Source organism: Nonomuraea sp. NPDC049504 (genome assembly GCF_040676845.1).
Taxonomy (GTDB): domain Bacteria; phylum Actinomycetota; class Actinomycetes; order Streptosporangiales; family Streptosporangiaceae; genus Nonomuraea; species Nonomuraea salmonea.
The window spans coordinates 1-113,953 of record NZ_JBFAPT010000009.1; the positions used below are offsets into that span (position 1 = coordinate 1).

A 113,953-nucleotide genomic window follows, 5' to 3' on the forward strand; every position below is an offset into this window, starting at 1 on the left:
TGGATGTCAACCAAAGGAATCCGTCAAAAATATGACGGGGTTGTGCATCATGCACTGGCTTTTAACACACTGTTGAGTTCTCAAGAAACGGACGCGTACATCCTCACCGAAACCACAAATCCTTGCGATCCCCGCTCGGAGGCGTTCACTCCGTTCGTTCTGTTGTGTCTTAATCTTTTCAGCCGCTCAAGTCCCTGTCAAATTGACCGGACCGGCTCGACTTTCCAAGAATTAAGCCGCGCCCCCTTTCGGAGACAACCCCTCTAACTTACCAGCCGATCCGAAGTGGTGCGAAACCAGCGACGGACGACCGCGAAGGTAGTGGGATTTGCCGGGCATCTCCGAGGCTCTGAGGAACCTCTCGATCGCCCTGCGGGAAGTAACTCTAGCAGCCTGCACCGCGTACTCGGGCCGACTCAGGTAATCAGGAGGTTCTTCCCTTCCCACCAGACACTCAAACCTCGGCAACGAGCTCCCCAGCCGGCACCGTGGGGCAAGCCGACCGCAAGTCATCCGCAATCACCCCCAGGTACGAAGTAGGTCACGAGCAGACTGCGCTCACGGAGAGGTGACCGCTATGACCCGGTCGGAGTTCGACGACATCCGCGCATTCCTCGCCGACGAGGCGACCCACGCTGATGACCTGCTGCGGATCGCCAGGACTCTGATCGACGACCTGGAGCACTCCCGGCTGCGCGAGGCCGTGCTGCGTACCCACTATCTGCGGCTGCTGACGGCGGCGCGGGCGACGGTGGCGGCCGACATCGTGGGCTCGCCCGATCCCCTCGGCTTCATCCGGCACGAGTTGGCCGAGCGGGGGCAGCTGCCGGAGGACGGTGAGGCCGTTTACCGCATCCTCGCCGACGCCCGAGCGGCGGCCGCCCTGCTCGCCTGCCTGGAGAGCCGCGACTGCGAGGGGCAGCCCCGCGAAGGACGGTCTCCCGAGGGACGGCCACTCGAAGGGCAAGCACTCCCAGAGGAGTTCCTCCCTGACCGAACTGAGGAGCTTCCGGGCCAGCCGGCGTTCGAAGTGCAGACGGTGGAAGGCCAGGCGGTGGAAGGCCAGGCCCAGGAGGGGGACGGACTGGACACGCGGGCGCCGGAGGGCAAGGGGCTCGTGGAGGGGCCGACGTTCACCGGGCAGGGCTTCGAGAGCCAGGACGTCCAGCTCGCGCAGGATACGCAGCTCCCCCTGGAGGGCGATGTGACGAACCAGAGCCCGCCGCGCTCCCGCGCCCCGCGAATGCGGAGCTGCATCGGCACCGCGCGCATCCTCCCCCGCTGAAGCGCCCGGTTCGCCTCGCCGCGGCGACGTCCTGTTCCGTAGGAGGGGCCATCCAGCCCCTCTGAGGCGACCATCCGACCTCGGTTGAGATGGTCAGCCCGACTTTCTGCGGCGACCACCCCGCCACGGGGGCGACCGTCCCGTTCCGGGGGGACCGTCCCACGTCGGGGTGACCGTCCCACCTCCGGGGCGGCCATCCCACCTCCGAGGCGACCGTCCTGTTACGGAGAGAGGGGCCATCCACCTCCCCGAGGCGACCATCCGACCCCGGCTGAGGTCGGCATCGTGTTTGGCTGCGACGGCCGGCCTGCGTCGCCCCGAGGGGCGCAGGTCAGGCGCTGACATGATGACGACTTCGGGCATACCCGCCCTTGGTCGACCGCCTGTAAGACTGCGCATATGTGGCAGCGGGGGCTGAATTGGGTGGCAGTCGGCTTGGTTGGGCTATTCGGCCTGATGTGGGTCGGCATCGTGATTTATGCGGATCAGGGGTCGCCCGGCTGGATGCGCGTCGTCCAGATCGTCTTCGGGGTGTTCCTGCTCGGCTGGGCCGTACGCAAGACCTACCTCATGATCAGCCACGCGACCCAGGAAACGAAGAAGTCCCCGGCCTCCGGATGATCCGGTGACCGAGGACTTCAATCTTGGTAGCGGGGACAGGATTTGAACCTGCGACCTCTGGGTTATGAGCCCAGCGAGCTACCGAACTGCTCCACCCCGCGTCGGTGTGTCTGCACTTACTCTACAGGCCCCGGAGGAGTGCTTTGACCACCGAGGTGGTCCGTTCACACGAAAGCCCGGTTTCCGTTTCCGGATCCCGGGCCTTCGGCCTGGTAGCGGGGGCAGGATTTGAACCTGCGACCTCTGGGTTATGAGCCCAGCGAGCTACCGAACTGCTCCACCCCGCGTCGTCGTGCTTATGAAGGCTACCGGGCGACGCGGGGCGGACGCAAACTGAATGACGCTAACCGGTCGGCGTGGCCGACGGTGACGCGCTGGGCGCGGCCGGCGGCGAGCCTGTCGGTGTGGCGGACGGTGCCGCCGACGGTGACGCCGGCGGGGAGCCTGACGGCGTCGGTGACGGCGAGGACTGCGGCTGGGCGTTCGCGCCCTTCAGCGCCTCCAGCGCATCCTCCAGCCGCTTCTGGGCGTCGCCGTAGGCGTCCCAGTCGGGCGGGCTGGCCTGCAGCGCCTTCTGGGCGTCGGAGTAGGCCTTCTGGGCGTTGGAGATCGCGGTGTTCAGCGCCGTGCTCGCCTGGTCGGGCTGAGCCTGCTGCTGCTCGTCCGTCTGTTCCTGCTCTTGCTGCTGCTGTTGCTGCTCACCGCCGAAGACCTCTTGCAGGGCCTCCTCGAGCGTGCGGGCCACACCGATCTTGCTGCCGAACGACACCAGGATGCGCTGCAGGATCGGGTATGGCTCCTGCCCGCCGCCCGCGGCCACCTGGATGTAGACCGGCTCGATGTAGACCAGCCCGCCCGCGTACGGCAGCGTCAGCAGGTTGCCGTAACGGACCGACGAGGCGCCGACGCCCAGCAGGTTGAGCTCACCCGCGAAGCGGCTCTGGAAGGCGTTCTGTGCCTGTCCTGGGCCGGGGATCGGGGTGCTGGACGGCATGCGCAGGATGCGCATCCGGCCGTATTCGCCGCTCGCCGACGAGTCGACCGCCATGAACGCCGCCAGGTTCGGACCCTGACGCGGCACGAACGTGGTGGTCAGCGAGAACGTCGGCTGGCCGCCCGGCATCGTGGTGGTCAGGTAGTAGGGCGGCTGCTTGATGTTCTTCTCGCCCTGGGTCGGGTCGTTGGGGACGTTCCAGAAGTCCTGGCCGCTGTAGAAGGCGGCCGGGTCGGTGATGTGGTAGCGCGACAGCGTGTAGCGCTGCACCTTGAACAGGTCTTCCGGGTAGCGCACGTGCTGCTTCAGCTCGGCGCTCATCTCCGAGGCCGGACGGATCGTGCCGGGGAAGGCGTTGCTCCAGGTCTTGAGCAGCGGGTCGTTGCTGTCCCACGCGTACAGCCGCACGGTGCCGTCGTAGGCGTCGACCGTGGCCTTGACGGAGTTGCGGATGTAGTTGATGCGGTCGCTCGGCTGCTGGGCGATGACGCGGCGGTCGGTCGAGGTGTCGCGCGTCATCTCGCCGAGGCTCTCGCTCTGCGAGTACGGGTAGTCGTTGCTCGTCGTGTAGCCGTCGACGATCCACTGCACCCGCCCCCCGATGATCGCCGGGTAGGCGTTGCCGTCGAGCGTGAGGTAGGGAGCGACCTTCTGGACCCTCTCCCGCGGGTTGCGGACGTACAGGATCTTGGAGTTGTCGTTGACGTCGCCGGACAGGACGATGTTCGCCTCGCCGTACTTGGCGGCGTAGAGGAGCCGGTTGAGGAACGAGCCGACGGGGACGCCGCCCCGGCCGGTGTAGGTCGTGTTCTTCTGGCCGGTGCCGCCGGTCTCCGGGTAGTCGAGCTCCTGCGGCGCGTTGGGGTTGCCGCCGGCGATGACGTATTCGGCCGAGGCCGGGTCTTCGCCGTAGTAGATGCGCGACTCCTTGAGCTGGGTGCTGTTGACCAGCGGACCCGTGACCGGCATGTCCTTGGCGTCGTAGTCGGGCAGGCCGCTGGTGTCGACCTTGTTGCCCGGCGCGGCGACGAAGCCGTAGCCGTGGGTGTAGACGAGGTGCCGGTTGATCCAGTTGTTCTGGCCCTCTGGCGGCCCGTCGAGCTCGCGGACGCCGACGATGTGGTCGATCAGCTTGCCCGAGCTGTCGGGGTAGCGGTCGACGTCGAGCGGGTCGGCGAAGCTGTAGAAACCTCTGATGCGCTGGGTCTGCTCGTAGGTCGAGGAGACCAGGGACGGGTCGAGCAGGCGCACGCCGGAGACGGAGGTGTCGCCGTTGGCCTGGACCTTGGTCGGGTCGGCCTGCGCGTTGTACGTCTCGACCTCTGTCTTGTCGACGTTGTACGCCTCGCGTGTCGCCTCGATGTTGCGCCCGATGTAGGGCGACTCCTTGCCCTGCTGGTTGGGCTTGACCTGGAACTGCTCGACCAGCGCCGGGTAGACGCCGCCGATGAGGATGGCCGAGAGCACGAGCAGGCCGAAGGAGACGCCGGGCAGCATGCCGCCCGGACGGACCACGCCGGCGAAGAAGAGCACGGCGCAGATCAGCGCGATGATCGCGAGGATGGTCTTGGCCGGCAGGACCGCGTTGACGTCGGTGTAGGAGGCGCCGTGGACGAAGCCCCGGTCGGAGAAGACGAGTCCGTACCGGTCGAGCCAGTAGGCCACGGCCTTGAGCAGCACGAAGACGCCCAGCAGCACCGACAGGTGGACGCGGGCCGCGCGGGAGGCGTGGACGCCGGGCGACTGCAGGCGGAAGCCGCCGTACAGGTAGTGCGTGATCGTCGCCAGCACGATCGAGATGATCACGGCGGTGAACAGGAAGTTCAGCACCATCCGGATGAACGGATAGTCGAACATGAAGAACGAGATGTCCATCCCGAACAACTTGTCCGTCTTGCCGAACGACTCCCCGTTGATGAACTGCAGCCACGTCTGCCACTGGCCCGAGAAGGACGAGCCGGAGAAGAGGGCGAGCAGCGCCATGCCGACGATGAAGATCAGCTTGCGGTGGGGGTCGAGCGCCATGCGGTAGCGGTCGGCTCCGCTGGCGCCGCCGAACATCGCCGGGCCGAACATAGGCCGGGTGCGGAAGGCGAGCAACATGTTGCCGCCCGCGATGGCGACCATGAGCACCGCTCCGACCAGGAACAGCACGATCTGGGTCAGCACCACACCGCTGAAGACCGTCGTGAATCCGGTCGCGTCGAACCACAGATAGTCGGTATAGATGCCGGAGAACAGGAAGAAGAATGCCACGATCGCCACGAGGGCGATCGCCACAGGCAGAAGCAGTCGCGGTCGGCGGGGCAAGCGCATCGCCCTGCCGGCTCCTGGGGTCCGGAAGCTCAAGGCCAACCCCTCGTCGTAATGAAGAAACGGTCCGTGTCTGGCAACCTACACCGCAGGGCCAGCCGTACGGCTAACGCACGGCGAGCGCCAGAAGTTTCATCCGGCCTCGCACGCGGGCACGTCGCCCTTGCTGGTGCGCAGCGCGTCGAGCGCCGCCACCGCGCTGTGCAACGTGTCGGCCCTGACCAGCCGTAGCCCGTCAGGAACGCTTTTGAGCGCCTCTGCGCAGTTGTCGGCCGGGGTCAGGAAGATCGTGGCGCCTGAGTCCTTGGCGCCGACCATCTTCTGCGCGATGCCGCCGATCGCGCCGACCTCGCCGGCCGGGGTGATGGTGCCGGTGCCGGCGATCTGCTTGCCGCCGGTCAGCTCTCCTGGGGTGAGCTTGTCGAGGATGCCGAGCGAGAACATCAGTCCGGCGCTCGGCCCGCCCACGTCGCCCACGTTGATGTCGACGTCGAAGGGGAACTTGTACTTCGCCTGCATCATGACGCCGACCACGGTCTGCGCCTGGGGGCCCGCGACCGTCTGCACGGTGACGTCGATCTTCTGTGTGCCTCTGGTGACGTTGAAGGTGACGCTCTCGCCCGGCTTGTGTGCCTTGACCGCGTCGGCGACGGCGGTGACGTCTTTCGTCTCCTTGCCGTCGACGGAGTTGATCTCATCGCCCTTCATCAGCTTGCCGTCGGCGGGCCTGCCCTTCTCGGTGGAGACCACGCCCACGACCATCGCGTAGGGGATCTTCAGCTCGTTGAGCGCGGCGGCGGTGGCGGAGTCTTGGGAGTTGGTCATCTCGACGGTGTTCTCCTCCTCGACCTCCTGCGCGGTGCGGTCGGGAGCGAAGATCGTCTCCTGCGGGACCACCGCGACGGTCGGGTCGAGCCAGCCGCGCAGCGCCGTCAGCAGGTCGATCTTGGCGGCGGGGCCGCCCTGGTAGGCGACCGTGACCAGTTGCAGCGAGCCGCTGGTGGGATAGGTCTGCCTGCCCTTGATCGCGATGACGGGCTTTTTGTTCACCTCGCCGATCGTGTTCTCCGTCGGGCCGGGGCTCAGCACGACGTACGGGACCGGCTGGAACGCGCCCGCCACGCCGAGCGCGAGCACGAGGAATCCCGCGAGCAGGAGCGTCAGGGCGCGTCGAGACATGTCTTCGAGCTTATTCGCCGGCGCCGACCCACTCGGTCTCGCCGTCGGCGAACGCCTGATGTTTCCAGATGGGGACGCGGGCCTTGAGGTCGTCGATGAGCCGCCGCGCGGCCTTGAACGCCTCGTCTCGGTGGGGCGCGGCGACCGCGACGATCACCGCGGTGTCGCCGAGCGCGAGGTCGCCCACCCGGTGGACGGCGGCCACGGCGGTCACCGGGAAGTCGGCGGCGACCTTCTCGGCCACCTGGCGCAGCTCGGCCTCCGCCGAGGGGTGGGCGGAGTAGGCGAGCCCGGTCACCGGCTTGCCGTGGTCCTGTTCACGCACGGTGCCGAGGAACAAGGCGGTGCCGCCCGCGGCGTGGTCGCGCACGGCGGCCAGCACCTCGTCGACCGAGAGCGGGGTCTCACGTATGCCGAGCAAGCGGATGACGTCCACAGAAAGAGCCTAACCGTTACGAGCGACGCTTCTTACGTACCTGACGGACGATCGCGGCGGTGCCGATGACGGCGACGGTGGCGCCGGCGGCGGTGAGCGTGGCCTCCTTGACGGGCAGGCGGCGCCCGACCACGGTCGTACGGTTCTCGCGCAGCTCCAGGAGCTGCTCGAACGAGGCCTCGTTCGTCCATTGGGGCTTCCAGCCCGCCTCGCGCAGCGCGGCGCAGTCGACGACCCACGGATAGACGACGTAGTGCAGGTCGGTGGCGGGCGCCGGGGTGACGCCGAGGCGGTGGAGGCGCTGCGCGGTGCCGAACGTCAGGCCGGCGGGCAGCTCAAGGCTCCTGATGCCCGAGAGCTCCTCGATCTGCTCGTGCTCGAGCCAGCCGTCGCTGCCGACCGCGACCACGCCGCTGACCAGGCCGCGGGCGGCCAGTTCGAGGGCGGAGACGAGGTCGTCGATGTGGCAGAACTGCCAACGGGGGTGGCAACCCTTGACCGTGAGCAGCCTGGGCGACTCGAAGTGGCGGGTGATCACGGTGTCGACGCCCGGGCCGACGACGGCCGCCGGGCGCAGCACGGTGATCTCCAGGCCGGGGTGGCTGCGCAGCGACCTGCGTACGAGGGACTCGATCTCCAGGAAGTCGCCCACCACGCCGGTGTCGGGCTCGGCGGCCACGGGGGCGTCTTCGGGCAGCGGCACCTCGTTGTCGGGTGCGGCGCCGTACACCATCGCGCTGGTGACCAGCACGACCTTGCGCACGCGTGCGGCGGCGCAGGCGGTGAGCACGGTCTGCGCGGCACGCAGGTTGTACGCCCGCCGCTCCCCCGGGTCGGAGTCGACGGCGTAGTCACCGGCGAGATGGACCAGGACGTCGATGTCGGAGATCCGGTTCGCCAAGAGCGGATCTCGTACGTCGATCACTCTCCACGTGGCCTCCTGGATGTCGCCGCGCTGCTCGTCGATGGCCACCACTCTGCGGAAATCCGCGGCGGATACGAGCCTCGCGAGCAGCTCGCGGCCCAGGCCGGAGGCCGCGCCTGTGACGGCGACGACGGGTTGGCGCGAGCGTTTCGAGGTTGGCACCAGGTCCTCACTTTGCACTGATCCGCCGTAGGACGACTAACGTGGCGGATGTGGACTCCTCCATCCTGCACGAGGTAGAGCGGTGACTGACCTGCCAGGTCGCGAAAACGACCCCAACGAGAACCCGTTCGCCATGTTCGGCAACCCTGAGCAGATGGCTCAGGCGATGCGCCAGTTCGCCGACATGTTGTCGGCGCCCCAGGGTTCAGGCCCTGTCAACTGGGACATGGCCAAGAACATCGCCAGGCACTCCGTGGTCGCCCAGGGCGACCCGAGTGTCATGGAAGGCGAGCGCCGCCAGATCGTCGAGGCGCTCAGCCTGGCCGACTTGTGGCTCAACGAGGCGACGACGCTGCCGAGCGGCGTGACGACGCCGCAGGCCTGGAGCCGGTCCGAATGGATCGAGAACACGATCCCGATCTGGCGCAAGCTGTGCGAGCCGATCGCCGAACGCATGGTCGAGACCATGGGCGGCGCGCTCGGTGGCTCCGGCCTGCCCCCTGAGGCCCAGCAGATGGCGGGGCCGCTGATGGGCATGCTGAAGCAGATGGGCGGCATGATGGTCGGCCAGCAGATCGGGCAGGCCATCGGGTCGCTGGCGCGCGAGGTGATCGGCACCACCGACATCGGTCTTCCCCTGTCCGACACGGCGGCGCTGCTGCCCGGCGGCATCGCGTCCTTCAGCGAGGGCCTCGAGATCCCGTCCGACGAGATCCGGCTCTATCTGGCGCTGCGCGAGGCCGCGCACCACCGGCTGTTCCAGCACGTCCCGTGGCTGCGCTCGCATCTGCTCGGCGCGGTCGAGGAATACGCCAGGGGCATCACGGTCGACACCTCCGCGCTCGAAGAGCAGATCCGCGGGCTCGACATCAACAACCCGCAGGCCATCCAGGAGGCGCTGAGCGGGGGCAACCTGCTCAAGCCCGAGGAGACCGAGCGGCAGAAGGCCGCGCTCGCGCGCCTTGAGACGATGCTCGCGCTGGTCGAGGGGTGGGTGGCCACCGTGGTCGACCGCGCTGCGCAGGGCAAGCTGCCCTCCGCGGTGGCGCTGGCCGAGACCGTGCGCAGGCGCCGGGCCACCGGCGGGCCCGCCGAGCTGACGTTCGGCACGCTGGTGGGTCTTGAGCTGCGGCCGCGGCGGCTGCGCGAGGCCGCGGCGCTGTGGCAGGCGCTGGAGAACGCGCGCGGCGTCGACGGGCGCGACGCGCTGTGGAGCCATCCCGACCTGATGCCGACGGCCGAGGACCTCGACGATCCCGACGCGTTCGTACGCGGTGAGGCCACCTGGGACATCTCCCAGCTCGAGGCCAAGCCCGGCGACGACGAGGGCGAGGAAGGCAAGAGTTGACCCTGCACGCCGACGCGGTGGCGGTGCTGTCCTCCTGGGCCGCGCCGACGCCAGAGGAAGAGGCGCTGCGCCTGGAGTTCCTCGATCACCTGCGCGCTCACGACGACGCGATGCTGCGCGAATGCGTGCCGGGGCATCTGACGGCGACGACGGCGGTGCTGTCGCACGACGGGTCCCAGGTGCTGCTCACGCTGCACCCGAAGGCCAAGATGTGGCTGCCGATGGGCGGCCATTGTGAGACATCCGACACGTCACTGGCGGAGGTGGCGTTGCGGGAGGCGTGGGAGGAGTCCGGCATCACCGGCCTGCGCCTGCTGCCCGGGCCGCTCGCGGTCGACCGGCACCTGGTGTGGTGCCATCCGCCGCACAGCTGGCATCTCGACGTCGAATACGCCGCGGTGGCGCCTCCCGACGCCACGAACGTGATCAGTGACGAGTCGCTCGACCTGCGGTGGTTCCCGGTCGACGAGATCCCCGAGCCGTCCGACGAGGCCACCAGGCGGCTGGCCGCACGCGGACGTGAGGCGCTTAGCTCAAGCTCACGCGCACTTGGCTAGAGTCCTTTTGCGTCGTTCCAAAGGGGGGCTCGTGTGGAGGGTTCGGCCGTCGGCGGCACGATCGTGACGCCGGTTCGCAAACGTCGCAAGATGCCTCGCACGGCGCTGACCTGGGTGGCCGTGACCCCGTTCGCCGCGTGGGCGGTGGCCAGGGTGGCCGGTCTCGAACGCGGGTCGCTGCCGACCCAGCTCATGACGGCGACCCCGTACGCGGCGGCCGGTTCGCTGCTCCCCCTCCTCATCGCGGCGCTCGGACGCAGGCGCGCCGCGACCGTCGTCGCGCTGCTCGCGACGACGGCGCTCGGCTTCAGCGTGCTGCCGAGGGCGCTCGGCACCGCCGACGCGGCCAAGGGCAGGCCGCTCCAGGTGATGACGGTCAACATGTTGTTCGGCAAGGCCGACGTCGGGACGATTCTGCAGCTCGTACGCGAGTTCAGGCCCGACGTGCTGAGCACCCAGGAGCTGACGCCGGGGGCGGTCGCCGACCTCGACACGGCCGGTTTGAAGGAGCTCATGCCGTACCGCGTGCTGGAGGACGAGTGGAACGCCAGCGGCAGCGGGCTGTTCTCCCGGCATCCGATGGAGCCGCTCACGAGCTGGAACGCGCCGGCCGGGCACCACATGCCGGCGGCGACGATAGAGTTGCCCGGGGGCGAGCCGATCGAGTTCATCGACGCGCATCCGTTCCCGCCGCTCGGGCCGCAGGTCACCGACTGGAAGCGGGCCCTTGAGTCCTTCCCGTCCGCCTCGCCCGACCGGATCAGGATCATCGCGGGCGACTTCAACGCCTCGCTCGACCACTCCTCCATGCGCCGGCTGCTCGCGCGCGGCTACAAGGATGCCGCCGACGAGGTCGGGGCCGGGCTGATCCCCACGTGGCCGGCCAACAAGAAGGTGCCGCCGCTCATCACCATCGACCACGTGCTGGTCGATCGGCGGGTGGGAGTGCAGGAGGTGAGTGTGCGGGACGTGCCGCGCACCGATCACCGCGCCGTGCTGGCCCGGCTCACCGTGCCGTGATCAGCGCTCTGGTGCTCTCCCAGCCCTCCAGGCCGGGGTCGAGGCGGGCGAGGTCGTGCGGGGTGCGCAGGCGGTGCCAGCCAGGGGTGGTCGCCACTCTGCGGGGGCCGGGGGCCTGCGCGCGCAGGTCTTTGACGACGTCGTACGCGTCGAGGTCGGGCTCGGCCCACTCCGGCGCGGGCAGGGCGCAGGCCATGGCCACGGCTCCGCCGTTCTCCGCGGGGCAGATCGTGATCTCGGCCCGGCCCAGCTCCCTGAACAGCTTGCCCACCAGCAGGGGCGGCAGGTCGGGCGCGTCGGCGCAGATGACCGCCGCCTGATCGGCCTTGAGGCGGGCGAGGGTGGTTCTCAGCGGTTCGCCCTCGGCGATCGTGATCACCTCGGTGCCCGGCCAGACGATGTCGTCGAGACCGGGGACGCTGGTGGCGAGCACGGGGGTGACGAGGTCGAGGCCGGCGACCATCTCGTACGTGTCCTCCGCCACCGCCTCAAGGAACCGCGCGGGATCGACGCCCTCGGGCGCCGCGTCCGCCATGTGCCGATGAACCAGGACCGCGACGATGCGCGTCAACACTCCTCCGGTGCGGTGTGGGCCGCGGCGGAGAATCCCTCAAGGAACCCGCGGGCCCGCTCCGCCTTCGGATACTGTTCTACCAGTGCCCAGAACTTGGGCCCGTGGCTGGGCACCAGCAGGTGCACCAGCTCGTGGATGATCACATAGTTGATGACCCACTCGGGCAGGCCCTTGAGCCTGGTGGAGATCCGGATCGTCCCGGTCTCTGGGGTGCACGAGCCCCAGCGGTGCTGCTGGTTGTCCACCCAGCGCACGCTCACCGGGTCGGGCTCGCCGTCCAGATATCTGGCCGACAGCTCCTTGGCCCGCTCGAGCAGAGCCTCGTCGGTCGGCCTTCGACGTTGTTCTTTCGCGGCCAGCCGATCCAGCATGCGGCTCACCCATTCATCCGCGTCTTCACCGCTCAGCCAGGCGGGCAGGAGCACGATCGTCTTGTCGCCGTCGCGGTAGGCGGAAACCGTACGCCGGCGACGAGAACTGCGACGAACCTCGACTGTCTCGGGGGGCACATATGCACGTTAGCCGAGACTGACGAAATCCCACAGAGGGTGGACCATGTTTCTGCTGGTCAGATGATTAAGAGCCGGTGAATTTGGGCATGCGCCTTTCCCGATGGGCGGTCAGGCCCTCGATCATGTCGGCGGAGGCCATGGTCACGGGCTGGGCCAGGGATTCCCACATCAGCGCGGCTTCCAGGTCTTGATGGTCTTGGTTGAGGGCTACTTTGGTGAGGCGCGTGGCAATGGGGGCGTTCTGGGCGATCTTCCGGGCGATGGCCTCCGTTTCCGACATTAGATGATTTTTCGGGAAAGATTGATTTACTAGTCCTTTGTCGGACGCTTCCCGCCCAGAGACGGTGCGACCGGTCAGCAGCATCTCCGCCGCCAGCCGCGCGCCCGCCCTCTTCGGCAGCAGGTACGTGGCGGCCATGCCCGGGTGCAGGCCCAGCGACGTGAACGGGGCCAGCAGCTTGGCGTCGTCGGCGGCGTACACGAGGTCGCAGGCCAGCGCCACGCACAACCCCGCACCCACCGCGGGGCCGTTGACGGCGGCGATCGTGGGGATCTCGAGCTCGGTGATCGCCAGCCAGGTGCGGTAGAAGGCGAGCATGCGGTCGCGGAGTCGCGGGACGGCCTCCGTACCGCGCTCGCCGATCCACGACAGGTCACCACCGGACGAGAACGCCGACCCCGCCCCGGTCACGACCAGGCACCGCGCCTGCCTGTCATCGCGCAGCTCCGCCATGACCGCCCGCCACTCGGCCGTCATGGTGTCGGTCATGGCGTTGCGCATGTCGGTGCGGTTGAGGGTGATGAGCACTACTCCATCGTCTTTGCGATCAACCAAGAGCTCGTTCATGCGGGGAAGCGTAACCCCGCCCCACTCCCCCATCTCCGCCCCACCGCCCAGCACCTCAACGCTCCACCTCCCGCCACCCGTGTTCTCTGGCCCTCCTTTCCTTGACCGCTTCGCTCTCGCGCCGGTGCGCCAGAGCGTCCTGGTGGTCGCTTATCCACAGGTCAGTCGCCATGTGCCTGGTTATCCACAGTCAGGGCCGAAGTCCCTCCTGATCTTGCTTGGCCGTGAAAATCTTCCGGCCATGAGGCCACGTGTGAAGCCCGCCCTCCGGCACCTCCTGCGCGACGAGAGCACCCTCCAGCTCGGCACGCATCCGCTCAGAGCGGTGATGCTGAGCGGACTGACCGAGCGGGTGCTCAAGTGGATCGAGAGTCTCGACGGCACGCGGGAGATGGAGACCGTGCTGGAGGAAGCCGCGCTCGCGGGGCTCGACGAGCCGCGCGCCCGGTGCCTGATCGACCATCTCGCGGCCCAGGGCGCGCTCCACGACGCCTCACTCGAACCCGGTTGCCTCAGCGACCTGCCGCTGGCCCAACGCGACCGGCTCAGACCCGAACTCGACGCCCTCGACCTCGCCTCGACCACTCTCGACGGCATGATGACGACGTTCGAACGCCGCCGCCAGGCCCGCGTACGCGTCTACGGCGCGGGCCGGGTCGGCGCCCAGATCGTCGCCCTCCTCGCGGCCGCCGGCGTGGGCAACATCCGCGTGCTCGACCCGGCGCTCGCCCGGCCGGCCGACCTCACACCAGGCGGGTTGACCTGGGCGGAAGTGGGCCTCCCCCGGGAGGTGGGCGCGGTCGCCATCGCCCGCCGCCTCACCGCCGGCGACCCGCCACCTCCGTCGCACATCCAGTCCGAGGACCTGGCCCAGCGCATCCCACCCCCGGCCGGACCTGCCCCTACGACACGCTTCCCGCAGGACTCGGCGGTGCGCTGGGGCGGCATCACCCCGTCCATCACCGGACACCCAGCCCGGGCCGTGGTCACCCATTCACCCACCCCACCGGCCGCCCGCCCTTCCCCTCAGCGCACCACTCCACCCTCCCCACGAACAGGCGGCACGTCTCCGGCGCAGGCGGCGAAACCGGCGCAGGGACCAAGGCCGGCGCAGGCGACACGACGGGAGGAGACCCCAGGTCCTGGATCCAGGTCTGAGCCTGGGACCGGGTCGAAGCGGGGGTCTGCGCCTGGAGCTGAGGAGGGGGCGGCGGCCGGATCCCGAGGGAAGAAACCGGCGCGGAGGCCGAAAGGGGTGCCGCGGGTCAGTGCGTACGAGAGCGAGTTGGGTGAGGAGGCGTGCCGACCGACGGTCAATGTGCTCGCCGGAGGGCCGTATCTTGGGGACAAGACCGATCGACCTGACCTCGTCATCCTGGCGCCGGTCACTCCCCTCGACGGGGTGCTGGTCAACGAGCTGATCGACCTCGACATCCCCCATCTTCTGGCATCCGCCTTCGAGGGACACGGCACGGTGGGCCCGCTGGTCCTGCCGGGCATCACGGCGTGCGTGCACTGCCTCGACCTGACCCGGCGCGACCGCGACCCGGAGTGGGGGATGGTCACGGCACAGCTGGGCGGCTATCCGCCGGGCGAGATCGCCTGCGACGTGGCGCTGGCGGGCGTCGTCGCGGCGGGGGCGGTGGGGCACGCGCTGGCGTTCCTCGACGGAAAAACCCCTGCTGTGACCAACGGCACAGTGGAGGTAACGCCTGATTGGCGGTGGATAGGGAGATCGTGGGTGATACACCCGCAATGTCGCTGTATGCGAAACAATCGATATTCGCTAAGAATGGTCATGGCACCCAACCGCGACTGACGTGCTCAAAGGATGATCACGAAGGGGGGAAGCGGTATCTCGCCGAGGTTCCGCGCATCAGTGTGAACGATCTCCCGCGCCGTGCCGTCACGCGCTCGGCCAAGTTGGCCACCCTTCCGCTCGGTTTCGCCGGCCGCGCCGCCCTCGGCCTGGGCAAGCGCATCGGCGGCAAGTCGGCGGAGATCGTGGCCCAGGAGGTGCAGCAGCGTACCGCGGAGCAGGTCTTCAAGGTGCTCGGCGAGCTCAAGGGCGGAGCGATGAAGCTCGGCCAGGCCCTGTCGATCTTCGAGGCGGCACTGCCGCAGGAGATCGCCGGCCCCTACCGCGCCACGCTCACCAAACTCCAGGAGGCCGCGCCGCCACTGCCGGTGTCGACCGTGCACAAGGTGCTGGCCGAGCAGTTGGGTGACGACTGGCGCAAGCACTTCCAGTCGTTCGACGACCAGCCGACCGCCGCCGCCTCCATCGGGCAGGTGCACAAGGCCGTGTGGCAGGACGGCCGGGTCGTCGCCGTCAAGATCCAGTACCCGGGGGCGGGCAAGGCGCTGCTCGGCGACTTCGCGCAGCTCTCGCGGCTGGGCAAGCTGTTCGGGGCACTGCTGCCGGGGCTCGACATGAAGTCGGTGCTGAGCGAGCTGCGCGAACGCATCGCCGAGGAGCTCGACTACCTGCGTGAGGCCGAGGCGCAGCACGCGTTCGCGCTGGAGTTCAACGGCGACCCCGACTTCTACGTGCCCGACGTGGTGGCCGCCAACGAGATGGTGCTGGTCACCGAGTGGATGGACGGCACGCCGCTGTCACGCATCATCGCCGAGGGCACCAAGGAGCAGCGCGACCAGGCGGGGCTGCTGTTCGTACGGTTCCTGTTCTGCTCCCCGGCGCGGGTCGGGATGCTGCACGCCGACCCGCACCCGGGCAACTTCCGCATGCTGGATGACGGGCGGCTCGGCGCGCTCGACTTCGGCGCCGTCAACCGGTTGCCCGAGGGGTACCCGAAGGCGTTCGGGCAGCTCACCCGGATCTTCAACCAGGGTGACATGGAGACCGTCATGACCGGGCTGCGGCAGGAGGGCTTCATCCGCGAGGACATCGACATCGACCCCGACGCGCTGCGCGCCTTCCTCGCGCCGTACGTGGAGCCGACGGCGGTGGAGGAGTTCACCTTCAGCCGGGAGTGGTTGCAGGCGCAGGCCGCCAGCGTGACCGACCTTCGGCCCACGAACGTGGTCCGCCAGCTCAACCTGCCGGCCTCGTACGTGCTGATCCACCGTGTCCACGCGGCCGGCATCGGCGTCCTCTGCCAGTTGGGCACCACGGCCCGCTTCCGCGACGAGGTCATCCGCTGGGTGCCAGGCTTCGCCGACGACGCCGACCCCAACCCGGACGACGAAGCCCTGGCCGTCGGCTGACCCGAGTTCATGTCTGGGCGCTGAGCTCGGCTGACTGAGACGGACGAGCGGCACCATCGACCTCGATGGCGCCGCTCGGTGCCTGCCCCAGTCAGCGCTACTCGCTGTCATCCGCCCCGCCAACGGGCACTCGGGCAGCCCTTACGCCGGTGACGCCTGCCCGGCCAGCGCCCCATATGCCGGTGACGCCTGCCCGGCCAGCGCCCTCTTGGTGGGGTGCTCCGAGGTCTGTTGGCAAAGACTCTGGGCTCGGGGCGGAGTCCGGAGGGGTTGATTGCGGGGACACATCCCGTCATGTGAGGCCGGGGTTGGTGCCGTGCGCGCGCGGGGTGAGGTGGGGTGGCTTGAGGAACCATTACTCTGTGCAATCATACGAGGGCTAAAAGTTACTCTCCGTTGGGAGGCATCTATGCACCGTTCCGTGCGCCTGTTCGGCGCCGCTGTCCTCGCCGGCATGGGGTTGCTCGCGGGCGCTCCTGCTGCGAACGCCGTCGTCGATCCTGTCGCTCTGCTCGAATGCGTGACGGCCGGGGTCGGCGAGGTCACCACCCTCGTGGATCCGGCGGCTCCGGGGCTTCCCGCTGAGCTTCCCCTGGTGGGTTGCACTGCTCCTTGAGCTCAGGTGGCCGGGCCGGGAGCTCGGTGAGCGGGCATGGCAGTGAGCGATTCGCGGTTGTGGATGGTCCGTCGTCGTGAGTGGTTGCGGTGCGCGACGAGGACTGTGATCGGCCGCGATCGCTCCTGGCCATGGATCTCGGGCTTGTGGTTCTGGTGCACGGGTGTCGTGCCTGCTATCGGAGATGCGCACATGAACAGACGGGTAGTGCGCAGGGATCAGTCCGCCCTCAGCGGTGGCCCTGGGGTTTCGGTGGCTGTGGCAAGGAGTTCTGTGACCGGTGTGGAGGCGTGACCGGTGATGGTGGTGCTGTGAGAGTTGAGGAGCCCGGGCTCGGTGCGTTGAGGGGCCCGGGCTAGGTGGGGTGAGGGGCCCGGGCTCGGTGAGGTGAGGGGTCGGGCGGTGGGGTGAGGGGGTCGGGTGGTGGGGTGAGGGGGTCGGGTGGGTGGGGGTGTGGGTGAAAAGGGGAGAGCCGGGCGCTTGGCTGTGCGCCCGGCTCTCTTTATTCACAAGTTCCGGTGGGAGATCCTGCGCCGGCGGCAGGACCTGCCGGTCAGAACTCGCGGCTCAACACCCTGCGGAGGCGCTCGTTCGCGCGCGTGACGCCGCGTCGCGCGCGCTGCACGCGCTGGGCGCGCAGGATGACGCGCTGCTCAGCGGCCTCACGGTGGAGGGTTTGTATTCGGTCATTCACCAGGTCATGGATGAGATCCGGCACTAGCAGACTCCTCGTCGGCTGGGTCCTCATGATCGTTTCTTCTCTCTTTCGGTTGGTGCGGTGTTTCAGGCAGCGACCGGGTGCTTGCGGGGACGCCCACGCGGACGCTTGCGGGGAACGATCGTTCCCCTGAGGATGAGCTCCCCGCCCCAGACGCCCCAGGGCTCTTCGCGCTCGAGCGCGCGCTCCAGGCAGGCCTTCTGGATCGGGCAGCCGCCGCAGAGTGCCTTGGCGAACTCGACGTCCTCCGGCGACTCGGCGAACCACAGGTCAGGGTCGGTACGACAGGGGATCTTGGCTTCGTCGATCAGGTCCATGATCGTCTTCGCCCCCATCTGCTTCTCCTTTTGATCGATCTTTTTGATCTTGGTCGGGCACCTCGTAGGTGGTCGGAGATCACGGACAAACAAGAAGGCCGCGGATCCTGTCTGTGGATCCGCGGCCTGGGGGCTGCTGTAAGCCGGTCAGGTTATGACCGGAGCATCCCGCCAGGGTTGCGGACCGCACAGTCCACCCTTGGTGAGCTGGTTGGCCGGCAGTTCGATACGTCCCGCATAGACAGGGGCACCTTCCGCGGCCACACCGGAGTGAGCTCGCGCGATGAAGGCGGCGGCCTGACGACGGGCAGACTTCTCCTGCCGGAGCTTGGCGGCACCGGCAAGCAGCACCACCGAGTCACGGCACGCGGAGGCGAACCACGGCGTGGCAGACATCTCGATGCTGATCACTGGGATTCACCTCCACTCTCGGGATCGTCGGAACTAGACCGTCCGACTCGCTTGACCAAGACCCTAAACCGGATTGCCGGGAAGGGGCAACATATTTTCTACCTGCGATTTCGTCACTTCGTCCGGCGGATCATGGCCTCTTGTACGACCGAGACCACGAGCTCTCCAGACGCGGTGAACATCTCGCCCCGGGCCAGTCCCCTGGCCCCGGCGGACCAGGGAGATTCCTGAGCATAGAGCAGCCAGTCGTCGGCCCTGAACGGGGCGTGGAACCACATGGCGTGGTCGAGCGAGGCGCCCATGATGTCGGAGGCGCCCCACGCCATGCCGTGCGCGAGCAGGATGGTGTCGACGAGCGTGTAGTCGGAGGCGTACGCCGCCAGCACGACGTGCAGCAGCGGGTCGTCGGGCAGCTCGGCGTCGTAGCGGAACCACACGTTCGTCTGCGCGCTGCGCAGCGCCGGGTCGAGGTGCGCCTCCCAGGTGAGCGGCGAGGCGTAGCGGGCGTCGACGGGGCGCGGCCGGGCTGCCCAGTCGCGCAGCTCGGGGTGGTCGCCGACGAGCTCGAACATGCGGTCCTGGAACGTCGGCAGCGTCTCGGGGTCGGGCACCTGGGGCAGCACCGACGCCTGGTGCGCGACGCCCTCCTCGGCGACGTGGAACGACGCCGACATCGTGAAGATCGCCTTGCCGTGCTGGACGGCGACGATGCGGCGGGTGGTGAACGAGCGCCCGTCGCGCAGCCGCTCGACGTTGTAGACGATCGGGATCGAGGGGTCGCCAGGACGGATGAAGTAGGCGTGCAGGGAGTGCACGTTGCGGTCCTTGGGCACGGTACGTCCGGCCGCCACCAGTGCCTGGGCCGCCACCTGACCGCCGAAGACCCGCTGGATGCGCTCCTCCGGGCTCCTGCCGCGGAAGATGTCGAGCTCGATCTGCTCAAGGTCGAGCAGGTCCAGCAGCTCTTTCAGCGCCTCGTTCACGTGTCGTCCCCCTTGGATGTTCCGGTCCTGCGACAAGTGTGACGTGCCGCCCGTACCGGGGTGAAAGCCGGGCCCAGTTCAGCCGGAATGATGTCGTCTTTCCGTTGCGTCCCCGTTACGGCGGTGTCAGGAGGCGCGGCAGAGAGCGAGGACGGCCTCGCCGTACCGGTCGATCTTGACCTTGCCGACGCCCGCGATCGACAGCAGCTCCTGCTCGGTCGCCGGCGCCCGCTCCGCGATGGCCTGCAGCGTGACGTCGGTGAAGATGACGTACGGCGGGACCTTGGTCTCCTTGGCGGTGGCCGTGCGCCACGCCTTGAGGCGCTCGAGCAGCGCCTCGTCGTAGTCGGCGGGGCAGGTGGCGCAGCGGCCGAGCTTCTGCTCGGTCGCGGCGGTCAGCGTCTTGGCGCACACCCGGCAGTTGACCGGCGCGGCCACCTGACGGCGCTCGGCGCGGGCGGACTGCGCCACCCGCGGCGCGGCGGGGGCGCGGCCGGTGAGGCCGTCGAGGAAGCGGGACGGCCGGCGGCCCTTCCGGCCTCCTGGTGCCCTGGCCGCCGCCCACGAGATCGACAGGTGCTCCCTCGCGCGGGTGATGCCGACGTAGAGGAGACGGCGTTCTTCCTCGATCTGCTCGGGACTCTCGGCGTAGATGATCGGCAGCATGCCGTCGGTGACGCCGACGAGGAAGACGGCGTCCCACTCCAGGCCCTTGGCGGCGTGGAGTGAGGCGAGGGTGACGCCCTCGACGGGCGGCGCGTGCTGCTCGGAGGCGCGGCGTTCGAGCTCGGTGACGAACGCCGGCAGGTCGGCGCCCTCGGCCGCCATGTCCTCGGCGAGGTCGGCCAGCGCCTTGAGCGACTCCCACTTCTCCCTGGCCTTGCCGCCGCCGGGCGGCGAGGGGGTCAGGCCGACGCCGCCCAGGATGTGGTGGACCTCGGAGGCCAGCGGCTCGCCCGCGGCGGAGCGGGCCGCGCCGCGCAGCAGCACGACGGCCTGGCGGACCTCGGGGCGCTCGAAGAAGCGCTCGGCGCCGCGCAGCACGTAGGGGATCTCGGCCTTGGCCAGCGCCTCCTCGTACGCCTCCGACTGCGAGTTGACCCGGAACAGCACGGCGATCTCGCGCGACGGCACGCCCTTGTCGATGAGCTTCCTGATCGACCTGGCGACGTCGGCGGCCTCGGCCGGCTCGTCGTCGTATTCCTTGAAGGCCGGCTTGGGGCCGTCGGGGCGCTGCGCGACCAGCTCGAGGCGGTGGGGCGACTTGCCCTTGGCGATGACGAGGTTGGCGAGGTCGACGACCTGCGGGGTGGAGCGGTAGTCGCGGACGAGCTTGATGACGGCCGCGCCGGGGTGGTCGACGGAGAAGTTCGTGAGGTAGCGGGGGCTGGCGCCGGTGAAGGAGTAGATGGTCTGGTTGGGGTCGCCGACCACGCACAGGTCGTCGCGCCCGCCGAGCCAGGTGTCGAGCAGCAGCTTCTGCAGCGGGTTGACGTCTTGGTACTCGTCGACCACGAAGTAGCGGTATTGCTGGCGGATCTGCGCCGCGACCTCCTGGTGCTCGGTCATCACGGCGGCGGTGAGCTCGAGGATCGTCTCGAAGTCGACCAGGTGGCGCTCGCGCCTGATCTGCTCGTACGCGTCGTAGACGTCGGCCAGCTCGGCCGGCGTGATCGGCGGGGTGCGGTGGTATTTCGCGGCGGCCGCCACGTAGTCCTCGGGACCGATCTGGGTGACCTTGGCCCACTCGACCTCGGAGGCGATGTCGCGCAGCTCGGCGCGCTCGACGTTCCTGCGCAGCCGGCGGCACGCCTCGCCGAGCACCGGCAGCTTCGACTCGATGACCGACGGCGCCGCGCCGCCGATGACGCGCGGCCAGAAGTAGGTGAGCTGGCGCAGCGCCGCGGCGTGGAACGTGCGGGCCTGCACGCCGGGCGCGCCGAGCGCGCGCAGCCGCTGGCGCAGCTCGCCGGCCGCCCGAGTGGTGAATGTCACAGCCAGTACGCTCTGCGCGTCGATGACGCCGCTGCGGACCGCGTACGCGATGCGGTGGGTGATCGCCCTGGTCTTACCCGTCCCCGCACCTGCGAGCACGCACACCGGGCCGCGCACCGCCTCGGCGACGGCACGCTGCTCGGGGTCGAGCCCGATCAGTACGTCATCCGCGTTGTTCACCCCTGAATCCTCCCAGCCGCTGGCGGTGCCAGACTTTATTCTGGCAACATGCGCCCCGGCGTATGTTCATCGTCACCGAGATGCAAAAGGATGGTCTCTTCCCCCACAATGGGGCCCGACCATGTGCATGGGGGAAAGGAAGGCCGTGCGAACTGCGGTTTGCGTGAGCGCCCTCGCGCTCGCTGCCGTTGTGCTCACACCTGTCGCCGCGAGCGCCTCTGGCGATCCCACCCCGCTGCCGACGGTGCACAACCCCATCGACGCACAGGGCCTTGGCGGGTTATCGGTCGAGACCGTCCGCTACGGCTCGCACCAGCGCCAGAGCATGGACGTGTGGTGGACGCCCGACGGCCAGCAGCGGCCCGGCGTCTTCCTCATCCATGGCGGCTGGTGGTCCAGCGGCGACAAGAAGTACATGAAGGAGATCGTCCGGGGCTACGCCGAGCTGGGCTACACGGTCTTCAACCTCAACTACCGGCTGTCCAGTGACGCGGCGTGGCCGGCGCAGCGCAGTGACGCGCTGGCGGCCATCGCGCTGGCGCGCAAGCACGCCGACAAGTGGGCGTTTGACCCGAAGAACTACGTGCTGGTCGGGTTCTCCGCGGGCGGGCACATCGCGGCGGCGGTCGGCACGTACGGTGACGGCATCAACGGGCTCAAGGGCGTGGTCGGGCTGTCGCCGATCATCTCGCCGCTGCGCGCGTACTCCGACGGGGCCAAGTCGCCCGACCCGAACAAGCGCAGGCTGCGTACGGCGGCGATCAAGCTGGCCGGCGGCTGCGCGCCCAAGGGCAAGTGCTCGCGGGTCTGGGCCAGCATGGAGGTGGCCTGGCACGCCAGCCGCAAGGACGCGCCGATGCTGACCGTGCACTCGAAGGACGAGTTCGTGCCGCCGGTGCAGAGTCAGTTGCTCAAGCAGATGCTCGGCCAGGTGGGCGTGCCGGTGACGGTGCTGACGGCGCCGGGCACCAACCACAGCTCGCCGCTCTATCGGGAGCCGGGCGTGGCGGAGCGGGTGCAGGCATGGATCGCGGAGCGCATCGGGTAAGAATCTGGGATTAAGCGGACGTCGCAGGTTGTTGCACGGATCGCTTGATTTCCTGACCTTGGAGGGATTCCTCAGATGGCGCTCACGGTCTACAGCACTACGTGGTGCGGCCCCTGCAAGCGGCTGAAGGCCCAGCTCACCCGCGAGGGCATCGCTTTCAAGGACGTCGACATCGAACGCGACCAGGCGGCCGCCGAGTTCGTGGAGAGCGTCAACAACGGCAACCAGGTGGTGCCGACCGTGGTCATCGAGACCCCCAAGGGGCGCGTCGTGCGGACGAACCCCTCGGCCATGGAGGTCAAGGCCCTGCTCGGAGCGGCCTGACGGTCACCAGTCGCCGATCAGCTCGCCGCCGTACCAGGTCTCGATCAGGCGGCGGGCGATCGACACGGGCGGCGGCAGGCGCAGCTCGCCGGAGTCGAGGGCGCGGAGCAGCTCTGTCCTCGAATACCAGTGCGCCTCGGCGATCTCGTCGGCGTCGGGGGTGAGCGTGGTCGTGGTGGCCTCGGCGAAGAAGCCGAGCATGAGGCTGCGCGGGAACGGCCAGGGCTGGCTGCCGAGATAGCGCGGGTTGGCGACGGTGATGCCGACCTCTTCCGCCACTTCGCGGATGACCGCCGCCTCCAGCGACTCCCCCGGCTCGACGAACCCGGCGAGGATCGACAGCCGCCCCTCGGGCCATTGCGGGCCGCGGGCCAGCAGGCAGCGGTCGTCGGGGTCGCGGATCAGCATGATGACGGCGGGATCGACGCGCGGGAAGTGCTGGCTGCCGTCGCTCGGGCAGACCCTGACGTGGCCGCCCGCCTGCATGGTCGTGCGGGTGCCGCAGCGCGGGCAGAACTCGTGGGTGGAGTGCCAGGCCTCCAGCGCCACGGCGTGCACGAGCAGGCCCGCGTCGCGGTCGCCGAGCAGCCCGCCGACCTGGCGCAGCCCGGCCGCGACAGGACGGCCCTCCGGCGTGTCGCGCAGCCCCATCGGGGTGGTGAGCCGGCCGTTGACGTCGCCGGCGGGCAGCCCCGGCAGGGGCGCGGCCACCGCGAAGTAGGCGGCGCCGTCGTCGACGCCCAGGAGGTAGCGCGGCCCAGGCGGCGCCTCGGCCGGCGTGAGCAGCACCGCGTGCACCTCGTCATCCGTGCGCCGCACCAGCGTGTGGCCGTTGTCGATGACCAGCACCCTCGTCGCAGGGTCGGACCACGCCTGCTCCAGCCACCCGTCGTCGGCGCGCAGCACCGATGATCTGTCGGTGGTCCCCCGTGCGAGGAGCAGTGGTCCGATGAGCTTGTCTTCCGCGGTCTGCACTGGCCGCCCCCTCCCGATTTCCCCTGTCATCCTATGACCTCGCAGTTAGCCGGCGATTACGGAATCAGCACCCCGCGGTGATCTCTCCCGGGCTAAGATCGACGAGTTAGGTTAGCCTTACCTGATTCTTCGGGGGTGCCTTCGCGTTGCGGCTCTACCTGACCGCGCTCAAACCGACCGACTCCGTGACGGACGGCTTCCTGCCCGCGGCGCGGGCGCTCGGCTGCTCGGTGACGATCCTCACCGACCGCCCCGAGCAGCATCCGGACGCGGTGCGCTGCGACGTACGCGACCCCCGGGCCCTCATCGACGCGATCGAGCACCTCGGCAGGCCCGACGCCGTCTTCTCCAACTCCGACCACCTGCAGACCGAGACCGCGCTCGCCGCCGCCTACTTCGGGCTGCCCGGCAAGGACTGGCGGGCCTGCGCGGCGGCCAAGAACAAGTTCCTGATGCGGCGGGCGCTCGCGGCGGCCGGGGTCGAGGAGGTCTTCTCGCTGCGGCTGGGGCCCGGTGACCCGGTGCCCGAGCGGGTGCCGTACCCGGTGGTGGTGAAGCCGCGCGAGGGGGTGGCCAGCGAGGACGTCATCCTCGTGACGGACGATCTCGCCGCCGTCGTGGCCGGCGTCAGGAGACGGCGGCCGGGCGAGGCGCTGGTGGTGGAGGAGTACCTCGAAGGGCCCGTGCGCACGCTGGAGACGCTCGGCGACGAGGGCGGGCCGCGGGTGCTCGGCGGGTTCGAGACGACGCTGGGGGCGCTGCCGTACTTCGTGGAAGAGCGGCTCGACTGGGCGGCGCCGGACGCGTCCCACGCGCACGTGCTGGCCGCGCTGCGGGCGCTGGGCGTGGGGTTCGGGGCGTGCCACACCGAGTACGTGCTCACCTCCTCGGGACCGCGGATCATCGAGGTGAACTACCGGGTGATCGGCGACCACTGCGACTTCCTGCTCGCCGACGTGCTCGGGGTGCCGCTGTTCGAGTGGATCCTGCGGGTGCACCTCGGCGAGCGCGTGCCCGGTGTCCCGGCCACCTCGGCGCACGCGAGCGCGGTCAGCGTCGTCGCCGACCGGCCTGGCGTGATCAAGCAGGCTCCCGGCCACGAGTCCGTGACCGACGGCGGCGTACGCCTCTGGCACCGGCCGCTGCGCTCGGTCGGCGACGTCGTCACCCTCACCCGCACCAACCGCGACTACCTGGGCGTCGTACGGGCCGTCGGGCCCTCCAGGCAGGCGGTGGACGCGGCCGTCGCCGGGTTCCGCTCGGCCCGGCCGTGGGTGGTGGAATGAGCTCCAGGGAGGCGTACCTGGCCGCCCGGGTGCTCAACGCCCTGCTGCGCGAGGACTACGGCGGGCTCGCCGCCCGCGTCACCAGGACCAGGGACGGCGTCGGGCTGACGCTGGCCGACGGGCGGTGGGTGCGGCTGCGGCCCGGGCTGCTGTTCCAGGACTTCGAGGTGGCGCGGGACGAGTCGCTGGGCCTTGAGCAGGTGCTGGAGACGCTGGCGGAGGTCGCCGACCCGGCCGACGCGGGTGGGGTGGCGGCGTTCTTCGAGGAGTGCCTGGCGGCGCTGGGCGCGCTGGAGCTGCACGACGAGGTCGCCCATGAGGTGCTGCGGTCGGGGCCGTCCTACGAGACGCTGGCCGCGTTCCTCGACCATCCGGTCTATCCGACGTCGCGGGCGCGGGTGGGGCTGTCGGAGGCGGAGCTGCGGGCGTACGCGCCGGAGTTCGGGCCCTCGTTCGAGCTGCGGTGGGCGGTGGTGCCGCGTGAGCTGCTCGCGCCCGGCTCGGCCGAGTTGCCCGCCGGGCTGCCCGCTGAGGTGGCGCCTTTCGCGGGCGAGGTGCTGTTTCCCGTGCATCCGCTGGCGGTGCCCAAGGTGCGGCGGATCGACGGGGTACGGGTGCTGGACGCGGCGGCCGTCACCGTACGTCCCACCTTGTCCATGCGGACGGTCGAGGTCTCCCCTCGCCTGCACCTCAAGCTGCCCATCCCCGTCAGCACCCTCGGCGTCAGGAACCGCCGCTCGCTCAAGCCAGGCACGCTCGCCGACGGCGCCAGGGCGGAGCTGCTGCTGCGCGAGCTGGCCGGGCCGGACGTCGTGCCGGCCGACGAGCAGACCTACGCCGAGACCGGGGACGAGCACCTGGCCTGGATGGTCAGGCGGCTGCCCGAGGGGAAGATCGTCCCGGTGGCGGCGCTCAACGCGCCCGGAGTGCTCGCCGAGCTGGGCGACGTGCTGCCCGCCTACCTGCGGCTGCTGCTGCGCTGGAACGTACGGCTGTTCGTACGGCACGGCGTCGCCCTGGAGGCGCACCAGCAGAACCTCGCCCTGCTCTTCGCCCCCGACGGCCGGATGCGGCTGCTGGTCAAGGACAACGACGGCCTGCTCGCCTCGCCGTCCCGGCTGCGGGCGAGCGGCGTCGAGGTGCCGGACTTCGCCGACGAGCGCCTGCTGAACGACGACCCCCACGCGCTCGCCGACGTGTTCGTCACGATCACGCTGCACCTGGCCGCCGCGTCGGTGGCCTTCGGCGCGCTGCCGCACGCGCAGGCGGCGGCGCTGCTGCGCGACACGCTGGCCGAGGCGCTCGACGAGTACGGCGACGACCCCATGGCCAGGCTGCTGCGCGCGCGGACGCTCGACGCGGCCAGGCTGACCGGCAAGTCCATGGTCACCGCGGGGACGCTCGTGGCCAAGGAGCGGTCGGGCGCGCGCGACATCAACAAGTTCTACGGCACCAGCGGGCCCAACTACCTGAGGAGAGCCTGAATGCACGGACCGGCCATCGAGGCGCCCTGCGGCCCGGCCGAGGAGGCGACGCTGGCGGCCCTGCTGCGCTGCTGCGTGCGGGAGGTGGCCGGGCCGCGCGGGCTGGTGTGGCCGGCGCCGCCGTACGTGCTGCTGCGGGTGGCCGGGGTGCTGCTGCGGGCCCGTACGCACGGGGGCGCGGCGCTGCGCTTCGACGGCCCGCCCGAGCGGCTGGAGTCCGGCGCGTGGCGGCCGCTGTCGAGCGACGAGCTGGTGACGTTGGTGGAGACCGAGCTCGGGGGCGGAAACGCCGAGTTCGCGGGGCAGGTGGCGGCCAGCAGGGCCGCGATGGAGGCGATCCTGCGGGCCAGGGTCGAGGCGGTGCCGCCGGCCGACCCGTGGCTGGCCTCGGAGCAGGACCTGGTGTACGGGCACCCGTTCCACCCCAGCCCCAAGGCGCGCGGCGGCGACGGCTGGCTGCGCTACGCGCCCGAGGCGCACGCCGAGTTCCCCGTCAGGCTCCTCGGGGTGCGCGACGACGTGCTGGACGAGGGCGGCGACCCCTCGATGCTGGACGCGCTGGGCGAGGCGCCGCCCGGCCACCGGGTGCTGCCCGCGCATCCGTGGCAGCTCGAATTGCTGCGTCCCGCGCTCGGCGGTGAGCTGATCGACCTCGGTCCCGGTCCCGTGGTGGCGCCCACGTCGTCGGTGCGGACCGTGTACGCCCCTTCGCACGAGGTCTGCCTGAAGTTCTCCCTGGATGTCAGGATCACCAACTGCGTGCGCAAGAACGCCTGGTACGAGCTGGCCGGCGCGGTCGAGCTGACCAGGCGGCTCGCACCGGTCTTCGACGCGGTGTCGGTGCGGCACCCGGGCACCCGCTGGCTGCCCGAGCCCGGCTACCGTTCCGCCGCGCTCGGCACCCGGCTGCGCGAAGGTCTCGGCGTGATCGTGCGGCACAGCCCCTGGGCGGTCTGCTCCCCCGGCGTGACCCCGGTACCGGCCGCCGCCCTGGCCCTCGGCACGCAGCCGCCCGATCCGCTGGGCTGGTGGCGGGCGTACGTGGGGGTGGTCGCGCCGCCCGTACTCGACCTGTACTTCACGCACGGCGTGGTGCTGGAGCCCCACCTGCAGAACGTGCTGGTCGGCCTGGACGCGGACGGACTGCCCGTCGAGGCCGTCTTCCGCGACCTGGAGGGCGCCAAGCTCGTCGAGGGCCGCCACGACCTGGCCGGGCCGCACCCCGAGGTGGCCCGCGCGCTCACCTACGACGCCGAGCGCGGCTGGGCGCGCGTGGTCTACTGCCTGCTCGTCAACCACCTGACCGAGATCGCCGCGACGGTCGCCGGGCCCGACGACGCCCTGCTGCGCGCCTTGTGGCGGGAGGCCCGCGACCTGTTCGACCGGCAGGCGGACGCGCTGGGCCGGCCGCTCGGGCTGTCGGACCTGCTCGCGGGCGCGCCGCTGCCGGCCAAGGCGAACCTGGGCGTGCGCTGGGCCAGGGCCGCCGACAGGACGGCCGGGTACGTGCCGATCGCGAACCCGCTCGCATGATCGCCCCACGCGTCCAGGAGGCCGCCATACGCCTCCCTCGGCTCCCCGCCTACGTCTATGACCTGCCGGCCCTGGACGCGCACGTCGCGGCCGTACGGCGGGCTCTGGGGGCCACTGAGCTGTACTACGCGGTCAAGGCCAACCCCGACGCCGGGCTGCTGCGGGTGCTGGCCGGCCACGTGGACGGGTTCGAGGTGTCGTCGGCCGGTGAGCACGCGCACGTCACCGGGCTGTTCCCCGGCATGCCGGTGGCGCTGGGCGGGCCCGGCAAGACCGACGCCGAGCTGCGGCTGCCGCACCACCGGCTGCACGTCGAGTCGCCGTACGAGCTGCGCCGCCTGCTGGACACGGGGCTGGAGGCCGACGTGCTGCTCAGGCTCAACCCCGGGCTGCCGGTCGAGGGAGCGGCGCTGACGATGGGCGGGCCGTTCGGGATGGACGCGGCGGGCGTGGCCGAGTGCCTGCCGCTGTTCACCGACCGCGTACGGCTGCGCGGCCTGCACGCCCACCTGGCCAGCGGCCTCTCCGCGCCGCAGCTGCTCGGGCTGGCCGAGGCGCTGCTGGGCGACGGGGCGTACGAGGAGGTCAATCTCGGGGGCGGGATGGCGGTGTCGTACGCATCCCCCGGCGAGCGGTTCGACTGGGCGGCGTACGGGGCGGGGCTGGACGCGCTGCGCCGGGGGCGGCTGCTGCGGGTCGAGCCGGGGCGGGCGCTGACCGCGTACTGCGGCTCTTACGTGACCAGGGTGGTGGACGTGAAGCGGGTGCACGGGCAGGCGTACGCGGTGGTGCTGGGCGGCACCCACCACCTGCGGACGCCGGTCACGAAGGGACACGACCAGCCGTTCGTGGTGCTGCCGACGGGCGCGGGGCCGGGGGTGACGGACGAGCCGGTGACGGTCGTCGGCCAGCTCTGCACCCCGAAAGACGTTTTCGCCCGAAATATCGGGACTTCAGTGCGGGTGGGAGACACCGTGGTCTTCGCCATGGCGGGCGCCTACGCCTGGAACATCTCCCACCACGACTTCCTCATGCACCCGAAGCCCGCCTTCCACCATCTGACGTCCTGACCTTCTCGATGAGCGCGACCAGGCCGTCGGCGTCGAGCAGGTCGATCGGGCGTACGGTGCGGTTGTCGCGGACGTAGTGGAAGGCCGCGCCCACCTCATCCAGCGGCACCTGCGCGAGGTGCGCCCAGGCCAGCCGGTACGCCGCGAGCTGCACCGACGCCGCCCGCTGCGCCTTCTTGCCCCGGGGCGGCGCGCCGGTCTTCCAGTCGACGACCTCGTAGCCGCCGCCCGGCCGCTCGAACACGGCGTCCATGCGCCCGCGCACGAGCCGGTCGGAGATCATCATCTCGAACGGGATCTCCAGGTCGATCGGCCGCCGGTCGGCCCACTCGCTCTCCTCGAAGCGCTCCTGCAGCTCCGCGAGGCGCACGTCGGCCTCCTCCGGCTCCTCGTCGAAGAGCTCGAAGTCGTCGATCAGCCGCTGCTGGTCCCACCGGGTCTCCAGCCACTTGTGGAACGAGGTGCCCCGCCTGGCCAGCGGCGCCGGCTTGACCGGCACGGGGCGGCGGATCCTGCGGGCCAGCTCGCGCGGGTCGGCGGCCAGCGTGACCAGCGACGACACGGTCAGCTTCGCCGGCAGCTCGACCGTGGTCGCCGGGCGGCGGCGGTGCAGCTCGCGCTCGCGCAGCAGCAGGTCGGTGTCGCGTTCCCAGGCGCGCAGCCGCTCCTCCTCGTACGGCTTGAGCGCCTCGCCCTCCTCGTCGGCGAGCGTGCCCGCCAGGGCGTCCTCGACCAGGTGGGCGCCGTCGAGCACCGACTCGTAGCGCAGCCCCTCGGGCGTGACCGGCCAAGTGGCCTCGGCCGGCTCGGCGAGCAGAGGGTTGCCCGCGCCCTCGGCCGGCGCGTCGGCCCAGACCGCGACCCGGTCGGCGGTGTCGCGGATCTCCAGCAGGAAGTCGGACGGCTCCAGCGGCTTGGTGGCGGTACCCCAGCGGTAGCCGGAGGCGATGAGGTGGTAGTGGGCACGGGTCACCGCGACGTAGGCGAGCCTGCGCTCCTCCATCAGGTCGCGCTCGCGGCAGTGCTCGTCGAACGCGGCCAGCTCCTCCTTGCTCAGCCCGCCCAGCCTGGGCAGGTCGGCCGCGTCGCCGCGCAGCGGGTAGGGCAGCTTGCGCGGATTCTCCGTCCAGCGGCTGTTCATCACCGGGGTGGCCGGGAAGATGCTGCCGGTCGCGATCGTGCCCTTCGAGCTGACCAGCTGCGACAGGCCAGGCACCACCACGACCGGCCACTCCAGCCCCTTGGACGCGTGGACGGTCATCAGCTTGACGCTGTTGCTCTCACCGACCCGGCCCGCCTCAAGCCCGAACTCCTCGCTCTCCGCCGCCTGCAGATAGGCGAGGAACGCCCCCAGCGTCGGGTCCTCCGCGTCGCCCGCGAACCTGGAGGCCGCGTCGATGAACGCGTCGAGGTCGGCCCGCGCCGCGAACGCCCCGGCCGTGCCGCTGCGCGCCGCCACCTCGATGTCGAGCCCCAGCCTGCGCTCGACCTCCGTGATCAGATCGGGCAGCGGCTGCGCGGTGTGCGCCCGCAGCTGGCGCAGCTCCTGCGCGAGCGCGACCAGCCTGGTGCGGGCCAGCGGGGAGAACGGCTCAAGCCACTCCTCGCGATCGGGCAGCTCGTCGAGCGCGTCGACCAGGCTGCCCCGCTCTTCCGCGAGGTCGGCCACCACCTGGTCGAGCGGGTCGTCGGCACGCCCGCTCTCGCTCAGCTCGCGGGCCAGCGTGCGCGCGTGCTCGCCGAGCACCCGCAGGTCGGCGGGGCCGATGCGCCAGCGGGGGCCGGCCAGCAGCCGGGCCAGCGCGTCGCCGGCGGTGGCGTCGTACAGGACGCGCAGGGTGGCGACGATGTCGCTCACCTCGGGCACGGTCAGCAGGCCGCCGAGACCCACCACCTCGACCGGGATGTCACGCTCCTCCAGCGCCCTGCGCAGCGCCGGGAACTGCGAGCGCTTGCGCGCGAGGATCGCGACGTCCTGAGGCTGGATCTGCAGCGTCTTCTTGCGCTCCTTCTCGCCCCACGGCAGGCCGTCGGGCGCCACCTCCTGGCCGAGCAGCTTCGCGATGCCGTCGGCGATCCACTTCGCCTCGTCCTCGGCCGTCTCGTGGAAGGCGCACGTGACCCGCCCGCGCTCGACCCGGTTGGGCCCCGGCACCAGCACCGGCACCTCGCGGGCCTCCATGCGCAGCGCCAGCTGCACGCGGGCGGCGACGTCGAGCACCCGGTCGCCGTTGCGGAAGCTCACGCTGAGCCGGCGCAGCTGCGCCTGGTCGCCCGTCGCGGTGCGGAAGTCGCGGGGGAAGCGGCGCAGGTTGCCCGACGACGCACCGCGCCAGCCGTAGATCGACTGGCACGGGTCGCCCACGGCCGTCACCGGATGGCCGCCGCCGTAGAGCGAGCGCAGCAGCACGAGCTGGGCGTGGCTGGTGTCCTGGTATTCGTCGAGCAGCACCACCGCGTAGCGGGAGCGCTCGATCTCGCCGACCTCCTTGTGCCGGGAGGCGATCCTGGCCGCCAGCGACATCTGGTCGCCGTAGTCGATCACCTCGCGGGCGCGTTTGAGCCGCTCGTACGCCTCCACCAGCGGCAGCAGCTGCTCCCTCGCCGCCTGGACGCCGACCGGCCTGCGCTGCGCCAGCGTCGTACGGCCGGGCAGCGCCGCCAGGCGCTCGTCCAGCCACTGCCCCATCTCGCGGACGTCGCCGGGCGTGCGCAGATGCTCCGACAGCTCGCCGGCCAGCTCGAGCAGGGCAGCGGTGACCGAGGGCGGGCCCAGCTCGATCTTGTCCATCGGCCCGTCGTACATCGCCACCACCCGCGACGCGAGCTGCCACGACACGGCCGGGGTGACCAGGCGCATCGTCGGCTCAAGACCTTCGCGCAGCGCGTGGTCGGTGACCAGGCGGGCGGCGTAGGCGTGGTAGGTGGAGACGGTCGGCTCGTTGTCGAGCGCGCCCGGCTCGACCAGCCCCGCCTCGGCCAGGCCGTTGAGCCGCTCTCTGACGCGGGTGGCCAGCTCGGCGGCCGCCTTGCGGGTGAACGTCAGGCCCAGCACGTGTTCGGGCTTGACCAGGCCGTTGGCGACCAGCCAGACCACCCGGCCGGCCATGGTCTCACTCTTGCCCGAGCCCGCGCCCGCCATCACCACCATGGGCTCAAGGGGCGCCTCGATGACCTCCGCCTGCTCGGGCGTGGGCGGCAGGATGCCGAGCTTGCCGGCGAGTTCGGCCGGGGTCAGCACACCTGCCCCCCGCCGTCGTTGACCGGGCAGCTCGCCCTGGCCGCGCACGTGCGGCAGCCGTCGTTGACCTTCGCCTGGAAGAACGGGCCCGACATGCCGGTCGCGACCGTGTCGACGAGGTCTTTGGCCCAGCCGGGGTCCTTGTCGTCGGACAGCGGCTGCTGCTTCTGCTCGACCGCGTCGTGCTTGCCCGCCGCCTTGCCGAGCTGCACCAGCGCCGCGCCGCCCGGCTCGGTCATGCCGTGCCTGGCGAACGCGCCGAGCAGCGCCGCGAGCTGGTAGACGCCGAGCTGGGGATGGCGGTCGATGTCGCCGGCCTTGGGCTTGGAGCCGCCGGTCTTGAGGTCGATGATCACCGCGCGGTTGCCGGAGTCGCGCTCGACGCGGTCGACCCTGCCCTTGATCTGCACGCCCTCCGACACCATCGCCGTGAACGCCTCCTCCAGGGCCACCAGCTCGCGCGGGTTCTCCTTGTGCCAGCGCAGGAACTTGCCGATCATCTGCTCGGCGACCTGGCGCTGCTTGCGGTTGTACCAGACGCCGCCGAAGTCGAGCTCGTTCCAGATCTGGTCGAGCCGGTCGCCCAGCAGGTCCTCGCTCGGCAGGTCGGTCGCCGCGAGCACCGCGAGAGCGTGGATGACGTTGCCGAGGCCCTGGGCCGTGCTGGTGCCCGCCGCGCCCACCGCGGTCTCCAGCAGCCAGCGCAGGCCGCACTTGGTGAAGCTCTCGACCGCAGACGGCGAGATGCTGACGACGTCGCCCGGCCAGCTCAGGGGGCGGTCGTCGGAGATGGGGGTCAGCGCGTACCAGTCGTTGGGGTGGGCGCCCTGCACGCCCGCCGCGGCCAGCCTGGCGAGCTGCTGGGCGGCCTTGCGGCGCATCGTGCGGGGCTTGGTCGGGTCGGTGACCGCGCTGCGCAGGTCGGCCACCAGGGCCTGCATGTTGAGCCAGCGTGCGCGGTCGTCCATCGTGGCCGGCTCCACCCCGCCCGGCATCAGCTCCGTCAGGAACCTGGACGGCCGCTCGTCGGTGTCCTCGCCGCCCACCGCCGTGACCACCAGCCTGCGCCTCGCCCTGGTGACGGCGACGTAGAACAGCCTGCGCTCCTCCGCCAGCAGCTTCGAGGCCAGCGAGGCGGCGTTGGGCTCGGCCCCCTCGACCACCTCCACGAGGTCCTCCACGCCCAGCATGGAGCCGCGCAGCCGCAGGTCGGGCCAGACGCCCTCCTGGACGCCCGCCACCACCACGACGTCCCACTCCAGGCCCTTGGAGCGGTGGGCGGTCAGCACGCGTACGGCGTCGCCGTCGGGCGCCCGGTCGGCCAGCGTGTCGCCCGGGATCTCCTGGGCCGCGAGGTCGTCGATGAACACCTCGGGGCCCGCCATCGGCATGCGGTCGACGAACCTCGCCGCATGGTCGAACAGCGCCACCGCCGCGTCGAGGTCACGGTCGGCCTGCGCCCCCCTCGGGCCGCCTGACAGGCTCAGCTCGCTCCAGCGCTCGGCCAGGCCGCTGCCGTGCCAGATCGTCCACAGCAGGTCTTCGGCGGTGCCGCCCTGCGCGGCCGCCTCGCGGGCCGCCGCCAGCAGCTTCGCGACGCGTTCTGCGGGCAGCGCGACGTGCGGCTCCAGGCGGGTCAGCTCGCGCACGTCCTTGACGGCGGCCACCAGCAGCTCACCGGACGACCGCGCCCTGAGCGGCCCCTGCGGGTCGGGGTCGTCGTCCGGCGGGACGACCTGCGTGGCGGCGGGCTCTGCCACAGCGGTCTCCGCTGCCGGTTCCTCCCCCTCTCCTGGCTCCACCGGGTCGCTCGTGAGGGCGGTCACCGCCTCGTTCTCGGCGATCTTGAGTGCGCGGCGCAGGCGGCGTACGCCGATCATGTCGGTGCCGCCGAGCGGCCCCGTCAGCAGCTCCTCCGCCACCGCCTCGTCGAGCTGGGACGGATCGAGCGCCACCCGCAGCATCGTGAGCAGCGGCCGCACGCCCGGCTCCTGCGCGATCGGCACCTCGTCGCCGGCGATCATGGTCGGCACGCCGGCGTTGGTCAGCGCCCGCCGCAGCAGCGGCACCTGCCGCCGGGCCGAGCGGACCAGCACGGCCATGCGGTGCCACGGCACGCCGTCGATCAGGTGGGCGCGGCGCAGCGTGTCGGCCACGATCGCGGCCTCCTGGCTGGTGCTGTCGGCCAGCAGCACGCGCACGTCGCCGGGATCGGCGTCGGGCAGCGCCACCAGGTCGCGGTGCCCGTGGCGCTGGTCGTGCTCGGGCGCGGGCGCGACCGGCAGCTTGGCCGCCACCCGCCTGGACGCCTCCAGCAACTCGGCGCCGCTCCTGCGGCACACCCGCAGCGCCACCACCGGCGCCTCGCGGCCGTCGAGCGTCTTGAAGCGCTCGGGGAACTTCATGATGCCCTGGACGTCGGCGCCCCTGAATCCGTAGATCGACTGGTCGGGGTCGCCGACCACCACGAGGTCGCGGCCGTCGCCCGCCAGGTGGGCGAGCAACTGCTCCTGGGCCGGGTCGGTGTCCTGGTATTCGTCCACGAAGACCGCGTCGTGGGCGGCCCGCTCGCGCTCGCGGACCTCGGGCCGGTCGAGCAGCGCGCAGGCGGCGCCGATGAGCTCGGCGTAGTCGTAGGTCTCCTCGGGGGCGAGGTCGAAGCGGTCCTGATAGCGCTCGGCGAACCGGCCGGCCGCCACCCAGTCGGAGCGCCCGTGCAGCCGGCCGAGCGCGACGAGGTGCTCGGGGTCGAGGCCGCGTTCGTAGGCGCGGGAGAGGAAGTCGCGCAGCTCCTCGGCGAAGCCCCGGGTCTTGAGCGCCTCGCGCAGCGAGGCGGGCCAGCCCGGCGCGCCCTGCTCCAGCTCGCCGTGGAGCAGCCGGCGGATCTCCAGCAGCTGCTCGGGGCCGGTGAGCAGGCGCGGCGGCTCCTTGCCCGCCAGCACCGACTCGCGGCGCAGGAGCGCGTAGGCGTAGGAGTGGAAGGTCAGGGCGAGCGGGGTGCGGGTGGTGCGGCGCAGCCGGCCGGTGACGCGCCTGCGCAGCTCCTCCGCGGCCTTGCGGCTGAAGGTGAGGATGAGCACCCGCTCGGGGTCGAGGCCGCGCCGCTCGATGCGGTCGACCACGCTCTCGACGATGGTGGTGGTCTTGCCGGTGCCAGGACCTGCGAGAACGAGCAACGGCCCGCCCTCGTGGCCGACCACGGCACGCTGGTGCTCATCGAGCACAGGAGGCACATCGGGCCCCCCGCTGCCTCGCCGCACCAACCGCCAGGTCTGAGCACTCACAGCACTAGATTCCACCAGACCACAGGGGTAGATCGTGCCGACTTGCCCGGTCTCCCTCAGCGATCCGCCTACGGTATCGAGGCAAATACCGGTTTTTCTCGTGACACGCCGGACGCCGTGTTCGCCGTCGGCGTCAACGCCACGCGCACGAAGACGGCCCGGGGCCTGGGCCCCGGGCCGGATGCGGTCACGTCACGAGAAGAGGTGGTCGACCACGCGGGCCGTGGCCTTGCCGTCGTCGCGCGGGGCGAACGTGGCGCGGAAGGCGTCGTAGCGGTCGGCGTTGGCGGCGGCGACCGCGTCGATCGACCGCAGGGCCTCCACGACGTCGGCCGACGTCGACAGCACCGGCCCCGGCGCCTGCTCGGGCAGGTCGATGTAGAGGCCGCGCTTGTTGCCGTACTTGGCCCGGTCGTAGGCGTACAGGACGATCGGCTTGCCGGTGGCGGCGAAGTCGAACATGACCGAGGAGTAGTCGGTCACCAGCACGTCGGCAACCAGCAGCAGATCCGCGATGTCCGGATATGTCGTGACGTCGCGGGCGATGTCGGGGACGGCGGGCATGGCCTGCATCGGGTGGGCGCGTACGAGGATCTCGTGGTCGGCGCCCAGCGCCTGGCGGGCCTTGGCGAGGTCGAGCTTGACCATCGCGTTCTTGCGGTCGTAGTCGCGGTAGGTCGGCGCGTACAGCACCACCCGCTTGCCCTCGGCCAGCCCCAGCCGCGCCCGCACCGCCGCGGCGCGCTCCTCGCGGTCGGGCGAGTTGAGCACGTCGTTGCGCGGCAGGCCGCTCTCGAGTACCTCGCCCTTGTAGCCGAACGCCTTGCGCAGCACCTGGGTGGCCCAGGGCGACTGCGACAGCAGCAGGTCCCAGCCGCGCACCTCGGCCGCCTGGCGGTGCCAGATCGGCGGCCTCGGGTCGCGCTTCATGTGGGCCTGGTCGCCGCCGATGAGCTTGGCGGGCGTGCCGTGCCAGGTCTGGACGACGACCTGGTCCTCGCGGGCGCGGAACCAGGCGGGCAGGAACGCGTTGGTGATGATGTGGCGCGACCTCGCCAGCGCCTCGTGGTGCTCGCGGCTGCCGGCCCGGATGACCTTGGCCGGGCCCGGCGGCACGAAGGCGCCGTCCTTGACGATCCAGAGGTGCTCGCGGTCGTCGCCCCTGCGCAGCCGCTCCTCGTAGATGGCGCGCACGCTGTCGGCGTAGAGGCGGCCGTCGTTGACGACGTAGACGGTGCTCTCGCGCAGTGGCTCGGTGCGCTGGGCGGGGTAGAAGACGCGGCGCAGCACATGGGTGCCGGCGACGCCGCGCTCCTCCGCCGGCCTGTCCTCCTCGACGGTGATCACCGGCACGTCGAAGCGGGTGGAGATCATCCGGAAGACGTGGCCGCCGAGCGTGCGCGGCTCCTCGTCGAGGCCGGGCAGCGCGGCGTGGTCCATGCGCAGCGGGACGATCTCGCCGGACGGGTGGCGCAGCGACATGTTCCAGGTGCCGGAGGAGAGCGGCACGGCCTCGCCGAACCTGTCCATCGCATTGGGCTCGACGCGTACGGAGAAGTCGGCGCCGGAGCGCTCCATCGGCAGCAGATAGGACAGCCCCGACCGGTGGCGCAGGGTCAGCGTGCGCGGGCCCTCGGCGTCGGGGTAGTGGCCGCGCAGGACGAGCGCGTGGCCGTCCCAGACCGCCGAGGTGATGACCGGGCGGATGCGGTGGGCGGAGACCACGACGCGGTCGCGGCGGTCGCCCAGCACGGTGATCTCGCGATCGCCCACGGGCGTGCGGACCTCGGCCGCGTCGGCCAGCATGACGGGTGCCGCGGGGTCGCCCTTGGGCTCGACCCACAGGCGCCGGCCGTCCTTCTCCTGCGTCAGCGCGGGCACCGCGAGCCCGACCACGACCTGCGTGCCGTCGCCCGACGGCGTGAAGTCGGCGGCGATGCGGTGGCCGCCGAGCCTGGCGTGGCCCTTGGTGACCTGGCGGCCGGGCAGGAAGATCTTCAGCTCGAGACGATCGCCGTCGAGCCGCACGCCGGTCAGCTCGGCCCTGTTGGGCTGGAGCACGACCTGCAGCGCGCGGTCGGACGTCCAGACGGGACGCACCCACCAGCCCGGCTTGAGCTTGAGCCCGGCGGGCCGCTCGGGCCGTCCGATGGAGGAGCCGCGCAGCAGGCCGGTGGCCCGCGCGCCACGGCTCCAGAACACGATCTCGGCCCGCCACGTGGTGGCGTCGGGCACGCCCGGACGGTGGCGCATGCGCCGCCGCACCCCGTGGACCATGCCGCGCACGGCTCCGCGCCAGCGCAGCGGCCAGGGGCTCAGCTCGGCGGTGAAGCCGGACCAGTCGTAGTTGCAGCCCGGCTCGCGCGCGCCGTGGGTGGCCTCGGGGGCGAGGACCCTGCGGGTGCGCATGCGGATGGGCGGCAGCCAGCGCGGGCCGCGCAGCACCACGGTCGCCCAGTTGAACCTGCGGCTGCGCACCGACAGGCCGGCCAGGTAGGCGAAGCCGCTGACCCGCAGCTTGCCGTCGACCCAGACGATGTCGTCGATGTGGGTGACCGGCGCCAGGTCGGCGCGGCGCAGGCGGTAGAGGTCGGGGGGCAGCTCGTCGCGGAAGGGCAGGTCGGCGTACCAGCGCAGGCCCTTGCGGATGCGCTTGGACGGCTCGGCCGCCGCGGTGACCACCTTGAGCAGCGTCTCGCCCTCGACGAGCTCGTCGTCTGAGCGGGTCTCGATGAGGTGGACGATGACGCGGCGCGCCACCGGCAGGTCGCGTTTGACCTGCGCGTCGACGCCCGCGAGGTAGGGGCGTACGAGGTCGAGCATCTCGCGCCGCCGCGCCGCGCCGCGCTTGACCGCGAGGTCGATGCGTCCCCCGAGGGGACCGCTCAGCACCTCGTTGTCGAACGCCGCGTCGCGACCGCCTGGGCCGACCGCTTGCATGACCGCTTCGAGAGGCTCGCCACGATCGCAGAGATCCTGGACAGCCTTCAGGCGGTCGGCGAGCGAATCGCCGCCCTGGCTTCGGGCTGTGACGCCGGTGGCCATAGGGGAGGCACCGCCTTTCGGGCCGCCATCACTGTTCAGCCCATGGTAATGGGAGTCACATGTCACGAAATCGCCTGTTCGGCGAAAGTGCAGGTCAGGTGGGTTACTGAAAATCGGCTGAACGCCCGTCCCAGCGGGCCAGGCGCATGTCCACGCGTTCGCCGCGCAGCGGGGTGCCTTCGTCGCGCCAGTGGGCCAGGCAGCGTTGCACGTGGTCAGCGGCCGCGCCGGAGCCGTCGGCGTGGACGACGCGCCACCACGGGACGCCACCGCCCCAGGTGGACATGACCTTGCCGACCTGGCGTGGACCGCCTTCGCCGAGATATTCGGCGATGTCGCCGTAGGACATGACCTTGCCGGGCGGGATGCGCTCGACGAGGTCGAGCACCCGCTCGGCGAACGGGTTCACGGGCTCCACGCCGCCGGGCCCGCGTCGATGATCTCCTCGAACGCGCCGATCTCGACGGCGCTGCCGCCGGTGGCGACCTCGATCACGCCGTCGCGCAGCCCGTAGACCTCGCCGTCCTCGCCCACGAGCCGGGCGCCGAGCGCGGTGGACAGGCGCAGGAGCTGGGCCACCTGCCAGTCGGAGCCGGGCTCGCCGACGACCTCGCCCTGCCAGCGGGCCACGGTGTGCTTGGCGCCCGCGTGGCCTGCCACGATCTCGTCGGACCCGTGCAGCTCGAAACCGGCCGGCGCGATGGCCTTCGCCAGCTCGGCGAAGGCGAGTGGCGACTCACGCACCACTCGCAGCTCGTATCCCATGACGGGGGACCATAGCGGATCTTCTCCCGACTCGGAAACCTGTTCACGAACTCGCCGTTATGCCTGCTCCTTGCGCTGATTGAGGACGACGATCGCGCCGCAGAACATGACCAGCGCCACCAGCACCCCGCCCCCGTACAGCCACAGCCTGACCGGATCGGGCCCCGGCCTGGTCGGGACGGGCGAGTCGGCGCCCTGGCCGAAGTGCTGCATGCCGGGCGTGACGCTGCGCTTGGCGCCGACGAGCCGCTCGGCGGCGTTGAGCGCGGCGGCGGCGTCGACCACGCCGAAGCCGGTCTCGTCGTCGTAGCCGGCCGCGGGCCGTCCCCTGGCGCTGGCCGCCAGGGCCTGCGCCACCTGCTCGGGCGCGAGGGCCGGGTAGCGCGCCTTGAGCAGCGCGGCCACGCCGGCCACGAGCGCGGCGGCCGAGCTGGTGCCCTCGGACAGCTCGTAGCCGCTGCCGCGCTTGACGACGGGCACGCCCACGCCGGGCGCGGACACCAGCACCGACAGGTTGTCGCTGCTGAACGTGGCCCGCTTGCCCTGCTTGTCGGTGGCGGCCACGCCGATGACGCCCGGGTAGCCGGCCGGGAAACTCCAGTAGGAGGTGCCCTTCTCCTTGGCGTACGCGGTCTGGCCGTCGTTGCCGACGGCGGCGACCAGGACGACGCCCTTGCTCAGCGCGTACGAGACGGCCTCGCGCTCCGACCTGAGCGGGCCGTACGAGCCGATGGACATGCTGACGACCTGGGCCCCGCGGTCGGCGGCGTAGCGCAGGGCGCGGGCCAGCGGACTCTGCGCGTTGGGCCTGCTCTGCTGATCCTCCAGGGGCGGCATCGCGACGCCCGGCTCGTCGTCGATGACCATGGGCAGCGACAGGATGCGCGCGGACGGGGCGACCCCGATGAAGCCGTCGCCCTTGCCCGAGCCGGCGATCAGGGCGGCCATGGCGGTGCCGTGCCGGCCCGGCGGCAGATCACGCTGGACCGAGCCCGAGGTCATGTCGGGGCCTGAAGTGACGCGGCCCTTCAGCTCCTTGACGCCGGTGTCCACGGCGCTGTCCACGACGGCGACCGTGACGCCCTCGCCCTTGGTGACCGTCCACGCCTGCTCGACGTTGAGCGCGTCGAGCACCCATGCCTGCTGTTCCCTGACCGGGTCGGCGGCAGGAGCCGAGAAGGCGAGCACAGCGGCGGTCAGCGCGCGTACGACGGTCAGCACACGTTCCCCTGAGTGCAGGGCGGCACCGTGGGCGGGTCCGCGAGGAAGTAGGCGATCTGGTTGCCGATGGACTTGGCGGCCGGCCACAACTCGCTGTGCAGGATCTCCTCCGGCGGGATCGCGGCCCTGGTACGCCCGTCGGCGTAGCCGCCCGTCGAGAACACGATGTACGGGCCCGCGCCGACCCAGCTCGTCCGCTGGCGCTGGTCGGGCCCGAAGCGCTCGGTCACGGTGCCGGGGAAGGCGACCGGCAGCACGCCGACGCGGTCGTCCTGGGTGAGCTCCTCACCGGCCGACACGCGCGACTCCTCGTCCTTGAGCACGGCCACGCCGACCGTGAAGACGAAGGTGGCGGTCTGGTCGATGTACGTGGCCCGCAGCAGCGTCACGCAGCCGTGGTTCTGCAGCACGCCGGCCACGGAGGCGTCGACGCCCTTGCCGCACTCGGTCTCGGGTGCGATGCCGACGCGCCTGGCGTACTGCTGGGCGCGGTCGAGCCCGAGGTAGCGCACCTCTTCGGGGAAGACGCCGGTGGCGGGCCACGCCTGCCAGCGGCGGGCGATCTCCTCCTGCTGGTAGCGGCTCTGCTCGGCGGACGTCAGCGGGCGCGAGCGCGTCTCGGTGAACAGCCCGACGGTGCCGAGCAGGACGACGAGCGCCGAGACGGCGATGACGGCGCCGAGCAGCACCACGAAGGCGCGGCGATAGCGGACGCCCTGCTGGAGCTCGGCCTCTTCCGCGCGTTGCCTGGCCGCCGTGCGCTTGCGTGAGTCCGCCGCCGGCCACGAGCGCACGCGCGAGCGGCGGCCGGTTGTGGCGCCGAGCGGGTTTCTCCGCCCCTGTGTGGCGTCCCCCTCGGCGCGCGGTAGCCCTGTGGTCGACCTACGTGCCTTCACCACCGCCTCGTTCCCGCATTCGCGTCGATGTCTATTTCGTCCCCCTTGAGGGGCGGATCATGCGTCTTGCGACATGTGCGCCCGTCGTACGCGTCTGACCAGGATAAAGATGACGGCCAGGGAGGTCAGCGCGCCGAGGGCGGCGCCTGCGGCGATGGCCGCGTACACCGTGACGCGGCGCTCGTCCCTGGTGACCACGTCGATGGGGCCCGCGCTGCCGCCGGCCAGCGGTCTCTCCGGGTCGTGCGCCTGGTCGCCGGCCGCGACCTCGGTGTGCTCCGCCAGCCTGGACGCCTCCTTCAGAGCCTTGGCTGCGTTGACGAGGCCGAAGCCGGTGGCGGTGTCGTAGCCGCCGGGCGGCAGGTCCTTGGCGCCCGCGGCGAGGGCGCGCGCGACGAGCGGCGGCGACATCTTCGGGTATTCCGCCTTGATCAGGGCGGCGACTCCCGACACCAGCGCGGTCGCCTGCGAGGTGCCCCTGCCGACCCAGTACTCGTCGCCGGGGCCCGCGCCCATGATGTCCACGCCGGGCGCGGCCACCAGCACCGAGGAGTTCCAGTTGGAGAACGCCGCCCGCCGCATCCGCCGGTCGGTCGCCCCCACCGAGACGACGCCGGGGAACGCCGCGGGATAGGAGTAAGGAGCGAAGTCGCCGTCCTTCTTCCTGTCGCCGTCGTTGCCCGCGGCGGCGACCAGCACGACGCCCTTGCCGATCGCGTAGCGCACGGCCGCCCGCTCCTCGCGGGTCGCCAGCTCCTTGGAGATCGACAGGTTGATCACGTCAGCCCCCTCGTCCACCGCGTAGCGGATGCCCCTGGCCACCACGTTCTCGAAACGCTCGGCCGAGTTGAACGTCAGGAAACCCGGCTCCTCGTCCTCCAGGATGACCCTTACTGACAGTACGTCCGCTTCGGGCGCCACGCCGATGATCCCCCGTTTTCCGTCAGGCCCGTGGCCGTGCCCGGCGATCAGCGACGCCATGTACGTGCCGTGCAGCCTGCTGGGAGCCGTCCCCGGCGGGTTCGCGCCCGCGGTGAAGTCTTTGCCGACGCGTACCGACCCGGCCAGGTCGCGATGGTGCGGGTCCACGCCCGAGTCGAGCACGGCCACCGTCACCCCCGCGCCCTTGCTGGTGCGCCACGCCTTCGTCAGGGCCAGCGTCTCGATGACGGCCCGCTGCCCGCCGCGTACGTCGTCGGCCCACAGCGGCCCCACCGGCACCAGCAGCACCGCGGCCAGCGCCACGACGGCGCTTTTCCTCAGCACCGCCACTCCCCTGACGCGCAGTCGGGCATGCCGGGCGTGCTCAGCCGGGTCAGCACCTGCTCGGAGATCTCGGCGGCGAAGGCGAAGATGGACGGCCGCGCCTCGCCGGCCGCCGCCGACGGCCGCCCGTCCACCTGGCCCGACGTGGTCAGCACCAGGTAGGGGCCGGCCTGGCGGACCGAGCCCGCCTCGCGTACGCCGGGGGTGAACCGGTCGGCCAGCGTGGCGTGGAAGGAGACCGGACGCAGCCCCGGAGTGGGCTTGCCGGTGTCGGAGAAGGCGTCCCTGGCGCGTTCGGCGTGGGCCTCGTCGCGCAGCGCCACCACGCCGATCGTGACGAGCACGCCGCGCAGCGCGTCGACGTACGTGGCCCGCAGCACGCCCTTGCAGCCCGCCTGCCGCAGCGCCTTGACCGCGGCGGCGTCGACCGCGTCGCGGCCGCAGCCGGTGCGCGGCGAGATGCCGATCCTGGTGGCACGTTCCCGGCCGCCCTGCTCGGCGGAGTAGGGCAGCGTCTCGGGGAAGATGCGGCCCGCCGGCCAGGAGCGCCAGCGCTCGGCCACCTCCCGGTGGGCCGCCGCGCGCAACTCGGCCGCGGTCGGCCCGCGGGTCAGCTCGGTGCCGGCCGCGCTGCCCGCCACCCCGGCGGCCACCGCGCAGATCAGCGTCAGCGCGGAGGCCACCACGAGGATCGGCCATGGACGGGCGGCATTCACGGCATCGACCTTAACCGGGAGGTCCCGGCGGAAACCCCTTAATAGCTGGGCAGGCTCGGATCGACCGTCTTCACCCAGCTCAGCACGCCGCCGCCCACGTGAACGGCGTCGGAGAAACCGGCGTTCTTGACGACCGCGAGCGCCTCGGCCGAGCGGGCGCCCGACTTGCAGTGGAGCACGATCTTCTTGTCCTGGGGCAGCTTCTCCAGGGCCGAGCCGTTGAGGAACTCGCCCTTCGGGATCAGCGTGGCGCCCGGGATGGAGACGATCTCGTACTCGTTGGGCTCGCGGACGTCGACGACGAAGATGTTGTCGCCGCGGTCCATCATGCCCTTGAGCTCCTGCGCCGTGATCGTCGAGCCGGTGGCCGCCTCGGCGGCCTCGTCGGAGATCGCGCCGCAGAACGCCTCGTAGTCGTCGAGGAGCTGCGTCTGCGTCGGGTTCTTGCCGCACAGCACGCACTCGGGGTCCTTGCGGACCTTGACGTCGCGGTACTTCATCTCGAGGGCGTCGTAGATCATCAGCCGGCCGACCAGCGGGTCGCCGATGCCGGTCAGCAGCTTGATGGCCTCGTTGACCTGGATGGAGCCGATCGACGCGCACAGCACGCCGAGCACGCCGCCCTCGGCGCACGACGGCACCATGCCGGGAGGCGGGGGCTCGGGGTAGAGGCAGCGGTAGCAGGGCCCGTGCTCGGCCCAGAAGACGCTCGCCTGGCCGTCGAAACGGTAGATCGAGCCCCACACGTACGGCTTGCCGAGCAGCACCGCGGCGTCGTTGACCATGTAACGCGTGGCGAAGTTGTCGGTGCCGTCGACGATCAGGTCGTAGCCGGAGAAGATCTCCATCACGTTGTCGACGGACAGCGTCGTGTTGTGGATGACGACGTCGACCAGCGGGTTGATCTCGCGGACGGTCGCGGCGGCGCTCTCGGCCTTCAGCTTGCCCACGTCGGACTGGCCGTGGATGATCTGGCGCTGCAGGTTGGACTCATCGACCACGTCGAAGTCGATGATGCCGAGGGTGCCGACGCCCGCCGCCGCGAGGTACATCAGCGCGGGCGAGCCCAGGCCCCCGGCGCCCACACACAGCACCTTGGCGTTCTTCAGCCGCTTCTGCCCCGCCATGCCCACATCGGGAATGATCAGGTGACGTGAGTAGCGGCGCACTTCGTCGACGGTCAGCTCTTCGGCCGGCTCGACCAGCGGTGGCAACGACACTTTCTACGCTCCCGTTTTAAAGGGGACCCATCTCACTGTGAAACCTAGCCGGGCAGTGGGGCATTCCCCAATCGCGTCTCACCGATCAGACGGCGTGCCTCCGCCGCGACGACCCGCGGCATCTCCATCATCGCCACGTGACCGGCCGTCGGCAGCAGCACCAGCCTGACCTGCCGGAACGTACGGTACGCCTTCCTCGCCATGGCGGGGCGCACCAGGCGGTCGTGGCGTCCGTGGACGATCAGCGTCGGCGCCTCGACCTTGGCCGCCTGCCGCCACAGGTTGTCCGCACCCCAGCGGAAGTACTCGGTGACGATGCCGCGCGCCGAACCCACGACCGCCTCGCCCGCGTACGGCAGGTCGTCGCGCCTGCGCTGCTCCTCTATGGCGTCGCGCAGGCGGATCGGGTGACACGCGCCCATGTCGGCCCAGACCATCGCCATGGAGGCGGTGATGCGCTGCTCGACCGGTACCAGCCGAAGCCGGTCGGCCACCCACTCGCCCAGCCGGGGTATCGCCGCGGCGGCCACCCGCACGGGGCCGTAGCGCGGCAGCAGGTCGGGCAGGGCCGGGGAGACGAGCGTGAGCGTACGGACCAGCTCGGGGCGCGCGGCGGCGACCCTGACGGCGATCGCGCCACCCATCGAGTTGCCGAACAGGTGCGCGGGGCCCGTGCGCTCCAGCAGCTCGATCACGGCCTTGGAGTGCGCCGCCACCGAGTAGTCGCCGTCCGGGGGCGCCGGTGAGAAACCTGCTCCAGGCAGGTCGATGGCGTGCCCGGTGACGGTGTCCTTGAGCTCGTCCATCAGGTCGGTCCAGTTGGTCGCCGATCCGGCCAGGCCGTGCACGAACACCGCCTGCTCCGCGGGGCCCTGGGGGGTGGACCGGACGTGCACCGAGCCGATCATCCTTCCCGGCCAGTGCGGGACCGGCTGCGGGGTCATGACTGCTCCTCCTCGTTCTCGAACCTCTCTTCCCCTGCTTCTCACGATAACCATCGCTTGTTGGAGGAGTCTTGATTCCGTACAACGAGGTTATTTTCATGACTTTCCTGGACAGATGGGCCGGATAAGGACAGGGGGTACGCCCATGCTCACCGCCCGCATCGCCGCGCTACTCGCCGCCACGCTGTGCACGGGGCCGGCCTGGACCGTTCCGGCGCACGCGTCCGACCGCCCGGGATGCATCTATCGAGTGGTACGGGTGAAGACGCACCTCAACGTCCGCGCCTGGCCGAACGGCCGCATCCTGGACAAGCTCTACCCAGGCGACCGTACGTGGGGTCCGTGCAGGAAGACCGGCTCCTGGCGCCACATCCACGGCACAGACGTCGGCCGCAAGGGCTACGCCTACGGCCACTACCTGAAAAAACTCGGCAGACGCTGACCCCCGACCCCCACCTCCTCGAACGGAGAGGGCACCGCACAAGCACCACCCTTCACGGCGGGGACGCCGCACGAGCACCACCCTTGAACGGCGGGGACGCCGCACGAGCGCTTCACGAGTCATCCGCCCGCCCCCGCCCCCAGCCCCCAGCCCTCACCCTCCGTCCCAGCCCCCGAACGGCGGAGCCCGTCGGCCCCAGCCCCAAGCGGAGGGGTCCGCGCCGCACGAGCACCTGACGAGCACCTGACGAGCCGTCCGACCACCCGCCGCTCCCAGCACCCCACTCCTCATCCCAGCACCCACCCCATCCCAGCCGCCCGCCCCCTACCACCCACCCGCCCAGGTCAGACTTGTCGGGATATTTCGCGCTATAGGTCTCTAAGCGATCTCTTGGCAGCCCAAGCTTCCGGCAAAAGCCGCCGTTCGCCGTTTATGGCGCACCCGCTCGGAAAGCATCACGGTACCCAGCGTGACGTCTGTGCCACTCACCGTTAACGGCGAGTGACGGTCGGGCGTCGCGCATGGGGACCACGTAGAGCGGCTGACATCTCCGGGGGACATTCCCCCACACCACGATGGCCGCCGCCGCGCCCGCACGACGCTCGGCCTTGCGAGCAGCCGCGCACGCATCACCTCAATCGGTGCATCCGGCCGGCCTCAGCACAATGAGCGGCATTATTCGGGCCCGGCGTCGCGGCTTTTCTCGCGCTCGCGGAAATTCATCTCCGCGCGCGGGGACGCCGCATGCGTACGACATCTCGAATGGCAACTCGGGCGCGGCCGACAGCCCGTGAGTCGCCCATTGCCACCTGCGACCTCGGCTCGATATGCCGTCAATTCGGACATATCATCTCATTTCATTTGATAATTATGTAATGCGAGCAATAAGATTGTTAATGCAGAGCAAAATGGGGTCGTCGCCGTTTGCCCGCCCATCGGCACGGAAATGACATTCGACGGATGAGCCTTCAGCAGCCTTCCAAGATCTGTTTCCGGTAATTAGGAAACGGCCGAGAACGGGGCAATCGATCCTTTAGGGGGAAACACAATGCCCAAGCTCAAGAGTGTTATCGCAGGCCTCGCCATCAGCACGGCGGTGACCGGCGGCATGGTGGGCGTGGGCGCGGCCACGTCCGCCGCCAACGCCACCACCCAGGTCAGCAACGGCACGTCCGTCCTCATGGACGACGGCTGGGGCTGGGGCTGGGGTCACCGGCGTCACCACAACCGTCACCACAACAACCGCTGCGGCAGGCACCACGGCGGCTGGGGCGGCGGCTGGGGCGGCTGGGGCTGGGGCCACCGGCGCCACCACCGCGGCGAGGTCTGCGTCGTCATCCGCAACCACAACACCAACGACAACGGGCCCCGCCAGCGCCACCACCACCACCACGACGACCAGAACCGCACCTGGTAGTGAATGACCGTGCTTTGATGGCGCAAGGAGTTCTCGGGGACGGCCCGCGTTTCACGCGCGGTTCGGCCTGAGGTCCGTTTCTCCTCGTCTCCACGGCAATTCTGGCGAGGGCTCTCCCGGCATCCACCGGGAGGCCCTCGCTGCGTCATTTCCCGACCGCACCCGCGGCCGGGATTTCGTACGTTTAGCCACAAGTAGCCACAAGCGCTTTTCGCGCACCCTCCCATCCCCATGCATTACCCTGCGCCCTCCGCAGCCACCTCCCGCCCCCTTCCTTTCACCACCCCCCGACCCCCGACCCGCGCCATACGCCTTCCTATCGCGCGTTCTCCAGCGCTCGATGGGCTCTGCCATGTCATGAGAAGTACTGGACTCAGGAAAGAGCAGACAATGTCCGTTTCTTCTGCTTTCGCTGGGAAATATCCACGGTGCGGATGAATTGCTAGCTATATCCGCGAACGGGGCAATCGATCCTTTAGGGGGAAACCGCAATGCCCAAGCTCAAGAGTGTTATCGCCGGCCTCGCCATGAGCACCGCTCTCACGGGCGGTGTGGTCAGCGTAGGGGCGGCCACCACCAGCGCGAGCGCCAACGCCGCGACCCAGATCAGCACCGGCACCTCCGTCCTGGCCGGACACGGCTGCGGCTGGCGTCCCCGCCGCTGCGGCGGCTGGGGCTGGAAGCCCTGGAAGAGGTGGGGCCACCGGCACCACGGTGTCGGCCGGATCCGCGTCGTCATCGTCAACCGGAACTACAACCGCAACGACAACCACGACCGGCACGACCGTCGGTGGTGACCCTCGGCTGACGAGTCCGCCCATGCGATGAACTCAAGCCGTAGCTAGGGGAGTGCCCGTATTCACCGGGAGGCGCCCACCACCCTCGACACCGAGGACTGTGGCCCCCACCGAATACGGGCACTCCTCATCCCCACAGCACTGTCACCACCCCACACCACTGTCACCGCGCCCCACACGCACATCTCCCTCGACGGCACCCCACCCGCACAATTTCCCCCAGCCGACACCCCACCCGCACGACCTCCCTTGGCCTGCGCCCCCACCCCCACGGCCTCCCCCGGCCGGCGCCTCATCTGCCCATCCCCACCCCCACAGGCCCGCCCTGAGTCGTGCGCTCCGAGTCGCCGTCCCCACCCAGCGCAGCTCCCTGGGACACCACCCCGCACGACCTTCAGCCCGGCGCCCGACCCCACAGCGCAGCCCCCATGCCCGTGCCGTGGGCCGAGCCTGAGGGTCGTGCGGTGTCCGCCGCCACGACCCTCAGTCCCGCGCCCATCCACAGCTGCCTGGCCGCCCTGCCCGCAGCCCTCAACCTCTGGCCGCCCTGTCCACACTCCTCAGCCACTTACCGTCCGGTCCACAGCACAGGCCCCTACCCCCGGAGCTGCCCAGCGCAGTCCACACCGAGGCACACCCCTCAACGCTCCGCCCATGCCGCTCCGCGGGCCGAGTCTTCAACGCTCGGCCCTGTCCGCCGACCCCCGCCCTTGACCTTGGCCTCGTGCTCCCAGCCACCGATCCCCCTGCCACAGCAGGCGGCGACCGATCCCCGGGGCGGCCATCAGTGGGGCCGGCGATCGAGCCGCGGGATCTCGCCACCACTGGAAGAGGCCTCAACTCCTGCGACCAGCACAAAACCGTGCAGGCACAGGGCCCGCACGGCTGGAGGCTCATCAGAGCCGGGGCATTTCTCAGGCAACCACGAAATCAGCACAACACCGAAACGCCCGCCAACAAAATGAAACAACCGGAAACGAAGCAGCGAGGGCCTCCCGGCAATGCCGGGAGAGCCCTCACTTGGATTCCGTGGAGACGAGGAATTGAATTCCTACGCCATTGTCACACGGTCAGATCAACGCGTCGTCGCGTCGGCGACCTCACGCGGCTGGACACGGCGGTCGTGGTGGTGGTGGTCGCGGTGCTCGTGGTTGCGGTTGAAGTTGCGGTTGAAGACCTTGACCCTCACCCTCATCCGGTGGTGGTGGTGACGACGGTGTCCCCAGCCCCAGCCGCAGCGACGCCAGGCCCAGCCACCGCCACAGCCGGCGAGAACCGAGTTGCCGGTGCTGATCTGGGTGGCCGCGTCGGCGCTGGCCGAAGTGGTGGCGGCGCCGGCGCTGACCACGCCGCCGGTCAGCGCAGTGCTGATGGCGAGGCCCGCGATAACACTCTTGAGCTTGGGCATTGCGTTTTCCCCCTAAAGGATCGATTGCCCCGTTCTCGACGTCTCCGGATTACCCGGAAACATGTCTTGGACGCCTGCTGAAGAGTCATCCACGAAGTGTCATTTCCGGCGGATGAGCGGGCAAACAGAAGCGCCTCCTTTTTGCTCTGCATTAAGAATCTTATTGCTTGCATTAAACTCCTATCAAATGAAATAAGGCGAATTAAGCTGATATGTCTCTTTCAGCAACGCCCGGGAGGCAGGCGGCGACGGTACGGGGCAAGCCCCAGGCGCGCAGGGCAGCGAGCACGCGCCGACGAGGCCGCAAGGGGTCCTCTATGCCTCTGAAGCGGATGCGGGAAGCATCGTCCGCCAGGCGACGTCTACGGGGGCTAGGAGCGCCGCCCAGGCAGCACCTGCAAGGGCGGCGGATTCCGTGCAGTGAGGGAGTGGTCACCACGCGATGGCGGTACCGCACGAAAGGGCACCGGACCGGCCGGGCCGCGGGGCACTCCGTAAGGCCGGTCACGGCGGACGTCCGGTCACGGCGGGCGGCCCGGCGGGGCAGGCCGTGAGGTCGGTCACGGCGGGCGACCGGACGGGCGACCGGTCCCGGCGGGCGACCGGCTATTGCTGCGCGGGTGGGTCGATCTTGGTGACGACGCCTTCCACATCGGTGACTCCGATGGTTCCGCCACCGGGAGCGTCCATGTAGTAGCGGGAGTCCTTGGAGACGTGGCGGTGGTCGTTCATGATCCAGAGGCGACCTTGCGGTACACGGATGTCGAACTCCACGCGGGAGGAAGGACGAATCGTCACATAGGGCTCTTCCAGCGGCTTGCCGTTCAGCTCCAGCAGCCCGCCGGTGACGCAGCACTTCACCGTGCTCCCCGGTACGCCGATGACCCGCCCCACGCGCCGCTGACCCGCGACGGTGCCGGCCCAGCCTTCGGGCGTGCGGTAGATGATGATGTCGCCGGTCCGGGGCGCGTAGTCGCCGGGTTGGCTGGCTGTCAGGAGCGACCCCATCCTGATGGTCGGTTCCATGGACTCACCCGGCATGGTGGCCCGGTAACCACCGAGGGCCACGTCGACGAGCGCGCAGCCGGAGAGGGGCAGGAGCAGCGCGAGGGACAGCGCGAGGGACAGCGCGGATAAGCGTGTACGAATCACCAGGGGATTGTGCCGCAGGTGGCCGGCCAAGGGCCCGGGATGCGCTGGTTCAGGCGGACTTGCGGGTCTTGCGCTTGGCCGGTGCCTTCTCCTCCTCCTTCGACTCCTTCTCCTTGGAGTCCTTCGACTTGCCGGACGCTTTCTTGGGCTTGGCGGAGGAGCCCTCGCGTTCTCGTTTGGCGGCCTCCACGCTGGCCCGCAGCGCCGCCATGAGGTCCACGGCGGGCTTGGCCTCCTCTTCCTCCTGGGCGGGGATGACCTCCTTGCCGGCCACCTTCGCCTCGATGACCTGCTGCAACGCCTCGCGGTAGGTGTCGTGGTACTCGCTCGGGTCGAAGTCCGACTCCATGGTGGTGATGAGGGACTCGGCCATCTTGAGCTCTTGGGGGCGTACCTCGATGTCCTCCTCGAGGAAGGGGAAGTCGGGGACGCGGATCTCGTCCGGCCAGAGCATCGTCTCCAGGACGAAGACGCCGTCGCGGACCCGCAGCGTCGCCAGCGACTCGCGCTGGCGCAGGGCCACCTTGACGACGGCGACCTGCCCTGAGCTCTCCAGGGCGTTGCGCAGCAGCACGTACGGCTTCGCGCCCTGCGCGTCGGGCTCCAGGTAGTACGACTTGGCGAAGTAGATGGGGTCGATCTGCTCGACGGGCGCGAACTGCAGGACGTCGATCCTGCGCGAGCTGCTCAGCGGCAGGTCCTCGAAGTCCTCGTCGGTGAGCACGACCATCTCGCCGCTGGCCAGCTCGTAGCCCTTGGCGATGTCGGAGTAGGGCACCTCTTCGCCGTCCTGGGTGCAGACGCGCTTGTAGCGGATGCGGCCGCCGTCCTTGCGGTGGACCTGGTGGAAGCTGACGTCCTTCTGCTCGGTCGCGGAGTACAGCTTGACCGGGATCGTGACCAGACCGAAGGAGATCGCACCTTTCCAGATGCTGCGCATGGTCACTCCTCAGCTCTCAACGGCCCACCATGGGGCACATACCCGTCATGGGGCAAGCAATGCCATACCCGGTCGAACCGATGCTCGCCGTGCCCGGGGAGCTACCCTCCGATCGCGACCACTACGGCCTGGAGGTCAAGTGGGACGGCATCCGCGCCCTCATCCACCTCGACGGCGGGGTGCGGGTGACGGGGAGGCACGGAGCCGAGTACACCCGCCGCTATCCGGAAATTTCGGGATTCGGGATCAAGAACGCGGTGATCGACGGCGAGGTCGTGGCACTCGACCCGCGCGGCCGGCCCAGCTTCATCCGCCTCCAGCACCGCATGCACCTCACCGACCCAGAGCCGGCCATGCTCAAGCGCTATCCCGTCACGTACCTGCCCTTCGACCTGCTCTACCTCGACGGCATGCCGCTGTTCGACCTGCCGTACCGCGACCGCAGAGCCCTGCTCGACGAGCTGGACATCGGCGCTCCCCCCTACTTCCCCGGCGCGTCCGACCTGCTCACCGCCACCTCTGAACAGGGGCTCGAAGGCGTGGTCGCCAAGCGACTCGACTCCCCCTACCGCCCCGGCGTCCGCTCCCCCTGGTGGGTCAAGGTCAAGAACCTCACCACCCGCGAGGTCGTCATCGGCGGCTGGAAACCGGGCAAGGGGCGGCGCGCGGGCGGGATCGGCTCGCTGCTCATGGGGGTGTTCACGGAGCGGGGGCTGACGTACGTGGGGCACGTCGGCACCGGCTTCACCGAGCCCGTGCTGGACGACCTGTACGCGATGCTGCGCCCGCTGGAGGTGCCGCACAGCCCGTTCGAGAACCCGGTGCCGTGGCGAAATCGATGGGTTAGGCCCGATCTCGTAGGGGAGGTGGCCTACACGATGTGGACCGACGAACAGCGGTTGCGACACCCCGTGTGGCGTGGCCTGCGCCCCGACAAACTCCCCGCGGAGGTGACGCGATGAAGGTGCCGGTCAAAGTCGACGGGCGCGAGCTCACCCTGAGCAACCTGGACAAGGTCCTCTATCCAGACAACGGGTTCACGAAGGCCGAGATCATCGACTATTACAGTCGCATCGCCCCCGTCCTGCTGCCGCACCTCCAGGGCCGTCCCCTGACCGTCAAGCGCTTCCCCAACGGCGTGACGGGACAGTCCTTCTTCGAGAAGAACGCCCCCGACCACACCCCCGACTGGGTCAGGCGCGTCAACCTGCCCGCGCCCGGCAGCACCAAGAACCGCGAGACCATCGACTTCGCCGTCGTCGAAGACCTGCCCACCCTCGTCTACTACGCCAACCTCGCCGCGCTCGAACTCCACGTCCCCCAGTGGCGCGTGGACGACGACGGACAGGCGCTGCCGCCCGACACGCTGGTGTTCGACCTCGACCCCGGCGCGCCCGCCAGCATCGTCGAGTGCACGCGGGTGGCGCTCATGCTGCGCGACGTGCTGAAGGCCGAGGGGCTCACCGCGCTGCCGAAGACCAGCGGCAGCAAGGGCATGCAGCTGTACGCGGACTGGGACTGCCGCGAGGAGCCGTCCGCGTACGCCAAGAGGCTGGCCCAGCTTCTGGAGAAGGAGCACCCCGACCAGGTCGTCAGCGTGATGACGAAGAAGGCGCGGCCTGGCAAGGTGTTCATCGACTGGTCGCAGAACAACCCGGCCAAGACCACCGTGGCGCCCTACTCGCTGCGGGCCAAGGACCGGCCGACCGTGTCGACGCCGCTCACCTGGAAAGAGGTGGAGGGCTGCGAACACCCCGACGACCTGGTGTTCACCGCGCCCGACGTACTCGCCAGAGTGGAGAAGCACGGCGACCTTTTCCGCCGGGCGTAGTCTGGTTTCCGTCCACACCGAGAAGGGGGCCGAAGATGTCGGAGATGGACATTCGCGGGGACGAGGTCCCGTACACCGAAGAAGAGAAAGAGCTGTCGATCGAGACGCCCGAGGCGGATGCGATCGAGCAGCAGCGCGAGATGCTCCAGAGCGCCGGACGGCTGCGCCGGGAGCTGCCGCTCGACGTCGACCCCGCCGACGGGGCCGACCAGGACCGCGTGGTGGACCTCGACGAAGACGACTACCGCTGAGCCCCGGCCCGGCGGCGGTGACCTGCGCGAAAGGGGTCGAAGACGGACGGCTGCGGCCGACGCCGGCGGCCGGCCGCACGTAGGATGTCCGCACAGTTCGCTGAGAGACCAATGGAGACCCGCGTGACAGCAACCCCGGATGCCAAGCCCCGGGGCACCCGGCTGCCCCGCCTCGCCCGACGCAGGCAGCTCCTGAGCGCCGCGCAGGAAGTGTTCGTGGAGAACGGCTATCACGCGGCCGCCATGGACGAGATCGCCGACCGGGCCGGGGTCAGCAAGCCCGTGCTCTACCAGCACTTCCCCGGCAAGCTCGAGCTCTATCTCGCGCTGCTCGACCTTCATGTCGACGACATGGTCAACCGCTGCCGCGAGGCGCTGGCCTCCACGCAGGAGAACAAACTGCGCGTGCAGGCCACGTTCAGCGCGTTCTTCGACTTCGTCTCCACCCAGGGCGAGGCGTTCCGGCTGGTCTTCGAGTCCGACCTGCGCAACGTCGCGCCCGTGCGGCAGCGGGTCGAACGGTCGCTGCAGGAGTGCGCGGAGATGGTCAGCGAGCTGATCCAGGAGGACACCGGGTGCACCAGCGACGAGGCCCATCTCCTCGGTGTGGGCCTCGTCGGCATGGCCGAGGTGAGCGCCCGCTACTGGGTCACCACCCACGGCTCCATCCCCAAGGACGCGGCCGAGCAACTCATGGCCCGGCTCGCGTGGCGGGGCATCAGCGGTTTTCCGCGTACGGCATAACCCGTTCGCTGGGCGCGATCATTCGTCGTTTTCGGGGGGCCGACCGGCCACGATGAAAGTGAGCCAGCCCGTCATCTAGGGAGCCACCATGGAAGTCAAGATCGGCGTACGCTCCGTACACCGCGAACTCGTTGTCGAGACCGACCTCTCCGCCGACCAGGTGGAGCAGGAGATCAGAAACGCCCTGTCCGTCGATCGCGGCGGCGTGTTCGCCCTGACCGACGTCAAGGGCAGGCGAGTCGTGGTGCCGGTGGCCTCGCTCGGGTTCATCGAGATCGGGGAGGACGAGTCCCGCCCCGTCGGTTTCGGCGGCACGCTCTAAGTCTGTACGCGAAGGGTACGGCCGCCCGAGCCGTACCCTTCCCGACTCCATCGCTCGCCGCTTCGCAGGCCGCACGTGCCTGCCGCATCGGGCATGCCGGCCGGCAGGGTGCGTCCGATGCGCGGGGCCGGCCGTAGGCCGGGTTCGCCCTGGGCCGTCCTCTGCTCGTCCCGGCTCCCCTCACGCAGACCGACGGCCTCGGGCCACGGCACGATCGCCGCGGCCACGACGGCTGTCCGGCGCATGCGGGGACGTCGGCCGAAGCCGCTCACGGATGGACCCTTCGCCCGTCATGCGCAGGGTCGGCCCAGCCGCCTCCGTCGATCCGGTCAGCGGGCGGCGACCGTACCGTTCAGCCCGGCCGCCGGAAGACGGTCCGGTGCGGCCGGATCGGTTGCCGGGTGACAGTCCGATGCGGTCTGTCCGGTTGTCGGGTGGCGGGCCGGTGCGGCCGGATCGGTTGCCGGGTGACAGTCCGATGCGGTCTGTCCGGTTGCCGGATGGCGGTCCGGTGGGGTCGGTCGGGGCACCGGGTGGTGGTCAGGTGCGGGGGGAGCGGCGGAACAGGCAACCGCGGGGGCGGCGGGGGCGGGGGACACAGGCCCGGCCCGGCTCCGCAGCCGGACAGGCCGCGCTCTCCCTTCGCAGCACAGCGCGGGATACCCAGCGGTTCGGCCCACATCTCGTCAAGGAACTGCCGTAGCGGCGCGAGGCCCTCATGTCGGCACGGTACAACCCTTCCGCGCCGCGTGCCGCCGGTTAGCGCAACCCCACCTCCCACAAGTCACCCAACCCTCCCGAAATCCCCCACCCGCCCAATCCCCACCACCCTTTCGACCCACTTCCTAGGGGTCGAGAAGGCCCAAACGCCCCCACCCCACGCCGCCGGGGTAGCTGGCCGGTGAGCCGGGTGCACGTCAGGGACCGACCCTTGAAGTTCCGGACGGCCACGCGAACCACCGCACAGAAGTGCGGGCGGTCAGGCCGGAACCCCCACCCAGAGATGCCGGGCGATCACGCGGAACTCCGCCCAGAAGTGCGGGTAGCCACGCCGGAACTCGCACCTCCAAGTGCGGGCTGGGCGCGAGAGGCGGTGTCGGGGGGGCGGTGGGGTGCGGGGTCAGATGCCCAGGGCGGCCATGCGTTTGTTGTGGGCCTCCGTGAGTTTGGCGAAAAGGCGGGAGATGTCGGCGTGTTCCTCGGCTTGCGACTCCATCAGCAGCAACGCCAGCTCGGGACGGGCCGAGGCCACCTGCTGGCCCTGGCTCAGAGCCTCGCCCACCAGGCGGCGGGCCCACAGGGCGAGGCGGCCGGCCGCCGTCGGGTCGGCGGCGATGCCGGCCCGCACCCCCTCCACCGCGAAGCGGGAACGTTCCTCGTCCACCAGGACCTCGTCGACCAGGGAGGCGATGGAAGGGTCGAGGTGGCGGGCGGCCTCCCGGTAGAAGTCGAGCGCGATGCCCTCGCCCACGTACGTCTTGACCAGCGCCTGCAGCCAGTCGGCCGGCCGGGTCTGCGCGTGCCAGGCGTCCAGCGCGTCCACGAAAGGCGACATGGCGTCGTCGGGATCGGCCCCGAGCTCGGCCAGCCGGTCGCGCAGGAGGCGGAAGTGGGCGTACTCGGTGACGGCCAGCTCGCTGAGCGCCGCGCGGTCGGCCAGCGTGGGTGCCAGCGTGGCGGCGTCCTCGGTCATGCGGGCGTACGCACTGAGCTCCGCGTACGCCAGCACACCGAGCAGGTCGACGACTCCAGGAGACTCCTTCATGGAAGGCAGCGTACTTCGGCCAAATCTCGGGAATATACGCAAGCTCTGTCAGCGTTGTGGTATCGAGTACACTGCTCTGTGAAAGTGCGACCGCACTGTGTTAATTCGGGTTGATGACCCGATTACCCCCGATTCCCCGGGTGCGCGGTCGCTGATGACGCGAGAGGGCTGGCTCTACCGCGAGGACCCACGACACGGGGGCTGTTTTCCGCCCGTCGGTCCCGGCAGGCCCGCCTTCATTTGAGACTGAGGCAGGCCACGCTGACGACTTTCCGAGACCTCGGAGTCACACCAGAGATCGCCGATGCCCTCGAGACCGAGGGCATCGTCACACCGTTCCCCATCCAAGAGATGGCACTCCCGCTCGCGCTGAGCGGCCAGGACCTGATCGGTCAGGCACGCACGGGCACGGGAAAGACCTACGCGTTCGGCATCGCGATGCTGCAGAGCATCGGCAAGCCGCGCAAAAACCGCAAGAAGCCCCGCGGGCTGGTCGTCGTACCGACCCGCGAGCTGGCCGTACAGGTCAGCGAAGACCTCGTGACCGCCGCGGGCAAGCTCGGCTCCCGAGTTCTGACCGTGTACGGCGGCCGCGCGTACGAGCCGCAGATCGAGGCGCTCAAGGCGGGCGTCGACGTCATCGTCGGCACCCCGGGCCGGCTGCTCGACCTGGTCAAGCAGAAGCACCTCGACCTGAGCCAGGTCACCTCGCTCGTGCTCGACGAGGCTGACCGGATGCTCGACCTGGGCTTCCTGCCCGACATCGAGCGCATCTTCAAGCTCATCCCGGCGCAGCGGCAGACGATGCTGTTCTCGGCCACGATGCCGGGCGAGATCGTCTCGCTGTCGCGCAAATACCTCAACCGTCCGACGCACGTACGCGCGGAGCTGGAGAGCGGCGAGGGTGAGACCACGCCGCAGGTACGCCAGATCGTGTGGCGCACGCACCGGATGGACAAGATCGAGATCGTCTCCCGCCTGCTGCAGGCGGATGGCCGCGGGCTCACGATGGTCTTCTGCGAGACCAAGCGGGCCTGTGACATGGTCGCCGAGCAGCTCGACACGCGTGGTTTCGCGGTCGCGGCAGTCCACGGCGACCTCGGTCAGGGCCAGCGGGAGCAGGCGCTGCGGGCGTTCCGCAACGGCAAGATCGACGTGCTGGTCGCCACCGACGTGGCGGCGCGCGGCATCGACATCGACGACGTCACCCACGTGGTCAACTACGACTGCCCCACCGACGACAAGACCTACGTGCACCGCATCGGCCGCACCGGCCGGGCCGGGCGCACGGGCATCGCGGTCACGTTCGTGGAGTGGGAGGAGCTGACCCGCTGGAAGATGATCAACCAGATGCTCGGCCTGGAGTTCGCGGAGCCCGAGGAGACCTACTCGACCTCGCCCCACGTCTACTCCGAGCTCAACATCCCCGAGGGCACCAAGGGTGTGCTGCCGCACGCCAGCCGGTCGCGGGCGGGGCTGTCGGCCGAGCGCATCGAGGACCTCGGTGAGACCGGCCGGATCCGTACGCGTGGCGGGCGGCGCAAGGACGAGCGCGAGGAGCGTCCCGCCCGTACGCCGCGCCAGCGCCGCCGTACGCGCGGTGGCAAGGAGCTGGCAGAGACCGCATCCGTCGACAGGCCGGAGGTCGAGCCCGTGGACAGCCCCCCGAACAGCCCCGTGAACGACAGCGCGGAGGAGACTCCGGCGATCTTCACGACGGACGAGATCGAGGCCGCGGGCGAGTCCAGGCGCGCACGTACGCGCAGGGGCGCCGCCTCCACGGCCATCGAGCAGGCGCTCGCCGACGCTCCCGAGGCGCCGGCCAGGCGCACCCGGGTCCGTCGCAGCGCCGCCGAGGCGGAGGAGGTGGCGGAGGCGCCCAAGCGCACCCGCGTACGCCGTCCCGCCGAGGCGGTCACCGAGGAGTCGGAGGCGCCGGCGCGGCGCACGCGGGCCCGCAGGGTCGCCGCCGAGCCGGAGACGGTCGAGGCCGCTGCGCCGGTCGCCGAGCCGTCCGGGTCGCGTGAGGCTTCCCGTCAGGTCGCTCCCGCGAGCGAGCCGGTGCGGGAGCAGCCGCGTGAGGCCGCCCGCGAGCAGGTGGAGGAGCGCAGGGCCGCGCCCGAGTGGTCCGACCCCGAGCCGAGCTTCATGGCGACGCCGCCGGCCCCGGCACCGCGAAAGGAGCCGGAGCGGATCATCCCGCCGAGCCCGTTCGCGGTGATCTTCCAGTCACCCGACCTGGCCACGGACGACGACGACATCGCGCCGTCGGCCGCGACCGAGCGCAAGCAGCAGCGCCGCCAGCCCCGTGGCGGCGGTGGCGGCGGCAACCGCCGCCGCGCCGGCTGACCCGCACGCACCGAGGAAGGCGCGCACCCCGCAGTGGGTGCGCGCCTTCCTCGCGTCCGGGCCCTCCGACGGGAACGGGCTCACCCGGCGGCATGCCTTCGGCGCGTTCGGGGAGCCGAAGGGCGCCTTCCGCGCGCCCGAGGGCGGCCAGGGAGGGCGTGTGCGGGGCTGTGGGGGACGCTGGCGTGTTCGGGTGCGGTCAGTGGTGGGTGGGAGGCTCTCAGGGCTGTGGCGGGCTGTGGGGGCGTTTCAGGAGCGGGTACGGCGCTTTTCGTCCCAGCCGGGACGATCCGGGCATTCGGCGCAAGCGATCAGGACTCGCACCGGCGTCATCGGCATGCCGGTGTCGAGGCGCTGACCTCTGGGTATTGTTGCCCCACGTGAGTACGCCGCGATTCCTCGACCTGCCTCCTGGCGTTGCACCACAGAAGATCGAGACGCCACAGGGCACGTTCGCGGCCCTGGAGGCGGTGCCGGTCAGTGGTGTGGTTGAGCGCTGGCCCGCGCTCCTGGTCCCCGGGCTGACGGGCAGCAAGGAGGACTTCATCGCGGTCCTGATGACGCTGGCCCAGTCGGGCCGCCGGGTGGTGGCGATCGACCTGCGCGGCCAGTACGAGACCCCGGGCCCCGACGACCCGGGCGCCTACACGTGCGCGGCCCTGGGCGCCGACGTCGACGCGCTGGCCCAGGTGGTGGGCGACGGCGACCCGGTCCACCTGGTGGGCCACTCGTTCGGCGGCCTGGTGGCGCGGGAGGCGGTGATCGACGGGCGGACGAAGTTCGCCTCGTTCACGCTGATGAGCTCGGGCCCGGGCCCGATCGAGGGCAGGCGGGCCAACGCCGGCAAGAAGATCATGGAGGAGGCCCCGACGCTGGGCCTCGAACATGTGTGGCGCTCCAGGTTCGAGCCTGAGGCGCTGGCCGACGACGTGCCCGACGACATCGTCGGCTTCCTGCGCAAGCGGCTGCTGGCCAACTCCCCCGTGGGGCTGTCGTGCATGGCCGAGCAGGTGCTGACGACGCGTGACCGTACCGACGAGCTGCGCGAGATCGAGATCCCCACCCTGGTCCTGTACGGCGAGCACGACGACGGCTGGCCCCCCGACGCGCAGTCGGACATGGCGGCCCAGCTCGGCGCCGACTGCGTGGTCGTGCCTGGCGCGGTGCACTCCCCCGCCGTCGAGGCGCCGGAGACGACGGCGGCGGCGCTGGTCAGGTTCTGGAACGCGGCCGAGAAGCACTTTTTGGACACCAGGTCCAGCGCCGTGTAATCCTTCGTTCACTATGACCGACCTCGTCGTTCAGCCGCCGCGGAGCGCCACCTGGCAGGTGCATCTCGACCGGTCGATGTGGGTGGGGGGCGTACGCGGCCTGATGTTGCAGGCGCTGCACCCGCTGGCGATGCTCGGCGTCTGGCAGAACTCGAACTTCCAGGACGACCCGTTCGGACGGCTGCGGCGCACGGCCGACTTCGTGGGGCGGGTGACGTTCGGCAGCCCGGAGGAGGCCGACGAGATCGGCCGCCGGGTGCGCGGCATCCACAGGACGCTGCGCATCCGCGACCCCGAGACGGGCGGGACGCACCGGGTGGACGACCCCGAGCTGCTGCTGTGGGTGCACTGCGCGGAGGTGTCGTCGTACCTGGAGGTGGCCAGGCGCGGCGGGCTCGGGCTCACCGAGCGGCAGGCCGACCGCTACCTGCGCGAGCAGCGCACGAGCGCCGGGTACGTGGGGCTGCACCCCGAGGACGTGCCGGGCTCGTGCGCGGAGCTGGCGGCCTACTTCAAGCAGGTACGCCCTCAGCTGCGGGTGACGCCGGAGGCGGTGTCGGCCGTGCGGTTCCTGCTGTGGCCGAAGCTGCCGCGCGAGCTGCGCCTGCTGTCACCCGGTAAGCCGGTCTACTTCCCGTTCGGCGCACTGTGCTACTACACGCTGCCCGGCTGGGCCAGGCGGATGTACGGCCTGCTGCCCGAGGTGCCGCAGGCCACGGTGACGGCCGCGCTGAAGACGTTCAGGCTGGGGCTGAACTCGCTGCCCGAGCCCGTGCACGACCTGGCCTTCATGCCGGCCACGCGCCGCATGTTGCAGGGCGCGCGGGAACGCCTCGGCGCGGCGGGCTACGACGTCGGCAAGGGACTCAAGGGCCTCACCGACCCCCGCCGCTGGCCCAAGACCGCCGCCTGAGCCCGACGCACGCCCAGCAGCCGGCACAGCGGGCGTCGCAGCGGGCGTCGCAGCGGGCGTCGCAGCGGGCGGCGGCGGGTCATTCGGCGAGGCCGTCCCAGGGCTGACGATCAGGGCCGGCCGCCTGGCCTTCGGGGCAGTGGCGGCGGAAGTCGCACCAGGAGCAGATGGGCCCGGGGTTGGGCGCGAACAGCTTGTCGACGTCGGCGGGCACCTGCGCGGGCCCGACCGGCTGCCGGTCGGCGGGCGCGCGACGGGCGCCCCGCGGCGTGGCGACGGCCTCGCGGTAGCGGTCGTCGGCCTCGGCGGCCTCCATGGCCATCTCTTCCGCGCGCGCGATGTGGCGGGCCAGCGACTCTTCGGTGTGGCGCCACTCGACGATCTCGCCCGTTGGCAGGTGGTGCAGCTCGACCGTGCGGCACGGGGTGCGCATCATGGTCGACGCGGCCACGGCGTAGGTGGCCAGGGCCAGCGAGGAGCGGGCGTCGTCCTGGGTGAGCGGGCGGCGGCCGGTCTTGTAGTCGACGACCACCAGCTCGTCACCGCGCCGGTCGAGGCGGTCGATGCGGCCGGACAGCGCGATGACCTTGGTCCGCGTGGCGACCGTGCGCTCGACGCCGACCGGGTCGTCCGAAGGATCCAGAGTCGCGACATATCCGGACACGAGGTCGCGGGCCCTGCCCAGCCACCGCCCCGACTGCTCGGCGTCCCTGAACCCCTCGGTGATCCACCCGTTGGTCAGCAGGACGGCGGCCGTCAGCGGCGTGCGGCGCTCGTACGGCTCGCGCCACCACCCCGCCAGCGCGTTGTGGACGCTCGCGCCCACGCTGTTGTGCGCCCACGCCGGGCCCTTGGAGGGCTGCGGCCGGTCCAGATAGGTGAACCGGTAGCGGCGGCGGCAGTCGAGCCAGGTGTTCAACCGCGACGGCGTGCACGAATAGAGCCGCCGCGGCATCCCTTCGAGCGGAAGCTGCCCCTGCACCTAGTCGTCGCCCGGGCTGAGCGAGATGCCGGAGATCTTGGTGCCGTCGCTGAGCGGCCCCTCGCTCTCGGGCTCGGTGGTGCTCCTGGTCAGCGAGCCGGACACCCAGTCGTCGAAGTGCGGCTCCAGGTCGCCGACCGTGACCTCGTCACCGTGGACGGGCAGCACCCGCGTCTCGGCCGGCAGCGTGAACAGCCGCCCGCCGATCGAGGTGAGCTGGTCGGCCAGGGCTGGGTATTCGCCGCCCAGCTTGCCGGGGCCGTCGGCCTGCAGGGCCTTGCCGGTGAAGACGGCCTTGAGACCCTCGGAGTAGAGCGACACGCCGCCGGGCGTGACTCCGGGCGTCTCCATGACGTCGAGCTGGACGTCGGCCACCTCGAAGACGCCGTCGTCCTCCATGTCGATGTCGGGCCAGGTCTCCCGCCAGGTCTCCCGCCACAGGGGCTTGTCCTTGGGGTGCAGGGCCACCACGGCCTCGTCCCTGCTGGCCACCTCGATGGCCGCGGAGACGTGGTCGGGCAGGCCCGCCGTGCAGATGACGGCGAGCACCTCGCGCTCGCCCACCTGCTCCAGGATCTTCTCGGCGTCACGCGCCGCGTCGATGACGATGACCTCGTCGTCGTCACCCACGATCCAGGTGTTGTTCTCGACCTTGTGCTCGGTGCCGTCGATCTCGACGACACCCTCGGTCACCACTCGCTCGATACGCGCTGTCACGCCTCCGAACTCTAGCCCGTCTGCCTGGCAGAGCGAATCTCGATCGCGCGTCCTAATCCTCAAGTCTGGGTGAGAACGCCCCGAACGGCACATCCAGGTCGTGGTCACGGGCGTCGATCAGGGACAGCTCGGCGAGCGCGATCACACATCCGGCGTCCGCCGGCCAGGCGATGGCCCACAGCCAGTTGCCCATGGCCTCGCCCGCGTACACGGCTCGGTCGTCCTGGCCGTCCACGCACCACAGCGCGGTGGGATGGCCGAGTACGGCGATCTTCGCGTTGGGCGGCCCCGCGTCGAACCCCTCGCCGGGGTCGGGCCCGTCGAGGCCGGCGAACCCCGCGCCGATGCCGACGCCCGGCTCCTCGGCCACGATGATCAGGTCGGCGGGCCCCTCCATCAGCGAGGGCCCGCTCAGCGCCACCAGGCTGGCGCGCCCTCCCGTACGCTGATCGCCCACCTCCCCGAACCCCGTCACCAGCCATCCGGCGGGCAACGGCCAGGGCAGCCACACGGGCACGACCGAGCTCTTGCGGATCGCCTCCAGCGCGGTGCTGGTCGGCGGCCACGGAGGCTGGTACGGCAGGACGTCACCGTGCGTGTCGCATCGATACGCACTCGACCAGGCGCTCGGCCCGTGAAGCGGGCCAAAACACCGCGGGCAGGTTGGAGCCGCTCTCACAAGTACCCACGGTGCGTTCTCCGGTACGGCCCCGTCAAGACCGCTCCTCGTTATCGCGTCGTAATCTTGGTCATGTGCGCGTAAATTGTGTCGGAGCGATCATTTTCGACGGCTCTGACCGGCTGCTGCTCGTCCAGCGCGGTCATCCGCCCGGCATGGGGTCGTGGTCGATCCCCGGCGGCCGCCTGGAGCCCGGCGAGACGGACGAGGCGGGGCTGCGGCGCGAGGTGCTGGAGGAGACCGGGCTGCGCGTGCGGGTGGGCCGCCTGGCCGGCACGGTGGAGCGGCCCGGGCCCGGCGGGGTGACGTACGTGATCCGCGACTATCTCGCGACCGTCGCCGGCGGCGTCGCCAGGGCCGGTGACGACGCCGCGGACGTGCGCTGGTGCGGCCGCGCCGACCTGGCGCGGCTACCGCTGACCGAGGGCCTGCTGGAGTCGCTGACCGAGTGGGACGCGCTCCCCCGGGTCTGATCCTCTACCTGCTGGACGTGAGGCTGGAGGTCCACAGGATCAGGTGGTCCGCGTCGTACGTCGTGGACCGCCCGAGCGCCACCACCTCCGTGCCCGCCACCGCCACCGCCGACAGCCACTGCGCGCCCTGACCGGCCAGCCGGTCCTTGGTGAGCTCCATGCGGCTCCAGGCCAGCCCGTCCTGGGACGTCCAGGCCGCGCTGTCGCCCTCGCCCTGCGTGCCGTGCCAGCCGACCGCCACCAGGCCCTCGTCGGCCGCCGCGAGGTCGTAGACTCCGGCCGCGCGCTCGGCGGGCAGCCAGGTGGTCTGCCAGCTCTCGCCGTCGTCGTCGGAGACCGCGGCGAACGCCCGGCGCGCGCCGTCGGCCGGCGCCGTGCCGATCGCGACGAGCCTGCCCTGGTGCACCACGATCCGCCGGAGCCCCGCGGACGTGGCGCCGGGTGGCGCCGCGGGCTCGCGGGCCCGCCAGTTGAGTCCGTCCTCCGAGTGCCAGACCACGGCGTCCTCGCGGTCGCCCGTCCCCTTGCCGCCGACCGCCACGAACCCGTCGCCGACCGCGACCACGTCGTGGACGCGGACGCCTGCGCCGCCCTGCGGCAGCTTCTCCGAGCGCGTGTACTTGCGCGTGTCGGGCGTGAACCACATCGCCGCGCCGGTCACGCCCGCCTGGTCGCGCGCCTCGCCGGCCACCACGTAGCCCTTCTTGCCCGCGGTGACGACGTGGGTCCGCAGGTAGGGGTCGTTCTGGGGGCGGGCCAGGTCGCCGGTGACGTTCACCCGCTTCCAGTTCTCGCCGTCCTGCGAGGTGACGAGGAGGGGGTCGGTGAGCGAGACGTTCGTCTGGGTTCCGCCGACGGCGAGCCAGCCGCGGGCGCCGTGGGCGACGTCCTCCAGGGTCTGCCGGCCGGGGCCGCCCAGGCTCATCGACTTCCAGCTCTGCCAGTTCCTGATCGTCCACAGGCCGGCGTCGCCCGAGGCCGAGCCGACGGCGACGTACCTGCCGTCGTACGCGGCCAGCGCGTTGGTCTCGCGGGCCATCCTGGTCAGGCCCTCGACGTCGCCGAGGCGTACCTGTGTGGCGGACCCGCGCTGCGGCGCGGCCATGAGCACGAGCTGGTTGTCCACGTCGGACGCCGCCCGGTCGCCGCCCGCGAACAGCGTGCCGCCCTCCGCGATCGTGAACCCGCGCAGCGTCGCCCCCGTCAGGTCACCGAGGTCGGCCCGCTTGTCCCAGTCGCGCCCGTCCGAGCTGGTCAGCACCGAGTAGCCGCCGATGCCGGCCGGCGCGATGGCCGCCACGCCCGACGGGTACGCGATCAGCGACTCCACGCCGGTGCTCGCGGCGTCGAGGCCGCGGATGGAGCCGCACTGCGACCACTGCGCGCCGGTCGGCGAGCAGTAGACGCGGACGTCCCCCTCGACCGTCCGCCGCCGTGTCGGCACCAGCACGAACCGCTCGGGCAGCGCCGCCACCGTGCCCGCCCGTGGGTCGGCCGCCTCGGGGAGCTGGAAGCCGGTCGCCTGCCAGGCGCGACCGCCGTCGGCCGATCGGAGCACCCGCGATCCCTCGCCGTCCGCGGGTACTCCGATGGCCACGACCGTGTCGCCCTTGGCCACGACGGCCCTGAGCTCACGGACGCCTGGCTCGCTCAGCTCGGCGCGCTCCCAGGCGGCGCCGTCGGCCGAGCGCCACGCCGCCGGGGCCGTGCCGCCACCAGGGCCGCCGCCCGCGCCCCTGGTGCGGCCGACCGCGACGAAGCCGGACTTCGTGCGCGCGATGTCCGCGATCTGGTCGCCATCCTTGAAAGCGCCGAGGCGCGATGACGGCACGGCCGTCCAGCTGTAGCCGTCGGTGCTGGTCCACAGGCCGCGCTCGCCGGTGGTCTCGTCGCCGCCGCTGGCCAACCAGCGCCCGTCGCCGCCGACGACCCGGCGTACGGTGGGGGTGGCCGAGGTGCCGTTGACCTGGCCGAGCTGCCAGCGCTTGCCGCCGTCGGGCGAGAACAGGAAGAGCGGGCGCGGGGTCGGGCTGGTCGTGTCGCTGCCGACCGCCACCACCGCCTTGCCCACCGAGGTCATGTCGTTGAGCTTCTGGTTGACGCCGTCGCCCGCGGCGGGGACGGTGAACAGCTCGTCGCCCGACCGCCCCGTGCCCGCCTCCAGGCGCAGCGCGGGGGCCTCGTCGCCGGCCCACTGCCACACCAGCACGCCGGTGGCCACCAGCATGGCGGCGGCCACGGTGAGCACGACGGGGACGGCCCTGCTGCCCCTGCGCACCGGCCCCGCGCGGCGGATCGCGGACGGCGCCGGGCCTCTGTGGTGGCGTCCGCCCTGCGGGCGTGCGGGGCCGGCCGCGACCAGCAGGTCGGGACGGGTCGGGCGGCCCGCCGGTGGGCGTCCCACCCGCCGCACCTCTTCCTCGCCGCTCTCCTGCTCGGGCGGGGTGTCACGCGACGGGATCGGATAGACCAGCCGGTACGGCGGCGGCTCACGGTCCGCACGAGCACCGGCCTCACCGCCGGACAGCGGCGGACGGTCCGCACCCCGCGCCTCGCCGCCGGACAGCGGCGGACGGTCCTCACCTCGCGCCTCGCCGGCGGATAGTGGCGGACGGTCCTCACCCCGCGTCTCGCCGGCGGAGAGTGGCGGACGGTCCTCACCCCGCGTCTCGCCGCGCCCCTGGGCGGGAGCGTCCTGGGCGGGGGCCTTCTGGACGGGAGAGTCCTGGGCGGGAGCCTCCTGGACGGGCACGCCGGGGGCCGCGGCCAGCGGCTGGGTGGCCTCGCCTGGGCGGCGCTCCTGGCCGGACTGCTCCCGGCCCGGCCGGCTCTCCTGGCCTTGCTGCTCCCTGCTGAGCGGGCCGCCGGCGACCAGCTTGTCCGGCCGGTTGACGACGCGGCGCGGCCGGCGGCGCGGCTCCACGTCGGGCTCGGCCGTCGGCGAGCTGTACGGCCGCCGTCCCTTGGGCGGCTCGGGCTCCTCGTCGGGGATGGGGGCGGCGAAGGGCGGCATGCCCCACGGAGAGGCCAGGGGCAGCCCTCTGGCCCGATCGTCGGTGGGACCGGGCGGCGAATGGCTGATCCTGGGTTCTTCGGCAGGCGGCTGGGGGTCGGACGATCCCTCGGTACGGGGCTCGTCGTCTTCCGGCGATCGCCGTGGCGGTTCGCTGGGGCCGGAGGCCACGCGCCGTACCTCCTAGTCGGACTAGTCGTACAGGTCGTTCCAGGCCGCTGTCGCGGACCGTTCCAGGGAGGTCCGGGCGGGAGCCCTCGCCGTCCCTGACAGCATCCAGACCAGCATGACTCAGCCGGAATAGCGAGACCTCTCTAGCGAGATTCCCCGCACCTTCCGCCCGATTTATTGCGAAATAGTGCTAATCGACCGCTTTTTGGCTAGATACATCACACCAAACGCATACACCCCGAGCTGCACCACGGTTCCCGCCAACGCCTGCCAGGGCACCGGCGTCTTAGCCTGATCCAGGGCGTCCTGGAGCTGGCCCGCGGCGGCGCTCATGCTGAAGGCGATGACGTTGTTGAGCACGTGCAGCGCGATCGCCGCCTCCAGCCCTCCGGTACGCACGCTCAGCCACCCCATGATCGCCCCGAACGCGAACACGTCGACCAGCCCGGCCCACGAATAACCGTGCACCGAGGCGAACAGCACCGCTCCGATGAGGATCGACCAGACGGGGTTGCGCACGTGGGCGCCGACGGCTTGGATGAACCAGCCGCGGAACATGTACTCCTCGGCCGCCGCCTGGAAGGGCACCAGCAGCACGATCACGACGAGCAGCGGCAGGAAGACGTCCCATCCGGCCCAGCCGAACAGCTCGGTGTCCAGGCCGGCCGAGGACAGCACGGCGTACTGAGCGAGCTGCCCGAGCACCATCGCGAGCAGCCCCAGCGCCGCGCAGCGCAGCAGCCACGTCCAGCGCAGCCGCCCGGCCACGGACGACAGCGTCCCAGGAGGGCGCCGCTGGACGAGCGCCGCCGTGCCGAACACCAGCGGCAGCACGAGCGCGAGCCCGAGCAGCGTCATGGCCAGCCCGGTGGGCGTGCCCTTCGGCACCCCGTTCGGCAGGAACGGCTGCGGCAGGCCGAACAGGGTCGTCACGATGGAGAACGCCAAGACCACCACGACGTTGATGAGCACGAACGCGACCGCCACGATGATCGTGCCGACGATCGCCTGCCACGGCCGCGTCGCGGGGTTCCTCGCCAGGTGGTCGTAACGGGCCCCGCGCGGGATCGGCAGGAACCAGGACGGCTGCGGAGGCGGATACGGATAGCCGCCGTGCGGAAATTGGGGCCCTGGTTTCTCCTGCATCTCCCTATTCTGTCCGCCCCATGCGCAATAGTTCACAGACGGGGCCGGAATTTAGGCGGATGCTCAGAGCCATAGACATTTCGACCCTGGGAGCAGTCCATGTCGTCACGGCTGGGACCTGTCATCACCCTCACGACGGGCGCGGTGCTCGCCGTGGGGCTGGGTGTCGCCAGCATCACCGCGGCACCGGCGGCGCAGGAGGCCGCCAATACGCGTACGAACACCGCCACTGAGGCGCCCGCCGCCGAAGCGAGCGCACCTGAGGAGAGCGCCGCCCCGGCGTCGCCCTCCCCCACGGCCACCGAGCCGAAGAAGATCGAGAAGGCCGACTACGGCGGCCGGGTCAAGGGCAACGGCGCCCTGATCGCCATCTCCATCAGGAACGGCAAGGCCGTCGGCTACTTCTGCGACGGCCGCACCGAGGCCTGGTTCAAGGGCTCGGGGACGGCCGGCGAGCTGCGGCTCAAGGGCGTCGCCAACGCCCGTTCCACGGTCAAGGCGGAGCTGGGCGGCGGACGGGCCGAGGGCACGGTCACGGTCGCCGGCAGACGCTGGACCTTCGAGGCGCCCACCGTGGAGAAGCCGTCGGGCCTCTACCGGGCCACCGCCATCGTCAGGGGCGCGCGGTTCCGGGCCGGCTGGATCATGGTCAGGAACCCGGCCGGCGGCTACTACCAGGTCGGCGCCGCGTTCGCGGGCGAGGAGCAGCTCGACGTCCCCGAGCTCGACAGCGGGCAGCCGACCGCGCCCATCACGGTCGAGGGCACGACCGTCTACCCCAAGGACGCCGACTCCTTCGTCGAGGAGATGCAATGACCGCCATCCCCCAGCGGCCCTCCCGCGGCCTGACCCCGTTGCTGGTGCCGCTGCTCGCGGGCGGCCTCGTGGTGCTCGCGCTCGGCGTGTACGGCCGCGCGCACACGCCGACCGGTTTCGCGGTCGGCGTGGCCGGCTTCTCCGGCGCGCTGACGATGAAGGTGTGGCTGACGACGGGCGCGTTCGTGCTCGCGATCGTGCAGGTCGTCTCGGCGCTGTCGATGTGGGGCAGGCTCGGGGTCACCATCCCGCCCGGCGTGCACCGCTGGTCGGGACGGCTGGCGTTTCTGCTCACGATCCCGGTCGCCTTCCACTGCCTGTACGCGCTCGGCCTGCAGTACGACGTGCCGAGGGTGCTCGCCCACTCGCTGCTCGGCTGCTTCTTCTACGGCCTGTTCACCGCGAAGATGCTGGCCCTGCCCAAGCAGGGCACGCCGGGCTGGACGCTGCCGGTCTTCGGCGGGCTGGCGTTCACGGCGCTGGTCGGGCTCTGGCTGACCTCGTCGTTCTGGTTCTTCACCGCCATCGGCATCAAGGTGTGAACCGTTTCGTCCTGCTCAACCCGGCCGCCCGCCCCTTGGCGGCCACGACGAGCGCCATCTTCCTGCTGGCCTCGTCGATCATCTCGTCGCCCAGCATGACCGCGCCGCGCTTCTCCACGGTGGTGTAGTGCTCGTACGCCTCCAGGATGAGCTCGGCGTGGTCATAGTCCTCCTGCGACGGCGAGAACACCTCGTTGGCCGCGTCGACCTGCGCGGGGTGCAGCACCCACTTGCCGTCGAAGCCCAGCGCCGCGGCGCGCATCGCGACCCTGCGGAAGCCGTCGACGTCCTTGATCTGCAGGTAGGGGCCGTCGATGACCTGCAGGTCGTGCATCCTCGCGGCCATCAGCAGCCGCATGAGGATGTAGTGGTAGGCGTCGCCCTCGGCGTAGCCGGGCGGCTGCTCGCCGACGACGAGCGTGCGCATGTTGATGGAGGCCATGAAGTCGGCCGGGCCGAACACCAGCGTCTCCAGCCGTTTCGACGACCCGGCGATGGCGTCGGCGTTGACCAGGCCGCGGGCGTTCTCGATCTGCGCCTCGATGCCGATGCGGCCGACCTCGTAGCCCATGGTCTTCTCGATCTGGGTGAGCAGCGTGTCGAGCCAGACGATTTCGGTGGAGTCCTGCACCTTGGGCAGCATGACGCAGTCGATGAAGTCCCCCGCCCCCTCCACGACCTCGATCACGTCGCGGTAGGTCCACTGCGTGGTCAGGTCGTTGACCCTGACCACCCGCGTCTTGCCGGCCCAGTCGCCCTCGCGCAGGGCGGCGACGATGTTGACCCGCGCCTCCTCCTTGGCGAGCGGGGCGACGGAGTCCTCCAGGTCGAGGAAGACCTCGTCCACGGGCAGGGTCTGGGCCTTCTCCAGGAACCGGGGGTTGCTGCCTGGCACGGCGAGCACCGAACGTCGTGAGCGCATGCGCTCAACCTACTCGTGGCCTGCTTTCTGCGGTTACAGTCGTGCTTGTGAGCGAGCAGCCTGTGAGCACCGTGCCGGCCGCGGCCGTCGAGGAGGGGGCGAAGAAGTCGGGCATCCTCTGGCTCGCCCTCGACCGTCCGCGCCTGGCCTGGCACGCCTGGCACGACGGCGCCGTCTACCTCGTCTCAGGCGGCGCCGAGCAGCAACTTCCCGGTCTTGAGTCGCTCGACCGGGTGCGGGTGACGCTGCGCAGCAAGGACAACGGGGCGCGGCTCGCGGAGTTCGAGGCGACGGTCGAGGCAGTCGATCAGACCGCGGCGGACGACGCGGTGGCCGACGCGGTGGCGGTGCTCGCCAAAGAGCGGCTCAACGCCCGTGACACCGAGCACCTGGCCGAGCGCTGGGCCCGCGAGTCCACCGTCTGGCGCCTCACCCCGCTGCTCTGACCTCCTATTACGGGGTCACAGGCACCGGCTCTGGCTCCGGCCCGAGCTCCGGCTTGGTGGCCGCGGTGGCGGTCTGGGCGAGCAGCGCGCCGCCGATCACGATGAGCCCGCCGAAGATCTGGAACGCGCCGAGCGTCTCCCCCACCAGCGCCCACGCCACGACGGCGCCGAAGATCACCTCCAGGGACGCCACGGTCGCGCCGACCGCGGCCGACAGCCGCCGCACGGCGTTCACGCCCAGGATGTACGCGACCACGGTGGCGACGAGCACCATCCACAGGTACGCCCCCAGGACCGGCAGCGCGAACCCGCCCTCGGGAGAGGCGGTGGCCGTGAAGGCGCTCCAGGGGATGTCCCACGGCCGGGCAAACGGGATCAGCACCACGGCCGCCCCCGTCATGCCCCACGCGATGAGGCCAAGAGGGTCGATCTCATCGCTGAAGCTATCGTTCATCAGGAAATATCCGGCGCAGCACGCCCCGGCCAGCAGGCCGAGCAGCAGGCCCAGCGCGTCCAGGCGCAGCCCCTGCCACGCCTCGACGACGATGCCGAGCCCCACGACCGCGACGACGGCGCCCACGTACGCGGCCCTGGCCAGGCGTACCTTGCGGATGACCCGCACCCACGCCACCACCATCACCGGCGCCATGAACTCCAGCAGCAGCGCGATCCCCACCGGCAGCCGGGTGATCGCCACGAAGTAGAGCGCCTGCACGCCGGCGACGGCCATGATCGCGTACAGGCCGACGAAAGGCATCATGGAGCGCGGGATCCGCAGCGCGCGGGGCCGCACCAGGGCCAGCACGGCCACCAGCAGCAGCCCGGCGCCCGCCATGCGCGTCCACACCGCCTCGATCGGCGCCAGCCCGGCCGCGATGAGGTATTTCGCCATCGGCCCGGAGAACGCGAAACAGCACGAGCTCACGAACGCGAGCGCCAGCCCCGCATACCTCATCGCACACCACCTGCAGCGTAATCACCGTTTAGCAGGTTTGATACTGACACGTACCGCGTCCCTGGCGCAACGGAGCCCCGCTGTTAGCCTGGCCACGTGAAGATCTTCGTGGCCCGCCTGCCGGGGACCCCGGTCTTCGACCCGGCGGGCGACCAGATCGGCCGCGTCAGGGACGTCGTGGTCGGGCTGCGCATCGGCCGCCGGCCCACCGTCCACGGGTTCGTGGTGGAGGTGCAGCCGCGCCGCCGCGTCTTCCTGCCCATCACCCGCCTGGTCCGCATCGAGGCCGGCTCCGTCGTCTTCACCGGGCGGCTCAACATGCGCAGGTTCGAGCAGCGCGCCACCGAGACGCTGGTCATCGGCGAGATGCTCGACCTCACCGTGACCGTCGAAGGCCAGCCGATGACCGTCTACGACGTCGCCATGGAGGAGATCAAGCCGTCCGTCTGGGAGATCACCAAGGTCGCCGTCTACAAGCGCAGGCGGCGCGACCCGCGCATCGTCGCCTGGCAGGAGGTGTCCGGGTTCGACACGCTGCAGAAGGACCAGGGCGCCGCCGGGCTGATCGCCGCGTTCGAGTCCCTGCGCGCCGCCGACATGGCCAGCGCCCTGCACGACCTGCCCAGCAAGCGCCGGCTGGAGATCGCCCGCGCGCTCAACGACACGCGCCTCGCCGACGTGCTGGAGGAGCTGCCGCCCGACGACCAGATCGGCATCCTCAGCATCCTGGAGCCCGAGCGGGCCGCCGTCGTCCTGGAGGAGATGGGGCCCGACGACGCCGCCGACCTGCTGCACGACCTGCCCGACCAGCAGGCGGCCCAGCTCCTCGCGCTGATGGAGCCCGAGGAGGCGGAGCCGGTGCGGCGGCTGCTGACGTACCCGGAGACCAGCGCGGGCGGCGTGATGACCAGTGAGCCCGTCATCCTGCCGCCCACCTCCACCGTCGCGGAGGCGCTCGCCCACATCAGGCAGCAGGACCTCACGCCCGCCGTAGCCGCCCAGGTCTACGTCACCAGGCCGCCCACCGAGACGCCGACGGGCACGTACCTGGGGGTGGCGCACTTCCAGCGGCTGCTGCGCGAGCCGCCGTCCACGCTGCTCGGCGGCGTGCTCGACCCCTCGATCGACCCGATCAAGCCGGAGTTCACGCTGCGCGAGGTCACCTACTACCTGGCCAACTACAACCTCGTGGCGGCGCCCGTCGTGGACGAGCTGGGCCACCTGGTCGGGGCCGTGACCGTGGACGACGTGCTCGACCACATGCTGCCCGAGGACTGGCGGGAGAGGGACGACGAGGATGACGACTGACCGGCTCGACCAGCCGCGGGCGCTGCGCCGTACGCTGCGGCCCCACTACGACCCGGAGGCGTTCGGGCGGCTGTCCGAGCGCATCGCCCGCTTCCTCGGCACCGCCCGGTTCATCGTCTACATGACGGTGTTCGTGTCGGTCTGGGTGTTGTGGAACGTGTTCGCGCCGCCGCACCTCAAGTTCGACCCGTACCCGTTCATCTTCCTCACGCTGATGCTCTCGCTGCAGGCGAGCTACGCCGCGCCGCTCATCCTGCTCGCCCAGAACCGCCAGGACGACCGCGACCGCATCCAGTACGAGCAGGACCGCGAGACCGCCGAGCGCAACCAGGCCGAGATCGAATACCTGACGCGCGAGATCGCCGGGCTGCGCCTCGCCATCAACGACGTGGCCACCCGCGACTACCTGCGCGCCGAGATGGGCCGGCTGCTCGACGAGCTGAAGGACACCGTCGCCGCGAGTCCAGGGGCCGCGCAGGACGGCCGTTCGTCGCGCACGGGGCACGCGGAGTAACCTTGAGACGCTGTTGCACAGACATCTAACAGTGCGGATTAACCCGGCGAGGCCGCTGGTTCATACCATGGAGGGGCATCCTCACCGGCGTCCCAGCGCCTGTCACACATAGACCGACTAAGGAGGGACGGCACTCCCTCGTGCCGAGACTTCGATGGCACCTACCCAGGAACTCGTGACGGCCGCGCTGTCCACCGTCATCGACCCCGAGATCCGTCGCCCGATCACGGACCTCGACATGGTCAAGAACATCGAGATCGCTCCCGACGGCTCGGTGCGCGTAGGCGTCTACCTCACGGTGGCCGGCTGCCCGATGAAGGACACCATCAGCCGCGACGTCACCGCCGCCGTCGCCAAGGTCGACGGCGTGACCGGCGTGCAGATCGAGCTCGACGTGATGAGCGCCGAGCAGCGTAAGACCCTGCAGACCAAGCTCAGGGGCGACCGCGGGCCCGAGAAGGAGATCCCGTTCAACCAGCCGGGCTCGCTCACCCGCGTCTTCGCGGTGGCCAGCGGCAAGGGCGGGGTCGGCAAGTCGTCCGTCACGGTCAACCTCGCCGCCGCCATGGCCTCCAACGGGCTCAAGGTCGGCATCGTCGACGCCGACATCTACGGCCACAGCATCCCCCGCATGCTGGGCGCCGCCGAGCGGCCCACCAAGGTCGAAGACATGATCATGCCGCCGGTGGCCCACGACATCAAGGTCATCTCGGTCGGCATGTTCAAGCCGCCGGGCAACACGCCGGTCGTCTGGCGCGGCCCCATGCTCGACCGGGCGCTGCACCAGTTCCTCGCCGACGTCTACTGGGGCGACCTCGACGTCCTCCTGCTCGACCTGCCGCCCGGCACCGGCGACATCGCCATCTCGGTCGCCCAGCGGCTGCCGGGGGCCGAGATCCTCGTCGTCACCACGCCCCAGATGGCCGCCGCCGAGGTCGCCGAGCGGGCCGGCTCCATCGCGGCGCAGACCCACCAGCAGATCGCCGGCGTCATCGAGAACATGGCGTGGCTGCCCTGCCCCCACTGCGACGAGCGCATCGCCGTCTTCGGCGAGGGCGGCGGCCAGACCGTCGCCGACGCGCTCACCCGCACGCTCGGCGCGCGCGTGCCGCTGCTCGGTCAGGTCCCCATCGACATGCGGCTGCGCGAGGGCGGCGACGAGGGCAAGCCGCTCGTGCTCACCGACCCCGACTCGCCGGCCGCGGCCGAGCTGCGCACGATCGCCGACGGGCTGAGCAAGCGCTCCTCCAGCCTCAAGGGCATGCAGCTGGGCCTCGCCCCGCGCCGCTGACCCTCACCCACGTCGGGCCCGCTCCCAGATTGCTCTGGGCGGGCCCGATGCGCGTCTGTGGGGGTCTGTCAGGTCGCTTCCGAGTCGTACGGGGGGATCTCGCCGAAGCCCAGCTCATCGACCGGCTCGGGCGTGTACGTGGCCGCCGCCGGCTCCAGCTCCTTCGGCTTGCCCTGGTTGTTCCAGTCGTCCTCGAGGTCGTCGAGGAGATGCTTGCGGACGAAGTTGCGCGGGTTGAGGTCGGCCGGGTCGAAGTTCTGGAACTCCGGGCCCAGACCGGCGCGCAGGTCGTCGCGCGCGCTGTTGGCCATCCGGCGCAGGTTGCGCAGGGTCTTGCCCGCCTGCGCGGCGGCCTGCGGCAGTTTTTCGGGACCGAAGACGAGCAGCGCGATCACGATCAGCGCTCCGATCTCCATCCACCCGAGTCCGAACACCGTGAGCTCCTACCGCAGTCCAACCTCTCCGAGGACAACCCCGGCCTATCCACAGACTAAGGGCTCCCGGCCGTGCCCGAGTCGCCCCCCCAGCCACAAATCCCCCAGCCCGCGAAAAGATCACCCACCCAGCACGAACACCAACGCGCCGAGATCGGCACCAGCGCATGCGGGCAAGGACGCGCGTGGCGGCCGGATGGGCCGGCGAGACCGACGCCACTCCCCACTTCTTCGGGCCGCGCCCCAAGAAGCGGGACGGGGTGCTGAGGGCGTCGGCCGGGGTTGTCTTCCGCTCGACGCCCTTGCTCGATCAGCGCGCTGTCAGGAGGGCGTGGGGGCGGGCTCGTCGTCCGCCACGACGGTCAGGGTTGCGGTGCGGTCCTGGCCGTCGCGCTGGTACTTGACCTTGATCTTCGAGCCGGGCTCCTTGCTGCGGATCAAGGCGATGAGCTCGTTGCCGTCCTGGAGGGTGAGGCCGTCGATCTCCAGGATCACGTCGCCGGCCTTGAGACCGGCCTTGTCGGCGGGGCCGCCGGGGGTGACCGGCTGCTGGCCGGCCGCCGGTTCGGTGGCGATCTTGACGCCCTGGCCCCTGAAGTCCTTCTCCAGGACGATGCCGATCTTCGGACGCTTGGCCTTGCCGGTGGTGATCAGCTCTTCCGCCACCCGCCGCGTCTGGTTGACCGGGATCGCGAAGCCCAGCCCGATGCTGCCGCTCTGGCTGGTCATCGACCGGCCCAGGGTGGCGATCGCGGAGTTGACCCCGACGACCTCGCCCTTGCCGTTCACCAGCGGACCGCCGGAGTTGCCCGGGTTGATGGCGGCGTCGGTCTGGATGGCGCTGATGTACGCCGGCTCCTCGCTGCTGGTGCCGGTGTCGTCACCGGCGATGACCGGCCGGTTGAGCGAGCTGACGATGCCGGTCGTGACCGTACCGGTCAGGCCGAGCGGCGAACCGATCGCGATGACGGGGTCGCCCACGACGACCTGGTCGGAGTTGCCGAGCGTGATCTCCGGCGTCCCGAACGTCTCCTCAGGCTTGACCACCGCCAGGTCGGAGCCGGGGTCGCGGCCGACGATACGGGCCGTGGTGGTCTTGCGGTTGTTGAACATGATCCGGATCTCGCCGCCCTGTGCGGCCAGCGCGACGACGTGGTTGTTGGTGACCACGTAGCCGTTCTTGATGAGGAAGCCGGAGCCCGAGGCGCCCTCGGTGTTGCTGCCGTTGCCGACCTCCAGCGAGACCACGCTGGGCAGCACCCGGGCGGCCACGCCCGCGACGGAGTCGGGCGCGCGGTTGGTGGCGCCGGTGGGCAGCGGGCCCAGGCTGTAGGAGGGGTCGTTGGCGCTGCTGCTCGGCCGGGTGAGCAGGTAGGTGCCGACGCTGCCGAGCAGGGACGCCACCAGCGCGATGACCAGGGCCATGGCGATCAGGAACCCGGTGCGCGGCCCGCGGCCCGCGGCGCTCCCGTCCTTGCCGCCGGGCGGTGGCGGGGCCCAGCCGGGGCCCATGCCCATGGCCTGGCGCGGGGGCGGCGGCTGGGGCGGCCCGCCGTAGGAGTCGCCGTACGCACCGCCGCGCGGTCTCCCGTAGCCCGGGCCTTCGCCGGACGACCCGAACGGCGGCCCCTCGTACGAGCGGGCGCCCCCGTCGGGTGAGCCGAAGAACGGGCCGTCATAGGCCCGCGTGTCCCCGTTGGGCGGCCCGAAGGACGGCCCAGAGGATGGCCCACCTGGCCCACCGGAACCGGGCGGCCCGAAGGAGGGGCCGGAGGAGGGGCCGGAGGAGTCGGGCGGCCCGAAAGAGGGGCCGCTGGAAGGGCCGGAGGAGTCCGGCGGGCCGAAGGACGGCCCGGAAGAGTCGGATCGGCCGAAAGACGGGCCAGAGGAGGGCCCGGAAGAGTCGGGCGGGCCGAAGGAGGGGCCTTCGTGGGAGCGGGTCTCCGCGTCGGGCCGTCCGTAGACGGGGCCGTCGTAGGAGCGGGAGCCGGCGTCAGGGCGGCCGTAGGCAGGGCCTTCGTGGGAACGGTCCGGGGGGCCGAACGACGGCGCGCCGTACTGCGACCCCGTGCCCAGCGACCCCGTGCCCTGCGGCCCTGCCCCGCCGTACGGCGGCGAGCCGGAGCCCCCGGGGCGGCCTGACGGATCGCCCCACGACGAGCCGAAGGATGCGGGCGGCTCCGACCGCTGCTCGGACCGGTCGTCCGCGGGCAGGAAGTCAGGCCGCCCCTGTGGCTCGGGGGAGTCCGACGGTGTGCGTCCTTCTGCGGACCGCGTCTCGTCGGTCATCTAAGTCTCACCACTCCTTGGCTCGGCCACCGCAAATCCGGGCTCTTGCGGCATACGAGTGATCTAAAGCTTTTGTCAGGACTTGCCTGTGACAATTCCCGAACCCAGATCGTATGCCCGCTCCGCCGCCGACTACGCCAACCGCTTGCCCCCGGCATTGCCGAGGTCAGGGTGTGGCAGTAGCGGGGGCGTTCGTAGGCGTAGTACGGGCCTGCTGCTGGAACAGTTCAACAGGCGGAGCCGGGTTGTTCTGCCCGACTCCGCTCACGGCGAAGAAGGTGCCGAGCGCCACGGCCGCCGAGACCACGCCGACCGCGACATAGGTGTTGCGCCGCCTACTGCCACGGCCAGGCCCCGAAGCCCCGCCACCGGCGTCGCGGCGCGGCCGGTTGTCGAGCGGCGCGATGGTGTGCGGCCCCGGAATGGGCACTCCCCCGAACGTACGCGTGGGGAAAGGGCGCTCCCTCGGCGGCAACGGCCCGCCCGGCTCCGCCATGCGGAGCAGGGACATCGTCAGGTCGGCCGGCATCGCCGGCGTCTCGAGCGAGCGCAGACGGGACTTGAGCGCCCGCACCGACTCGACCTCGCGACGACAGTCAGCACAGAAAGTCAGATGAGCCAGCGCACGCTCGCGCTCGGTGTGGCTGAGCTCTCCGTCGACGAGCGCGGATGCGCGTTCTCCCAGATGAGCCATGTCAGATTTCCTCCCCACGGATCACGGTCGGGGGGAGTTGAGAATTACGGGGGGCTCGATGGTCGAGAGCCTCCCGCAACTGCGCCCGGCCACGGTGAATACGGCTTCGGACCGTACCCAGCTTGACGCCGAGCGTGGCCGCGATCTCCTCGTAGGACAGGCCCTCGATGTCACACAGCACGATCGCGGCCCGGAACTCGGGGGCGAGCGCGTCGAGGGCGGCTTGGATGTCGGGCTCCAGGTGGGCGTCGTCGAACGCCTGCGCCGGGGACGGCTCACGACCGCGCAGCCGCTCGGCGGCGTCGTCGGCCAGCCCCTCGAACCTGATGCGCTGCTTGCGCCGCGCCATGTCGAGGAACAGGTTGGTCGTGATCCGGTGCAGCCACCCCTCGAACGTGCCGGGGGTGTAACTCGACAGCGACCTGAAGACCCTGACGAAGACCTCCTGCGTGAGGTCTTCGGCGTCATGGACATTGCCGGTCAGCCGGTACGCCAGCCGATACACGCGTGCGGAGTGAGTCCGCACCACTTCCTCCCAGCTGGGAGGCGTCCAGTCGGACGACACCGGAGCATCGGTCTGGTGGTCGCTCTCGTCCACCAGAACTCCTCTCTCTGGGACCACCGCTACCGCCATAGTGCCTGGTTTCGTCCCTTCGTGCGCACTGCCTGCCTTCCGGACCGGCAAAGCCCGTTTAAACCTGCAACGCCTCGGGACCCTCCTGAGTTCCCGTCCCGGCGTGTCTCCCCTAGGCTGCGATCGGTGCCAATCACGCGTATACCTCGCGACCAATCGCACGAAAGTGGGGGGAGGAGGCCGATGACCACTCCGGTGGAGGCCACTCTGGCCTATGCGGAGCAGTTCCATCATGAGGATGAGATCCTGCACGCGGCGCGGCAGCGCGGGCTGGAGATGGGTGCCACACCCATCCTTCCCGGCGGCGGCGCCGCCCTGTGCTTTCTCACGACCGTCGTCAACGCCAAGTCGGTGGTCGAGATCGGCACGGGTTGCGGCGTGTCGGGATTGTGGCTGCTGCGCGGCATGCGTACGGACGGCACATTGACGAGCGTCGACGTGGAGCCCGAGCATCAGCGGCTGGCCCGGCAGGCGTTCACGGAGGCCGGGTTCTCCGGCAGCAGGGTGCGGCTCATCTCGGGCCGCGCGCTCGACGTGCTGCCGCGTTTGTCGGACGGCGGCTATGACATGGTGTTCGCCGACGGCGCCAAGCAGGAATACGCCGACTATCTCGCCGAGGCGGTCCGGCTGCTGCGCGTGGGCGGCATCGTGGCGTTCGACAACATGTTGTGGCACCACCGCGTGGCCGACCCGACGCAGCGCGACACCGACACGGTGGCGCTGCGCGAGGTCGGCAAGCTGGTGCAGTCGGACGAGCGGCTGCGTTCGGTGCTCATGCCGCTCGGCGACGGCCTGCTGGCCGCGGTGAAGATCTCCGGCTGACCCACCGACCCCACGCGGGGGCCGGTGGGGGCAGCGGTCAGCCCTTGGTGAGCCACTCCACCAGGAGGCGGACGCCGAAGCCCGTGGCGCCCTTGGTGAGCGTGCCCTCGTCCACGGTGCTGCGCCCGACGCCGGCGACGTCGAGGTGCGCCCACGGCCGCTTGCCCGCGAACTCCCGCAGGAACAGCGCCGCCGTGATCGACCCGCCGCCGTAGGTGGAGCCGGACTCGACGTTGGCGAGGTCGGCGATCGGCGACCTGAGCGCGGGCGCGTAGTCCTCGACCAGCGGCATCCGCCACAGCTTGTCGTCGGCCGCCCGGCCCGCGGAGACGAGCCGCTCGGCCAGCGTGTCGTCGGAGGAGTAGACGGCGCCGTAGTGGCGGCCGAGCGCGACCGTGATGGCCCCGGTGAGCGTGGCGATGTCGATCACCTCGTCGGGGTCGAGCACGGCGTCGGCGTAGGCGAGCGCGTCGGCCAGCACGAGCCGGCCCTCGGCGTCGGTGTTGAGCACCTCGACCGTACGGCCGCCGTAGTGCTTGATCACGTCGCTGGGCCGCTGGGCGGTGCCGGACGGCATGTTCTCGGCGGCGGCGACCAGACCGGTCACGCGTACGGGGGCCTTGAGCTCGGCCAGCGCCTTGAGCACCGCGATGACGACCGCGCCGCCCGCCATGTCGGTCTTCTGGGTCTTCATGTTGTCGGTCGGCTTGAGCGACAGCCCGCCCGAGTCGAACGTGATGCCCTTGCCCACCAGCACGACGTGCCGCTCGACCGGCTCGTCGGGGGTGTAGGTGAGCTTGATGAGCCGGGGCGGGCTGGCCGAGCCCTGCCCGACGGCGAGGATGCCGCCGAACCCGTCGGCCTTCAGCCGCTCCTCGTCCCAGACCTCGACCGGCACGCCGCTCTCCTGGGCCTGCTCGGCGAGCCAGGCGGGGTTCTTCACCGAGGACGGCGTGTTGGCGAGGTCGCGGGCGAACGCGACGGCCCGCGCGACGGTCTCGGCGCGCCGCACCTGGCCCTCGTCGGCCCCGGCGAACACCAGCGTGCCGACCGGCTTCTTGCCGGCCTTGCCGATCCTGAACGTGTACGCCGCCAGCAGCGCCGCCTCGGCGAACGGCGTCAGGTCACCAGCGGGCGGCACCACGGTCAGCGTGTCCCTGCCCTTGGCCTTCCTGGTCAGCGCGGCGGCGGCGGTGCGCAGGGCGCGCGGGGAGCCGTCGCCGACGCCGTACAGCAGGACCCGGCCCACTCCGCCGGACCGAGCCACCGGCACCTCGACGATCTCGCCCGCCTCGCCCTTGGCGTCGTAGTGGGCGAGCAGGCCGGCGGCCGGCAGCGGCAGCTCGACCGAGGGGCTGAGGTCGGAGTCATAGGGGACGGCCAGCAACTCGGCGTCGTCGGGAACCTCGGTGACCACCGACGTAGTGGTCTCAATGGGCACGAACTACTCCTCAAACGTCAGCGACCCTGGCGTCGTGGGTACGCCAGGGTCGTGGAACAAAGTGATCTCCGGGGAGCGCTCAGCCGACGACGTTCTTCAACGCCTCGCCGAGCGCCTTGGCCTCGTCGGCGGAGATCTCCACGACGAGCCGGCCGCCACCCTCCAGGGGGACCCGCATGACAATGCCGCGCCCTTCCTTGGTGACCTCGAGCGGACCATCGCCGGTCCGCGGCTTCATCGCCGCCATGCGTGCATCCCTTCCTGCCTTGGGCTCCCGCGGCCCGCGATTTCCGACCTCCCGAGGGGGTGGTCGGCGCATTCACGTCTTCTGTGATGTCCTATTCTCCCGCATCGAGAGCGCTCATGGGTAACGATCTCCTCCCAGAATGCGTTGTCGCGGCAGGCGATGACGTCCAAACTGGACTTCGTGCACGCTCGCGCCGCTCTGTTCGACCTCTACGGTGACCACCTGCGTTCACGCGGCGGACAGGCGTCCGTCGCCGCTCTCGTGCGCCTCATGAAACCCCTGGAAATAGCCGCTCCCGCCGTACGTACGGCGGTTTCGAGAATGGTGCGACAGGGCTGGCTCCAGCCGGTGCGGCTGCCACAGGGCGCGGGCTACGGGCTGACGCCGAAGTGCGTCAGGCGGCTGGACGAGGCGGCGCTGAGAATTTACCGAGCCGGAACGCTGACCTGGCACGGCCGCTGGCACCTGATCGTCTTCGAGCCGGTCAAGGAACGGCAGCGCAGAGAGCGGCTGAAGGCGGACCTGACGTTCCTCGGCTACGCCTCGCTGTCGGAGACGACGTGGATCGGCCCGCGCTCCTCGATCGAGCTGGACAACCTGCTGGAGGGCGAAGGGGTGCGGGCCGACAGGTTCGACGCGGCGCTGGAGGGCGACCCGCGCGAGCTGGTGGCCAGGGCATGGGATCTGGACGCCATCGGCGAGGCGTACGAGCACTGGCTGGCCGAGGCTGTCACGCTGATCAGCACGCTGCCGGAGGAGGCGCCGCCCGACCGGGTGTTCGCGACGCGGAGCCGGCTGGTGCACGGGTGGCGCAACTTCCTGTTCCGCGATCCCGGCCTGCCGCCCGAGCTGCTGCCCGCGGGCTGGCCGGGCGAGAAGGCACGGGCCTTCTTCGAGCAGGAGGCCGCCAGGCTGCTGCCCGCAGCCGCCGCGTTCGTCGACAGGGAGTTGCTGTGATCCGCTATGACGTGGCCGACGCCGTCGCCACCATCACGCTCGACCGGCCCGAGGCGATGAACTCGCTGACCGCCGAGACCAAGCAGGCGCTGCACGACGCGCTGCGCAGGGCCGCGCACGACCGCGGGGTGCGCGCGGTGCTGCTGACCGGCTCGGGCCGGGCCTTCTGCGCGGGCCAGGACCTGCGTGAGCACGCCGACAACCTGGAGGCGGGGCGCGGGCTGGCCAACACCGTGCGGGCCCACTACAACCCGATCGTCGAGCTGATCAGCACGATGCCCAAGCCGGTGGTGGCCGCCGTCAACGGGGTGGCGGCGGGCGCGGGCGCGTCGCTGGCGTTCGCGTGCGACCTGCGGGTGGCGTCGGAGCGGGCGAAGTTCGCGCTGGCGTTCGCGGGGATCGGGCTCGCGCCCGACTCGGGCGCGTCGTGGACGTTGCAGCGCCTGGTGGGCCAGGGGCACGCGGCCGAGCTGATGCTGCTGGGCGAGCCGCTCGACGCGGCCCGCGCCCTGGAGCTCGGGCTGGTGACCCGCGTGGTGCCGGCGGAGGACGTCTTGAAGACCGCCACCGACCTCGCCGTACGTCTCGCGCAGGGCCCCACGCTGGCCTACGGCGCCACCAAGCGGGCGCTGGCCTACGCCGCCACCCACGCGCTGGCCGACTCGCTCGCCATGGAGGCCGACCTCCAGGACCAGTGCGTCGCCACCCAGGACCACCTCAACGCCACCCGCGCCTTCCTCGCCAAGGAGCAGCCGACGTTCAACGCGGAGTGACCTCCCCTCGGGGAAGCCGGACATCACGCACGCACCCGACCACTTCGACGCTCTCCGCGCGACCGCCCTGGAACCGCTGACCGGCGGCGAGCCGGACGCCGGTGACCCGGTCCACGCCCGGCCGCCGGCCGCGCTGAGCGAGCGGTCCGGCGAGTGGCTGGCGGGGATGGCGCCGGGGCGGCTGTGGGCCGATCCGCCGCTCGAAGGGTGGCCGGGTTCGTCCAGCACGGCCGCGTGGCCTACACGGGCTCCTACGGCCTCTCACTGCTCATCGCGGCGTCGGAGACCCTGGCGCTGCTGCACGGCTCTCCCTGGACGATCACGGACCCGGGACGGCGGGTTCCGCGCGCCGGCCAAGGGCTGGATCGAGCGTTGCCCGCGTCCCTACCTGGAGCACGCGATCGTGCCCGAGACCAGGCGGCGGGCGCCTTCGAGCCCGTCACGCGCCCCTACCTCCGCATCTGGCTGGGACCACGGCGCCGACCCCGAGGACGCCTCCTACACCTGCGGCCTGCTGCCGAACGCCGCAAGATCAGCGCCGATGCACCCGCCCGCGCATACCGGCGCTCGGCGGGTCGCTCGGGCGCAGTCACGCGGCGGAGCTCACCACGTACGCGCGACGCAGTCCTCGAGATGATCGTTGACCAGCCCGATCGCCTGCATGAGCGCGTAGGCGGTGGTCGGGCCGACGAACCTGAAGCCGTGTCTCTTGAGCTCCTTGGCCAGCGCCTTGGAGCCGGGCGTGACGGCCGGCACGTCGGCCATCGTGCGCGGCACGGGCGCGTCGGGATCGGCGTGCCGCCACACCAGCTCCGACAGGCCGCCGGGCAGGTCGAGCGCGGCCCTGGCGTTGGCGACGGCCGCCTCGATCTTGGCGCGGTTGCGGATGATGCCGGCGTCGCCGAGCAGCCGCTCGACGTCTTCTTCCGTGTACGCGGCCACCTTCGCGATGGAGAAGCCGTCGAACGCGGCGCGGAAGTTCTCCCGCTTGCGCAGGATCGTCAGCCACGACAACCCCGACTGGAACGCCTCGAGCGAGACCCGCTCGAAGACCGCGTCGTCGCCCTTGAGCGGGCGGCCCCACTCCTTGTCGTGGTAGGCGAGGTACATCGGGTCGGACATGCCGGCCCAGGTGCAGCGGATCGGCTCTGTTACGTGCGCTGTCACTTGCGCTGCTCATCCTCCTGGCCGTTGAGCGAGGCCCGCGCGGAGGAGTCTTCCTGCTCCTCAGCGTCCTTCTCGGCGTCCTTCTCGTCGGCCTTGTCTGCTGCTCCGGCCTTCTCGGCCTTCTCTTCGCCGGCCGTGTCCTCGGGCTCCTTCTCAGCCTCGGGCAGCCGCCACTCCGGGTCCTCGGGCGGGCTGGTCAGGCCGGCCTCGCCGTCCCACGACACCGAGGCGCCGCTGGAGGTCACCGGGTCGCCCGACTCCGACAGCGCGCGGGACTCGGCGGGAGCCTCGGGCTCGTGCTCGGTGCGCGGGCCGGAACCGGGCGCGGCGTAGACCTCCTGCCGCGCGTACAGCCGGTTGGACAGCAGCTCGGAGACCCGCTGCTCCAGCACGGCGATGCGGGTGTCACGCGCGCTGATCGCCGTCGCGGCGCGGCGCAGCGTCTCATCGACGCTCTGCGTGTGATAGCCGACCAGGTTGACCGGCAGGTGGAGCGCCATGAAGTCGACCGCCGAGAGCTGCCCCGCCTCAGGGAGGTCGAGCGGCGGCACATCGGGCGGGAACTCGGTCAGCTCACCGCCCTTGCCCAGGGAGACCAGGACCACGCAGACCAGGATCGCGATGGCGGCGATGGCGAGTATGACCAGCACATTGGCATCGTACTCATAGCATCGGGGCACGAGGTCCCGCACATGCCGCGACCGGTGCGTCTCCGGGCGGCGGGAAAGCCGGTCAGCCGGCGGCCTCGCCCAGCTCGGCGACGCTCGGCCTGACCGGTTGCGTACGCGCCTCCAGGTGGGCGAACGCCTCCTCGACCGTCGAGGTCCAGGAGATGGCGTCGAAGACGTCGGGACGGGTGAAGCCCTCGTCGTACATGCGCTCGACGAGCGTCTTCAGCGGGTCGTACAGGCCGAAGGGGTCGAGCAGCACCAGCGGGCGGTCGTGGATGCCGAGCACCCGCGCGCTCCAGATCTCGAACAGCTCCTCCAGCGTGCCGATGCCGCCCGGCAGCACCAGGAACGCGTCGGAGCGGTCGTCCATGACGCCCTTGCGCTCGCGCATGCCGTCGGTCACGACCAGCTCGTCCGACTCCTCGTCGGCCACCTCCATGTCGACCAGGACCTGCGGGATCACGCCGACCGTCCGGCCGCCCGCGGCGCGGGCGGCCGAGGTGACGGCGCCCATGCAGGACACCGACCCACCGCCGCTCACCAGCGTGTGACCCCGCCGGGCCAGCTCGGTGCCCACCTGGGCGGCCAGGTCGATGTATTTGGCGTCGATGGTCAGGCTGGAGGCGCAGTAGACGCAGATGTTCACGCTGAAAGAGCTTATTGGGGCTCCGCCGTCTGGACCGATGTCGCCTCGATCTCCTCCTGGCGCTGCCGGGAGCGGGCCCGGTCGGACTCGACGATGATGCGGACCGCCTCGTCGGGGTCGTCGGTGACGGTGATCAGCTCGAGGTCCTGGGCGGCGATCTTGCCGGTGCCCAGCAGCGTGCCCTTGATCCAGTCGATCAGCCCGCCCCAGAACTCGCTGCCGAGCAGCACCACGGGGAAGGAGGTGACCTTGCGGGTCTGCACCAGCGTGAGCGCCTCGAACAGCTCGTCGAGCGTGCCGAAGCCGCCGGGCAGCGTGATGAAGCCGCAGGAGTATTTGACGAACATCGTCTTGCGGACGAAGAAGTAGCGGAACTCGATGCCGAGATCGACGTAGTCGTTCATGCGCTGCTCGAAGGGCAGCTCGATGCCGAGCCCCACGGACACCGCGCCGTCGACCTCGCTCGCGCCCCGGTTGGCCGACTCCATGACGCCGGGCCCGCCACCGGTGATCACCGCGTAGCCGGCCTCGGCCAGCTTGCGGCCGAGCGTGCGGCCCAGCGCGTATTCGGGCGAGTCGGGGGCGGTGCGGGCCGAGCCGAAGACCGTGACGGCCGGGGGCAGCTCGGCGAGCTGGCCGAAGCCCTCCACGAACTCCGCCTGGATGCGCAGGACCCGCCACGGGTCCATGTGCACCCAGTCGGACGGCCCCTGACGGGCCAGCAGCCGCTGGTCGTGGGTGGAGCTGGGGACGAGGCTGCCGCGGACGAAAGCCTGGCCCTGTCGGCGTTCTCGACGGATCTTTTCCATGCGGATCACGCTAGTCCTTCTCGCACGTGGCCGGTTCCAGGAACCGCGTCACTGCCCCCTGGAGGTCTCCAGCGTGCATGCCGCAGGCGTAACCGCAGGTGGCGGGGGTGAGAAACCGTTCTGAAAAAACTTGGAAGAAGCAGGGAACCAGATTTCGGCTCCCCCGCGTCTAATCGGCGAGGGTGCTGCTCGGGACTGAAAGTGGTCTTCCCCGCCAAATGGCCGGCGAGGAAGGCCACTTTCATGTGTGGGCCCCTTCTAGGCGGACAGCCAGTCGAGCATCGCCCGCTCGCTCTCCACGATCTTCTGCAGCGACACGTACTCGCCCTGCTGGTGTGCCAGGTTCGGGTCCCCAGGGCCGTAGTTGACGGCCGGGACGCCGAGCGCGGAGAAGCGGGCCACGTCGGTCCAGCCCAGCTTGGCGCGCGGGGTGCCGCCGACCGCCGCCGTGAAGGCCGCCGCCACCGGGTGCGTGAGCCCGGGACGGGCGGCCGGCGCCGCGTCCGTCAGGCTCACCGCGAAACCGTCGAAGACCTCGCGTACGTGCTGCTCCGCCTCCTCGATCGACAGGTCGGGCGCGAAGCGGTAGTTGACGCTCACCACGCACAGGTCGGGGATGACGTTGCCGGCCACGCCGCCGCGCACGCCCACCGCGTTGAGCCCTTCGTGGTATTCGAGCCCGTCGACCACCGGCCGGCGCGGCTCGTACGCGTTGAGCCTGGCCAGCACCGGCTCGATGCCGTGGATGGCGTTGACCCCGAACCACGAGCGCGCGCTGTGCGCCCGCTTGCCCGCCACCGTGACGTCGGCGCGCAGCGTGCCCTGGCAGCCGCCCTCGATGACGCCGTCGGTGGGCTCCATCAGCACCGCGAAGTCGGCCGCCAGCCAGTCGGGGTGCTCGCGCGCGACCCTGGTCAGGCCGTTGCGCTCGGCCTCGACCTCCTCGCAGTCGTAGAAGACGTAGGTGACGTCGCGGCCGGGCGCGGGCAGGGCGGCGGCCAGCTTGAGCGCGACGGCCACGCCCGCCTTCATGTCGGTGGTGCCGCAGCCGTAGAGCAGGTCGCCCTCCACCCGGCTGGGCAGGTTGCCGGCGACGGGGACGGTGTCGAGGTGGCCCGCGATCAGCACCCGCTCGGAGCGGCCCTGCTCGGTGCGTGCCACGACCGTCTCGCCCGACCGGGTCACCTTGAGGTGCGGCAGCGCGGCCAGTGCCCGCTCGACCTCGTCGGCCAGCGCCTTCTCGCCGCCGCTGACGGACTCGATGTCCACGATCGCGGCGGTCAGGTCGCGTACGTCCTGGGTCAGGTCAAGCATCAGGTGTTCACTCCGTGTTCGCGCAGCACCTCGTTGAGCGCCGCCTTGTCGTGCCTGCTCCCCGGCTCGAGGCGCTTGAGCACCAGCACGCACGGCAGGCCGAACGTGCCGCCGGGGAACTCCTTCTGCCGCGTGCCGCTCACCGCCACGCACCACGGCGGGATCGCGCCGCGGGCCAGCTCCTCGCCGGTCTCGACGTCGATGACCGGGATCGACGCGGAAAGGATCGTTCCCGCGCCGACGACCGCGCCCTCGCCCACCCTGGCGCCCTCGACGATCATCGCCCGGCTGCCGATGAGCGCGCCGTCCTCGACGACCACCGGCACCGCGTTCGGCGGCTCCAGCACGCCGCCGATGCCGACGCCGCCCGACAGGTGGACGTTCCTGCCGATCTGGGCGCACGAGCCGACCGTGGCCCATGTGTCGACCATGGTGCCGGCGTCGACGTACGCGCCGATGTTCGTGAACGACGGCATCAGCACCACGCCCGGCGCGAGGTAGGAGCCCCATCGGGCGATCGCGCCCGGCACCACCCGCACGCCCTCCAGCGAGCTCTTGAGCGGATGCCGGTCGTGGTGGTGGAAGTCGCCCACCTGCGAGCGCGTCATGCCGAGCACCTTGAAGCTGAGCAGGATCGCGCGTTTGGCCCGCTCGTCCACCACGACCTCGTCGTCCACCACCCGCGCGACCCTGGCCTCGCCCTTGTCGAGCAGATCGACCGCGCCCACCACGAGATGCCGGGCCTCGGCGTCGGCGGGTGTCAGCTCCGCCCTGCGCTCCCACAGCTCGTCCACCACGGCGGGCAGCGGTGACGACGTACGCACGTTGCTCATGGCCTGGGAGCTTATCCGGCCGGGTAGGTTTCTCAGCGTGCGCCCGCGCTTCTCCCGTGCTGTCATCACCATCGCGATCATCGTCGTCGTGCTGGCCGTCGGCGTGTCCTTCGGCCTCTACCACCTGCTGAAGCGCACGCCGCGGCTGGCGGTCCAGGAAGATCCGTTCTGCGTGGTCAAGACGCCTGAGGGGGTGCTGACCCTCGATCCCGAGCAGGCGCAGATCTCCGCGACGATCGCGGCCGTGGCGGCGCGGCGCAGGCTGCCCGAGCGGGCGGTGGTCATCGCGTACGCGACCGCGCTGCAGGAGTCGAAGCTGCTCAACCTCACCTACGGCGACCGCGACTCGCTGGGCGTGTTCCAGCAGCGTCCCTCGCAGGGCTGGGGCTCGAAGAAGCAGCTGATGGACCCGGTCTACGCCACGAACAAGTTCTTCGCCGAGCTGGTCAAGGTGAAGAACTACCGGAAGATCCCGCTGGCCGACGCGGCGCAGGCGGTGCAGCGGTCGGCGGGCGGCTACGCGTACGCGCCGCACGAGGGCGACGCGAAGATCCTGGCCGCCGCCTTCACCGGCCGGGTGCCGCAGGCCGTGCACTGCTGGTATCCGGCGAAGCAGACCCCGGCGCCGAAGCCCCGCACCGACGCCGCGCGCAAGCAGCTCGCCAAGGCGCTCGGCAGCACCGCGATCACCACGAAGCGGCGCGGCTGGCTGATGGCGGCCTGGTCGGTGGCGCACGCCGAGAAGTACGCGCTCACCAAGGTCGGCTACAACGGCGCCACCTGGCTCAACGACATCGAGGCCGACGGCTGGCAGCGGGGCGGCGCGGCGGGCGCCCGCCGCGTGGAGCTGGCGTGAGCGGTCAGGAGGCGCGGCGGACGATCGAGATCGAGCCGGGCGGCAGCGGCTGGGCGTAGGCGGCGGTCCACGAGCGGCCCTGGATGCGCTCGAACGACAGCAGCCGCCCGTCGGAGGCACGGTAGTCGGCGAAGTCGAGCAGCCCGCGATCGGGGTTGCCGGTGTCGCCCTCGCTCCTGAACGCGGCCGTGCCCCGCTCGATGGGGAAGAACTCCACGCCCTCCATGATCAGCATGCTCTTGGCGGGGACCATGCCCTGGGTCGGCACATCGTTCCAGAGCTGCACCTCAAGATGGGGCGGGCTGCCGGGACGCACCTCGACCGAGAGCCACTGCAGCCGCCGTGAGCCGTCGCGCAGCAGGAACTCCACCCACTGCTGGCCCTGCCAGGAGACGTGCATGGCGCCGAGCACGCGCGCGGGTGACCCGTGCACCTCGATCCGGTCGCCGACCTGGATCGTGCGAGGGTCGGTGTAGTCGGTGCCGGCACGGCCGGGGGCGCTGACCGGCGCCGCCAGCGGGGCCTCGACGGAGGCGACCTCGGCCGGTGCGGCGCTGGAGCGACCCTTCCTGTCTTGCCGCAGGGTGGCCCAGAAGGCACCCAGCAGCAGCAGGACGGTGGCGATGCTCAGCCCGAGAACGACCATGGAGGTCACGCTCATCGATCAGCTCGCTCCACTCGCGGTCTGCCTCGGCATAAGCCCTTATCAATTTATGCGCGCGAACCCGGCTCCGCCGGGGCTTTGCCGGGTGATCCTACTGGAGGCGGCGCACCGCCGCACCGATCCGCTCATCGGTCGCCGTGAGCGCCACGCGGATGTGCCGCCCACCTGCCGATCCGTAGAATTCGCCAGGAGCGACCAAAATCCCGATTTCGGAAAGCTTGCCAACCTGATCCCAGGCGCTCTGGCCGTTGGTGGCCCAGAAGTACAGCCCGGCGGTCGAGTGGTCGATGCTCCAGCCGGCCTTCTCCAGCGCGGGCCGCAGCAGCGCCCGGCGCCCGGCGTAGCGCTCGCGCTGCAGGTCGGCGTGCTGATCGTCGCCGAGCGCGACCGTCATCGCGGCCTGTACGGGCTGCGGCATCAGCATGCCGGCGTGCTTGCGGATCTCCAGCAGCCGCTTGACCAGGGCGGGGTCGCCGGTCACGAACCCGGCGCGATAGCCCGCCAGGTTGGAGCGCTTGGAGAGCGAGTGGACGGCGAGCAGCCCCTCGTGGGAGCCGCCGCAGACGTCGGGGTGCAGGATCGAGACCGGCCGTTCTTCCCAGCCGAGCTCGATGTAGCACTCGTCGGAGGCCACGATCGCGCCGCGCTCGCGGGCCCAGGCGACGACCTTGCGCAGGTGCTCGGCTGGCAGCACCCGGCCCGTGGGGTTGCCCGGCGAGTTGACCCAGATGAGGTCGACCTTCTCCGGGCCGAGCGCGAGCGTGCTGTCGGATGCGGTGCCCGTGGCGCCCGCGAGCCTGGCGCCCACGTCGTAGGTGGGGTAGGCCAGCTCGGGGAAGACGACCCTGCGCGCCCCCAGGTAGGTGGGCAGCCAGGCGACGAACTCCTTGGAGCCGATCAGCGGCAGCACGTCGCGCTGGTCGACGGTGACGCCGTGGCGGCGCGCCAGCCACCCGGCCGCGGCCTCGCGCAGCGCCTTGGTGCCGTGGGTGAGCGGGTAGCCGGGGCTGTCGGCGGCCCCGGTGAGCGCGTCCTGGACGACTTGTGGCACGGAGTCGACGGGTGTGCCGACCGACAGGTCGACGATGCCGTCGGGGTGTGCCAGCGCGCGCTCCTTGTAGGGCTCCAGCCGGTCCCAGGGGAAGTCGGGCAGGTTGTTCACGGTTCTCCAGGGTGTTGCAGGCTGTCGCTAGGGCGCGCGCGTACGGGGCGCATCCCGCGGGATGCGCCCGTGCACGTCGGGCAGACGATCGTCAGTGATCCTCGCCCTGCGGCGGCAGGGCGGCCACCACCGGGTGATCCTTCTCGATCTTGCCCACCTTCGAGGCGCCACCGGGCGAGCCCAGGTCCTCGAAGAAGTCCACGTTCGCCTTGTAGTAGTCCTTCCACTGCTCGGGAAGGTCGTCCTCATAGAAAATCGCCTCGACGGGGCACACTGGCTCGCACGCGCCGCAGTCCACGCACTCGTCGGGGTGGATGTAAAGCATGCGCTCGCCCTCGTAGATGCAATCGACGGGGCACTCCTCGATGCACGCCTTGTCCAGGACGTCCACGCAAGGCTGCGCGATGACGTAGGTCACCTCGAGCTCCTTCTTCTCCGCACCATGGCATGACTCTGACCGCGGTTTGCTACGCCCTAGTATTGCCGTGCTTGCTCGCTGGCCGAAACGGAGGGTGGCAAACTCGTGGCCGCACGCCTCGTCATCGCCATCACAAGTCAGGATATAGGCGCCCGGATCACTACCCGAAGGCGCGTGCCTGGCGGGTTTCGGGACACGGTGGGCATCCTCGTGTCGTGGGCGGACGGAACTCTCAAGATCCGCAAAAGGGATGGCACGGAGGTGGAGATCCCCGAGGAGACGCTGGTGGCCGCGAAGGTCGTACCGGCCGCGCCTCCTCGACCTGGGAGGATGCAGCGGTAAGTATTCAATCTGTGACCGTACGTACCTGCGCCGCCGCAGCAGCCATCCTCGCCAGCGCCGGATGCGGCGCGTCGTCCACCGACACCGCCTCCACCGAGACCGAGAACCTGCCGCCCGTCAACGCCAAGGCCAGCTCGCTCAAGTCGGGCTTCGGCACCATGGAGCGGCTCGTCGAGGCCGCCCAGCAGGAGGGCGAGCTCAACGTCATCGCCCTGCCCCGCGAATGGGTGAACTTCGGCGAGATCATCGACACCTTCGCCGACAAGTACGACATCAAGATCAACGAACTCGAGCCCGCCGCCAGCAGCAAGCGCGAGCTCGACGTCGCCACCCAGCTCAAGCCCGACGTCTTCGACCTGACCATGGACATGGCGGTCTACGGTGCCGCCAAGTTCGCGCCGTACAAGGTGCAGGGGTGGCAGGATCTGCCCGACCACGTCAAGGACCCGTCCGGCGCCTGGTACGCCGCCTACGGCGGTTACATGTCGATCGGCTACGACCCGCGCGCGGTCAAGGCGCCCGCCTCCTTCGCCGACCTGCTCAAGCCCGGCTACCGCGTCGCGCTCGACGGCGACCCGCTGCGCTCCTCGTCGGCGTTCGGCGGGGTGATGGCCGCGTCCATGAGCTCGGGGGCGCCGCGGCCCGAGCAGGGCGTGGAGCTGTTCGCCAAGCTCAAGCAGGCCGGCCGGCTGACCGACGTGGCCAAGGCCAACGTGGTCGTCGCCTGGGACCACCTCAACGCCGCGCGCAGCGCGGAGCAGGCCGACGCGTGGAAGGTGACCATCCCCAAGGGCGCCGCGCTCGGCGGCTACCACGTGCAGGCCGTCAACAAGGCGGCGCCGCATCCCGCCGCGGCCCGGCTGTGGCAGGAGTTCCTGTTCTCCGACGAGGGCCAGAACCTGCTCCAGAAGGGCTACGCCCGCCCGGCGCGCGGCGAGGCGATGCTGATGAAGGGCACGCTCGACACCGAGCAGGCCCAGAAACTGCCGAAGGCGCCCGGTCCGCCGGTGCTCATGACGATTCCGCAGGCAGATGCGGCGAAGGCGTATCTCAAGCGGGAATGGACGAAGAGTGTGGGATGAGTCCCATGTGACTTGATATGTCGTAGGGACAATCAGGCTCTAAAGTGAACGGACAGCACGGCCACGGGGGCCCGATGTCTGATCGAATGTGAGCTGATCGTCTTGCGATACGACACACCGAGCTTGGAGCGGTGGAACAGTCGCGCCTACGACAGCAGCTTCGGCTACGTCTCCACGCAGGGCGCGCCACTGGTCGACCTGCTCGATCCGCGGCCCGGCGAGCGCGTGCTCGACCTGGGCTGCGGCACCGGGGTGCTGACCGCCCAGATCGCCTTCAGGGGCGCCGACGTGCTCGGCATCGACGGCTCCCCCGCGATGATCGAGAAGGCGCTGGCGCAGTATCCGGGCATCAACTTCATCATCGGCGACGGGCACGACTTCACCGTCGTGGACAAGTACGACGCGGTCTTCTCCAACGCCGCGCTGCACTGGATGAACCGCGACCCCCGCGCCGTCATCGCCAACGTCCGCGAGGCGCTCACGCCTGGCGGACGTTTCGTCGCGGAGATGGGCGGCGCTGGCAACTGCGCCGAGCTGACCGCCGCGATGCTGACCGCCTGGCGCGAATACGGCCTGCGCGAACCCGAGCTGCCGTGGTACTTTCCCACGCCTGCCGAGTACGCGCACCGCCTCGAGCAAGAGGGGTTCGTCGTCAGGCTGCTGGAATACTTCGACCGGCCCACACCCCTCGACGAGTGCCCCGGCGGCGCCGCCGACTGGGTCCGCACATTCGCCGCGTCGGTGCTCGAAGGGCTTCCCCCCACCATCGTGGAGCCCCTGCTCCGGCGCGTGAACGAACTGGCGGCCCCCGCACTCCGCAGGGAGACTGGCTGGATGGCCGACTACGTGCGTCTACGCTTTGCCGCTGTTCGGCGTTGATGCGTAGAGCATGATGCGTAGGGCTGTTTTGCCGGACTATGGTCTGTTCCGTGGGCGGCGAGATTATGGCTGCACCGCTGCGGCGGCGTGAGGGGCTGGTGAACGGAACGGGATGAACTTCTGCCTGAGCGACCTCGTACCACCGTTGAGGTGGAGCGACGCGTCGACGATCACGCTACTCACCGGGCAGCCGGATCTGCCGGACGCGTGGTGGCGCAGCCTGCCCATGCCGCGCGTCCTCACGGCGATCGGCCCCGAGTCGCTGGGCGAGCTGCTGACGGAGATCGCCCTGGAGCACTGGCCCGCCGCGGCCATCGGTGACGTCCTGCCCGCGCTGCACGTGCTGGACCCCGAGGAGGCCGACGAGCCCGCCGTCGCCATCGCGCTCGACCGAGCCGGCTCGTGGGCCGGGCTGCTGGCGCTGACCAGCCGCGAGCTGGTCGACCAGCCGTTCATCCAGGCGCGGCCGGTGCTCAACACGCTGTTCTCCGCCGTCCTGGTACGCCTCGCACCCGCCAGGCCCGTCCCCGACGAGGCCGGTGAGCCCGCGGCTGCGGCCTCCGTACCGGCCGTGGCGCCGCTCCCCGTGCCGGACGTCGAGTCCCCCGCTCCTGAGGCCGCTGAGGGCGCCGAGCGGGTCCTGGACGCCGACGACGAGCCGGTCATCGACGCGGCCCCCGAGCCGGAGCCTGAGCCGGTGCTGGACGCCGCCGACGAGCCCGCCCCCGAGCCGGCCGCCGAAGAGGCGGAGGCCCGCGAGGACGCGCTGCAGGAGGCTCGCGCGGAGAGCCCCGCCGAGGAGCCGGCCCCCGACGCCGAGGTCCCTCACGCCGAGGTCCCCGACGCCGAGGCATCTGACGGCGAGACATCTGACGGCGAGACATCTGACGGCGAGACATTCGACGGCGAGGCGGCGCACGTCGGCGATGAGCCTTCCGACGCCGACGAGGCTGCCGACGCCGAGGCGGTGCACGCGGCCGAGGCGGTGCACGCGGCCGAGGCGGTGCACGCGGCCGAGGCGGTCGCCGAGGAGGAGCCCGAGCTCGGCGCCGAGCCCGCCCCCGAGGCCGGCGCCGTCGCCGAGGCCCCCGACGCTGAGGCGGCCCACCATGCGGAGGCCCTCCCCGAGCACGAGGAGACGGACGGCGAGCCGGAGGTTCCGTCCGGCGTCGAGCCCGGGTCCGAGGCGGCGGCCGCGGGACATGCGGGCTACGAGTTCACCCCCGAGGACGAGCACGGGGACGAGCACGACGAGGACGATCAGGGGGACGAGCAGGGGGACGGGCAGGGCCAGGTAGGCGGGCAGGAGCTGCCGCAGCTCATCGAGGCCGCGTTCGCCGGTCTCGACGACAAGAGCTGGGCGGTGGCCCAGAACCGGGTGTTCACCGACGAGCCGTCGGCGGTGGACCAGCTCGCCAAGCTCTTCGCCGTCCCCCCTGCCGAGATCGTCTCCACGGAGATGGAGCTGCGCGCCCGGCTGGACCGGTGGCTGGCCAGCGACGAGGCGGCCCCGTACCGGGCGCATCTGGACGAGCTGGTCAGGACGCTGGGCCCGGACGCCCCCAAGGAGCAGGTGGTCGGCGCGGCCGACTGGCACCGGGTGGAGATCCAGGCGCTGGAGGTCCCGGCGTGGCAGGTGGTGCTGACCACGCTGGCGCCCCCGCCACCGCCGCCACCGCCGGTGCCTGAGCCTCCTGCGGAGCCGCTGCCGAGGCGGAAGGGGCCGCGCCAGCAGCAGCCGTACCCGCAGCCGCCGGTGGAGCTGGTGCAGTCGGCGTTCGGCCCGGTGCACATGACGCCGGCGCCGCCGCCGGGGCCGCCGCAGTTCCAGGCGTTCACGCCGGTGGCTCAGCCGGCGAGCGAGGCGAACGGCGGCGAGGCGGACAAGCCGTACCAGCCGCTGAAGGACGTCTCGCAGACGCGGCGCTGCTTCCGTCAGCCGGACGGCCGCTGGTGGCTCCGCATCGACGTGACGGCCGAGCAGATGGCCGGGGGCGAGTGCGCGCTGCCGACCGGGTTCGCCTCCTACCTGGGGCTGTCGCCGGGCGAGAGCAGGACGGTCAGGAGCGCGGCCGGCGAGCTGGCGATGACCTGGCACGGCCGGCCCGTGCTGGAGTCGATCGAGCGGCTGCTGGTGGACGTGGGAGCCCGCGAGGGCGGGCACCTGTTCCTGACGCTGTCGGACGAGGGCGTGCTGCGGGCCAGGCATCTGCCGGTGGCCGCCCAGGGAGCTGAGAAGATCACGAAGGCGCTCCGGCTGGTCGGGTACACGGCCCCTGGAGGCACCAAGGAGCAGGCTGCCAGGGTGATCGCCACCCGCATCGGCATGCCGGGCCCCGTCGCTCTGCCCGACCTGCTCGACAGGCTCCGCGAGCGCGGGGACCGCGACCTGCTCGAACTGCTGGACTGAGCCGGTGCCGCGGCTCGCGATCGGCCCTGAGTTTCCCAGGGAGCTCAGCGCACTGGCCCAGCCGGTGCGCAGGGACGCCGTGGTCGCGCTGCGCCGGTTCCTGCTGAACGTGTCGGGCGCGCCGCATCCCGAGCGGGTGCGGGGCGCCAGGGACCCGAGGGTTGCCACCCTGCGCCTGGCGCCGGGCCATCGCGGGGTGGTGGTGCGGCAGCGGGACGTCTACTGGCTGCGTACGGTCCTGCCCGACCCCGATGCCTGGTCGTACGCCCGCCGCCACCGCTACGGCGTCAACCCGGTGATCGGCGTCGTCGAGGAGTGGGACGCCGAGGCCCTGGAGCGGGTGGAGCCCGCGTTACGCCGCTCGGTGCGGCCGTCGCGGCTGTTCGACGCGATCTGCGACGGCGACCTGCTGGGCCTGGGCCTGGACGGGGTCGCGCTGCCACTGTTCCGGCTGATCACCACCGAGGCGGACGTGGCCGCGCTCGAGCCGTTGCTGCCGCCCACCCAGTACGCCCCGCTGGCGGTGCTGGCCAGGGGCGGCACCATGGCCGAGGCGTGGCGCGAGCTGGACGCCTGGCGGGCCTCGGCCGACGACGCGGGCCCGATCGACACCGACGACCTGTACGCGGCCCTGCGGCGCAGCCCTGACCGGGCGGCGTTCGTGCCCGACAAGGTGGCGCTCGACCGGGTGCTCGCGTCGCCCGAGTGGTGCACGTTCCTGCGTCCCGCGCAGCACCGGCTGGCGAAGGCGGCGCGGTACGACCACCCGGTGCTGGTGATCGGCGGCGCGGGCACGGGAAAGACGGTGATCGCCCTGCACAGGGCGGCCCACCTGGCGCTGCGCGGCGCGGGTCCTGTGCTGCTGGTGACGTTCTCGCAGAGCCTGGCCGAGGAGTTGTCGGCCCGGCTGGACCTGCTGATCGAGGACGAGGTGGTGCGCAAGCGGGTCGAGGTGGACAACGCCGAGCGGCTGGCGGTGCGCATCGTGGCCGCCGCGGAGGGACGGCGTCCCGCGCTGGTGGGGCCGGGCGCGCGGTCGCTGGCCCAGCTCACGGACGAGGCGCTGCGGGTGCTGTCGATCGCCACGGGCGATCTCCTGGACGATGTGGATCCGGCGCTCAAGCCGTACCGTCATGTGGTGGTGGACGAGGCGCAGGACGTCAGCCCGGCGCAGTGGCGGCTGCTGCGCGCGGTGGTGCCGCGGGCGCGCGACGACCTGTTCATCGTGGGCGACCCGCACCAGCGGGTGACCGACACGCGGGTGGCGCTCGGCTCCGTCGGCATCCCGGCCGACCAGCACCTGCTCGGGGTCTCCTACCGGCTGCCGCAGGAACTGCTGTCCTTCGTCGTACGGCTGCGCGGCGGCGGCCCCTCCCCCGGTCTCGTCAAGGGCGTGACCGACATGTACGACTACAGCGCGACGCATCACGGCGAGCGCCCGGTCGTCAGGGCGTACGACTCGGAGGAGGCGGAGCTGGCCGGCCTGCGCGTCACGGTCGAGGCGTGGCTGGCCGACGGCGTCTCACCGGCCGAGATCGCCGTCGGAGCCAGGAACCAGCGGCTGGTCCGCGCGGCCAAGGAGACGCTCGACGGGCTGGACGTGCGGGCGCTGACGTTCCAGCATCTGAAGGGGCTTGAGTTCGAGCGGGTGGCGCTGATCGGCGTCGCCGAAGGCATCGTTCCCGAACCGCCCTCACAAGGACCGCCGCAGGACCCGGCGCCCGATCCGTACGTGCGGGCTCGTGCGCTGCAACGCGAACGGAGCATACTGTTCGTCGCCTGCACCCGTGCCCGTTCGATGCTCTATATCTCGCATTCCGGAAGAGGAAGCCCGTTTCTACCCCTCTGATCACATAGTCTGAACTGCGGATATATTCCCATTGCCGGTTGGACCTCAATGAACCTCAGCCTGAGCGACCTCGCTCCACCCCTGCGCTGGACCTCTCCTGGTCAGATCGCGCCGATCGTGGAGGAGCCCCAGCTGCCCGAGGCCTGGTGGCAGGCGATCCCGCTCGATCGCGCGTGCGCCATCGTCGGCACGCAGACCGTGGCGGGCCACCTTGCCGACCTCGCCGTGGCCTGCTGGGGGCATCTCATGCTCGGCGACATCCTGCCCCTGCTGCGTTTCTCCGACCCCGCCGAGGCCGAGCGGTCGCCGGAGACGCTGGGCAAGGACGTGGTGCAGAAGCTGTTCACCGGCGTGTTCGACCGGCTGCTCGAGCCCGTGCCCGAGGCCGTGCCCGCGCCCTCACGTCCGGACAAGCCGCTGCCCGACCTGATCGACGAGCTGTTCGGCGGCCTCGACGACCGGCAGCGGGCCATCGCCCGCGACCGCCTCTACGCCACCCGCAGGGCCACGCTCGACGAGCTGGCCCAGCGGTTCTCGGTCACCCGCGAGCGCATCAGGCAGATCGAGCGCGACCTGCGCGAGCATGTGGACGCCTGGCTGGCCAAGCCCGAGACCGCCGCCCTGGCCGCCCACGTCGTGTGGCTGCGCGGGCGGCTGGGCTCCGCCGTGCCGGCCGACGACCTCCAGGCGGCCGTGCCGTGGCACGGGGCCGAGCTGCGCTCGCTGGGCATCCCGGCCTGGCGCTTCATCCGTACGCTGCTGACCGGCTACGAGCAGTCCGACGGCTGGCTGGTCGCGGGCGGCGCCGACGACCTGCGGGAGAAGACCCGTCAGCTGTTCGCCGACGGGCCGCGCCCGCTGCCCGAGGCCATCGCCATGGTGGCGCAGCTCGGCGTGCGCGAGGACGTCGCCGAGCGGTGGATCCTCGCGGTGCCGCAGCTGCGGGTGCTCGGCCAGCATGTGGTGCCGTGGCCGCGCAGCATCAACGAGAAGGCCGAGGCGGTGCTCGCGGTGGCCGCCACGCCGCTGTCGCCCGAGGAGATCCAGGAGCGCATCGGCGAGGACTACAGCCTGGTCGGCATCCGCAACCAGCTCACCGCCGACGATCGCTTCCGCCGGGTCGACCGCAACAAGTACGGGCTGACGCGGTGGGGCGGCGACGAATACCTCGGCATCAGGGAGATGATCGCCAGGGAGATCGAGCGGGCCGGCGGCGAGGCGTCGGTGAGCACGATCGTGGCCAACCTGACCTCCCGCTACGACGTCAGCGAGAGCTCGGTGCGCGCCTACTCGGGCGGTCCCGGGTTCGAGCGGACGCAGCGGGGCTGGATCAGGGTGGCCGGCACCGCTCCCGGCGGCGAGTCGGAGCCGTACCAGCCGCGCAAGGACGTCTCGGAGACGCGGCGCAGCTTCCGCTCCCGCGACGGCCGCTGGTGGCACCGGGTGGACATCAACGCCGAGCACCTGCGCGGTTCCGGCTCGCCGCTGCCGACCGGGTTCGCGGCCTACCTGGGGATGGCGCCCGGCGGGCAGCTCACGGCCTCCGCGCCGTCGGGCGACGTGGTGATCAGCTGGCACAACCAGCCCACCATGGGGTCGATCAGGAACGTGCTCGCCGAGTACAAGGCGAGCGAGGGCGACCACGTGTTCCTGACCGTCTCCGACGGCGGCGAGCTGCTGACCCGCTACCTGCCCGCCGCCCCTCCCGGGATGCCGCCCGTCAACAGGGCGCTCTACCTGCTCGGCTACACCGCTCCGGTCAGCTCCGAGCTGGAGGGCCTGCGGCTCATCGGCGCCAGGATCGGGCTGTCCGACATGGCGAGCCGCGAAGAGGTGCTGGCCAGGCTGCGCGAGCGCGGCGACAGGGACATCCTCGGTTTCCTGGGCGCGTGAGGCCGGGCTAAGCTCGGGTGATGGTGCGGATCTACGACACGCGCGCCGGGCAGGTCGAGGAGATCGCCGCCGGGCGGGCGCTGCGGCTGTACACGTGCGGGCTTGAGACCGCTCGCCGGGCACACGTGGGCGATCTGCGCATCTTCCTGGTGTCCGACCTGATCAGGCGGGCGCTGGAGCGGCGCAGGGTGCGGGTCGTGGCGGCCCGCGACGCCGTCCACGACGAAGACGCCTTCCGTGCCGACGCCGCCGCGCTCAACCTGCGGCCGGCGGAGCACGTGCCCGAGGCAGGCGAGCCGATCGAGGAGCTGGGCTCCCGGATCGACCTGTGTGTCGGTGGCGCCGTTCCCCGTGAGGACGTACGCGGCCGTTGGGTGCACGCCGAGGGCGTGCGGTTCGCCGGCGACGCCCCGCTGCTCTCCGACGTGGCCGACGCCGGGCTCGATCCGCTCGCCGTGCGGATGGCGTTCCTGGAGAGCCACTACCGGCAGCCGGTCGAGCTGACGTGGGACACGCTGCGGGCCGCCGACGGCAGGGTGCGGCGGTGGCGGGCCGGGGTGGCCGAGTGGTCGGAGTCGGTCAGCGCGCCCATGGCCACCGCGTACGCCGAACGCGCCGAGTCGGCCTTCGACGACGACCTCGACACGCCCGCCGCCCTGCGGGTGCTGGACGAGCTGGAGGGCGACGCGTCGGTGGCGCCGGGGGCGAAGTTCGAGACGTTCCTGCACCTCGACTCCCTCCTGGGGCTCGACCTGTCGAGCGACATCGGCAAGATCCGGACCTGAGACTCTGACCTGCTGCTTCGTGGGCCCCGGGTCTGAGGAGTGATCGCGAACTGCCAAACTTGATGCCAGTTCGGCATGAAGGAGGTGGCGGTGAGGCCCTTTGCGTGGATGCCGTGGCCCTTGCGGTGGTTCGTTCGGGTGTTGATCGTTCTGCTGGCGCTGGCGGTGGTGCTGGCGGGGGTTCTCGTCTACACGGTGCGCAGGTCGTTCCCGCAAGTGGACGGGTCGTTACGGCTGCCCGGCTTGTCAGGAAGTGTGGAGATTTATCGCGATAAATCAGGAATTCCGCACATCTACGCTGACACCGCCGCCGACCTCTTCATGGCCCAGGGCTTCGTGCACGCCCAGGACCGCTTCTACGAGATGGACTTCCGCCGCCACCTGACCGCCGGCCGCCTGTCGGAGGTCTACGGCGCCGCCACCCTCGACAACGACAAGGCCCTGCGGACCATGGGCTGGCGCCGGGTCGCCGAACAGGAGCTGCCCGAGCTGGCCCAGGAGACCCGCGACTTCCTGGCCGCGTACGCGAAGGGCGTCAACGCCTGGCTGGCCGCCAACCCCAACGCCTCCGACCGCAGCCTGGAGTACTCACTGCTCAAGCTCCAAGGAAGCGGCGGCAAGCCGGAGAAGTGGACCCCCGTCGACTCGCTGGCCTGGCTGAAGGCCATGGCGTGGGACCTGCGCTCCAACATGGAGGACGAGATCGACCGCGCGCTGGCGCTGACCAAGCTGCCCAGGGAGCGGGTCGAGCAGCTCTATCCCGGCTACCCGTTCGACCGGCACGCGCCGATCGTCAACGAGGGCGGCATCCGTCAGGGCCGCTTCGAGCAGCGTCCTCCCCAGCAGGGCCCGCAGCAGCGTCCGCAGCAGCGGACTCGGGCCGCCAGGGCGCTGACGCAGGCCGCGAAGACCCTCTCGGACGTACCCGAGACGATGAGCGCGGCCGACCGCGCGGGCATCGGGTCGAACTCGTGGGTCGTCTCCGGCGAGTACACCGAGGGCGGCAAGCCGCTGCTCGCCAACGACCCGCACCTCGCGCCGAACATGCCGTCGGTGTGGTACCAGGCCGGTCTGCACTGCAGGAAGGTCAGTGAGGAGTGCCCGTACGACGTGACGGGGTTCACCTTCTCCGGCGTGCCCGGCGTGATCATCGGGCACACGGACAAGATCGCGTGGGGGTTCACGAACCTGGGGCCCGACGTCGCCGACCTCTTCCTTGAGCAGGTGGAGGGGGACGCGTACCTCTACAAGGGGCAGCAGCTGCCGCTGGACGTCCGCGAGGAGAAGATCAAGGTGGCCGGCGGGCCGACGGTCACGCTGACCGTCAGGAGCACCGTGCACGGGCCGCTGATCAACGACGTCATGGCGGGGGCCAAGCCGAGCGGCGAGGCCAACGCGGTGGCGCTGCAGTGGACGGCGCTGACCCCAGGGCGGACGGCCGACGCCGTCTTCGCGCTGAACAGGGCGACGGACTGGGACGAGTTCAAGGCGGCGGCGGCGTTGTTCGAGGTGCCCGCCCAGAACCTGATTTATGCCGACACGTCGGGGAAGATCGGGTATCAGGCACCAGGGCGCATCCCCGTACGTGAGAACGGCGACGGCACCTGGCCCGTGCCCGGCTGGACCGGCGAGTACGACTGGAAGCCCGCCCCCATCCCGTACGACCAGCTCCCCAGCATCGAGAACCCGGCCGACGGCTTCATCGTCACCGCCAACAACGCCGTCATCGACCCCGGCCGCTACCAGCCCCTGCTCACCCAGGACTGGGCCTACGGCTACCGCTCCGAGCGCATCCGCACGCTCATCCGCGACGCGATCAAGAAGGGTCCCATCGACGCGGCCGACATGGCCCGCATCCAGCAGGACACCGCCAACGGCTTCGCCGAGACGCTGGTGCCCGCCCTGGAGCGGGTGGACCTGGCCGGTCCCGCCGTCAAGGCCAGGGAGCTGCTGACGTCATGGGACGGCACGCAGAGCGCCGGCTCGGCGCCCGCCGCGTACTTCAACGCGGTCTGGCGCCACCTGCTCATGCTCACCTTCAACGACGACCTCCCCGAGGGGGCCCGGCCGACCGGCGGCGACCGCTGGTACGAGGTGGTCAGGCGGCTGCTCGACGCGCCCGACGACCCGTACTGGGACGACGTCACCACCAAGGGCTACACCGAGACCCGCGACGACATCCTGCGCCTGGCGATGGCCTCCGCGCACCAGGAGCTCGCCGACCGGCTCGGCGAGGACGTCAAGAAGTGGCGGTGGGGCGATGTGCACACGCTGGAGCTGGTCAACGGCTCGCTCGGCACCTCGGGCATCGAGCCGGTGGAGGCGCTGTTCAACCGGGGGCCGCTGAGCGTCGCCGGTGGCAAGGACGCGGTGAACGCGACCGGTTGGAACGTTCAGAGCGGGTACGAGATCACCGCCGTGCCGTCGATGCGGATGATCGTCGACCTGTCCGACCTGGACAAGTCCCAGTGGATCAACCTCACGGGGGCGTCAGGGCACGCGTACCACGAGAACTACTGGGACCAGGCGGCGGCCTGGGCCCGCGGCGACCTGCAGCCGATGCTCTCCTCGCCGGCCGCCGTGAAGAAGTCCGCCACCCACACGCTCAAGCTGAACCCCTGACCGGGTGGGCGGTGCGGGGCCCACGCTTCGCACCGCCCAGCTTGACAGGGCCGGCGCGGACACCTCGCACCGGAATGGCCGAATTTCCGCTGAGCTGGCGCTCCAATTAGGCGGGGGCCTTGACAAGGTCCCGTCAACTGGCGCTGCCTTTTCTCCTGCGCCACCACACCGCCGTACGCGGATAACCACCGTCATCGAGCCCGGCCAAGCGCTCGAAAACGTTGTACGACGCCTGATGTCCGCACACCATCACGGACATCAGCATCGACGCCAAATAGAGCGGCAACATCGGCAGCCCGACACACCAGGCCCACTGGGTGGCATGCCGTCCTTCGTGCAGGATGAGCCGCTCGCTGAGTGCGTTCCTCCTGGTCAGGACCACGTTTCCGACGGTGAACGCGCCCGCGACCGGGAAACGACAACGGTAGCCGAAGGCCAGGATGAGCCCGTCAGGGCCAGGTTCCCTGGTCGCGCCGCCTATGACGGCTATCAGCAATCCGAGTGGCGTAGAAAGATTCACATAGTTCGCCACTCGCCGGAACCGGAAGCGCCTGTCCATGCGTCTCAGTCTTGACCAAGGTTGACAAGTCGGACCAACGATCCCCGTCCTGAAATCTCCCACAAGAGCAGGATTATGAGATTCTCCATCCTGGGCGCGCTGCTCGGCACCGTCGCACTGGCAGGAGCCGGCGGAGTCGCGATCACCCAGACATCGTCGTCCGAACCCCTACGAGCCACTGACCACTCCTCCCACGCGCGTGTGGCCTTAGCCGCGGACCCCACGACCTCACCACCTCCCTCGGACCCCGCGACGTCGCCACCCGCGTCGCCGCCGCCCGCCGAGACCCCGACCCCGACCCCGACCCCGACTCCGACGGAGAGCCCCACGATCGGGGAGTACACCGCGGAGACATCGGTGGTCAAGAGGAGGGGCGTTTCCTACCTGAACGTCTCGATCACCCATGAGGGCGCGGCCTTCTTCAACGTCAAGCAGCGGGTGTGCAAGCGACGGTCGTGCAAGACGGCCACCGTCGACCTGATCGTGGTCGGCGGCGAGGCCAGCGCCAGGGCGCGGCTGGGCTGGGGCACGTACAAGAAGCGCGGGGACGCCGCCGCCATCGTGGCGCCGCTGCCGACCGTCACCGTACGCGAGACCGTCACGGTGACCGAGCCTGGTCCGACGGTGACCGTCACGTGTCAGCCGTACGTGCCGACCGTCGAACCCACCGTCGACCCTACGGTCGAGCCCACCGAGACCCTCCCGCCGACCGACACGACCGCCCCGTCGGATCCGCCCGCCACGGATCCGCCCGCCACGGATCCGCCCGCCACCGAGCCGACACCGACGGAGCCGACACCGACGGAGACCACGGCACCGACGGAGACCCCGGCGGACCCGCCCACGGACACGCCGACCGACACGCCCACCGACACGCCGACGGACACCCCGACGCCTTCCGTCCCGGTCCTCCCGACCGACACGCCCACCGACGTGCCGACGGACACCCCGACGGACGCGATCCCGACCTGTCCCCCGCCGTCGGAGCCTCCCGCGGACGAGCCGACGGAGGAGCCCACGGACGCCCCGACCTCCACGGAAACCTCGACCGAGACACCGACCGAAACCCCGACCGAGACACCGACTGAGTCACCGACTGAGACCACCCCGGCCGACCCGTCCCAGACGGCGACCACTCCGGCTCAGTAACGGATCCGTCCCGGCGCTCCAGCACCGGGACGCCAGCTCACATGACCGGGCCAGGCCAAGCGCCTGGCCCGTCTCATGCCCCGGGCCATGGGAAAGCCGTCACAGGGACTTGTAGCGGCCTTTGTGGTACAGGAGGGGCGCCCCGTCCGAGGGGGTGTCGATGGCCGTGACGCCGCCCACCACGATCGAGTGGTCCCCGCCGTCGTGCACCGCCGTGGTGGCGCACTCCAGCGTGGCGAGGGCGTCCTCGAACAGCGCCACGCCCGACTCGCCCCGGTGATGCGGCCAGGTGGCGAGTTGCCCGTTGAGCGGCCGCCCACGGTGGGCGAAGAAGCGGGAGGCGTCCTCCATGGAGGCCGGCAGCACGGAGACGCCCCACACCCCTGACTCCAGGACGGCGTCGTGGAAGCGCGCGACCTTCTCCGCGCAGAACAGCACGAGCAGGGGGTCGAGGGAGACGGAGGTGAAGGAGTTGATCGTCATCGCGTGATCGACATCGCCGAGCCTGGTCGTCACGATCGCGACTCCGGTGGCGAAGCGGCCGACGACCTTACGGTACGTTGCAGGGTCTACGTGCCGCTCTATGGAATGCACTCAGCTACTTTATGCCTCTACGTCTGGTTCTTTAACGGGGTACCCACGCAAAAGCCACGAACCCCCTCCTGACGAGGGCGAAAGCAGGTAAGCGACGACAAGGCTCACCAAACCGCCGTACAGGTAGACGTAGCCCGCAGTGCCCGCGGCGATCACCAGGTCGCCCGACCCCATCTCCAGCGTGAACGGCATGGTCACCAGCAGCCACCCGAGCGCCGTCACCATGGCCCCGAGCCGCGCGCTCATCATCTTGCCCGCGCCCAGGCACACCCCGAACAACGCCACCACCCAGATCACGGCGGCGAAGGGCACCGGCCCGACCTGCCACTCGGGATGCGTGAACCCGCCCACGACCGCCATGACGACGCCGAGCACGAACAGCATGCCGTAGGCGGCCCCGCCCAGCGCCGACTCGGCCTGGCTGCGATGTTCCATTCGAACGAGGTTAGTGGATGCCCGCGAAGAGATCGTTCTCGCGGGTGTGCGGCTCACCGAGGCCACCGGCGTCGACGGGCGGACCGGGCACCGACGGGCCCGGCACGCCCATGGCCAGCGTGTAGTGCTCGACGCCGAGGACCTCCTGGCCGATGTCGTTCGAGAGCGCGTACCAGGGCGGCCTGACGGTGATCTGGGTGGCGTGGGCGCGCATGGCCTCGATCTTGTTGCCGATCCAGGGGCGCGCGTCGATCTCGGTGGTGACGTCCTCGTCGGCGCAGCCGTACGGCATGTCATCGACGTCCTCGATGAGGAAACCGGTGTCGGCCTCGCGCAGCGCCTCGGTGCCGCGCCGCATGATCGATCTGGGCACGGCCGTGTGGTAGAACTTCGCAATCTGCCACGGCTCGCCCTCGCCGTGGCCGGCCTTCGCCGCCAGCTCGAACGCCCTGCGCGCGACCCGGTGGGCCTGGATGTGATCGGGGTGGCCGTAGAAGCCGTTGTCGTCGTACGTGACCAGGACCTGGGGGCGTACCTCGCGGATGACCTTGACCAGCTCGCCCGCCGCCTCGTCGAGGTCGGCGCGCCAGAACGCCCTCGGGTGGTCGTTGGAGGCGACGCCCATCATGCCCGAGTCGCGCCAGCGGCCCGGCTCGCCCAGGAAGCGGTGGTCCTCCACGCCGAGCGCCTGGCAGGCGGCGGCCAGCTCGCCCACGCGGTAGGGCCCGAGCGCGTCGTCGCGGTCGGCGGCCAGGTGCGCGAGGTCGCCGGGGATGATCTCTCCCTCCTCGCCGAGCGTGCAGGTCACCAGCGTCACGTGGGCGCCCTCGGCGACGTATTTCGCCATGGTGGCGCCGGTGCCGATCGACTCGTCGTCCGGATGGGCGTGCACGAGCAGCAGCCGTCGGTCAGTCATGTCCACGAGCGTAGCAATGGCAGGATTGAGGCCATGAGCGAGAGCTTCCCGCGCCTGAATGCCAGAACCCGCCGCTTCACGCTGGGCGTTCCCAGAGGCTTCACGATCTCCCCGGACGGCGGGCGGGTGGTGTTCCTGCGGACGAAGACGGGCACCGATCCGGTCACCTGTCTGTGGGAGCTCGACACCGACACCCACGTCGAGCGCCTGGTAGTCGACCCGCGCGAGCTGCACGGCGACGAGGAGGAGAACCTCCCGCCCGAGGAGCGTGCCCGGCGCGAGCGCAGCAGGGAGGCCGCGGGCGGGGTGGTCGCGTACGCGTCCGACGCCCACCTGAGCAGGGCCTGCTTCGCGCTGTCCGGCGCGCTCTACCTGGTGGAGCTGGCGAGCGGTCAGGCGCGCAGGCTGGACACGCCTGGGGCGGTCATCGACCCGCGGCTGTCCCCCGACGGGCGGCATGTCGCCTATGTGACCGGGGGCGCGCTGCGCGTCCAGGACCTCGCGTCCGGGCATGACCGCGCGCTGGCCGAGCCCGAGTCGCCGACGGTGACGTACGGGCTGGCCGAGTTCATCGCCGCCGAGGAGATGGACAGGATGCGCGGCTACTGGTGGGCGCCGTCGAGCGACGCGCTGCTGGTCGAGCGTGCCGACGAGGCCCCCGTCCAGGTGTGGCACATCGCCGACCCGGCCAACCCCGACCGTCCCGCGACGGCCCAGCGCTATCCCGCCGCCGGCACGCCCAACGCCGTCACCGAGCTGTTCGTGCTGGGGCTCGACGGGTCGCGGGTGGCGGTGCCGTACGACGAGGAATACCTCACCACCGCGGCTTGGGACTCCCACGCGTTGTCGATCGTCACGCTCACCCGCGACCAGCGCACGATGCGGCTGTTCGAGGTCGACCCGGCCACCGGCGCCACCACGCTCGTCCGCGAGGACACCGACCCCGCCTGGGTCGACATCGTCACCGGCGTGCCCGCCCACCTCGACGACGGCTCCCTGGTGTGGGTGGCCAACTCCGAGGGCGGGCATCGCCTCTTCGTCGGCGACCGCGCGGTCACGCCGCCGACCCTCCAGGTGCGCGCGGTGCTCGACGTCGACCACGACAGCGTGCTGTTCAGCGCCAGCGGCGACCCGACCGAGATCCAGCTCTGGACGTGGGACGGCCACTCGCTGCTGCCTGTCTCGACCCGGTCCGGGGTGTTCTCGGGGCGGATGTCGGGCGGTGTCGGCGTCCTGACCGAGCAGAGTCTCGACGCCGAAGGGGTCTCCACCACGGTCGTGCGCCGTGACGGCATGGCCGTCCCGATCCCGTCCTTCGCCGAGCGTCCCGGCCTCGACCTGCGGGTCTCCATCGGCCGTTCCGGCCGGCGCGAGCTCGCCACCGCCGTGGTGCTGCCCTCGTGGCACGAGCAGGGCTCGCGCAAGCTGCCCGTCCTCCTTGACCCGTACGGCGGGCCGCACGCCCAGCGCGTGCTCAACCGGCGCGGGGCGTACCTTGAGAGCCAGTGGTTCGCCGAGCAGGGCTTCGCGGTCATCGTGGCCGACGGCCGCGGCACCCCGGGGCGGGGCGTCGACTTCGAGCGCGCCGTGCTCAACGACCTCGCCACCCCCGCGCTCGAGGACCAGATCGACGCGCTGCAGGGCGTCGCCGAGCAATACCCCGACGACCTCGACCTGTCCCGCGTGGCCATCCGGGGCTGGTCGTTCGGCGGCTTCCTGGCCGCGCTCGCGGTCCTGCGCCGCCCCGACGTCTTCCACGCCGCCGTGGCGGGCGCGCCGGTGACAGACTGGCGGCTGTACGACACGTGCTACACCGAGCGCTACCTGGGTGACCCCGGCCGGCAGCCGGAGGTCTACGAGAAGTCGTCGCTGTTCGCCGACGCGGCCAAGCTCGAACGTCCGCTGCTCCTGATCCACGGCCTGGCCGACGACAACGTCGTGTCCGCCCACACGCTGCGCCTGTCGTCCGCGCTGCTGGCGGCGGGGCGGCAGCACAGCGTGCTGCCGTTGTCGGGGGTGACGCACATGACGCCGCAGGAGGTCGTGGCCGAGAACCTGCTGTTGCTGCAGGTGGACTTCCTGAAGAAGTCCCTGGGCTAGCGCTTCTGTTCTGCGCGGGCCGGGCGGGGTGCACACCCCGCCCGGCCTTCTCGCGTACGGACCGGCCTTCTCGCGTACGGCCCGGTCTTCTCGCGTACGGACCTGACCAGCCCCGGGTCTGTCCAATCCGGGTCCGGCCTTTCCCACACGGAACCGACAGTCCTGGGTCTGTCCAACTCAGGTCTGACATCCGGCCCCCGAAAACCAAACCCTGGTCCGACGCGCCCGGCACTCCCGTTCCGGCATCGTGATCGCCATGCTGAAGCCGCTCACCCTCACCTTGGCCCTGCTCACGACCGCCCTCGCGGGTCCCGCCTCGGCGGCGACGGCCGACCCTCCGTCCTCGCTGACCTGGAAACCCTGCCCGCAGGGCGGCATGGAGTGCGCCGACGTGCCGGTCCCCGTCGACTGGGCGAAACCCGACGGCCGCAAGATCACCCTCAAGGTGGGCCGCCTCAAGGCCACCGGTGCCCCGAAGGGCCAGGTGCTGGTGGCGTACGGCGGCCCTGGCGCCCCCGGCATCGCCATGACCCAGCAGTTGTCCGGCTGGTGGACGAAGCTCCGCCGCACCATGGACGTCATCACGTGGGACACCCGCGGCTACGGCGAGCAGTTCCAGGGCCTGAGCACCGGCCTGCCCTGCGCCTGGACCCGCATCCCCATCGCCGGCCTCCCGCGCGACGACGCCGACTTCGGCCGCCTGTCCGACACCAACCGCGGCTACGCCGAGGCCTGCCGGCTCAAAGACCCCGAGCTGTTCGCCAACATGAGCTCGGCCGACCACGCCAGAGACATGGAGGCGATCAGGAAGGCGCTGGGCGCCGACAAGCTCAACTACTACGGCGCCTCCTACGCCGGCTTCTTCGGCCAGGCCTACGCCCGGCTCCACCCCGGCCGCGTCCGCACGATGGTCCTCGACGGCACGCTCAACCACAGCACCGCCGACTGGTCCCGCGAGCTGGAGGCGACGGCCAGGTCAAACGAGCAGTCGATGCGCCGCTTCTTCACCTGGTGCGCCTCCAACGGCTGTAAGGACGTGCCCGCCCTCTGGCGGAGGCTGATCGCCCGCGCCGACCGCACCCCGATCCCCACGGGCACGGCCAACGTCGCCTACCGCGCCATCGACCTCCAGTCCTTCGCCCTCGGCCTCGCCCGCCAGGGCACCCCCGCCTGGCCCGGGCTCGCCGAGGCCGTCCGCAAGGCCGCCAAGGGCGACGCCTCCGGCTTCGTCCCCGCCAGGGGCGCCCGCTACCCCGACCAGGCCACCCCGGTCACCGAGTGCACCGACTGGCCGCGTCCCGCCACCCGCAAAGAGCTGACCACCACGCTGGCCCGGCTCCGCAAGGTGGCCCCCGACACGGGCGCCGCCAACACCTCGCTCTCGGCCACCCTCAACTGCATCGGCTGGCCCGTCCCCGTCACCAACCCGCCGGCCGCCCTCCCCAAGGGCCTCCCGCCGCTGCTGGGCGCGGGCGCCTGGAACGAGTCCGACTCGACCCAACGCGTCCTGTCCCAGGTCCCCGGCAGCGTCGTCATCCGCCACGACGGCCCCGGCCACACCCTCTACGGCACCAATGCCTGCGCCCGCGACCACATCGACACCTACCTGACGACGGCCACCCTCCCCCCGAAGAACACGAAATGCTGAGAGGGCGCCTGTGATACGTGAGGAGCCCACACCCCGACACTGAATACCGAGCCGCGAAGTGGTGAGATAGACCGAATGCTAGATCACCTCGTCTACGCCACGCCCAACCTCGACACCACCGTGGCTGAAATCGAACAGCAGCTCGGCGTACAGATGGTCGAGGGCGGCCGCCACCCGGGCCTGGGCACCCGCAACCGCCTCCTGGGCCTGGGCGGCCGTGCCTACCTGGAGGTCATCGGCCCAGACCCGGACCAGGAGCAGCCTCCCGTCCCCCGCCCCTTCGGCATAGACACGCTAACCAGCGCCCGCCTGGTGACCTGGGCGGTGGCGGTGACGGACATCGACGCAGTGGTCGCCCGGGCCCGCGCCCACGGCTACGACCCCGGCGACCCCCAGGACATGTCCCGCCGCACCCCATCAGGCGACCTGCTGACCTGGCGGCTCACCCCACCGGCGACAGCCGGCGTAGTCCCCTTCCTCATCGACTGGTCCACCACCCACCACCCCACAGACTCGGGCCTGCCGAAGGCAGAGCTAACCTCCTTCCGCGCCCGCCACCCAGACGTGGAAGCGGCACAGAGGTCCCTCTCGGCCCTGAACGTCGACCTAGACCTCACCCACGGCACCACCCCCACCCTCACAGCCGTCCTGAGATCCACCCCCGGCTCCCTAACCCTGACCTAAGCGTCGGCACCCACCGCCCAAACGCCGAAGCGCGGAAGCGCGGAAGCGCGGAAGCGTCGAAGCGCGGAAGCGCGGAAGCGTCGAAGCGCGGAAGCGTCGAAGCGTCGAAGCGTCGAAGCGTCGAAGCGTCCACCACGATGCTCCCCACCAGAACCGAACTACACCACTCCGTGGGACGCGACCGGCCGAGATCACCGGATATCGGCCGCGGCAGGCGCCGCCGGAATGGGAGTGGGTGGCCGATCACGTCCGTGGAGCCGGCCGGGGGTGGGTGGGCTGGGTGGAGGTGGTTCTGCCACCACCCCAGAACCGCGCCTCCGGCGACCTTCAGGTTCTGGTTCCTGGATTGGCTTCTGGAGGTTAGGACGGGGTGGTGGTCGGGGTGCCGTGCCAGCTGCGCCACAGGGCCGCGTACGAGCCGCCCGCGGCCACCAGCTCGTCGTGTGAGCCCAGCTCCGTGATGCGCCCGTCCTCGACCACGGCCACCCGGTCGGCGTCGTGGGCGGTGTACAGGCGGTGGGCGATGGCGATGACCGTGCGGCCCTCCAGGACGGCGGCCAGGGAGCGTTCGAGGTTGCGGGCGGCGCGGGGGTCGATGAGGGAGGTGGCCTCGTCCAGGACGAGGGTGTGGGGGTCGGCGAGGACGAGCCTGGCCAGGGCCAGCTGCTGGGCCTGGGCCGGTGACACGGTGAGGCCGCCGGAGCCGACCTCGGTGTCCAGGCCGGCGGGCAGGGCCAGTACCCAGTCGAGGGCGTCGACGGCTTCCAGGGCCTTGACCACGGCGGAGTCGGCGGCGTCGGGGCGGGCGATGATGAGGTTGTCGCGGACGGTGCCCTTGAACACGTGGTGTTCCTGGGTGACGAGGGCGACCTGGCCCCGCAGCTCGTCGAGCGGCAGGTCCACCAGGGGCACTCCGCCCACGGTGACGGACCCGGTGCGAGGACCGTGGATCCCGGCCAGCAACCGCCCGAGCGTCGACTTCCCGGCCCCGGACGGCCCCACCATGGCAAGCCGCTCACCGGGCCGAATGGTCAACGACACACCGTGCAGCACATCCCGCCCCTCACGGTAGGCATAACGCACATCGGCGGCCCGCAACACCTCCCCGGCGGACTCCGCCCCAGCGGCCGGCAAGCGCCCACTTGAGGGGGTCGCCGGGGTGGTGGGGGTGGAGCCGTTCGTCGTGGAGGTCGTGGGCATAGAGCCGTTCGTCGTGGGGGTGCGGTCGTCGGGGACGTTGGTCACGCCCAGCAGGCGGGCCATTGAGGCGCCGCCCACCTGGAGTTCGTCGATCCACATCAGGAAGCGGTCGAGGGGGTCGATGAGTTGCTGGGCGTAGAGGGCGGCGGTGGTGACCTGGGCGAGGGAGACCCAGCCGCTGGTGTAGAAGAGGCCGCCGACCAGGAGGGCGGCGACCACCGGGATCACGTAGCCGAGCTCGACCGCTGGGTACCAGGTGGTGCGCAGGCCGAGGGTGTAGCGTTCGGCGGCGAAGGAGCGGGTGATGTCGGTGTCGGTGCGGGCCCGGCGGCGCTCGCGCAGCCCCAGCGCCTCGACGGCCCTGGCGCCTTCGACGGTCTCGGCGAGCCCTTCGGTGATGTCGGCGTAGGCGGCGTTCTCGCGGAGGTAGCCGTCGCGGGCGCGGGCGAGGTACCAGCGGGTGGCGATGTGGATGATGGGCCCGGCCACCAGCATGGGGAGCATGAGGAGCGGGCTGACGAGCAGGAGCGCGCCGATGGTGATCACGAAGGTGACCATGGCGATGAGCGTCTCCGGCACGGCGTGGCGCACGGTGCGGGACAGGGCGTCGACGTCGCGCGAGGTGCGGGTGATGAGGTCGCCGGACCCGGCGCGTTCGACGGTGGACAGGGGCAGCCCGAGCACCCGGTCGACGAACTCCTCGCGCAGCTCGGCCAGCACCTTCTCGCCGAGCCTGGCGGAGGCGAGCACGGCGTAGCGGACGAGGACGCCTTGGAGCAGCAGGAACGCGCCGATGGCGGCGGCGACGAGGGGCACGTCGACGGCGAAGCCGTATTGGACGTTCTGCACCAGCTCGCCG

At 70.9% G+C, this 113,953-nt stretch carries 102 protein-coding genes, 2 tRNA genes and 1 pseudogene (1 of these 105 cut by a window edge); 48 read left to right on the plus strand and 57 right to left on the minus strand.

All coding sequences use genetic code 11. From position 1 onward, the window contains the following. The first annotated feature begins 577 nt into the window (after nucleotides 1-577). Nucleotides 578-1,285: a hypothetical protein gene (locus tag AB0K28_RS18425; RefSeq protein WP_364371216.1), complete on the plus strand. Its 708-nt coding sequence runs from the start codon at nucleotides 578-580 to the stop codon at nucleotides 1,283-1,285. Nucleotides 1,286-1,756: 471 nt separating this feature from the next. Next, nucleotides 1,757-1,906, plus strand: a complete 150-nt coding sequence (locus AB0K28_RS18430) for a hypothetical protein (protein ID WP_364371219.1) — start codon at nucleotides 1,757-1,759, stop codon at nucleotides 1,904-1,906. A gap of 24 nt (nucleotides 1,907-1,930) precedes the next feature. Here AB0K28_RS18430 and AB0K28_RS18435 read toward each other — a convergent pair. The 6 genes from AB0K28_RS18435 to AB0K28_RS18460 all read right to left on the minus strand — a co-directional run bounded on the left by AB0K28_RS18435 (nucleotide 1,931) and on the right by AB0K28_RS18460 (nucleotide 7,918). Further along, a tRNA-Met gene (locus AB0K28_RS18435) sits at nucleotides 1,931-2,007 on the minus strand. A gap of 109 nt (nucleotides 2,008-2,116) precedes the next feature. Continuing rightward, a tRNA-Met gene (locus AB0K28_RS18440) sits at nucleotides 2,117-2,193 on the minus strand. Between the two features lie 56 nt (nucleotides 2,194-2,249). Beyond that, entirely contained in the window at nucleotides 2,250-5,216 is a 2,967-nt protein-coding gene (locus AB0K28_RS18445) for a UPF0182 family protein (RefSeq protein ID WP_364371222.1), read from the minus strand. A gap of 129 nt (nucleotides 5,217-5,345) precedes the next feature. Further along, nucleotides 5,346-6,392 (minus strand): PDZ domain-containing protein, encoded by a 1,047-nt coding sequence (locus AB0K28_RS18450; protein ID WP_345389684.1) that lies wholly within the window; start codon nucleotides 6,390-6,392, stop codon nucleotides 5,346-5,348. A gap of 10 nt (nucleotides 6,393-6,402) precedes the next feature. Further along, nucleotides 6,403-6,828: a molybdenum cofactor biosynthesis protein MoaE gene (locus AB0K28_RS18455; protein WP_345389687.1), complete on the minus strand. Its 426-nt coding sequence runs from the start codon at nucleotides 6,826-6,828 to the stop codon at nucleotides 6,403-6,405. A gap of 16 nt (nucleotides 6,829-6,844) precedes the next feature. After that, nucleotides 6,845-7,918 carry an NAD-dependent epimerase/dehydratase family protein gene (locus AB0K28_RS18460; protein ID WP_364371818.1) on the minus strand — a complete coding sequence of 358 codons (1,074 nt, stop codon included), beginning with the start codon at nucleotides 7,916-7,918 and terminating at the stop codon, nucleotides 6,845-6,847. 130 nt (nucleotides 7,919-8,048) lie between these two features. On the opposite strand from AB0K28_RS18460, the gene AB0K28_RS18465 reads away from it, so the two are divergent. The 3 genes from AB0K28_RS18465 (at nucleotide 8,049) to AB0K28_RS18475 (ending at nucleotide 10,840) form a co-directional block, all read left to right on the plus strand. After that, nucleotides 8,049-9,263: a zinc-dependent metalloprotease gene (locus AB0K28_RS18465; RefSeq protein ID WP_345409388.1), complete on the plus strand. Its 1,215-nt coding sequence runs from the start codon at nucleotides 8,049-8,051 to the stop codon at nucleotides 9,261-9,263. Continuing rightward, the gene (locus AB0K28_RS18470; protein WP_364371226.1) at nucleotides 9,260-9,820 is read left to right on the plus strand and encodes an NUDIX hydrolase; all 561 of its coding nucleotides are present in this window, start codon (nucleotides 9,260-9,262) and stop codon (nucleotides 9,818-9,820) included. The genes AB0K28_RS18465 and AB0K28_RS18470 overlap by 4 nt, the downstream gene beginning before the upstream one ends. Before the next feature lie 90 nt (nucleotides 9,821-9,910). Further along, a complete protein-coding gene (locus tag AB0K28_RS18475) occupies nucleotides 9,911-10,840 on the plus strand; it encodes an endonuclease/exonuclease/phosphatase family protein (RefSeq protein WP_364371229.1) in 930 nt (309 codons plus the stop codon). Here the strand turns inward: AB0K28_RS18475 and AB0K28_RS18480 are convergent. The 3 genes from AB0K28_RS18480 to AB0K28_RS18490 form a co-directional block, all read right to left on the minus strand. Continuing rightward, nucleotides 10,827-11,411 (minus strand): hypothetical protein, encoded by a 585-nt coding sequence (locus tag AB0K28_RS18480; protein WP_364371232.1) that lies wholly within the window; start codon nucleotides 11,409-11,411, stop codon nucleotides 10,827-10,829. The genes AB0K28_RS18475 and AB0K28_RS18480 overlap by 14 nt on opposite strands. Further along, complete coding sequence (locus AB0K28_RS18485; protein WP_364371235.1) at nucleotides 11,408-11,923, minus strand: M48 family metallopeptidase; 516 nt, start codon at nucleotides 11,921-11,923, stop codon at nucleotides 11,408-11,410. The genes AB0K28_RS18480 and AB0K28_RS18485 overlap by 4 nt, the downstream gene beginning before the upstream one ends. Nucleotides 11,924-11,990: 67 nt before the next feature. Continuing rightward, nucleotides 11,991-12,773: an enoyl-CoA hydratase/isomerase family protein gene (locus AB0K28_RS18490; RefSeq protein ID WP_364371238.1), complete on the minus strand. Its 783-nt coding sequence runs from the start codon at nucleotides 12,771-12,773 to the stop codon at nucleotides 11,991-11,993. A 241-nt stretch (nucleotides 12,774-13,014) separates the two neighbouring features. Between AB0K28_RS18490 and AB0K28_RS18495 the strand changes: the two genes are divergently transcribed. The 3 genes from AB0K28_RS18495 to AB0K28_RS18505 all read left to right on the plus strand — a co-directional run bounded on the left by AB0K28_RS18495 (nucleotide 13,015) and on the right by AB0K28_RS18505 (nucleotide 16,617). Further along, nucleotides 13,015-14,592: a hypothetical protein gene (locus AB0K28_RS18495; protein WP_364371241.1), complete on the plus strand. Its 1,578-nt coding sequence runs from the start codon at nucleotides 13,015-13,017 to the stop codon at nucleotides 14,590-14,592. 62 nt (nucleotides 14,593-14,654) lie between these two features. Then, a complete protein-coding gene (locus AB0K28_RS18500) occupies nucleotides 14,655-16,001 on the plus strand; it encodes an AarF/UbiB family protein (RefSeq protein ID WP_364371244.1) in 1,347 nt (448 codons plus the stop codon). A gap of 409 nt (nucleotides 16,002-16,410) precedes the next feature. After that, nucleotides 16,411-16,617, plus strand: coding sequence for a hypothetical protein (locus AB0K28_RS18505; protein ID WP_364371247.1), 207 nt, complete (start codon nucleotides 16,411-16,413; stop codon nucleotides 16,615-16,617). Between the two features lie 553 nt (nucleotides 16,618-17,170). Here AB0K28_RS18505 and AB0K28_RS18510 read toward each other — a convergent pair. The 5 genes from AB0K28_RS18510 to AB0K28_RS18530 all read right to left on the minus strand — a co-directional run bounded on the left by AB0K28_RS18510 (nucleotide 17,171) and on the right by AB0K28_RS18530 (nucleotide 21,221). Then, complete coding sequence (locus AB0K28_RS18510) at nucleotides 17,171-17,335, minus strand: hypothetical protein (RefSeq protein ID WP_345389710.1); 165 nt, start codon at nucleotides 17,333-17,335, stop codon at nucleotides 17,171-17,173. Between the two features lie 65 nt (nucleotides 17,336-17,400). Next, nucleotides 17,401-17,670, minus strand: a complete 270-nt coding sequence (locus AB0K28_RS18515; protein WP_355426360.1) for a WhiB family transcriptional regulator — start codon at nucleotides 17,668-17,670, stop codon at nucleotides 17,401-17,403. A 129-nt stretch (nucleotides 17,671-17,799) separates the two neighbouring features. Further along, nucleotides 17,800-18,063, minus strand: a complete 264-nt coding sequence (locus tag AB0K28_RS18520) for a hypothetical protein (RefSeq protein ID WP_345389716.1) — start codon at nucleotides 18,061-18,063, stop codon at nucleotides 17,800-17,802. A gap of 113 nt (nucleotides 18,064-18,176) precedes the next feature. Further along, nucleotides 18,177-19,046, minus strand: a complete 870-nt coding sequence (locus AB0K28_RS18525) for an acyl-CoA thioesterase II (RefSeq protein ID WP_345389719.1) — start codon at nucleotides 19,044-19,046, stop codon at nucleotides 18,177-18,179. A gap of 126 nt (nucleotides 19,047-19,172) precedes the next feature. Then, nucleotides 19,173-21,221 carry an ATP-dependent DNA helicase UvrD2 gene (locus tag AB0K28_RS18530; RefSeq protein ID WP_364371252.1) on the minus strand — a complete coding sequence of 683 codons (2,049 nt, stop codon included), beginning with the start codon at nucleotides 21,219-21,221 and terminating at the stop codon, nucleotides 19,173-19,175. A gap of 190 nt (nucleotides 21,222-21,411) precedes the next feature. Between AB0K28_RS18530 and AB0K28_RS18535 the strand changes: the two genes are divergently transcribed. Continuing rightward, nucleotides 21,412-22,269 carry an alpha/beta hydrolase gene (locus AB0K28_RS18535; protein ID WP_364371255.1) on the plus strand — a complete coding sequence of 286 codons (858 nt, stop codon included), beginning with the start codon at nucleotides 21,412-21,414 and terminating at the stop codon, nucleotides 22,267-22,269. Nucleotides 22,270-22,344: 75 nt separating this feature from the next. Further along, the gene (locus AB0K28_RS18540) at nucleotides 22,345-22,593 is read left to right on the plus strand and encodes a mycoredoxin (RefSeq protein ID WP_355426373.1); all 249 of its coding nucleotides are present in this window, start codon (nucleotides 22,345-22,347) and stop codon (nucleotides 22,591-22,593) included. A gap of 3 nt (nucleotides 22,594-22,596) precedes the next feature. On the opposite strand, the gene nudC is transcribed toward AB0K28_RS18540, so the two are convergent. Beyond that, nucleotides 22,597-23,568, minus strand: coding sequence for an NAD(+) diphosphatase (gene nudC, locus AB0K28_RS18545; RefSeq protein WP_364371258.1), 972 nt, complete (start codon nucleotides 23,566-23,568; stop codon nucleotides 22,597-22,599). A 146-nt stretch (nucleotides 23,569-23,714) separates the two neighbouring features. Between nudC and AB0K28_RS18550 the strand changes: the two genes are divergently transcribed. From AB0K28_RS18550 to AB0K28_RS18565, 4 genes are read left to right on the plus strand one after another with little or no spacing between them, the layout of a single operon-like run. Next, nucleotides 23,715-24,854 carry a siderophore biosynthesis protein gene (locus tag AB0K28_RS18550; protein ID WP_364371261.1) on the plus strand — a complete coding sequence of 380 codons (1,140 nt, stop codon included), beginning with the start codon at nucleotides 23,715-23,717 and terminating at the stop codon, nucleotides 24,852-24,854. Further along, the gene (locus AB0K28_RS18555; protein ID WP_364371263.1) at nucleotides 24,851-26,338 is read left to right on the plus strand and encodes an IucA/IucC family protein; all 1,488 of its coding nucleotides are present in this window, start codon (nucleotides 24,851-24,853) and stop codon (nucleotides 26,336-26,338) included. Before AB0K28_RS18550 ends, AB0K28_RS18555 begins: the two co-directional genes overlap by 4 nt. Next, entirely contained in the window at nucleotides 26,339-27,871 is a 1,533-nt protein-coding gene (locus tag AB0K28_RS18560; RefSeq protein ID WP_364371266.1) for an IucA/IucC family protein, read from the plus strand. It begins immediately after the preceding gene. Then, entirely contained in the window at nucleotides 27,868-28,941 is a 1,074-nt protein-coding gene (locus AB0K28_RS18565; protein WP_364371269.1) for a type III PLP-dependent enzyme, read from the plus strand. The genes AB0K28_RS18560 and AB0K28_RS18565 overlap by 4 nt, the downstream gene beginning before the upstream one ends. On the opposite strand, the gene AB0K28_RS18570 is transcribed toward AB0K28_RS18565, so the two are convergent. From AB0K28_RS18570 to AB0K28_RS18620, 11 genes are all read right to left on the minus strand, one after another. Beyond that, entirely contained in the window at nucleotides 28,901-32,182 is a 3,282-nt protein-coding gene (locus tag AB0K28_RS18570; RefSeq protein WP_364371272.1) for an ATP-dependent DNA helicase, read from the minus strand. The genes AB0K28_RS18565 and AB0K28_RS18570 overlap by 41 nt on opposite strands. Next, nucleotides 32,176-35,406, minus strand: a complete 3,231-nt coding sequence (locus tag AB0K28_RS18575; RefSeq protein WP_364371274.1) for an ATP-dependent DNA helicase — start codon at nucleotides 35,404-35,406, stop codon at nucleotides 32,176-32,178. Before AB0K28_RS18575 ends, AB0K28_RS18570 begins: the two co-directional genes overlap by 7 nt. A 252-nt stretch (nucleotides 35,407-35,658) precedes the next feature. Next, nucleotides 35,659-38,406 carry a CDP-glycerol glycerophosphotransferase family protein gene (locus AB0K28_RS18580; protein ID WP_364371277.1) on the minus strand — a complete coding sequence of 916 codons (2,748 nt, stop codon included), beginning with the start codon at nucleotides 38,404-38,406 and terminating at the stop codon, nucleotides 35,659-35,661. Between the two features lie 208 nt (nucleotides 38,407-38,614). Beyond that, a complete protein-coding gene (locus AB0K28_RS18585) occupies nucleotides 38,615-38,929 on the minus strand; it encodes an MGMT family protein (protein ID WP_345389749.1) in 315 nt (104 codons plus the stop codon). After that, nucleotides 38,917-39,276 carry a hypothetical protein gene (locus tag AB0K28_RS18590; RefSeq protein ID WP_345389752.1) on the minus strand — a complete coding sequence of 120 codons (360 nt, stop codon included), beginning with the start codon at nucleotides 39,274-39,276 and terminating at the stop codon, nucleotides 38,917-38,919. Before AB0K28_RS18590 ends, AB0K28_RS18585 begins: the two co-directional genes overlap by 13 nt. Before the next feature lie 57 nt (nucleotides 39,277-39,333). After that, nucleotides 39,334-40,497 (minus strand): S8 family serine peptidase, encoded by a 1,164-nt coding sequence (locus AB0K28_RS18595; protein ID WP_364371281.1) that lies wholly within the window; start codon nucleotides 40,495-40,497, stop codon nucleotides 39,334-39,336. After that, nucleotides 40,491-41,393: a hypothetical protein gene (locus AB0K28_RS18600; RefSeq protein ID WP_364371284.1), complete on the minus strand. Its 903-nt coding sequence runs from the start codon at nucleotides 41,391-41,393 to the stop codon at nucleotides 40,491-40,493. The genes AB0K28_RS18595 and AB0K28_RS18600 overlap by 7 nt, the downstream gene beginning before the upstream one ends. A 57-nt stretch (nucleotides 41,394-41,450) precedes the next feature. Beyond that, entirely contained in the window at nucleotides 41,451-42,659 is a 1,209-nt protein-coding gene (locus AB0K28_RS18605) for a S8 family serine peptidase (RefSeq protein WP_364371287.1), read from the minus strand. Further along, nucleotides 42,653-43,375, minus strand: coding sequence for a hypothetical protein (locus AB0K28_RS18610; RefSeq protein ID WP_345389764.1), 723 nt, complete (start codon nucleotides 43,373-43,375; stop codon nucleotides 42,653-42,655). Before AB0K28_RS18610 ends, AB0K28_RS18605 begins: the two co-directional genes overlap by 7 nt. Before the next feature lie 38 nt (nucleotides 43,376-43,413). Beyond that, entirely contained in the window at nucleotides 43,414-44,595 is a 1,182-nt protein-coding gene (gene moeZ / locus AB0K28_RS18615) for an adenylyltransferase/sulfurtransferase MoeZ (protein WP_345389767.1), read from the minus strand. A 44-nt stretch (nucleotides 44,596-44,639) separates the two neighbouring features. Further along, the gene (locus tag AB0K28_RS18620) at nucleotides 44,640-45,539 is read right to left on the minus strand and encodes an alpha/beta hydrolase (RefSeq protein ID WP_345389770.1); all 900 of its coding nucleotides are present in this window, start codon (nucleotides 45,537-45,539) and stop codon (nucleotides 44,640-44,642) included. Between the two features lie 145 nt (nucleotides 45,540-45,684). Here AB0K28_RS18620 and AB0K28_RS18625 point away from each other — a divergent pair, with 145 nt between their 5' ends. From AB0K28_RS18625 to AB0K28_RS18635, 3 genes are all read left to right on the plus strand, one after another. Continuing rightward, nucleotides 45,685-45,981 carry a hypothetical protein gene (locus AB0K28_RS18625; protein ID WP_364371292.1) on the plus strand — a complete coding sequence of 99 codons (297 nt, stop codon included), beginning with the start codon at nucleotides 45,685-45,687 and terminating at the stop codon, nucleotides 45,979-45,981. 1,048 nt (nucleotides 45,982-47,029) lie between these two features. Next, the gene (locus tag AB0K28_RS18630; RefSeq protein ID WP_345389776.1) at nucleotides 47,030-47,398 is read left to right on the plus strand and encodes a hypothetical protein; all 369 of its coding nucleotides are present in this window, start codon (nucleotides 47,030-47,032) and stop codon (nucleotides 47,396-47,398) included. A 491-nt stretch (nucleotides 47,399-47,889) separates the two neighbouring features. After that, the gene (locus AB0K28_RS18635) at nucleotides 47,890-48,195 is read left to right on the plus strand and encodes a hypothetical protein (RefSeq protein ID WP_364371295.1); all 306 of its coding nucleotides are present in this window, start codon (nucleotides 47,890-47,892) and stop codon (nucleotides 48,193-48,195) included. 1,075 nt (nucleotides 48,196-49,270) lie between these two features. On the opposite strand, the gene AB0K28_RS18640 is transcribed toward AB0K28_RS18635, so the two are convergent. From AB0K28_RS18640 to AB0K28_RS18650, 3 genes are all read right to left on the minus strand, one after another. Then, a complete protein-coding gene (locus AB0K28_RS18640; RefSeq protein ID WP_345389782.1) occupies nucleotides 49,271-49,603 on the minus strand; it encodes a hypothetical protein in 333 nt (110 codons plus the stop codon). A 606-nt stretch (nucleotides 49,604-50,209) separates the two neighbouring features. Further along, on the minus strand, nucleotides 50,210-50,755 hold the full coding sequence (gene lepB / locus AB0K28_RS18645; protein ID WP_364371298.1) for a signal peptidase I: 546 nt from the start codon (nucleotides 50,753-50,755) through the stop codon (nucleotides 50,210-50,212). Nucleotides 50,756-50,804: 49 nt separating this feature from the next. Beyond that, nucleotides 50,805-51,695: a Ku protein gene (locus tag AB0K28_RS18650; RefSeq protein WP_345389788.1), complete on the minus strand. Its 891-nt coding sequence runs from the start codon at nucleotides 51,693-51,695 to the stop codon at nucleotides 50,805-50,807. A gap of 59 nt (nucleotides 51,696-51,754) precedes the next feature. Between AB0K28_RS18650 and ligD (AB0K28_RS18655) the strand changes: the two genes are divergently transcribed. The 5 genes from ligD (AB0K28_RS18655) (at nucleotide 51,755) to AB0K28_RS18675 (ending at nucleotide 54,843) form a co-directional block, all read left to right on the plus strand. Next, nucleotides 51,755-52,657 (plus strand): non-homologous end-joining DNA ligase, encoded by a 903-nt coding sequence (gene ligD, locus AB0K28_RS18655; protein WP_364371301.1) that lies wholly within the window; start codon nucleotides 51,755-51,757, stop codon nucleotides 52,655-52,657. Further along, entirely contained in the window at nucleotides 52,654-53,526 is an 873-nt protein-coding gene (gene ligD, locus AB0K28_RS18660; RefSeq protein WP_364371304.1) for a non-homologous end-joining DNA ligase, read from the plus strand. The genes ligD (AB0K28_RS18655) and ligD (AB0K28_RS18660) overlap by 4 nt, the downstream gene beginning before the upstream one ends. A 44-nt stretch (nucleotides 53,527-53,570) precedes the next feature. Beyond that, nucleotides 53,571-53,777 carry a hypothetical protein gene (locus AB0K28_RS18665; RefSeq protein WP_345389800.1) on the plus strand — a complete coding sequence of 69 codons (207 nt, stop codon included), beginning with the start codon at nucleotides 53,571-53,573 and terminating at the stop codon, nucleotides 53,775-53,777. A 123-nt stretch (nucleotides 53,778-53,900) separates the two neighbouring features. Beyond that, nucleotides 53,901-54,521: a TetR/AcrR family transcriptional regulator gene (locus AB0K28_RS18670; RefSeq protein WP_355426440.1), complete on the plus strand. Its 621-nt coding sequence runs from the start codon at nucleotides 53,901-53,903 to the stop codon at nucleotides 54,519-54,521. 88 nt (nucleotides 54,522-54,609) lie between these two features. Then, nucleotides 54,610-54,843, plus strand: coding sequence for a DUF3107 domain-containing protein (locus tag AB0K28_RS18675; RefSeq protein WP_345389806.1), 234 nt, complete (start codon nucleotides 54,610-54,612; stop codon nucleotides 54,841-54,843). A gap of 1,120 nt (nucleotides 54,844-55,963) precedes the next feature. Here the strand turns inward: AB0K28_RS18675 and AB0K28_RS18680 are convergent. Further along, nucleotides 55,964-56,608 (minus strand): ferritin-like fold-containing protein, encoded by a 645-nt coding sequence (locus tag AB0K28_RS18680; protein WP_364371308.1) that lies wholly within the window; start codon nucleotides 56,606-56,608, stop codon nucleotides 55,964-55,966. 351 nt (nucleotides 56,609-56,959) lie between these two features. Here AB0K28_RS18680 and AB0K28_RS18685 point away from each other — a divergent pair, with 351 nt between their 5' ends. From AB0K28_RS18685 to AB0K28_RS18695, 3 genes are all read left to right on the plus strand, one after another. Next, nucleotides 56,960-58,957 carry a DEAD/DEAH box helicase gene (locus AB0K28_RS18685; protein WP_364371311.1) on the plus strand — a complete coding sequence of 666 codons (1,998 nt, stop codon included), beginning with the start codon at nucleotides 56,960-56,962 and terminating at the stop codon, nucleotides 58,955-58,957. A 380-nt stretch (nucleotides 58,958-59,337) separates the two neighbouring features. Further along, nucleotides 59,338-60,228 carry an alpha/beta hydrolase gene (locus AB0K28_RS18690; RefSeq protein ID WP_345389812.1) on the plus strand — a complete coding sequence of 297 codons (891 nt, stop codon included), beginning with the start codon at nucleotides 59,338-59,340 and terminating at the stop codon, nucleotides 60,226-60,228. Between the two features lie 13 nt (nucleotides 60,229-60,241). Then, nucleotides 60,242-61,141, plus strand: a complete 900-nt coding sequence (locus AB0K28_RS18695; protein WP_364371314.1) for an oxygenase MpaB family protein — start codon at nucleotides 60,242-60,244, stop codon at nucleotides 61,139-61,141. 79 nt (nucleotides 61,142-61,220) lie between these two features. Here the strand turns inward: AB0K28_RS18695 and AB0K28_RS18700 are convergent, their stop codons facing one another. The 3 genes from AB0K28_RS18700 to AB0K28_RS18710 all read right to left on the minus strand — a co-directional run bounded on the left by AB0K28_RS18700 (nucleotide 61,221) and on the right by AB0K28_RS18710 (nucleotide 63,519). Further along, entirely contained in the window at nucleotides 61,221-62,060 is an 840-nt protein-coding gene (locus tag AB0K28_RS18700) for a PD-(D/E)XK nuclease family protein (RefSeq protein WP_364371317.1), read from the minus strand. Between the two features lie 63 nt (nucleotides 62,061-62,123). Next, nucleotides 62,124-62,840 (minus strand): MBL fold metallo-hydrolase, encoded by a 717-nt coding sequence (locus tag AB0K28_RS18705; RefSeq protein ID WP_364371320.1) that lies wholly within the window; start codon nucleotides 62,838-62,840, stop codon nucleotides 62,124-62,126. Between the two features lie 52 nt (nucleotides 62,841-62,892). Beyond that, the gene (locus AB0K28_RS18710) at nucleotides 62,893-63,519 is read right to left on the minus strand and encodes a DUF6758 family protein (protein WP_345389824.1); all 627 of its coding nucleotides are present in this window, start codon (nucleotides 63,517-63,519) and stop codon (nucleotides 62,893-62,895) included. A 74-nt stretch (nucleotides 63,520-63,593) separates the two neighbouring features. Between AB0K28_RS18710 and AB0K28_RS18715 the strand changes: the two genes are divergently transcribed. After that, nucleotides 63,594-63,992, plus strand: coding sequence for an NUDIX hydrolase (locus AB0K28_RS18715; protein ID WP_364371323.1), 399 nt, complete (start codon nucleotides 63,594-63,596; stop codon nucleotides 63,990-63,992). A gap of 4 nt (nucleotides 63,993-63,996) precedes the next feature. Here AB0K28_RS18715 and AB0K28_RS18720 read toward each other — a convergent pair whose 3' ends face one another. Both AB0K28_RS18720 and AB0K28_RS18725 read right to left on the minus strand, forming a co-directional pair. Beyond that, the gene (locus AB0K28_RS18720) at nucleotides 63,997-67,005 is read right to left on the minus strand and encodes a hypothetical protein (RefSeq protein ID WP_364371326.1); all 3,009 of its coding nucleotides are present in this window, start codon (nucleotides 67,003-67,005) and stop codon (nucleotides 63,997-63,999) included. A 345-nt stretch (nucleotides 67,006-67,350) separates the two neighbouring features. After that, nucleotides 67,351-68,322: a CPBP family intramembrane glutamic endopeptidase gene (locus tag AB0K28_RS18725; RefSeq protein WP_364371329.1), complete on the minus strand. Its 972-nt coding sequence runs from the start codon at nucleotides 68,320-68,322 to the stop codon at nucleotides 67,351-67,353. 99 nt (nucleotides 68,323-68,421) lie between these two features. Between AB0K28_RS18725 and AB0K28_RS18730 the strand changes: the two genes are divergently transcribed. Then, nucleotides 68,422-69,138 (plus strand): hypothetical protein, encoded by a 717-nt coding sequence (locus AB0K28_RS18730; RefSeq protein ID WP_364371332.1) that lies wholly within the window; start codon nucleotides 68,422-68,424, stop codon nucleotides 69,136-69,138. Then, a complete protein-coding gene (locus tag AB0K28_RS18735; protein ID WP_364371335.1) occupies nucleotides 69,135-69,680 on the plus strand; it encodes a DUF6529 family protein in 546 nt (181 codons plus the stop codon). The genes AB0K28_RS18730 and AB0K28_RS18735 overlap by 4 nt, the downstream gene beginning before the upstream one ends. On the opposite strand, the gene AB0K28_RS18740 is transcribed toward AB0K28_RS18735, so the two are convergent. Beyond that, complete coding sequence (locus AB0K28_RS18740; RefSeq protein WP_364371338.1) at nucleotides 69,670-70,602, minus strand: CoA ester lyase; 933 nt, start codon at nucleotides 70,600-70,602, stop codon at nucleotides 69,670-69,672. The genes AB0K28_RS18735 and AB0K28_RS18740 overlap by 11 nt on opposite strands. A gap of 47 nt (nucleotides 70,603-70,649) precedes the next feature. On the opposite strand from AB0K28_RS18740, the gene AB0K28_RS18745 reads away from it, so the two are divergent. Further along, nucleotides 70,650-71,048, plus strand: a complete 399-nt coding sequence (locus AB0K28_RS18745; protein WP_364371341.1) for a hypothetical protein — start codon at nucleotides 70,650-70,652, stop codon at nucleotides 71,046-71,048. 7 nt (nucleotides 71,049-71,055) lie between these two features. Here the strand turns inward: AB0K28_RS18745 and AB0K28_RS18750 are convergent, their stop codons facing one another. Further along, nucleotides 71,056-72,003, minus strand: coding sequence for an EamA family transporter (locus AB0K28_RS18750; RefSeq protein ID WP_364371344.1), 948 nt, complete (start codon nucleotides 72,001-72,003; stop codon nucleotides 71,056-71,058). Nucleotides 72,004-72,099: 96 nt separating this feature from the next. Between AB0K28_RS18750 and AB0K28_RS18755 the strand changes: the two genes are divergently transcribed. From AB0K28_RS18755 to AB0K28_RS18765, 3 genes are all read left to right on the plus strand, one after another. Beyond that, entirely contained in the window at nucleotides 72,100-73,311 is a 1,212-nt protein-coding gene (locus AB0K28_RS18755; RefSeq protein ID WP_345389848.1) for a CBS domain-containing protein, read from the plus strand. After that, nucleotides 73,301-73,825: a DUF1003 domain-containing protein gene (locus AB0K28_RS18760; protein ID WP_345389851.1), complete on the plus strand. Its 525-nt coding sequence runs from the start codon at nucleotides 73,301-73,303 to the stop codon at nucleotides 73,823-73,825. The genes AB0K28_RS18755 and AB0K28_RS18760 overlap by 11 nt, the downstream gene beginning before the upstream one ends. Before the next feature lie 154 nt (nucleotides 73,826-73,979). Next, entirely contained in the window at nucleotides 73,980-75,116 is a 1,137-nt protein-coding gene (locus AB0K28_RS18765) for a P-loop NTPase (RefSeq protein WP_364371348.1), read from the plus strand. A gap of 68 nt (nucleotides 75,117-75,184) precedes the next feature. Here the strand turns inward: AB0K28_RS18765 and AB0K28_RS18770 are convergent, their stop codons facing one another. The 4 genes from AB0K28_RS18770 to sigE form a co-directional block, all read right to left on the minus strand. Next, the gene (locus AB0K28_RS18770; RefSeq protein ID WP_364371351.1) at nucleotides 75,185-75,550 is read right to left on the minus strand and encodes a sec-independent translocase; all 366 of its coding nucleotides are present in this window, start codon (nucleotides 75,548-75,550) and stop codon (nucleotides 75,185-75,187) included. A gap of 321 nt (nucleotides 75,551-75,871) precedes the next feature. Beyond that, nucleotides 75,872-77,839, minus strand: a complete 1,968-nt coding sequence (locus AB0K28_RS18775) for a trypsin-like peptidase domain-containing protein (RefSeq protein ID WP_364371354.1) — start codon at nucleotides 77,837-77,839, stop codon at nucleotides 75,872-75,874. 166 nt (nucleotides 77,840-78,005) lie between these two features. Continuing rightward, nucleotides 78,006-78,533, minus strand: coding sequence for a zf-HC2 domain-containing protein (locus tag AB0K28_RS18780; RefSeq protein ID WP_355424404.1), 528 nt, complete (start codon nucleotides 78,531-78,533; stop codon nucleotides 78,006-78,008). A gap of 1 nt (nucleotide 78,534) precedes the next feature. Then, nucleotides 78,535-79,167: an RNA polymerase sigma factor SigE gene (gene sigE, locus AB0K28_RS18785; RefSeq protein WP_355424401.1), complete on the minus strand. Its 633-nt coding sequence runs from the start codon at nucleotides 79,165-79,167 to the stop codon at nucleotides 78,535-78,537. Between the two features lie 183 nt (nucleotides 79,168-79,350). On the opposite strand from sigE, the gene AB0K28_RS18790 reads away from it, so the two are divergent. Further along, entirely contained in the window at nucleotides 79,351-79,989 is a 639-nt protein-coding gene (locus tag AB0K28_RS18790; protein WP_345389856.1) for an O-methyltransferase, read from the plus strand. A gap of 37 nt (nucleotides 79,990-80,026) precedes the next feature. On the opposite strand, the gene AB0K28_RS18795 is transcribed toward AB0K28_RS18790, so the two are convergent. Both AB0K28_RS18795 and AB0K28_RS18800 read right to left on the minus strand, forming a co-directional pair. After that, a complete protein-coding gene (locus tag AB0K28_RS18795; RefSeq protein WP_364371358.1) occupies nucleotides 80,027-81,430 on the minus strand; it encodes a leucyl aminopeptidase in 1,404 nt (467 codons plus the stop codon). Nucleotides 81,431-81,509: 79 nt separating this feature from the next. Next, nucleotides 81,510-81,677 (minus strand): DUF3117 domain-containing protein, encoded by a 168-nt coding sequence (locus AB0K28_RS18800; protein ID WP_020545024.1) that lies wholly within the window; start codon nucleotides 81,675-81,677, stop codon nucleotides 81,510-81,512. A gap of 159 nt (nucleotides 81,678-81,836) precedes the next feature. Here AB0K28_RS18800 and AB0K28_RS18805 point away from each other — a divergent pair, with 159 nt between their 5' ends. The 3 genes and pseudogenes from AB0K28_RS18805 to AB0K28_RS18815 all read left to right on the plus strand — a co-directional run. Beyond that, a complete protein-coding gene (locus AB0K28_RS18805) occupies nucleotides 81,837-82,634 on the plus strand; it encodes a PaaX family transcriptional regulator C-terminal domain-containing protein (protein WP_345389862.1) in 798 nt (265 codons plus the stop codon). Beyond that, entirely contained in the window at nucleotides 82,631-83,407 is a 777-nt protein-coding gene (locus tag AB0K28_RS18810; protein WP_345389865.1) for an enoyl-CoA hydratase-related protein, read from the plus strand. The genes AB0K28_RS18805 and AB0K28_RS18810 overlap by 4 nt, the downstream gene beginning before the upstream one ends. A gap of 207 nt (nucleotides 83,408-83,614) precedes the next feature. Then, nucleotides 83,615-83,728: pseudogene (locus AB0K28_RS18815) on the plus strand (hypothetical protein); the annotation flags it as partial. Between the two features lie 282 nt (nucleotides 83,729-84,010). On the opposite strand, the gene AB0K28_RS18820 reads toward AB0K28_RS18815, so the two are convergent. The 6 genes from AB0K28_RS18820 to AB0K28_RS18845 form a co-directional block, all read right to left on the minus strand. Beyond that, a complete protein-coding gene (locus AB0K28_RS18820; protein ID WP_345389868.1) occupies nucleotides 84,011-84,574 on the minus strand; it encodes a DNA-3-methyladenine glycosylase I in 564 nt (187 codons plus the stop codon). Further along, nucleotides 84,571-85,224 (minus strand): hypothetical protein, encoded by a 654-nt coding sequence (locus AB0K28_RS18825; protein WP_364371363.1) that lies wholly within the window; start codon nucleotides 85,222-85,224, stop codon nucleotides 84,571-84,573. Before AB0K28_RS18825 ends, AB0K28_RS18820 begins: the two co-directional genes overlap by 4 nt. 82 nt (nucleotides 85,225-85,306) lie before the next feature. After that, nucleotides 85,307-85,891: a TIGR00730 family Rossman fold protein gene (locus AB0K28_RS18830; protein WP_345389874.1), complete on the minus strand. Its 585-nt coding sequence runs from the start codon at nucleotides 85,889-85,891 to the stop codon at nucleotides 85,307-85,309. 11 nt (nucleotides 85,892-85,902) lie between these two features. After that, complete coding sequence (locus tag AB0K28_RS18835; protein ID WP_364371367.1) at nucleotides 85,903-86,700, minus strand: TIGR00730 family Rossman fold protein; 798 nt, start codon at nucleotides 86,698-86,700, stop codon at nucleotides 85,903-85,905. Between the two features lie 258 nt (nucleotides 86,701-86,958). Beyond that, entirely contained in the window at nucleotides 86,959-88,014 is a 1,056-nt protein-coding gene (gene dapE / locus AB0K28_RS18840; RefSeq protein WP_345389877.1) for a succinyl-diaminopimelate desuccinylase, read from the minus strand. Further along, nucleotides 88,014-88,847, minus strand: coding sequence for a 2,3,4,5-tetrahydropyridine-2,6-dicarboxylate N-succinyltransferase (locus AB0K28_RS18845; protein ID WP_345389880.1), 834 nt, complete (start codon nucleotides 88,845-88,847; stop codon nucleotides 88,014-88,016). Before AB0K28_RS18845 ends, dapE begins: the two co-directional genes overlap by 1 nt. A 37-nt stretch (nucleotides 88,848-88,884) precedes the next feature. Between AB0K28_RS18845 and AB0K28_RS18850 the strand changes: the two genes are divergently transcribed. Next, nucleotides 88,885-89,703 (plus strand): hypothetical protein, encoded by an 819-nt coding sequence (locus AB0K28_RS18850; RefSeq protein ID WP_364371372.1) that lies wholly within the window; start codon nucleotides 88,885-88,887, stop codon nucleotides 89,701-89,703. A gap of 4 nt (nucleotides 89,704-89,707) precedes the next feature. On the opposite strand, the gene AB0K28_RS18855 is transcribed toward AB0K28_RS18850, so the two are convergent. The 3 genes from AB0K28_RS18855 to fdxA form a co-directional block, all read right to left on the minus strand. Next, nucleotides 89,708-90,364: a DUF4178 domain-containing protein gene (locus tag AB0K28_RS18855; RefSeq protein WP_345389886.1), complete on the minus strand. Its 657-nt coding sequence runs from the start codon at nucleotides 90,362-90,364 to the stop codon at nucleotides 89,708-89,710. Nucleotides 90,365-90,458: 94 nt separating this feature from the next. Beyond that, nucleotides 90,459-91,529 (minus strand): succinyldiaminopimelate transaminase, encoded by a 1,071-nt coding sequence (dapC, locus tag AB0K28_RS18860; protein ID WP_364371375.1) that lies wholly within the window; start codon nucleotides 91,527-91,529, stop codon nucleotides 90,459-90,461. Nucleotides 91,530-91,620: 91 nt separating this feature from the next. Next, nucleotides 91,621-91,947, minus strand: coding sequence for a ferredoxin (gene fdxA / locus AB0K28_RS18865; RefSeq protein ID WP_175593000.1), 327 nt, complete (start codon nucleotides 91,945-91,947; stop codon nucleotides 91,621-91,623). A gap of 353 nt (nucleotides 91,948-92,300) precedes the next feature. Here fdxA and AB0K28_RS18870 point away from each other — a divergent pair, with 353 nt between their 5' ends. The 7 genes from AB0K28_RS18870 (at nucleotide 92,301) to AB0K28_RS18900 (ending at nucleotide 103,809) form a co-directional block, all read left to right on the plus strand. After that, a complete protein-coding gene (locus tag AB0K28_RS18870; RefSeq protein ID WP_345389893.1) occupies nucleotides 92,301-93,371 on the plus strand; it encodes an ABC transporter substrate-binding protein in 1,071 nt (356 codons plus the stop codon). Between the two features lie 102 nt (nucleotides 93,372-93,473). After that, nucleotides 93,474-94,250, plus strand: a complete 777-nt coding sequence (locus AB0K28_RS18875) for a methyltransferase domain-containing protein (RefSeq protein WP_364371379.1) — start codon at nucleotides 93,474-93,476, stop codon at nucleotides 94,248-94,250. Nucleotides 94,251-94,362: 112 nt separating this feature from the next. Beyond that, nucleotides 94,363-96,660 (plus strand): hypothetical protein, encoded by a 2,298-nt coding sequence (locus tag AB0K28_RS18880; protein ID WP_364371382.1) that lies wholly within the window; start codon nucleotides 94,363-94,365, stop codon nucleotides 96,658-96,660. Between the two features lie 4 nt (nucleotides 96,661-96,664). Then, complete coding sequence (locus tag AB0K28_RS18885; protein WP_364371385.1) at nucleotides 96,665-98,509, plus strand: UvrD-helicase domain-containing protein; 1,845 nt, start codon at nucleotides 96,665-96,667, stop codon at nucleotides 98,507-98,509. Between the two features lie 48 nt (nucleotides 98,510-98,557). After that, nucleotides 98,558-100,402: a sigma factor-like helix-turn-helix DNA-binding protein gene (locus AB0K28_RS18890; RefSeq protein WP_364371388.1), complete on the plus strand. Its 1,845-nt coding sequence runs from the start codon at nucleotides 98,558-98,560 to the stop codon at nucleotides 100,400-100,402. 20 nt (nucleotides 100,403-100,422) lie between these two features. After that, complete coding sequence (locus tag AB0K28_RS18895) at nucleotides 100,423-101,187, plus strand: hypothetical protein (RefSeq protein ID WP_345389917.1); 765 nt, start codon at nucleotides 100,423-100,425, stop codon at nucleotides 101,185-101,187. Nucleotides 101,188-101,295: 108 nt separating this feature from the next. Continuing rightward, the gene (locus AB0K28_RS18900; RefSeq protein ID WP_364371821.1) at nucleotides 101,296-103,809 is read left to right on the plus strand and encodes a penicillin acylase family protein; all 2,514 of its coding nucleotides are present in this window, start codon (nucleotides 101,296-101,298) and stop codon (nucleotides 103,807-103,809) included. Between the two features lie 133 nt (nucleotides 103,810-103,942). On the opposite strand, the gene AB0K28_RS18905 is transcribed toward AB0K28_RS18900, so the two are convergent. Continuing rightward, nucleotides 103,943-104,368, minus strand: a complete 426-nt coding sequence (locus AB0K28_RS18905) for a hypothetical protein (protein ID WP_364371391.1) — start codon at nucleotides 104,366-104,368, stop codon at nucleotides 103,943-103,945. Between the two features lie 357 nt (nucleotides 104,369-104,725). On the opposite strand from AB0K28_RS18905, the gene AB0K28_RS18910 reads away from it, so the two are divergent. Then, a complete protein-coding gene (locus AB0K28_RS18910; RefSeq protein WP_364371394.1) occupies nucleotides 104,726-105,517 on the plus strand; it encodes a hypothetical protein in 792 nt (263 codons plus the stop codon). A gap of 99 nt (nucleotides 105,518-105,616) precedes the next feature. Here AB0K28_RS18910 and AB0K28_RS18915 read toward each other — a convergent pair whose 3' ends face one another. Genes AB0K28_RS18915 through mshB form a run of 3 tightly spaced genes read right to left on the minus strand, consistent with a single transcriptional unit; the run spans nucleotide 105,617 to nucleotide 107,462 of the window. Beyond that, nucleotides 105,617-106,111: a flavin reductase family protein gene (locus tag AB0K28_RS18915; RefSeq protein ID WP_364371397.1), complete on the minus strand. Its 495-nt coding sequence runs from the start codon at nucleotides 106,109-106,111 to the stop codon at nucleotides 105,617-105,619. A 9-nt stretch (nucleotides 106,112-106,120) separates the two neighbouring features. Continuing rightward, the gene (locus tag AB0K28_RS18920; protein ID WP_345389936.1) at nucleotides 106,121-106,546 is read right to left on the minus strand and encodes a DUF6113 family protein; all 426 of its coding nucleotides are present in this window, start codon (nucleotides 106,544-106,546) and stop codon (nucleotides 106,121-106,123) included. A gap of 10 nt (nucleotides 106,547-106,556) precedes the next feature. Next, a complete protein-coding gene (mshB, locus tag AB0K28_RS18925) occupies nucleotides 106,557-107,462 on the minus strand; it encodes an N-acetyl-1-D-myo-inositol-2-amino-2-deoxy-alpha-D-glucopyranoside deacetylase (protein WP_364371400.1) in 906 nt (301 codons plus the stop codon). A 33-nt stretch (nucleotides 107,463-107,495) separates the two neighbouring features. On the opposite strand from mshB, the gene AB0K28_RS18930 reads away from it, so the two are divergent. The 3 genes from AB0K28_RS18930 to AB0K28_RS18940 all read left to right on the plus strand — a co-directional run bounded on the left by AB0K28_RS18930 (nucleotide 107,496) and on the right by AB0K28_RS18940 (nucleotide 111,894). Next, nucleotides 107,496-109,562 (plus strand): prolyl oligopeptidase family serine peptidase, encoded by a 2,067-nt coding sequence (locus tag AB0K28_RS18930; protein ID WP_364371403.1) that lies wholly within the window; start codon nucleotides 107,496-107,498, stop codon nucleotides 109,560-109,562. A 256-nt stretch (nucleotides 109,563-109,818) separates the two neighbouring features. Continuing rightward, the gene (locus tag AB0K28_RS18935) at nucleotides 109,819-111,210 is read left to right on the plus strand and encodes an alpha/beta fold hydrolase (protein WP_364371406.1); all 1,392 of its coding nucleotides are present in this window, start codon (nucleotides 109,819-109,821) and stop codon (nucleotides 111,208-111,210) included. Nucleotides 111,211-111,285: 75 nt separating this feature from the next. Beyond that, nucleotides 111,286-111,894 (plus strand): VOC family protein, encoded by a 609-nt coding sequence (locus AB0K28_RS18940; protein WP_364371409.1) that lies wholly within the window; start codon nucleotides 111,286-111,288, stop codon nucleotides 111,892-111,894. 360 nt (nucleotides 111,895-112,254) lie between these two features. Here AB0K28_RS18940 and AB0K28_RS18945 read toward each other — a convergent pair whose 3' ends face one another. Beyond that, nucleotides 112,255-113,953, minus strand: the 3' portion of a protein-coding gene (locus AB0K28_RS18945; RefSeq protein ID WP_364371412.1) for an ABC transporter ATP-binding protein. 149 nt of this gene lie beyond the right edge of the window; the window shows 1,699 of its 1,848 coding nt (coding positions 150-1,848); the start codon falls outside the window, past its right edge; its stop codon occupies nucleotides 112,255-112,257.

Excerpts from the sequence above, each read along its gene's own strand:
- AB0K28_RS18465 (WP_345409388.1), top strand. The coding sequence starts at position 8,049 with ATGTTCGGCAACCCTGAGCAGATGGCTCAGGCGATGCGCCAGTTCGCC.
- AB0K28_RS18750 (WP_364371344.1), bottom strand. The coding sequence starts at position 72,003 with ATGAGGTATGCGGGGCTGGCGCTCGCGTTCGTGAGCTCGTGCTGTTTC.
- dapE (WP_345389877.1), bottom strand. The coding sequence starts at position 88,014 with ATGCTTGACCTGACCCAGGACGTACGCGACCTGACCGCCGCGATCGTG.
- AB0K28_RS18630 (WP_345389776.1), top strand. The coding sequence starts at position 47,030 with ATGCCCAAGCTCAAGAGTGTTATCGCAGGCCTCGCCATCAGCACGGCG.
- AB0K28_RS18640 (WP_345389782.1), bottom strand. The coding sequence starts at position 49,603 with ATGCCCAAGCTCAAGAGTGTTATCGCGGGCCTCGCCATCAGCACTGCG.
- AB0K28_RS18725 (WP_364371329.1), bottom strand. The coding sequence starts at position 68,322 with ATGCAGGAGAAACCAGGGCCCCAATTTCCGCACGGCGGCTATCCGTAT.
- AB0K28_RS18695 (WP_364371314.1), top strand. The coding sequence starts at position 60,242 with ATGACCGACCTCGTCGTTCAGCCGCCGCGGAGCGCCACCTGGCAGGTG.
- AB0K28_RS18730 (WP_364371332.1), top strand. The coding sequence starts at position 68,422 with ATGTCGTCACGGCTGGGACCTGTCATCACCCTCACGACGGGCGCGGTG.
- AB0K28_RS18685 (WP_364371311.1), top strand. The coding sequence starts at position 56,960 with ATGGCACTCCCGCTCGCGCTGAGCGGCCAGGACCTGATCGGTCAGGCA.
- AB0K28_RS18505 (WP_364371247.1), top strand. The coding sequence starts at position 16,411 with ATGCACCGTTCCGTGCGCCTGTTCGGCGCCGCTGTCCTCGCCGGCATG.
- AB0K28_RS18890 (WP_364371388.1), top strand. The coding sequence starts at position 98,558 with ATGAACCTCAGCCTGAGCGACCTCGCTCCACCCCTGCGCTGGACCTCT.
- AB0K28_RS18625 (WP_364371292.1), top strand. The coding sequence starts at position 45,685 with ATGCTCACCGCCCGCATCGCCGCGCTACTCGCCGCCACGCTGTGCACG.
- AB0K28_RS18800 (WP_020545024.1), bottom strand. The coding sequence starts at position 81,677 with ATGGCGGCGATGAAGCCGCGGACCGGCGATGGTCCGCTCGAGGTCACC.
- AB0K28_RS18935 (WP_364371406.1), top strand. The coding sequence starts at position 109,819 with ATGCTGAAGCCGCTCACCCTCACCTTGGCCCTGCTCACGACCGCCCTC.
- AB0K28_RS18515 (WP_355426360.1), bottom strand. The coding sequence starts at position 17,670 with ATGGGGGCGAAGACGATCATGGACCTGATCGACGAAGCCAAGATCCCC.
- AB0K28_RS18680 (WP_364371308.1), bottom strand. The coding sequence starts at position 56,608 with ATGAAGGAGTCTCCTGGAGTCGTCGACCTGCTCGGTGTGCTGGCGTAC.
- AB0K28_RS18880 (WP_364371382.1), top strand. The coding sequence starts at position 94,363 with ATGAACTTCTGCCTGAGCGACCTCGTACCACCGTTGAGGTGGAGCGAC.
- AB0K28_RS18540 (WP_355426373.1), top strand. The coding sequence starts at position 22,345 with ATGGCGCTCACGGTCTACAGCACTACGTGGTGCGGCCCCTGCAAGCGG.
- AB0K28_RS18495 (WP_364371241.1), top strand. The coding sequence starts at position 13,015 with ATGAGGCCACGTGTGAAGCCCGCCCTCCGGCACCTCCTGCGCGACGAG.
- sigE (WP_355424401.1), bottom strand. The coding sequence starts at position 79,167 with ATGGCGGTAGCGGTGGTCCCAGAGAGAGGAGTTCTGGTGGACGAGAGC.
- AB0K28_RS18805 (WP_345389862.1), top strand. The coding sequence starts at position 81,837 with ATGACGTCCAAACTGGACTTCGTGCACGCTCGCGCCGCTCTGTTCGAC.
- AB0K28_RS18445 (WP_364371222.1), bottom strand. The coding sequence starts at position 5,216 with ATGCGCTTGCCCCGCCGACCGCGACTGCTTCTGCCTGTGGCGATCGCC.
- AB0K28_RS18930 (WP_364371403.1), top strand. The coding sequence starts at position 107,496 with ATGAGCGAGAGCTTCCCGCGCCTGAATGCCAGAACCCGCCGCTTCACG.
- AB0K28_RS18450 (WP_345389684.1), bottom strand. The coding sequence starts at position 6,392 with ATGTCTCGACGCGCCCTGACGCTCCTGCTCGCGGGATTCCTCGTGCTC.
- AB0K28_RS18740 (WP_364371338.1), bottom strand. The coding sequence starts at position 70,602 with ATGCGCTCACGACGTTCGGTGCTCGCCGTGCCAGGCAGCAACCCCCGG.
- ligD (WP_364371301.1), top strand. The coding sequence starts at position 51,755 with ATGCCATACCCGGTCGAACCGATGCTCGCCGTGCCCGGGGAGCTACCC.
- ligD (WP_364371304.1), top strand. The coding sequence starts at position 52,654 with ATGAAGGTGCCGGTCAAAGTCGACGGGCGCGAGCTCACCCTGAGCAAC.
- AB0K28_RS18555 (WP_364371263.1), top strand. The coding sequence starts at position 24,851 with ATGAGCTCCAGGGAGGCGTACCTGGCCGCCCGGGTGCTCAACGCCCTG.
- AB0K28_RS18475 (WP_364371229.1), top strand. The coding sequence starts at position 9,911 with ATGCCTCGCACGGCGCTGACCTGGGTGGCCGTGACCCCGTTCGCCGCG.
- AB0K28_RS18665 (WP_345389800.1), top strand. The coding sequence starts at position 53,571 with ATGGACATTCGCGGGGACGAGGTCCCGTACACCGAAGAAGAGAAAGAG.
- AB0K28_RS18735 (WP_364371335.1), top strand. The coding sequence starts at position 69,135 with ATGACCGCCATCCCCCAGCGGCCCTCCCGCGGCCTGACCCCGTTGCTG.
- AB0K28_RS18425 (WP_364371216.1), top strand. The coding sequence starts at position 578 with ATGACCCGGTCGGAGTTCGACGACATCCGCGCATTCCTCGCCGACGAG.
- mshB (WP_364371400.1), bottom strand. The coding sequence starts at position 107,462 with ATGACTGACCGACGGCTGCTGCTCGTGCACGCCCATCCGGACGACGAG.
- AB0K28_RS18920 (WP_345389936.1), bottom strand. The coding sequence starts at position 106,546 with ATGGAACATCGCAGCCAGGCCGAGTCGGCGCTGGGCGGGGCCGCCTAC.
- AB0K28_RS18855 (WP_345389886.1), bottom strand. The coding sequence starts at position 90,364 with ATGAGCGTGACCTCCATGGTCGTTCTCGGGCTGAGCATCGCCACCGTC.
- AB0K28_RS18590 (WP_345389752.1), bottom strand. The coding sequence starts at position 39,276 with ATGGGATACGAGCTGCGAGTGGTGCGTGAGTCGCCACTCGCCTTCGCC.
- AB0K28_RS18895 (WP_345389917.1), top strand. The coding sequence starts at position 100,423 with ATGGTGCGGATCTACGACACGCGCGCCGGGCAGGTCGAGGAGATCGCC.
- AB0K28_RS18760 (WP_345389851.1), top strand. The coding sequence starts at position 73,301 with ATGACGACTGACCGGCTCGACCAGCCGCGGGCGCTGCGCCGTACGCTG.
- AB0K28_RS18675 (WP_345389806.1), top strand. The coding sequence starts at position 54,610 with ATGGAAGTCAAGATCGGCGTACGCTCCGTACACCGCGAACTCGTTGTC.
- AB0K28_RS18560 (WP_364371266.1), top strand. The coding sequence starts at position 26,339 with ATGCACGGACCGGCCATCGAGGCGCCCTGCGGCCCGGCCGAGGAGGCG.
- AB0K28_RS18565 (WP_364371269.1), top strand. The coding sequence starts at position 27,868 with ATGATCGCCCCACGCGTCCAGGAGGCCGCCATACGCCTCCCTCGGCTC.
- AB0K28_RS18905 (WP_364371391.1), bottom strand. The coding sequence starts at position 104,368 with ATGGACAGGCGCTTCCGGTTCCGGCGAGTGGCGAACTATGTGAATCTT.
- AB0K28_RS18490 (WP_364371238.1), bottom strand. The coding sequence starts at position 12,773 with ATGAACGAGCTCTTGGTTGATCGCAAAGACGATGGAGTAGTGCTCATC.
- AB0K28_RS18780 (WP_355424404.1), bottom strand. The coding sequence starts at position 78,533 with ATGGCTCATCTGGGAGAACGCGCATCCGCGCTCGTCGACGGAGAGCTC.
- AB0K28_RS18835 (WP_364371367.1), bottom strand. The coding sequence starts at position 86,700 with ATGGAAAAGATCCGTCGAGAACGCCGACAGGGCCAGGCTTTCGTCCGC.
- AB0K28_RS18580 (WP_364371277.1), bottom strand. The coding sequence starts at position 38,406 with ATGCAAGCGGTCGGCCCAGGCGGTCGCGACGCGGCGTTCGACAACGAG.
- AB0K28_RS18775 (WP_364371354.1), bottom strand. The coding sequence starts at position 77,839 with ATGACCGACGAGACGCGGTCCGCAGAAGGACGCACACCGTCGGACTCC.
- AB0K28_RS18765 (WP_364371348.1), top strand. The coding sequence starts at position 73,980 with ATGGCACCTACCCAGGAACTCGTGACGGCCGCGCTGTCCACCGTCATC.
- AB0K28_RS18650 (WP_345389788.1), bottom strand. The coding sequence starts at position 51,695 with ATGCGCAGCATCTGGAAAGGTGCGATCTCCTTCGGTCTGGTCACGATC.
- AB0K28_RS18790 (WP_345389856.1), top strand. The coding sequence starts at position 79,351 with ATGACCACTCCGGTGGAGGCCACTCTGGCCTATGCGGAGCAGTTCCAT.
- AB0K28_RS18900 (WP_364371821.1), top strand. The coding sequence starts at position 101,296 with ATGCCGTGGCCCTTGCGGTGGTTCGTTCGGGTGTTGATCGTTCTGCTG.
- AB0K28_RS18720 (WP_364371326.1), bottom strand. The coding sequence starts at position 67,005 with ATGCCGCCCTTCGCCGCCCCCATCCCCGACGAGGAGCCCGAGCCGCCC.
- AB0K28_RS18635 (WP_364371295.1), top strand. The coding sequence starts at position 47,890 with ATGCCCAAGCTCAAGAGTGTTATCGCCGGCCTCGCCATGAGCACCGCT.
- AB0K28_RS18940 (WP_364371409.1), top strand. The coding sequence starts at position 111,286 with ATGCTAGATCACCTCGTCTACGCCACGCCCAACCTCGACACCACCGTG.
- AB0K28_RS18845 (WP_345389880.1), bottom strand. The coding sequence starts at position 88,847 with ATGAGCAACGTGCGTACGTCGTCACCGCTGCCCGCCGTGGTGGACGAG.
- AB0K28_RS18620 (WP_345389770.1), bottom strand. The coding sequence starts at position 45,539 with ATGACCCCGCAGCCGGTCCCGCACTGGCCGGGAAGGATGATCGGCTCG.